At 44.0% G+C, this 115,343-nt stretch carries 99 protein-coding genes, 1 pseudogene and 1 riboswitch; of the genes and pseudogenes, 66 read left to right on the top strand and 34 right to left on the bottom strand.

Annotated features, from left to right (window positions below):
- The first annotated feature begins 70 nt into the window (after positions 1–70).
- From L2748_RS02090 to L2748_RS02050, 9 genes are all read left to right on the top strand, one after another.
- Positions 71–268: a twin-arginine translocation signal domain-containing protein gene (locus L2748_RS02090; protein WP_220762260.1), complete on the top strand. Its 198-nt coding sequence runs from the start codon at positions 71–73 to the stop codon at positions 266–268.
- A gap of 18 nt (positions 269–286) precedes the next feature.
- Complete coding sequence (locus tag L2748_RS02085) at positions 287–3,142, top strand: formate dehydrogenase subunit alpha (protein ID WP_220779770.1); 2,856 nt, start codon at positions 287–289, stop codon at positions 3,140–3,142.
- 29 nt (positions 3,143–3,171) lie between these two features.
- Positions 3,172–3,741 (top strand): formate dehydrogenase FDH3 subunit beta, encoded by a 570-nt coding sequence (fdh3B, locus tag L2748_RS02080; RefSeq protein WP_220779771.1) that lies wholly within the window; start codon positions 3,172–3,174, stop codon positions 3,739–3,741.
- Between the two features lie 75 nt (positions 3,742–3,816).
- Positions 3,817–4,797 carry a formate dehydrogenase subunit gamma gene (locus L2748_RS02075; protein ID WP_220779773.1) on the top strand — a complete coding sequence of 327 codons (981 nt, stop codon included), beginning with the start codon at positions 3,817–3,819 and terminating at the stop codon, positions 4,795–4,797.
- Positions 4,798–5,817: 1,020 nt separating this feature from the next.
- Positions 5,818–6,015, top strand: a complete 198-nt coding sequence (locus tag L2748_RS02070; RefSeq protein ID WP_028766715.1) for a twin-arginine translocation signal domain-containing protein — start codon at positions 5,818–5,820, stop codon at positions 6,013–6,015.
- An 18-nt stretch (positions 6,016–6,033) separates the two neighbouring features.
- Positions 6,034–8,907 carry a formate dehydrogenase subunit alpha gene (locus L2748_RS02065; RefSeq protein ID WP_220779775.1) on the top strand — a complete coding sequence of 958 codons (2,874 nt, stop codon included), beginning with the start codon at positions 6,034–6,036 and terminating at the stop codon, positions 8,905–8,907.
- 29 nt (positions 8,908–8,936) lie between these two features.
- Complete coding sequence (gene fdh3B, locus L2748_RS02060; protein WP_220762269.1) at positions 8,937–9,506, top strand: formate dehydrogenase FDH3 subunit beta; 570 nt, start codon at positions 8,937–8,939, stop codon at positions 9,504–9,506.
- Positions 9,507–9,586: 80 nt separating this feature from the next.
- A complete protein-coding gene (locus L2748_RS02055) occupies positions 9,587–10,570 on the top strand; it encodes a formate dehydrogenase subunit gamma (RefSeq protein ID WP_220779777.1) in 984 nt (327 codons plus the stop codon).
- A gap of 260 nt (positions 10,571–10,830) precedes the next feature.
- The gene (locus L2748_RS02050) at positions 10,831–12,159 is read left to right on the top strand and encodes a coproporphyrinogen III oxidase family protein (RefSeq protein WP_220779779.1); all 1,329 of its coding nucleotides are present in this window, start codon (positions 10,831–10,833) and stop codon (positions 12,157–12,159) included.
- Positions 12,160–12,210: 51 nt separating this feature from the next.
- Here the strand turns inward: L2748_RS02050 and L2748_RS02045 are convergent, their stop codons facing one another.
- Positions 12,211–12,399 carry a hypothetical protein gene (locus L2748_RS02045; protein ID WP_220779781.1) on the bottom strand — a complete coding sequence of 63 codons (189 nt, stop codon included), beginning with the start codon at positions 12,397–12,399 and terminating at the stop codon, positions 12,211–12,213.
- A 322-nt stretch (positions 12,400–12,721) separates the two neighbouring features.
- Here L2748_RS02045 and L2748_RS02040 point away from each other — a divergent pair, with 322 nt between their 5' ends.
- The 3 genes from L2748_RS02040 to L2748_RS02030 all read left to right on the top strand — a co-directional run bounded on the left by L2748_RS02040 (position 12,722) and on the right by L2748_RS02030 (position 15,763).
- Entirely contained in the window at positions 12,722–13,567 is an 846-nt protein-coding gene (locus L2748_RS02040; RefSeq protein ID WP_220779783.1) for a PfkB family carbohydrate kinase, read from the top strand.
- Between the two features lie 245 nt (positions 13,568–13,812).
- Positions 13,813–15,270 carry a sensor domain-containing diguanylate cyclase gene (locus L2748_RS02035; protein WP_220779793.1) on the top strand — a complete coding sequence of 486 codons (1,458 nt, stop codon included), beginning with the start codon at positions 13,813–13,815 and terminating at the stop codon, positions 15,268–15,270.
- A 91-nt stretch (positions 15,271–15,361) separates the two neighbouring features.
- Positions 15,362–15,763, top strand: coding sequence for a DUF4870 domain-containing protein (locus L2748_RS02030; protein ID WP_220779795.1), 402 nt, complete (start codon positions 15,362–15,364; stop codon positions 15,761–15,763).
- A gap of 47 nt (positions 15,764–15,810) precedes the next feature.
- On the opposite strand, the gene L2748_RS02025 is transcribed toward L2748_RS02030, so the two are convergent.
- Both L2748_RS02025 and L2748_RS02020 read right to left on the bottom strand, forming a co-directional pair.
- A complete protein-coding gene (locus L2748_RS02025) occupies positions 15,811–17,727 on the bottom strand; it encodes a methyl-accepting chemotaxis protein (protein WP_220779797.1) in 1,917 nt (638 codons plus the stop codon).
- A gap of 280 nt (positions 17,728–18,007) precedes the next feature.
- Positions 18,008–19,657 carry an electron transfer flavoprotein-ubiquinone oxidoreductase gene (locus tag L2748_RS02020; RefSeq protein WP_220779799.1) on the bottom strand — a complete coding sequence of 550 codons (1,650 nt, stop codon included), beginning with the start codon at positions 19,655–19,657 and terminating at the stop codon, positions 18,008–18,010.
- A gap of 254 nt (positions 19,658–19,911) precedes the next feature.
- Positions 19,912–20,048: riboswitch (molybdenum cofactor riboswitch) on the top strand.
- On the opposite strand from L2748_RS02020, the gene moaA (L2748_RS02015) reads away from it, so the two are divergent.
- From moaA (L2748_RS02015) to L2748_RS01940, 16 genes are all read left to right on the top strand, one after another.
- Complete coding sequence (gene moaA, locus L2748_RS02015; RefSeq protein ID WP_220779801.1) at positions 20,036–21,016, top strand: GTP 3',8-cyclase MoaA; 981 nt, start codon at positions 20,036–20,038, stop codon at positions 21,014–21,016. It overlaps the preceding riboswitch by 13 nt.
- Before the next feature lie 98 nt (positions 21,017–21,114).
- Entirely contained in the window at positions 21,115–21,639 is a 525-nt protein-coding gene (gene moaB / locus L2748_RS02010) for a molybdenum cofactor biosynthesis protein B (protein WP_220779803.1), read from the top strand.
- 77 nt (positions 21,640–21,716) lie between these two features.
- On the top strand, positions 21,717–22,193 hold the full coding sequence (moaC, locus tag L2748_RS02005) for a cyclic pyranopterin monophosphate synthase MoaC (RefSeq protein WP_041411171.1): 477 nt from the start codon (positions 21,717–21,719) through the stop codon (positions 22,191–22,193).
- Positions 22,194–22,201: 8 nt separating this feature from the next.
- Positions 22,202–22,453, top strand: a complete 252-nt coding sequence (gene moaD / locus L2748_RS02000) for a molybdopterin synthase sulfur carrier subunit (RefSeq protein WP_220779805.1) — start codon at positions 22,202–22,204, stop codon at positions 22,451–22,453.
- Position 22,454: 1 nt separating this feature from the next.
- Positions 22,455–22,901 carry a molybdopterin synthase catalytic subunit MoaE gene (gene moaE, locus L2748_RS01995; RefSeq protein ID WP_220779807.1) on the top strand — a complete coding sequence of 149 codons (447 nt, stop codon included), beginning with the start codon at positions 22,455–22,457 and terminating at the stop codon, positions 22,899–22,901.
- Between the two features lie 44 nt (positions 22,902–22,945).
- Positions 22,946–23,725, top strand: coding sequence for a molybdate ABC transporter substrate-binding protein (gene modA, locus L2748_RS01990; RefSeq protein WP_220779809.1), 780 nt, complete (start codon positions 22,946–22,948; stop codon positions 23,723–23,725).
- Positions 23,725–24,405, top strand: coding sequence for a molybdate ABC transporter permease subunit (gene modB, locus L2748_RS01985; protein ID WP_220779811.1), 681 nt, complete (start codon positions 23,725–23,727; stop codon positions 24,403–24,405). Before modA ends, modB begins: the two co-directional genes overlap by 1 nt.
- On the top strand, positions 24,386–25,489 hold the full coding sequence (locus L2748_RS01980; protein WP_220779813.1) for an ABC transporter ATP-binding protein: 1,104 nt from the start codon (positions 24,386–24,388) through the stop codon (positions 25,487–25,489). The genes modB and L2748_RS01980 overlap by 20 nt, the downstream gene beginning before the upstream one ends.
- A 227-nt stretch (positions 25,490–25,716) precedes the next feature.
- Positions 25,717–26,067, top strand: coding sequence for a YgiW/YdeI family stress tolerance OB fold protein (locus L2748_RS01975; RefSeq protein WP_220779815.1), 351 nt, complete (start codon positions 25,717–25,719; stop codon positions 26,065–26,067).
- Positions 26,068–26,111: 44 nt separating this feature from the next.
- Entirely contained in the window at positions 26,112–26,633 is a 522-nt protein-coding gene (locus L2748_RS01970) for a hypothetical protein (RefSeq protein WP_220779817.1), read from the top strand.
- 3 nt (positions 26,634–26,636) lie between these two features.
- Positions 26,637–27,314 carry a response regulator transcription factor gene (locus tag L2748_RS01965; protein ID WP_028766736.1) on the top strand — a complete coding sequence of 226 codons (678 nt, stop codon included), beginning with the start codon at positions 26,637–26,639 and terminating at the stop codon, positions 27,312–27,314.
- An 82-nt stretch (positions 27,315–27,396) separates the two neighbouring features.
- Positions 27,397–28,620 (top strand): sensor histidine kinase, encoded by a 1,224-nt coding sequence (locus tag L2748_RS01960; protein WP_220779860.1) that lies wholly within the window; start codon positions 27,397–27,399, stop codon positions 28,618–28,620.
- A gap of 53 nt (positions 28,621–28,673) precedes the next feature.
- On the top strand, positions 28,674–29,354 hold the full coding sequence (locus L2748_RS01955; protein WP_220779818.1) for a TIGR01621 family pseudouridine synthase: 681 nt from the start codon (positions 28,674–28,676) through the stop codon (positions 29,352–29,354).
- Positions 29,355–29,546: 192 nt separating this feature from the next.
- Positions 29,547–30,023 (top strand): pantetheine-phosphate adenylyltransferase, encoded by a 477-nt coding sequence (gene coaD, locus L2748_RS01950; protein WP_220779820.1) that lies wholly within the window; start codon positions 29,547–29,549, stop codon positions 30,021–30,023.
- A 6-nt stretch (positions 30,024–30,029) separates the two neighbouring features.
- A complete protein-coding gene (locus L2748_RS01945; protein ID WP_220779822.1) occupies positions 30,030–31,523 on the top strand; it encodes a capsule assembly Wzi family protein in 1,494 nt (497 codons plus the stop codon).
- 107 nt (positions 31,524–31,630) lie between these two features.
- On the top strand, positions 31,631–32,296 hold the full coding sequence (locus tag L2748_RS01940; RefSeq protein ID WP_220779830.1) for a TVP38/TMEM64 family protein: 666 nt from the start codon (positions 31,631–31,633) through the stop codon (positions 32,294–32,296).
- Positions 32,297–32,334: 38 nt separating this feature from the next.
- On the opposite strand, the gene mutM is transcribed toward L2748_RS01940, so the two are convergent.
- Positions 32,335–33,150: a bifunctional DNA-formamidopyrimidine glycosylase/DNA-(apurinic or apyrimidinic site) lyase gene (gene mutM, locus L2748_RS01935; protein ID WP_220779832.1), complete on the bottom strand. Its 816-nt coding sequence runs from the start codon at positions 33,148–33,150 to the stop codon at positions 32,335–32,337.
- Between the two features lie 69 nt (positions 33,151–33,219).
- Positions 33,220–33,672: a hypothetical protein gene (locus L2748_RS01930; protein ID WP_220779833.1), complete on the bottom strand. Its 453-nt coding sequence runs from the start codon at positions 33,670–33,672 to the stop codon at positions 33,220–33,222.
- 738 nt (positions 33,673–34,410) lie between these two features.
- On the opposite strand from L2748_RS01930, the gene L2748_RS01925 reads away from it, so the two are divergent.
- The 4 genes from L2748_RS01925 (at position 34,411) to L2748_RS24400 (ending at position 36,747) form a co-directional block, all read left to right on the top strand.
- The gene (locus L2748_RS01925; RefSeq protein ID WP_220779835.1) at positions 34,411–34,950 is read left to right on the top strand and encodes a DinB family protein; all 540 of its coding nucleotides are present in this window, start codon (positions 34,411–34,413) and stop codon (positions 34,948–34,950) included.
- A 128-nt stretch (positions 34,951–35,078) separates the two neighbouring features.
- On the top strand, positions 35,079–35,333 hold the full coding sequence (locus L2748_RS01920; RefSeq protein WP_220779837.1) for a hypothetical protein: 255 nt from the start codon (positions 35,079–35,081) through the stop codon (positions 35,331–35,333).
- Positions 35,334–36,116: 783 nt separating this feature from the next.
- Entirely contained in the window at positions 36,117–36,419 is a 303-nt protein-coding gene (locus L2748_RS01915) for a hypothetical protein (RefSeq protein ID WP_220779839.1), read from the top strand.
- A gap of 205 nt (positions 36,420–36,624) precedes the next feature.
- On the top strand, positions 36,625–36,747 hold the full coding sequence (locus L2748_RS24400; protein ID WP_276521502.1) for a hypothetical protein: 123 nt from the start codon (positions 36,625–36,627) through the stop codon (positions 36,745–36,747).
- A gap of 150 nt (positions 36,748–36,897) precedes the next feature.
- Here the strand turns inward: L2748_RS24400 and moaA (L2748_RS01910) are convergent, their stop codons facing one another.
- Genes moaA (L2748_RS01910) through L2748_RS01885 form a run of 6 tightly spaced genes read right to left on the bottom strand, consistent with a single transcriptional unit; the run spans position 36,898 to position 42,616 of the window.
- Positions 36,898–37,884, bottom strand: a complete 987-nt coding sequence (gene moaA, locus L2748_RS01910) for a GTP 3',8-cyclase MoaA (protein ID WP_220779843.1) — start codon at positions 37,882–37,884, stop codon at positions 36,898–36,900.
- A gap of 21 nt (positions 37,885–37,905) precedes the next feature.
- Positions 37,906–39,705, bottom strand: a complete 1,800-nt coding sequence (locus L2748_RS01905) for a bifunctional molybdopterin-guanine dinucleotide biosynthesis adaptor protein MobB/molybdopterin molybdotransferase MoeA (RefSeq protein WP_220779844.1) — start codon at positions 39,703–39,705, stop codon at positions 37,906–37,908.
- Positions 39,706–39,713: 8 nt separating this feature from the next.
- On the bottom strand, positions 39,714–40,316 hold the full coding sequence (mobA, locus tag L2748_RS01900; RefSeq protein ID WP_220779846.1) for a molybdenum cofactor guanylyltransferase MobA: 603 nt from the start codon (positions 40,314–40,316) through the stop codon (positions 39,714–39,716).
- 43 nt (positions 40,317–40,359) lie between these two features.
- Positions 40,360–41,094 (bottom strand): energy-coupling factor ABC transporter ATP-binding protein, encoded by a 735-nt coding sequence (locus L2748_RS01895; RefSeq protein WP_220779848.1) that lies wholly within the window; start codon positions 41,092–41,094, stop codon positions 40,360–40,362.
- 5 nt (positions 41,095–41,099) lie between these two features.
- Positions 41,100–41,807, bottom strand: coding sequence for an ABC transporter permease (locus tag L2748_RS01890; protein ID WP_220779850.1), 708 nt, complete (start codon positions 41,805–41,807; stop codon positions 41,100–41,102).
- On the bottom strand, positions 41,804–42,616 hold the full coding sequence (locus tag L2748_RS01885) for an ABC transporter substrate-binding protein (protein WP_220779852.1): 813 nt from the start codon (positions 42,614–42,616) through the stop codon (positions 41,804–41,806). The genes L2748_RS01890 and L2748_RS01885 overlap by 4 nt, the downstream gene beginning before the upstream one ends.
- Before the next feature lie 275 nt (positions 42,617–42,891).
- On the opposite strand from L2748_RS01885, the gene L2748_RS01880 reads away from it, so the two are divergent.
- Both L2748_RS01880 and L2748_RS01875 read left to right on the top strand, forming a co-directional pair.
- Positions 42,892–44,277, top strand: coding sequence for a sigma-54-dependent transcriptional regulator (locus tag L2748_RS01880; protein ID WP_220779862.1), 1,386 nt, complete (start codon positions 42,892–42,894; stop codon positions 44,275–44,277).
- A 28-nt stretch (positions 44,278–44,305) separates the two neighbouring features.
- Positions 44,306–46,444 (top strand): sensor histidine kinase, encoded by a 2,139-nt coding sequence (locus tag L2748_RS01875; protein ID WP_220779854.1) that lies wholly within the window; start codon positions 44,306–44,308, stop codon positions 46,442–46,444.
- 937 nt (positions 46,445–47,381) lie between these two features.
- Here L2748_RS01875 and L2748_RS01870 read toward each other — a convergent pair.
- The 3 genes from L2748_RS01870 to L2748_RS01860 form a co-directional block, all read right to left on the bottom strand.
- On the bottom strand, positions 47,382–47,840 hold the full coding sequence (locus tag L2748_RS01870; protein ID WP_220782620.1) for a GNAT family N-acetyltransferase: 459 nt from the start codon (positions 47,838–47,840) through the stop codon (positions 47,382–47,384).
- A 122-nt stretch (positions 47,841–47,962) separates the two neighbouring features.
- Positions 47,963–48,622 carry a 7-cyano-7-deazaguanine/7-aminomethyl-7-deazaguanine transporter gene (locus L2748_RS01865; protein WP_220782619.1) on the bottom strand — a complete coding sequence of 220 codons (660 nt, stop codon included), beginning with the start codon at positions 48,620–48,622 and terminating at the stop codon, positions 47,963–47,965.
- A 223-nt stretch (positions 48,623–48,845) separates the two neighbouring features.
- Positions 48,846–50,189: an isochorismate synthase gene (locus L2748_RS01860; RefSeq protein WP_220782621.1), complete on the bottom strand. Its 1,344-nt coding sequence runs from the start codon at positions 50,187–50,189 to the stop codon at positions 48,846–48,848.
- A gap of 464 nt (positions 50,190–50,653) precedes the next feature.
- Between L2748_RS01860 and L2748_RS01855 the strand changes: the two genes are divergently transcribed.
- The 8 genes from L2748_RS01855 to L2748_RS01820 all read left to right on the top strand — a co-directional run bounded on the left by L2748_RS01855 (position 50,654) and on the right by L2748_RS01820 (position 58,763).
- Positions 50,654–52,606 carry a TonB-dependent receptor plug domain-containing protein gene (locus L2748_RS01855; protein ID WP_220782618.1) on the top strand — a complete coding sequence of 651 codons (1,953 nt, stop codon included), beginning with the start codon at positions 50,654–50,656 and terminating at the stop codon, positions 52,604–52,606.
- A gap of 17 nt (positions 52,607–52,623) precedes the next feature.
- On the top strand, positions 52,624–53,997 hold the full coding sequence (locus L2748_RS01850) for an ATP-binding cassette domain-containing protein (RefSeq protein ID WP_220782617.1): 1,374 nt from the start codon (positions 52,624–52,626) through the stop codon (positions 53,995–53,997).
- Positions 53,998–54,007: 10 nt separating this feature from the next.
- The gene (locus tag L2748_RS01845) at positions 54,008–54,649 is read left to right on the top strand and encodes an energy-coupling factor transporter transmembrane component T (RefSeq protein WP_246616239.1); all 642 of its coding nucleotides are present in this window, start codon (positions 54,008–54,010) and stop codon (positions 54,647–54,649) included.
- The gene (locus tag L2748_RS01840) at positions 54,646–55,182 is read left to right on the top strand and encodes a core component of ECF transporter (protein WP_220782615.1); all 537 of its coding nucleotides are present in this window, start codon (positions 54,646–54,648) and stop codon (positions 55,180–55,182) included. The genes L2748_RS01845 and L2748_RS01840 overlap by 4 nt, the downstream gene beginning before the upstream one ends.
- Positions 55,183–55,264: 82 nt before the next feature.
- On the top strand, positions 55,265–56,023 hold the full coding sequence (locus L2748_RS01835) for a DNA-binding protein (RefSeq protein ID WP_220782614.1): 759 nt from the start codon (positions 55,265–55,267) through the stop codon (positions 56,021–56,023).
- A gap of 10 nt (positions 56,024–56,033) precedes the next feature.
- Positions 56,034–56,246 carry a hypothetical protein gene (locus L2748_RS01830; protein ID WP_220782613.1) on the top strand — a complete coding sequence of 71 codons (213 nt, stop codon included), beginning with the start codon at positions 56,034–56,036 and terminating at the stop codon, positions 56,244–56,246.
- 348 nt (positions 56,247–56,594) lie between these two features.
- Positions 56,595–57,818, top strand: a complete 1,224-nt coding sequence (locus L2748_RS01825; RefSeq protein ID WP_220782612.1) for a cyclic di-GMP phosphodiesterase — start codon at positions 56,595–56,597, stop codon at positions 57,816–57,818.
- A gap of 231 nt (positions 57,819–58,049) precedes the next feature.
- Positions 58,050–58,763, top strand: a complete 714-nt coding sequence (locus L2748_RS01820) for a DJ-1/PfpI family protein (RefSeq protein WP_220782611.1) — start codon at positions 58,050–58,052, stop codon at positions 58,761–58,763.
- Between the two features lie 345 nt (positions 58,764–59,108).
- Here L2748_RS01820 and L2748_RS01815 read toward each other — a convergent pair whose 3' ends face one another.
- From L2748_RS01815 to L2748_RS01800, 4 genes are all read right to left on the bottom strand, one after another.
- Positions 59,109–60,047 (bottom strand): YeiH family protein, encoded by a 939-nt coding sequence (locus tag L2748_RS01815; protein WP_220782610.1) that lies wholly within the window; start codon positions 60,045–60,047, stop codon positions 59,109–59,111.
- A gap of 361 nt (positions 60,048–60,408) precedes the next feature.
- A complete protein-coding gene (locus L2748_RS01810; RefSeq protein WP_220782609.1) occupies positions 60,409–61,587 on the bottom strand; it encodes a diaminopropionate ammonia-lyase in 1,179 nt (392 codons plus the stop codon).
- Positions 61,588–61,694: 107 nt separating this feature from the next.
- Positions 61,695–62,078 (bottom strand): RidA family protein, encoded by a 384-nt coding sequence (locus tag L2748_RS01805; RefSeq protein ID WP_220782608.1) that lies wholly within the window; start codon positions 62,076–62,078, stop codon positions 61,695–61,697.
- Positions 62,079–62,097: 19 nt separating this feature from the next.
- On the bottom strand, positions 62,098–62,778 hold the full coding sequence (locus L2748_RS01800; RefSeq protein WP_220782607.1) for a helix-turn-helix transcriptional regulator: 681 nt from the start codon (positions 62,776–62,778) through the stop codon (positions 62,098–62,100).
- Positions 62,779–63,117: 339 nt separating this feature from the next.
- Between L2748_RS01800 and L2748_RS01795 the strand changes: the two genes are divergently transcribed.
- The 5 genes from L2748_RS01795 (at position 63,118) to L2748_RS01775 (ending at position 69,285) form a co-directional block, all read left to right on the top strand.
- Complete coding sequence (locus L2748_RS01795; RefSeq protein ID WP_220782606.1) at positions 63,118–64,284, top strand: M24 family metallopeptidase; 1,167 nt, start codon at positions 63,118–63,120, stop codon at positions 64,282–64,284.
- Between the two features lie 64 nt (positions 64,285–64,348).
- Positions 64,349–65,128 (top strand): maleate cis-trans isomerase family protein, encoded by a 780-nt coding sequence (locus tag L2748_RS01790; protein WP_220782605.1) that lies wholly within the window; start codon positions 64,349–64,351, stop codon positions 65,126–65,128.
- 39 nt (positions 65,129–65,167) lie between these two features.
- Positions 65,168–66,154: a DMT family transporter gene (locus L2748_RS01785; protein WP_220782604.1), complete on the top strand. Its 987-nt coding sequence runs from the start codon at positions 65,168–65,170 to the stop codon at positions 66,152–66,154.
- A gap of 82 nt (positions 66,155–66,236) precedes the next feature.
- Entirely contained in the window at positions 66,237–67,391 is a 1,155-nt protein-coding gene (locus L2748_RS01780) for a M20 aminoacylase family protein (protein ID WP_220782603.1), read from the top strand.
- Between the two features lie 592 nt (positions 67,392–67,983).
- The gene (locus tag L2748_RS01775; protein WP_248957663.1) at positions 67,984–69,285 is read left to right on the top strand and encodes a DUF3644 domain-containing protein; all 1,302 of its coding nucleotides are present in this window, start codon (positions 67,984–67,986) and stop codon (positions 69,283–69,285) included.
- 287 nt (positions 69,286–69,572) lie between these two features.
- Here the strand turns inward: L2748_RS01775 and L2748_RS01770 are convergent, their stop codons facing one another.
- The gene (locus L2748_RS01770) at positions 69,573–71,759 is read right to left on the bottom strand and encodes a TonB-dependent receptor domain-containing protein (RefSeq protein WP_246616177.1); all 2,187 of its coding nucleotides are present in this window, start codon (positions 71,757–71,759) and stop codon (positions 69,573–69,575) included.
- A 173-nt stretch (positions 71,760–71,932) separates the two neighbouring features.
- Here L2748_RS01770 and L2748_RS01765 point away from each other — a divergent pair, with 173 nt between their 5' ends.
- Both L2748_RS01765 and L2748_RS01760 read left to right on the top strand, forming a co-directional pair.
- Positions 71,933–72,391 carry a DUF4920 domain-containing protein gene (locus L2748_RS01765; protein ID WP_220781618.1) on the top strand — a complete coding sequence of 153 codons (459 nt, stop codon included), beginning with the start codon at positions 71,933–71,935 and terminating at the stop codon, positions 72,389–72,391.
- Positions 72,384–72,980, top strand: a complete 597-nt coding sequence (locus L2748_RS01760; RefSeq protein WP_220781617.1) for a PepSY-associated TM helix domain-containing protein — start codon at positions 72,384–72,386, stop codon at positions 72,978–72,980. Before L2748_RS01765 ends, L2748_RS01760 begins: the two co-directional genes overlap by 8 nt.
- 122 nt (positions 72,981–73,102) lie before the next feature.
- Here the strand turns inward: L2748_RS01760 and L2748_RS01755 are convergent, their stop codons facing one another.
- Positions 73,103–74,200, bottom strand: a complete 1,098-nt coding sequence (locus L2748_RS01755) for a hypothetical protein (RefSeq protein WP_220781616.1) — start codon at positions 74,198–74,200, stop codon at positions 73,103–73,105.
- A gap of 285 nt (positions 74,201–74,485) precedes the next feature.
- On the opposite strand from L2748_RS01755, the gene L2748_RS01750 reads away from it, so the two are divergent.
- Positions 74,486–75,577, top strand: coding sequence for an NADH:flavin oxidoreductase (locus L2748_RS01750; RefSeq protein ID WP_220781615.1), 1,092 nt, complete (start codon positions 74,486–74,488; stop codon positions 75,575–75,577).
- A 587-nt stretch (positions 75,578–76,164) separates the two neighbouring features.
- Positions 76,165–78,117: a BCCT family transporter gene (locus L2748_RS01745; protein ID WP_220781614.1), complete on the top strand. Its 1,953-nt coding sequence runs from the start codon at positions 76,165–76,167 to the stop codon at positions 78,115–78,117.
- 105 nt (positions 78,118–78,222) lie between these two features.
- Here the strand turns inward: L2748_RS01745 and gorA are convergent, their stop codons facing one another.
- The 3 genes from gorA to L2748_RS01730 all read right to left on the bottom strand — a co-directional run bounded on the left by gorA (position 78,223) and on the right by L2748_RS01730 (position 81,203).
- Entirely contained in the window at positions 78,223–79,578 is a 1,356-nt protein-coding gene (gene gorA, locus L2748_RS01740) for a glutathione-disulfide reductase (RefSeq protein WP_220781613.1), read from the bottom strand.
- A 258-nt stretch (positions 79,579–79,836) separates the two neighbouring features.
- Positions 79,837–80,304, bottom strand: coding sequence for a hypothetical protein (locus L2748_RS01735; protein ID WP_220781612.1), 468 nt, complete (start codon positions 80,302–80,304; stop codon positions 79,837–79,839).
- A 116-nt stretch (positions 80,305–80,420) separates the two neighbouring features.
- Positions 80,421–81,203, bottom strand: a complete 783-nt coding sequence (locus L2748_RS01730; protein WP_220781611.1) for a hypothetical protein — start codon at positions 81,201–81,203, stop codon at positions 80,421–80,423.
- Between the two features lie 276 nt (positions 81,204–81,479).
- Between L2748_RS01730 and prlC the strand changes: the two genes are divergently transcribed.
- The gene (gene prlC / locus L2748_RS01725; protein WP_220781610.1) at positions 81,480–83,519 is read left to right on the top strand and encodes an oligopeptidase A; all 2,040 of its coding nucleotides are present in this window, start codon (positions 81,480–81,482) and stop codon (positions 83,517–83,519) included.
- A gap of 128 nt (positions 83,520–83,647) precedes the next feature.
- Positions 83,648–84,220, top strand: coding sequence for a thioesterase family protein (locus tag L2748_RS01720; RefSeq protein WP_220781609.1), 573 nt, complete (start codon positions 83,648–83,650; stop codon positions 84,218–84,220).
- Between the two features lie 9 nt (positions 84,221–84,229).
- On the opposite strand, the gene L2748_RS01715 is transcribed toward L2748_RS01720, so the two are convergent.
- Positions 84,230–84,874: a glutathione S-transferase family protein gene (locus L2748_RS01715; RefSeq protein WP_220781608.1), complete on the bottom strand. Its 645-nt coding sequence runs from the start codon at positions 84,872–84,874 to the stop codon at positions 84,230–84,232.
- 194 nt (positions 84,875–85,068) lie between these two features.
- Between L2748_RS01715 and L2748_RS01710 the strand changes: the two genes are divergently transcribed.
- The 3 genes from L2748_RS01710 (at position 85,069) to L2748_RS01700 (ending at position 90,435) form a co-directional block, all read left to right on the top strand.
- Positions 85,069–85,758: a DNA-3-methyladenine glycosylase I gene (locus L2748_RS01710; protein WP_220781607.1), complete on the top strand. Its 690-nt coding sequence runs from the start codon at positions 85,069–85,071 to the stop codon at positions 85,756–85,758.
- Positions 85,759–86,115: 357 nt separating this feature from the next.
- Complete coding sequence (locus tag L2748_RS01705; RefSeq protein ID WP_220781606.1) at positions 86,116–87,267, top strand: efflux RND transporter periplasmic adaptor subunit; 1,152 nt, start codon at positions 86,116–86,118, stop codon at positions 87,265–87,267.
- A gap of 9 nt (positions 87,268–87,276) precedes the next feature.
- On the top strand, positions 87,277–90,435 hold the full coding sequence (locus L2748_RS01700) for an efflux RND transporter permease subunit (protein WP_220781605.1): 3,159 nt from the start codon (positions 87,277–87,279) through the stop codon (positions 90,433–90,435).
- Between the two features lie 122 nt (positions 90,436–90,557).
- Here L2748_RS01700 and yfcE read toward each other — a convergent pair whose 3' ends face one another.
- Positions 90,558–91,115 (bottom strand): phosphodiesterase, encoded by a 558-nt coding sequence (gene yfcE / locus L2748_RS01695; RefSeq protein ID WP_220781604.1) that lies wholly within the window; start codon positions 91,113–91,115, stop codon positions 90,558–90,560.
- A gap of 162 nt (positions 91,116–91,277) precedes the next feature.
- On the bottom strand, positions 91,278–92,897 hold the full coding sequence (locus L2748_RS01690; RefSeq protein WP_246616176.1) for an AbgT family transporter: 1,620 nt from the start codon (positions 92,895–92,897) through the stop codon (positions 91,278–91,280).
- Between the two features lie 1,173 nt (positions 92,898–94,070).
- On the opposite strand from L2748_RS01690, the gene L2748_RS01685 reads away from it, so the two are divergent.
- The 3 genes from L2748_RS01685 to L2748_RS01675 all read left to right on the top strand — a co-directional run bounded on the left by L2748_RS01685 (position 94,071) and on the right by L2748_RS01675 (position 96,442).
- Positions 94,071–94,640, top strand: coding sequence for a LemA family protein (locus tag L2748_RS01685; RefSeq protein ID WP_220781603.1), 570 nt, complete (start codon positions 94,071–94,073; stop codon positions 94,638–94,640).
- 75 nt (positions 94,641–94,715) lie between these two features.
- Positions 94,716–95,738 carry a DUF3137 domain-containing protein gene (locus L2748_RS01680; protein WP_220781602.1) on the top strand — a complete coding sequence of 341 codons (1,023 nt, stop codon included), beginning with the start codon at positions 94,716–94,718 and terminating at the stop codon, positions 95,736–95,738.
- Positions 95,735–96,442 carry a lytic transglycosylase domain-containing protein gene (locus L2748_RS01675; RefSeq protein ID WP_220781601.1) on the top strand — a complete coding sequence of 236 codons (708 nt, stop codon included), beginning with the start codon at positions 95,735–95,737 and terminating at the stop codon, positions 96,440–96,442. The genes L2748_RS01680 and L2748_RS01675 overlap by 4 nt, the downstream gene beginning before the upstream one ends.
- A 2-nt stretch (positions 96,443–96,444) precedes the next feature.
- Here the strand turns inward: L2748_RS01675 and L2748_RS01670 are convergent, their stop codons facing one another.
- The gene (locus L2748_RS01670; RefSeq protein ID WP_220781600.1) at positions 96,445–97,824 is read right to left on the bottom strand and encodes an MATE family efflux transporter; all 1,380 of its coding nucleotides are present in this window, start codon (positions 97,822–97,824) and stop codon (positions 96,445–96,447) included.
- A gap of 103 nt (positions 97,825–97,927) precedes the next feature.
- On the opposite strand from L2748_RS01670, the gene L2748_RS01665 reads away from it, so the two are divergent.
- Positions 97,928–98,806, top strand: coding sequence for a LysR family transcriptional regulator (locus tag L2748_RS01665; protein ID WP_220781599.1), 879 nt, complete (start codon positions 97,928–97,930; stop codon positions 98,804–98,806).
- A gap of 130 nt (positions 98,807–98,936) precedes the next feature.
- Positions 98,937–99,188: a hypothetical protein gene (locus L2748_RS01660; protein ID WP_246616175.1), complete on the top strand. Its 252-nt coding sequence runs from the start codon at positions 98,937–98,939 to the stop codon at positions 99,186–99,188.
- A gap of 176 nt (positions 99,189–99,364) precedes the next feature.
- Here the strand turns inward: L2748_RS01660 and L2748_RS01655 are convergent, their stop codons facing one another.
- The 3 genes from L2748_RS01655 to L2748_RS01645 form a co-directional block, all read right to left on the bottom strand.
- Positions 99,365–100,207, bottom strand: a complete 843-nt coding sequence (locus tag L2748_RS01655; RefSeq protein WP_220781598.1) for a 23S rRNA (adenine(2030)-N(6))-methyltransferase RlmJ — start codon at positions 100,205–100,207, stop codon at positions 99,365–99,367.
- A gap of 56 nt (positions 100,208–100,263) precedes the next feature.
- Positions 100,264–101,505, bottom strand: coding sequence for a winged helix-turn-helix domain-containing protein (locus tag L2748_RS01650; RefSeq protein WP_220781597.1), 1,242 nt, complete (start codon positions 101,503–101,505; stop codon positions 100,264–100,266).
- 280 nt (positions 101,506–101,785) lie between these two features.
- On the bottom strand, positions 101,786–104,077 hold the full coding sequence (locus tag L2748_RS01645) for an OmcA/MtrC family decaheme c-type cytochrome (RefSeq protein WP_220781596.1): 2,292 nt from the start codon (positions 104,075–104,077) through the stop codon (positions 101,786–101,788).
- Positions 104,078–104,356: 279 nt separating this feature from the next.
- Between L2748_RS01645 and L2748_RS01640 the strand changes: the two genes are divergently transcribed.
- The 4 genes from L2748_RS01640 (at position 104,357) to L2748_RS01625 (ending at position 108,872) form a co-directional block, all read left to right on the top strand.
- Positions 104,357–105,121, top strand: coding sequence for a class I SAM-dependent methyltransferase (locus L2748_RS01640; protein WP_373317220.1), 765 nt, complete (start codon positions 104,357–104,359; stop codon positions 105,119–105,121).
- A 243-nt stretch (positions 105,122–105,364) separates the two neighbouring features.
- A complete protein-coding gene (locus tag L2748_RS01635) occupies positions 105,365–105,994 on the top strand; it encodes a TnsA endonuclease N-terminal domain-containing protein (protein ID WP_220781594.1) in 630 nt (209 codons plus the stop codon).
- Positions 105,991–107,844 (top strand): Mu transposase C-terminal domain-containing protein, encoded by a 1,854-nt coding sequence (locus tag L2748_RS01630; RefSeq protein WP_220781593.1) that lies wholly within the window; start codon positions 105,991–105,993, stop codon positions 107,842–107,844. Before L2748_RS01635 ends, L2748_RS01630 begins: the two co-directional genes overlap by 4 nt.
- On the top strand, positions 107,841–108,872 hold the full coding sequence (locus tag L2748_RS01625) for a TniB family NTP-binding protein (RefSeq protein WP_220781592.1): 1,032 nt from the start codon (positions 107,841–107,843) through the stop codon (positions 108,870–108,872). Before L2748_RS01630 ends, L2748_RS01625 begins: the two co-directional genes overlap by 4 nt.
- Here the strand turns inward: L2748_RS01625 and L2748_RS01620 are convergent.
- On the bottom strand, positions 108,854–110,254 hold the full coding sequence (locus tag L2748_RS01620; RefSeq protein WP_220781591.1) for a DEAD/DEAH box helicase: 1,401 nt from the start codon (positions 110,252–110,254) through the stop codon (positions 108,854–108,856). The two genes, L2748_RS01625 and L2748_RS01620, sit on opposite strands and share 19 nt — an antisense overlap.
- A gap of 1 nt (position 110,255) precedes the next feature.
- Positions 110,256–110,783, bottom strand: a complete 528-nt coding sequence (locus L2748_RS01615; RefSeq protein WP_220781620.1) for a hypothetical protein — start codon at positions 110,781–110,783, stop codon at positions 110,256–110,258.
- 220 nt (positions 110,784–111,003) lie between these two features.
- On the opposite strand from L2748_RS01615, the gene L2748_RS01610 reads away from it, so the two are divergent.
- The gene (locus tag L2748_RS01610) at positions 111,004–111,312 is read left to right on the top strand and encodes a helix-turn-helix domain-containing protein (protein WP_220783439.1); all 309 of its coding nucleotides are present in this window, start codon (positions 111,004–111,006) and stop codon (positions 111,310–111,312) included.
- A 55-nt stretch (positions 111,313–111,367) separates the two neighbouring features.
- Here L2748_RS01610 and L2748_RS01605 read toward each other — a convergent pair whose 3' ends face one another.
- Together L2748_RS01605 and L2748_RS01600 are read right to left on the bottom strand one after the other, a co-directional pair.
- The gene (locus tag L2748_RS01605) at positions 111,368–114,490 is read right to left on the bottom strand and encodes a type III restriction-modification system endonuclease (protein WP_220783438.1); all 3,123 of its coding nucleotides are present in this window, start codon (positions 114,488–114,490) and stop codon (positions 111,368–111,370) included.
- 9 nt (positions 114,491–114,499) lie between these two features.
- A pseudogene (locus L2748_RS01600) lies at positions 114,500–115,222 on the bottom strand (DNA methyltransferase); the annotation flags it as partial.
- Between the last annotated feature and the right edge of the window lie 121 nt (positions 115,223–115,343).

The raw sequence follows: 115,343 nt of genomic DNA, 5'->3' as shown, positions 1-115,343 counted from the left end.
TGAACGTTAGCATTATTAGGTTTATCTTAATTTTTATAATGAGAGTATTCCTTATCTTCCAGGAGTAAGAATGAACAAGCAACAGCCTGATCTGAATCGCAGATCTTTGCTGAAAGCACTGACTATTGGTGGCACCGCAAGTGTCGCAATCGCCGCAACAGGCGTCAGTGTTGCCCAAGCAAGTGAAACTAAAGTCAGTTCAAAGAATGACAATGGCTATCATGAAACTGCACACATTCGTAGTTATTACAACAGTTTACGCGGATAGTTTAGGAGAATTAAAGCGATGAAGTTAACTCGCAAATCCAATGCGGCACCAGCCACAGAGAAAAAAACTCTAGGTCTTAGTCGTCGTCAATTTATGAAGCATGCAGGTATTACATCTGGTGGTATCGCAGCGGCTTCTTTGTTGGGCACCGGCATGATGCGTCGTGCAGAAGCCAAAGACGTGCCATATGATGCACCAACTGAAATTAAGCGTACTGTATGTAGTGCGTGTGCGGTAGGTTGTGGTTTATACGCAGAAGTACAAAACGGCGTATGGACAGGTCAAGAGCCAGCTTTCGACCACCCATTCAATGCCGGCGGTCACTGTGCTAAAGGTGCTGCACTGCGTGAACATGGTCACGGTGAAAAGCGTCTTAAGTACCCAATGAAGCTTGTTGATGGCAAGTGGAAGAAACTCTCTTGGGAGCAAGCTTACAACGAAGTTGGCGACCAAATGCAGACCATTCGTAAAGAATCTGGTCCTGACTCTGTTTACTTTATGGGTAGCGCTAAGTTCTCGAACGAAGGCTGCTACATGTACCGTAAATTTGCGGCAATGTGGGGCACGAACAACGTCGACCACTCTGCACGTATTTGTCACTCTACCACTGTAGCCGGTGTTGCAAACACTTGGGGTTATGGTGCGCAAACTAACTCTTTCAACGACATCCAGAATGCTAATGCAATCTTCTTCATCGGTTCAAACCCGGCTGAAGCGCATCCAGTTGCTATGCAGCATATCTTGATCGCCAAAGAGAAAAACAACGCTAAAATCATCGTGGTTGACCCACGTTTCTCTCGTACAGCTGCTCACGCAGATCTGCACTGTGGTCTACGTCCTGGTACTGATATTCCATTCATCTACGGTATGCTTTGGCACATCTTCGAAAACGGTTGGGAAGATAAGACATTTATCGAACAACGTGTATTCGAAATGGACACGATTCGTGAAGAAGTAAAGAAGTTCCCACCTAAAGAAGTTGAGAACATCACAGGCTGCACAGAAGAAGAAGTTTACCAAGCGGCTAAAATGATGGCCGATAACCGTCCAGGTACGGTTGTTTGGTGTATGGGTGGTACTCAGCATCACGTCGGTAATGCTAACACTCGTGCTTACTGTATCCTGCAGCTAGCGCTAGGTAACATGGGCGTGTCTGGTGGTGGTACTAACATCTTCCGTGGTCACGATAACGTACAGGGTGCAACTGACTTAGGTCTATTGTTCGATACGCTACCAGGTTACTACGGTCTTAAGACGGGTTCTTGGAAGCACTGGTGTAACGTTTGGGACCTAGATTACGGTTGGGTTAAAGATCGTTTCGACCAAAACTCATACCTAGGCCGCATTCCAATGAACACGCCGGGTATTCCTTGTTCACGTTGGCACGACGGTGTATTAGAAACACCTGAGAAGCTAGCGCAGAAAGATCGTGTGCGTATGGCGTTCTTCTGGGGGCAATCAGTTAACACTGAAACCCGTCAGCGTGACGTACGTGATGCACTTGATCAGATGGACACGGTAGTGGTTGTGGATCCATTCCCAACTATGGCGGGTGTTATGCACCGTCGTAAGAATGGTGTTTATCTATTACCAGCAGCGACCCAGTTCGAAACCCAAGGTTCTGTGTCTAACTCTGGCCGTTCACAACAGTGGCGTGAGCAGGTTATTGAGCCTTTATTCGAATCTAAAACTGACCTTGAGATCATGTACCGTCTATCGCAAAAGCTTGGTTTTGCAGATGAGTACACTAAGCGTATTGCTAAAGATGCAAATGACGTTCTAGTGATTGAAGACATTACTCGCGAAATCAACCGCGGTATGTGGACCATTGGTATGTCAGGTCAAAGCCCTGAACGCTTGAAGCTACACACCCAAAACTGGGGTACATTCAGCAACAAGACCCTTGAAGCTGCTGGCGGCCCTGCTAAAGGTGAAACTTACGGTCTACCTTGGCCATGTTGGGGTACACCAGAGCAGAAGCACCCTGGTACCCAGATCCTTTATAACACAAACAAACACGTACTTGAGGGCGGTGGTAACTTCCGTGCTCGTTACGGTGTTGAGTATAAAGGTAAGAACCTACTTGCTGAAGGTAGCTACTCTAAAGGCGCTGAAATCCAAGACGGTTACCCAGAGTTCACAGCTGACATGCTTAAGCAACTTGGCTGGTGGGACGACCTAACTGCGGCTGAAAAAGCTGAAGCTGAAGGTAAGAACTGGAAGACCGATATCTCTGGTGGTATCCAACGTGTGGCAATGAAGCACGGTTGTATTCCATTCGGTAACGCTAAAGCACGCTGTATTGTTTGGACATTCCCAGACGAAGTACCCGTTCACCGTGAGCCGCTATATACGCCACGTCGTGATCTTGTGTCTAAGTACCCAACATATGCTGACATGCAAGTACACCGTCTACCAACACTGTACAAGACTATTCAAGATATAGACTCAGCAGCTAAGTATCCGCTAGGTCTGACTTCTGGTCGTTTAGTTGAGTACGAAGGTGGTGGTGAAGAATCGCGTTCAAACCCATGGTTGGCAGAACTTCAACAAGAGATGTTTGTTGAGATTAACCCAGCTGATGCGGCAGATCGCAGCATTCGTGACGGCGACACAGTATGGCTAGAAGGTGCTGAAGGTGGTCGTATTAAGATTAAGGCAATGGTCACTCCACGCGTTAAGCCTGGTGTTACTTGGATGCCTTACCACTTCGCGGGTGAAATGCACGGTGAAAGCTTAGCGCCTAACTACCCAGAAGGTACGGTTCCTTACGTTATTGGTGAATCAGCTAACACTGCATTGACTTATGGTTATGACCCTGTGACTCAGATGCAGGAAACCAAAGCATCGCTTTGTCAGATCACTAAAGCCTAAGTGCAGAATTAGCTAGGAGAATTGCCAGAATGGCTACAATGAAATTTTTATGTGATACCAAGCGCTGCATCGAGTGTAACGGTTGTGTCACAGCATGTAAGAACGAAAACGACTCTGCTCTAGAGTGGGGAATTCAACGCCGTCGCGTAGTAACAATTAACGACGGTGTTAAAGGCGAAGCATCTATTTCAGTCGCATGTATGCACTGTAGTGATGCACCTTGTATGGCAGTTTGCCCTGCAAACTGTTTCTACAAGACAGAAGATGGCATCGTACTGCACGACAAAGATACTTGTATCGGTTGTGGTTACTGCCTATATGCTTGCCCATTTGGCGCGCCACAGTTCCCTAAATCAGGTGCTTTTGGTGCTCGCGGTAAGATGGACAAGTGTACTTTCTGTGCCGGCGGCCCAGAAGAGGACTTCTCTGAAGCTGAGCGTCAGAAGTACGGTGCAAACCGTATCGCTGAAGGCAAGCTACCTATGTGTGCTGAGTTGTGTGCAACTAAGGCGCTATTAGCGGGTGACGCAGAAGTTGTTTCTGCCATCTTCCGTGAGCGTGTTGCATACCGTGGTTCTAACAAAAATGTTTGGGGCTAAGCCCTAAATATTGAGTTAGTCCATAATCGCTGCAAGCTGTCTTAATAAGTTAGCTTGCAGCATTCAGGAGGTGACATGAACAAATGGTTCAAACACATAGGCGTGGCAATTGCACTGTTATTTAGTGTGTCGGTATTTGCCCACGATGCCCCTAAAGTGGGTGACACTAACGAAGTAAATGGTCAAATCTGGGCCCAGCTAAAAGCGGGTGAAGAAGGCTATACCACTTCGAAGAGTGAATTCCACGGCCAAGCAATTAACACCTATGATCTACGTGTACTTGAATTGCGCAGTGATATTCTTGCGCCAGCATTAATGGCAGCCCTGTTCGGGATGATCATTATTTTTGTACTGTTTATCAAAGTGAACGGCATTTCTAAGCTGCACGGTGGATACTCGGGCAAGCTGGTTTATCGTTGGTCTAAGTTTGATGTATCAATTCACTGGCTAGGTGCGATTCCTTGTCTGTTGTTGATCTTAACAGGCTTAACCCTGCTTGCTGGGCGTTTCTTCTTCCAGCCATACATAGGCGAAGGTGTGTGGGCGGCAATGGTGAACGGTGCTAAGCAAGTGCACGATATTATGGCTATCCCATTCATGTTGGGTTGGGCATTAATGGTGACGCTATGGGCGAAAAACCAAATGCCTAAGATGTATGACCTTAAGTGGATGATGGTTGTTGGTGGTTACATCAACTTCGGTCCATTCAAAGGTAAGCATCCTGACGCTGGTTTTGCTAACGCGGGTGAGAAATTATGGTTCTGGGCATTTGCAGCCTTTGGTCTATTAATTTCAGCATCAGGTATGTTGCTACTATTCCCGAACTTGTTCGAGCCTAGCCGCACCCTAAGCCTAATCGCATTAGTACTGCACTCTGTGAGCGCAATTATCATTACTGCTTTCTCAATCGTGCATATCTTTATGGCAACGGTTATGTCTGAAGGTGGTATGGAGTGTATGGTTTCTGGTTACTGTGATGAAACATGGGCCAGTCAGCACCATAACCTTTGGTTTGATGAGATCAAAGCAAACGGTACCCTTAAATACAAAGAGTAATGTTTGCTAAGTGATTTGAAATGCCTCGACTATGTCGGGGCATTTTTTTAGCTACAACTCGCTGAGTAGAGCAAAATCATATCCTGATTGGTACTAGGTGAATTAACTTAAGGCAAACAGCGTCGGGATCTGAGTCTGTTGTTAAAGTTATTCAATATCTAGTTCCTGCCAGAGCGCTCTATAACGACGAATAATGCCGATTTAGAGGTTGTCACTAACAAAGCCTCTATGATGCTGTTATACACTGCTGTGGCGGTGTTCAGCTGCAATCTATCCCTAGTGGTTACAATCATCCAGGCTTGAGTCATTTGTATTTTCGCAACCAATAGTTAAGTAGAAATTCGTTCGGTCTTTTGTGCCAGCAATAACGACGGATAGCTATTGAAAGCCATGTTTACCCTATAGCCACTCAAGCGATGTAACGGCTCAGTTAAATCTTCATATACAACCGCCCTCAATACTTGATTTCACCACGTTGGTAGCCGATTTATGTTCGCTAACGTTAAAGGGTGTTAAGAGCATGCGTAGCTCAAATTGCCTCTACATAACCACCTGTTTGTTTATCACCGAAAAGCAACAAACTTACACCATAAAGTGCCTATATTGATTGTTATTTGTTGGTAATGGCGGCTTGGTTGGTACATATGTTAAAGATTGGTGTTATTAATCTAAAAATATATAAGTTACTGACTATAGGTTTATTTTGATTTTCGCTTGTTGGGTTTGTGGTGCGATAATTTGGTGTTGTGCGTCAGTTTGCTTTGTAAAACATGCTCTAGTTAACACTTTTGTTCTGATTTGGCTGAAATCGAAAGTTTAATCGGATTTAGATCAACTTTTTGAAGATTGAAATTCTTTATATTACGCCGGCTATATTGGGGATAACTCTAATAAATATACACTTTTTACAATGTTAAACGGCTGATTAACTAGCGATTAACCTGCGTTGCAAGTCGTAGCGTTATTGGATCTATCTTAAGTGTTTATAAACAAAACTATTCCTTCCTACTAGGAGTGAAAATGAAAAAGCAACAGCCTGATCTGAACCGCAGATCTTTGCTGAAAGCACTAACTATCGGCGGCACTGCAAGTGTTGCTATCGCCGCAACTGGCGTAAGTGTTGCTCAAGCAAGTGAAACGAAAGTTAGCACCAAAAATGTAGATGGCTATCATGAAACTGCACACATTCGCAGTTATTACAATAGCTTACGCGGCTAGTTTAGGAGAAGTACAGCGATGAAGTTAACTCGCCAATCTAACGCGGCACCTACCGTAGAGAAAAAGACTCTAGGTATTAGCCGTCGTCAGTTTATGAAGCAAGCAGGTATCACATCTGGTGGTATCGCAGCAGCTTCTTTATTAGGCACTGGCATGATGCGTAAAGCAGAAGCTAAAGTGCAAACTGTTGCTCATGACGCACCAACTGAAATCAAGCGTACTGTATGTAGTGCTTGTGCGGTAGGCTGTGGTTTATACGCAGAAGTTCAAAATGGTGTTTGGACAGGTCAAGAGCCTGCATTTGACCACCCATTCAACTCTGGCGGCCACTGTGCTAAAGGCGCGAGCTTACGTTACCACACGCATTCAAATAAGCGTGTTAAGTACCCAATGAAGCTTGAAGGCGGTAAGTGGAAGAAGCTTTCATGGGAACAAGCTATTTCTGAAATCGGCGATAAGATGCTTGAGATCAATCAAACATCAGGTCCTGATTCAGTTTACTTCATGGGTAGTGCGAAGTTCTCTAACGAAGGTGCATACATGTACCGTAAGTTAGCGGCAATGTGGGGCACAAACAACGTTGACCATTCAGCGCGTATTTGTCACTCAACGACAGTTGCTGGTGTTGCGAACACTTGGGGTTACGGTGCACAAACCAACTCTTTCAACGATATTCGTAACGCAAAAAATATCTTCCTGATTGGGGCAAACCCTGCAGAGGCGCATCCAGTAGCGATGCAGCACATTTTAATCGCCAAAGAGCGCGGCGCGACAATGACTGTTGCTGACCCACGTTTCTCTCGCACTATGGCGCATTCTGATATTCACCTACCATTACGTCCAGGTACCGATATTCCTTTGGTTTACGGTCTAATGTGGCACATTTTTGAAAATGGTTGGGAAGATAAAGAGTTTATCCGCACACGTGCTTACGGCATGGACAAGATCCGTGAAGAAGCTGCGCGTTGGACTCCTGAAGAAGTTGAAAACGTAACTGGCGTATCTCGCGAAGCTGTTTATGCTGCTGCTAAACAAATGGCGACTAACCGTCCAGGTACTGTAATTTGGTGTATGGGTGGTACTCAGCATCACGTTGGTAACGCTAACACGCGTATGTACTCTATCCTGCAGCTAGTGCTAGGTAACATGGGTGTATCAGGTGGTGGTACTAACATTTTCCGTGGCCACGACAACGTTCAGGGCGCAACGGACATGGGTCTGCTATTCGACAACTTACCAGGCTACTACGGCGTTGGTGAAGGCGCATGGCACCACTGGTCTCGCGTATGGGATCTACCATTCGACTCAGTTAAAGCACGTTTCGACCAAAAGCCTTACTTAGGTCGTAGCCCAATGACTACTCCTGGTATGCCATGTTCTCGCTGGCAAGATGGTGTATTAGAAGCTAAAGACAAACTTGCGCAAAAAGATAACTTACGTCTAGCATTCTTCTGGGGTCAATCAGTTAACACTGAAACGCGTCAGATGGAAGTACGTGACGCATTGGACAAGCTAGAAACAGTAGTTGTTGTGGATCCGTATCCAACAATGGCGGGTGTTATGCACCGTCGTCAAGATGGCGTTTACTTACTACCAGCTGCAACTCAGTACGAGTGTGAAGGCTCAGTAAACAACTCTGGTCGTAGTGCACAGTGGCGTCAACAGGTTGTTGAGCCATTATTCGACTCTAAGAATGACCTAGAGATCATGTACCGCTTAGCGAAGCATGTAGGCATTGCTGACGCATGGACTAAGCACATCAAGGTTAATGGCAATATGCCTGATTCTGATGACATCATGCGCGAATACGCTAAAGGTATGCGTTCAGTGGGTTACACAGGTTGGAGCCCAGAGCGTATCCGTGCTCACACTATGAACTGGGGTGATTTCTCTTCTGAAACGCTAGAAGCTGCTGGCGGCGTGAACAAGGGCGAGACTTACGGTCTACCTTGGCCATGTTGGGGTACTCCAGAGCAGAAGCATCCTGGTACACAGATTCTATACCGCACAGGTATGAACGTTAACCAAGGTGGTGGTAACTTCCGTGCTCGTTTTGGTGTTGAACACGAAGGCGTGAGCATTCTAGCTGAAGATTCTGCTTCTGTTGATGCTGACATTCAAGACGGTTACCCACAATTTGATGACAAGATGCTGAAGCAACTTGGCTGGTGGGATGAGCTAACTGCTGAAGAGAAAGCACTAGCTGAAAACCGTACTTGGGCGACTGACTTAGGTGGCGGTATTGTACGTGTTGCGCTAGCACACAACATGGTGCCATACGGTAACGCTAAAGCACGTTGTCGCGTTTGGACTTTCCCAGACGAAGTGCCTGTTCACCGTGAGCCAATCTACACAGCACGTCGTGATCTGATTGAGAAGTACCCAACTCATAACGACATGCAAGTTCACCGTCTACCAACCTTGTACAAAACGTTACAAGACAAGGTTATTAGCGATGATCTAGACAAAAAGTACCCACTAATTTCTACTTCTGGCCGTTTGGTTGAGTACGAAGGTGGTGGTGAAGAGTCTCGTTCTTGCCCATGGTTGGCTGAACTTCAACAAGAGATGTTCATCGAAATTAACCCTGCTGATGCTACAGATCGCGGTATTCGTGACGGTGATGACGTTTGGGTTGAAGGTGCTGAAGGCGGACGCATCAAGATCAAGGCGATGGTAACTCCACGTGTTGGTGCTGGTGTCACTTGGATGCCTTATCACTTCGCGGGTGTAATGCACGGTGAAGATCTGCAATATCCAGAATCTGGTGGAGTTAGCACTAAGCCTTACGTAGTGGGTGAATCTTGTAACACGGTAATGACCTATGGTTATGACCCTGTGACTCAGATGCAAGAAACTAAAGCCACACTTTGTCAGATTGCTAAAGCTTAATAGCTGTATTAGCTAGGAGAATTGCCAGAATGGCTACAATGAAATTTTTATGTGATACCAAGCGCTGCATCGAGTGTAATGGTTGTGTCACAGCATGTAAGAACGAAAACGACTCTGCTCTAGAGTGGGGAATTCAACGTCGTCGCGTTGTGACTATCAATGACGGTGTTAAAGGCGAAGCATCTATCTCTGTAGCATGTATGCACTGTGACGATGCACCTTGTATGGCGGTTTGTCCTGCAAACTGTTTCTACAAGACAGAAGATGGCATCGTACTTCACGACAAAGATACTTGTATCGGTTGTGGTTACTGCCTATACGCTTGCCCATTTGGCGCGCCACAGTTCCCTAAATCGGGTGCTTTCGGTGCTCGCGGTAAGATGGACAAGTGTACTTTCTGTGCGGGTGGCCCAGAAGAGAACTTCTCTGAGGCAGAGCATCAGAAGTACGGTGCAAACCGTATCGCTGAAGGCAAGCTACCTATGTGTGCTGAGTTGTGTGCGACTAAAGCGCTATTAGCGGGTGATGCAGATATTGTTTCTTCAATCTTCCGTGAGCGTGTTGCATACCGTGGTTCTAAAAACGCAGCTTGGGGTTAATCAACTTAGGTTGACTAATTTCTAGCGTACCCTGAGCGGCTCATTAGCGTGAGTCGCCCAGTGGTAAAAGAGGACGTATTATGAACAAATGGTTAAAACACATAGGCGTAGCAATCGCACTGTTTTTCAGTGTGTCTGTTTTCGCTAATGCGACTGACAAAGTGGGTGACACCATTGAAGTGAACAACGGCCAAATCTGGGCTCAGCTTAAAGCGGGCGAAGAAGGTCGTACAACTTCAACAAGTGAATTCCACACGCAAGCAATCAACACGTATGACCTACGTGTACTTGAATTGCGTAGTGATATTCTTGCTCCAGCATTAATGGCAGCCCTGTTCGGCATGATCATTATTTTTGTCCTGTTTATCAAAGTGAATGGCATTTCTAAGCTTCACGGTGGTTACTCAGGCAAGCTGGTTTACCGTTGGTCTAAGTTTGATGTATCAATTCACTGGCTAGGTGCGATTCCTTGTCTGCTATTGATCCTAACAGGCTTAATGCTAATTGCTGGTCGTTACTTCGTTCAGCCATATATCGGTGAAGGCCTATGGGCTAGTCTAGTTAACGCTTCTAAGCAGATCCACGACATCATGGCTATTCCGTTCATGTTGGGCTGGGCGCTGATGGTAACGTTATGGGCTAAGAACCAAATGCCTAAGATGTATGACCTTAAGTGGATGATGGTTGTTGGTGGTTACATCAACTTCGGTCCATTCAAAGGTAAGCACCCAGACGCTGGTTTCGCTAACGCGGGTGAGAAATTATGGTTCTGGGCATTTGCAGCCTTTGGTCTATTAATTTCAGCATCAGGTATGTTGCTACTATTCCCGAACTTGTTCGAGCCTAGCCGCACCCTAAGCCTAATCGCATTAGTACTGCACTCAGTGAGCGCTATTATCATTACTGCTTTCTCAATCGTGCATATCTTTATGGCAACGGTTATGTCTGAAGGTGGTATGGAGTGTATGGTTTCTGGTTACTGTGACGAAACATGGGCAAGCCAGCACCACAATCTTTGGTTCGATGAGATCAAAGAAAACGGTACGCTTAAGTACAAAGAGTAATCCTCTTTAGCACTTAACATCTAGACACCTCAGCTATTCGTAGCTGGGGTGTTTTTTTATCTGTGAAGCATTGTACGTTTTATGCGCAAACGCTAAAGTATGACTTACTTAACAAAAAAACTTACATTTCATTGATAGGAAACGCTAAATCGTAACCTAATCACGTTTTAAGCTCATTTAAAGTGCTAATTTTGCTCATCGCTAATGCATTCCAATGTTTCCGATTCTTTTGCCATTAGCATTCTTTTATAGGAATTTATATGTCGTCAATTATTCTGCCTGATTCAGTTCAACCTTATAACGCCAACATCACTACGCCTGACTGGATGATTAGCGGTATGGAAAAAGTCATGCAGTTTTATGTGGATCGTAATTTACGACTCGATACGGTTTCGGCTGAAATGATGCCAAACCCAATCGAAGGTAAGAAGTACATGCTGTATGCGCATGTGCCTTTCTGTCATACCTTATGCTCTTACTGTACCTTCCATCGTTTCCTATTTAAAGAAGATAAAGCACGCGCTTACTTCATCTCTTTGCGTAAAGAGATGGATATGGTTAAAGCCCTAGGTTATGACTTTGAATCTATGTACATTGGTGGCGGTACTACAACGGTATTGGAAGATGAGCTAGCTCGAACTATTGAGCATGCTAAAAAGCTGTTCCCAAGCATTAAAGAAGTCTCATGTGAGTCAGACCCACAGCATTTAGATAGCCCAGGCTTTAAGCAGCTTGAGGGCTTAGTGGATCGTATGTCGATTGGTGTACAAAGCTTCAATGATGACATCTTAGCAATGACAGATCGCATCGAAAAGTTTGGTTCTGGTCAGCAAACTTTCGATAAGATCATGGCAGCTAAAGAGCTATTCCCTATTATTAACGTTGATTTAATTTTCGGTTTCCGAGGTCAAACTGACGAAGTGATCCAGCATGACTTAGATATGGCATCTAAGTTAGATCCTCGCCAGATCACCACTTATCCATTGATGATTACTCACCAGACTCGTAAGAGTGTTAAAGGTAAGCTAGCGGCTCCTCAAGGGGACATGGCACGCCAGTATCGTCAAATTCTAAACAGCCTTAACGGTCAATATAACCAGTTATCGGCATGGGCTTTTGGTAAAGCCAATGACGAAGGTTTCGATGAGTACGTTATCGATTTTGATGAGTACTTAGGTGTAGGCTCAGGCTCATTCAGCTTCTTAAATGACACGCTTTATGTAAATACCTTCTCGCTACGTAAGTACCAAGAGCGTATCGCGAATGGTCAGATGGGCGTGGATCAGCAAAAGAATTATGGCCGTAAAGAAGTGATGCAGTACCGTTTCTTACTGGGCATGTTCTCCGGTCGTCTGTCACGTAAGTATTTCCGTGAAACATTTGGGGTTAACCTAGACACTGCACTGTTTAAAGAGATGACTTCAATGAAGGCCATCGGTGCAATTAAGAATGACCCAACTGATCCAGACAACCTGATCATCACCGATAACGGTAAGATGATGGGACTGCTGATGATGAAAGAGTTCTATTCTGGCATGGATAACGTCCGCGCCCAGTTACGTAAGCCACTTAAAGCTTGCGATATGTAAGACTCGCGACTAGCTGTTCGCTTGCGGTTACTAGATACAAAAAGGGTGAAGCTAATAAGCTTCACCCTTTTTTTCTATTAGGCGCTGTAATTTCTTGATGTCTTCTTTAATCTGCAACACATAGTCATCTGTGTACTGCAGTTGCTCAAATTCCACTAAACACGCTTGATAGCGAGCAAGCTGCGCTTCTGGTGTCGTGCCAAATTCTATTTGATTATGTATGCCAATAATTGAGTCCATTCAACTACCCTATAACTAGGTTTGCCAATATCTTATGTCGCAAATTTTTATTTGCGTAGCGCTGTACTAGCTTTTATGGGCTAATAGTAGACCATTTCTGGCTGATTGCTCTGTTTTGCTGGTTTTATTTTCAGTAAGTTACCAAAAATGCATAGAAACAAGACGTTAATCACTAGGTGTTTGGGCTTACAACTGCTTGAGAGATCGCTTACAGCGGTAATGATAAAACCCTTGCCTGCAGAAATAGTAGAGCAGGGAGAGCTTGGAAGCCGACTGAAAATCTCTTACTATCGAATCAACTCTTGTTTTAAGTCGAGCTGTTATGGCGAATATATTGTTAGTCGCAAACCTCAATTGTGATCGTATTTTTAACCTTAACCAACCTATTAAAATGGGGGGGCGTTTCCATTATCAAGATGGCGGCCAGCGCTTAGGTGGTGGCGGTGCTAATACTGGCATAGGTCTGGTTTGGGCTGGTCATCAAGTGTCGTTAGTGACAGAAGTGGGTCGAGATGATGTTGGTGACTGGTTATTAGCTGAGGCAAGTACCCAAGGGATAAACTGCAGTTTGATCCAAAGGCGGGCGGGTAATACCTGTGAAATGCTGCTGATGATGACGCCGGATGGAGAGCGCACCATTATTAGACCTGAGCGACCCAAATTTGAGTTGCCATTGCCGCCAAACTGGCACGATGTAGATGCCTTGTATATCAACTCATCAACAGAAGGGGCGGCAAGCTGGGCAAAAGTTGCTATGAGCCATTGCTGGGTAGTCGCGCAGTTAGCTAAAGATCAGCGCTCTCGTCCCTGCCATGTATTAATTGCGTCGTTAAGTGATATGGAAGGGCGCTGTGATTGTGATTTTTGGCTGTTTGCGCAATCAATCGCTGGCGAGCAGCTGAAATACTTTGTGGTCACTGACGGTGAGAATGGCGCAACAGTTTATAGCGAGAACAAAGCAGAGCAGGTTGCTGCAGTGCCAAGTCTGGTCATTGATACAACAGGTGCAGGCGATGCTTATGCCGCTGGGCTCATTCATGGTTTGGTTAATGGCAACGGCATAGTGCAAGCGATGCAAGAGGCGGCAGTATGGTCTGGATTTGCAGTGGCAACTAATAGCTCCATTCCGGGTAAAGCCTTGCGACAATACCTGACGGATATGTCGTAGTTTTGTCATCTCAGAGCAATATTAATGTCATATCGGCTCTTTAATATTAGCGCTAGATAATTTTTGCATCTAGCCTTCCTAACTTACACCTTTGTTGCCTTGCTATTACGCAGGGCATTTTTTATGGTTTTATACCTACAAAAGTCGATGCAGGCATGATTATTTTCAGTTACCATTTCACAATGCTGCAACATTTGTAGCGGCTAAAGTGGTAATCGCATGCTGATGTTGAGTGAGGGGTAGATATGGGCGATAGAGTGTTTAATGATAAAAAACGTTTTATTTGGATTTTATCGCTGTTGCTATTGGCTGCCTTCGCAGTAACAAGTAGCATTAGTTACCAAGTCGCTCATGATTCTCTCAGCAAGCAGATCAAAGAAAATAATCTGCCGTTAACTAGCGATAATATCTATTCAGAAATCCAGCAAGATTTACTGCAACCGATCTTTATTTCCTCACTTATGGCGCAAGATACCTTTGTGCGAGATTGGACCATTAACCAAGAGCAAACTCCCGGCGACCTTATTCGCTACTTAAAAGAGATCCAAGAAAAATACGACACAGTGACCAGCTTCTTTATTTCCGAGTCGAGTCGAAAATATTATCACTCTAGTGGTGTACTTAAGCGAATAGAAGATATTAACCCTGAGGATGCTTGGTATTTTCGAGTGCGCTCACTACCTAAGTCTGAAGATTATGAAGTGAATATTGATTCTGACACAGTCGATCAAAATCGGACTGTGATTTATGTGAACTATAAGGTGTTTGATTTTGACGGTAACTTTATAGGAGTGACAGGTGTTGGTCTTGCTGTGAAAAATGTTAGACGCCTGATTGAGCTGTATCAGCAGCGCTATAACCGCAATGTATATTTTACCGATAGGCAGGGTAACGTCACCCTCCATAGTGAGCAGTATCAAGGCGCACGTAACTTGCAAGAAACTCCCGGCCTTGAGAAGTTAGCTACACGCATACTGACCAGCCCAAGCAGTTCTTTTGCTTATCAAAAAGAGGGACAAACGGTTTACCTTAATAGTCGGCTAGTGCCTGAGTTTAAATGGCATTTAGTGGTAGAGCAGGACGATGCCAGCAGTGAAAGAAAGCTGCTAACGACCTTTTGGATCAATATCGGTTTGAGTTTATTAGTGACCTTAGGCGTGTTGATTATCGCCAATATGACGTTAGGTAGATATCAGCGAAAATTGGAGTTGATGGCATCAACAGACAAACTGACCGGTGCCGCTAATCGGCAAGCTTTTGAAGAGCATTTTGCTAAGGCGTTAGCGCATTCGGTATTAGATAGTTCACCGATCTCAGTGCTGCTTATGGATATTGACCACTTTAAAAAGGTTAATGATTGTCATGGTCATAATGTGGGCGACCTTGTGATTCAAACCTTGAGTCACTTACTTGGAGGGCAACTAGGTAAAGATGATCTCCTGTGTCGCTGGGGGGGTGAGGAATTTTTGATCTTATTGCCTAACTGCAGTTTAAGTCAGGCTGCTGATCTTGCTGAAAAGTTGAGGCATTTAGTGGCAGAGCGAGAGTTGAGTGTTAACGGTAGTCAAATAAAGGTCACTATGAGTAGTGGCGTAGCCGAGTATCGTCGCTCTGAGAAACCAGAAGAGTTGATTAATCGAGTCGATATTGCGCTTTATCAGGCAAAAGAGCAGGGACGTAATCGGGTAGTATTATCCTATTAGTCAGCTTGAGTTTTTATTGGGTAAACGGCTTACAATACGGTATTGAAGCAACAGGTTATTAGTCGTTGTCGATTAATTCAGGGAGTGAAGAATGACGCAGGATGAAAAAAGTATGGGAGTCTTGGTGCACTTAGCAAGTTTTGCCGGTTACCTTATTCCCTTAGGCAGTATTCTTGGCCCATTGACTGTGTGGTTAATGAAGCGAGATGAATATGAGTCTATTGAACGTGGCGGTCGAAAGTGTATCAATTTTAAGATTAGCTTCTTAATTTATATGGCGATAACCGCGATACTCATGGTTATATTTTTTCGTCATGCCTCTTTCGAAGAAATATTGATCCAACTAGGTGTTGGCTTTGCTGTTTTAGGTCTATTAACACTCACAGACATCTTATGTACGATTATGGCGGCAATAAAGGCCTGCGAAGGAAAAGAGTTTAACTATCCGCTGTCGATTAGCTTTATTAAACCTAGAGTTTGTAGTGGCTATTAGCTCAAGCAGTTTATAACTTGAAGCTATAAACTGCTTGAGGTCTAGATTTACACTTTAAAGCTGGCGACCAGCGAGTCGAGTCTATGGGCCAATTGCGTTAAGGTTTGGCTTGCCTGTGCTGCATCTTCAGCAGTTTCTGCTGTGCGCTGGGTAATATCATTAATATCACTCACATTACGATTGATATCTTCAACCACAGTTGATTGCTCTTCTGTTGCAGCGGCAACTTGAGTGTTCATATCGCTGATAGAGCCGATGCGATCGCTAATACCTGTGAGCGATTGGCTGGCTTCATCTACTGCCGATACACCGGCTATTGAGCGGGCACGGCTTTGCTCCATTGCTTCAACGGCGCGGGTGGCTTCCGCTTGTAGCTTATTAATCATCACTTGCACTTCATTGGTCGACGTCGCGGTGCGAGAAGCCAAGTTACGCACTTCATCAGCAACCACGGCAAAGCCACGACCTGCTTCGCCTGCGCGGGCAGCTTCAATTGCAGCGTTCAGTGCCAGTAAGTTGGTTTGCTCTGATACCGCGCGGATCACGTCCAAGATAGACTCGATTGATTTAGTATGGGTTGCTAGAGACTCAACCACTTCACCCACCTGCTCAACATCATTCGACAATTGATTAATGGTCTCACGGGCGCGAGTCACCACCACTTGACCATTGCTTGAGTCAGTATCGGCGGCTCTTGCTGTATCGGCCGCTTGGGCTGCATTGCTGGCAATCTCATTGACAGTAGCCCCCATCTCATTAATGGCAGTCGCCACCATAATAGTTTGGTCTTTTTGTAATTGACTGTCTGCTAACGTGCGCTGTGCTTGGCGTGATACATCGATCGCTGAAGCGCTCAGTTGCGCACTGGCTTCACCCACTTCAATGACAGAGGCTTGGATTTTACTGATAAAGCTATTGAAGCCTTTCGCCAATTGGGCTAGCTCATCGTTACCCTCAACAGGTAAGCGTTGACGTAGATCGCCTTCACCTTCACCAATATTGTCGAGCATGTCGGCGACATTGGCGATAGGGCGGCTGATAGAGCTTGCCACTAGACTTGCTAGTGCAATGAAAGTGGCTGCAATAATCGCAGTCCAGATTAAGATCTTGTAGGCTGAGTCTTCAAGTAACGAGAAAATCTCTGCCTCTGGAACCTGGGCGATTAAGTACCAGTCCATAGACGGGATATAGCTGCTGGCGATGAGCATTGACTCACCGTTTATGTCAGCTTTCATCAGGTTAAAGTCATCTTGCTGCAGCAAGCTGTTAGCATTTACCCCAGGGTACAAGCTGTTGATACTTGAGCGTCCTATTTGGCGAGTATCTTGATGTAGTTTGACTTGGCCTTTGGCGTCCACTAGATAAACAAAACCTGATTGTTCAATTTTAAATGATCGTAATAGCTGCACCATATCGTCAAGTGACTTGCCCAGCCCCACTAGACCACGACCATTAGGCTGTTGGTAATTGATAAAGAGTTTGACCTCGCCATTGTCTTCGGTAAACACGTTAAGCATCTTTTCTTGACCACTATTTTTGTAGTCAAAGAACCAGCCATCTTGCGTCGGTGACAATATGCGTAGAAAGCCATCTTGGGTGTAATAAGCCGCTGTCTGTCTATCTGCAAAAGAGGCTTGTGCTAAACCATATTGGCGAGTCAAATCTCCTAATAGATCGACTACTAGCTCTTCATGACTTTGTGGGCGATCTTCTTCCAGCCATCTAAGTAGCATTCTGTTATTGGCTAACTGCTCGGCAGCATGCATCAGGCTAGAAATATTTAGCTCTAATTTATTGCGGATCTGCGCCATGATGTTGGGCATTTCAGAGCTTAACATGCGCTGCTCAATCACTTGTTTAGCGCTTTGTTGACTCAGAATACCGACAAGAGCTGTCGAGAGTAATACTGCTAGAGCGACGGTAAGCAAGATTTTCTGTTTGATGGTGAGCATATTCAATTTCATAAAAATGTGATTGCCTATACAGCCAAGTACATGACCGGAAGTTGTTAATTGCAGAGTTGTCAGCAAGCACACAAGCTAAATGTAGCCCATGAAGTCGATAACGAGTAAATGGATATAAACTGTAGGATTTAAAGGTAGGTATCTGAATTTCAGTCTGAAATTTGTACGCTTTTATTAGAGATGCGGATTATGGCGATGTTTTGTGCTGGGCGCAATAGAAAACGCACACCTTTTGATGCGCGTTTACATTATTTAAATGCAGAGTTTGGTTTATATCAAGTTACATATTAGGGTAGTTTGGACCACCGCCACCCTCAGGTGTTACCCAAGTAATATTTTGACTGGGGTCTTTAATGTCACAGGTTTTACAGTGGATACAGTTTTGACCATTGATGACAAAGGTTTTCTCTCCAGCTTCCTCAACGATTTCATATACGCCAGCAGGGCAATAGCGCTGCGCTGGCTCATCAAACTTAACCAAATTAACGTCAATCGGGATACGAGCATCCTTTAGACGTAAATGGCATAGCTGATCTTCTTCGTGGAAGGTATTAGACAGATACACAGAAGAGAGCTTATCGAAGCTTAACTTACCGTCAGGTTTAGGGTAATCAATCTTACTGTAGGCGCTGGCTTCTGCCATTTGTGCGTAGTCTGGCTTGTCATCACGCAGGGTAACCGGGAGCTTACCGCCGAACCAGTTCTGGTCGATAAAGTTAAACGCGCCGCCTAGGTAAGTACCGAACTTATGCATAGCTGGGCCAAAGTTGCGCGAGCAATAAAGTTCCTCTTTAAGCCAGCTTTGATCAAATCGGTCTTGGAGGCAGTCGAGATCTTTACCCGCTTCAACACCAGCCATCATAGCTTGTGCTAAAGTTTCTGCTGCTAGCATGCCGCTCTTCATTGCAGTATGAGTGCCTTTGATTTTGGCAAAATTCAAGGTACCAGCATCACAGCCAATAATCATGCCGCCAGGGAAGGTGAGCTTAGGTAGAGAGTTGAGGCCGCCTTTAGTGATTGCGCGCGCGCCGTAGGCAATACGCTCGCCGCCAGTTAAGGTTTTAGCGATCACTGGATGCGTTTTAAAACGCTGGAACTCATCAAATGGGCTTAGATGTGGGTTTTTATAGTTAAGGTCAACAATTAAACCTACAGCAATTTGATTGTTTTCGAGGTGATACATAAAGCCGCCGCCAGAGGCGCCTTCGGTAAGCGGCCAGCCGCCGGTGTGGACCACTTTGCCAAGTTGATGTTGCTCGCTTGGGACCGTCCAAATTTCTTTAAAGCCTAAACCGTAGTGCTGCGCCGTTTTACCATTGTCGAGGTGGAACTTTTCAATCAGTTGCTTACCTAAGTGACCACGACAACCTTCGCCAAATACTGTGTACTTAGCATGTAGCTCCATACCCGGCTCGTAGCCGTCTTTAGGCTGACCATCTTCGCCAACACCCATGTCGCCAATTTGAATGCCTTTAACACTGCCATCTTCGTTAAACAGTAGTTCACTTGCAGGGAAGCCGGGGAATACTTCAACGCCTAATTCTTCGGCGCGCTCAGCTAGCCAGCGGCAAAGATTACCTACACTGATAATGTAGTTGCCATGGTTATGCATGGTCTTAGGAACAAGGGAGTTTGGCATAGCGCGGGCATCGGTTGCCGAGCTAAGCATATAGATTTCATCGTCTGTCACAGCGGTGTTTAGCGGCGCCTTTTTGTCGCGCCAATCGTCAAATAACTCATCGAGTACTTTGGGTTCAAATACCGCGCCCGACAAAATGTGCGCACCCACCTCAGAGCCTTTTTCGACGACACAAACAGTCAGTTCTTGGCCACTGTCTTTAGATATTTGCATTAAACGACATGCTGCAGCTAATCCAGACGGGCCTGCGCCCACGATTACTACATCGAATTCCATCGATTCGCGTTCCATCAGATCACCTTTCCTTCTTTTCCCCCGATGACAATAGTGCAAGTTGAATTAACCACACTATAAACGGGTGTTTTAATATTTAGTCTAACCTTACCTGAAAATCGCTTAAGGTCACAGCGTTTCCATATCTACGGTGCAGATATTTTAAACGATTCTTGGCGTGATTACTGTCACAAAAACTTTATATGTGATGCTTTTTAACAGCAAATGTGCGCTAGAGGGTATGGTTTGTCACAGAAATACGCCTATAATCAAGGTTGACGGTTCTCCGAGCTTCTTACCCTACGTCGAGACAGATACGGGTTTTTAGCCGTGGCAATAACGCCACCGGGGTGGGAAAAGAAATGATCTCACCTCCCCTTACTTGGAAAGGTGATCATGTCCCAACTACAAGACAATTTTGGTCGACGGTTTCATTATCTGCGTATGTCAGTGACTGACGTATGTAACTTTAAATGTACGTATTGCCTCCCCGATGGCTACCGCCCAGACGGTAAGCCCAAGTTTCTCGATCTCAATGAAATCGAGCATCTGGTTTCGGCTTTTTCACAAGTCGGCACCCAAAAAATCCGTATTACAGGTGGCGAGCCATCTTTACGTAAAGACTTCACTGACATTATTCGTATCGTAAAAGATAACGATAAAATCAATACCATTGCGACGACCACTAACGGTTACCGTTTAGCTAAGCATGCTCAAGAGTGGTATGACGCGGGCTTAAGACGCATCAATATTTCGGTCGATAGTCTCGACCCAAAAATGTTCTACCAGATCACTGGCGAGAATAAGTTTGATGACGTGATGCGTGGTGTTGATGCGGCATTAGAAGCGGGTTTTGAGCGAGTTAAAATCAATGCTGTGTTGCTTAAAGGTTTGAACGATAAAGATCTACCACGTTTTTTACATTGGATTAAAAATACACCGATTGACCTGCGCTTTATTGAGCTAATGGAAACCGGTTTAGGCCATGATTATTTCAAAGCGCACCATCTAGCGGGTAACGATATTAAGTTACAGTTAGAGCAGGCGGGTTGGCAGTTTGACACACCAGCCGTTGACGATGGTCCAGCGCAAAACTTCAGTCATCAAGATTATCAAGGCCGCATCGGTTTGATTATGCCGTACGCGAAAAACTTCTGTGCTAGCTGTAATCGTCTGCGGGTATCAGCCAAAGGTAAACTGCACCTTTGCTTATTTACTGAAAACGGCGTCGATCTGCGTGATTTACTGCAAACACCTGATCAACAAGCAGAGTTGATCGAGCGTTTACACGGCCAGCTTGCTCAAAAGAAAGAAACCCACTTCTTGCATGACGGTATTACTGGTGTGACGCAGCACTTGGCTTCTATTGGCGGCTAATTAAACTCTGATCTGACGCAACGTAAGTTGCGTCAGAAACTAGGTATAATCGTCACAATTACTCAGTAAGATATGACTCGGTAAAATAAGAGATCTTTATGGGACACTGTACTCAAAGCAAGTTTACGGCGCTAAACATTGCTGTTTTAACACTATCTGACACCCGCGACTTTGAATCTGATACCTCAGGTGCTTTCCTTGAAATTGCATTGCTAGAAGCGGGTCATACTTTGGCTGAGCGACAGATTATCAAAGATGATAAATACCAGATCCGTTCAGTATTATCACAGTGGATTGCATCAAACGATGTGCAAGTGATTATCACCACAGGTGGTACAGGCTTTACCGACAGAGATAACACCCCTGAAGCGGTTAAGACGTTATTTGATCGTGAGATTGAAGGTTTTGGTGAGTTGTTTCGTCACATTACCTATACCGAGCTTGGTACCTCAACCGTGCAGTCGCGTGCGTTAGGTGGCTTTGCCAATAAAACCGCTATTTTCTGTCTGCCAGGTTCAACTGGCGCCTGTAAAACCGGTTGGAATAAGCTGATTAAAGAACAGCTGGATGCAACTCATCGTCCTTGTAACTTTGTGATGCACGTAAAGAAAATCACCGAATAAGTCTCAATAGAGGCACGTTTACGGCGCTGTTTACTGTGCCGTAATTTGACCCAAATTTATTAGAAGGCGTAACCCCAATGACCAATGCTTTTACCCATATTAATGCTGACGGTAATGCCCACATGGTAGATGTAACTGATAAGTCTGTTACCGAGCGTGAAGCACGTGCAGAAGCGTACATTGAGATGGCAAGTGAAACACTTGAGATGATCATGAGCGGCAGCCACCATAAAGGTGATGTATTTGCTACTGCGCGTATTGCTGGTATTCAAGCAGCAAAGAAAACCTCTGATTTGATCCCGCTATGCCATCCTCTTATGTTAACTAAAGTGGAAGTCGAGCTAGAAGCGCAACCTGAACATAACCGCGTGTGGATCCGCAGCCTATGTAAGCTGTCGGGTAAAACCGGTGTTGAAATGGAAGCATTAACAGCGGCTTCTACTGCAGCTTTAACCATTTACGATATGTGTAAAGCGGTTCAAAAAGATATGGTGATTTCTCAAGTTCGCTTAACTGAGAAACGTGGCGGTAAGTCTGGGCACTTTAAGGTATAGAGAAGATTATGATTAACGTATTATTTTTTGCACAAGTTAGAGAGCTTCTAGGCACTGCCGGCGTCAAAGTTGCAGCGGATGAAAACACCCAAACAGCTGAAGGCTTGCGTGCAACCTTAGCGGCAACAGATGACAAGTGGGCTAAAGTGCTGGCGTCTGATAAGTTGTTAGTGGCTGTAAACCAAACTATCAGCCAGTGGGACACGCCAATTGTTGATGGCGACGAAGTGGCATTTTTCCCACCAGTAACTGGAGGTTAAGATGATCCGTGTGCAAACTGCAGACTTTAGCGTACCCGATGAGTATCAGCTAATCAGCCAAGATAACAGCGATGGCGCAGTAGTGACTTTTGTTGGCAAAGTACGTGATTTTAATGATGGCAGTGCGGTGACTGATTTAACTCTTGAGCACTACCCTGGCATGACAGAAGCGGTGCTAAATCAGATTGAAGCTGAGGCGCGTGAGCGTTGGCCGCTAAACAATGTCACCATTATTCACCGTGTTGGCGCTATGGCGCTGGGTGAGCAAATCGTATTTATCGGCGTGACTAGCGCACACCGTAAAGCGGCATTTGCTGCCTGTGAGTTCTTAATCGATTTTCTAAAGACTAAAGCGCCGTTTTGGAAATTAGAAGCCGGTGATAAAGGCGCTAACTGGGTTGAAGCTCGTGATGCCGATGAGCAAGCTGCAAAGATGTGGGATAAATAACGCGTAACATTGGCGCTGTTAAAGGACGCAAGGAGATTGGCTAAATGAAGTTTAGGGTGATGTTACTGGCATTATTGCTGCCCTTTTTAGCAATGAGTAAAGTGGTTTTAGCAGCGCAAGATGTTCCCGCTATTGCGGCGGCATCAAGCATTAAATTTGCACTCGATGATATCGCTAAGCAATTTACCCAAGAAACCGGCCGTAAGGTGCGTATTTCCTATGGTTCTTCAGGTAACTTTGTCGCGCAAATCCGTAATGGTGCGCCTTTTGAGTTATTTCTATCGGCTGATGAGCGCTATATCACTCAGTTAGCTAAAGCACAGCAAACACCTGATCAGGGCGTTATTTACGCCGTAGGTCAGTTGGCGATTGCTGCGCCTAAGTCTTCGCCTCTACCGTTAGATGCCAATTTAGACGGAGTGAAGCAGTTTTTAGATACTAAGCAGCTGAAACGTTTTGCAATTGCTAACCCAGACCATGCACCCTATGGCGAACGCGCGAAAGAAGTGTTGCAAAAGTTAGGTCTTTGGCAAGATATTCAACCAAATTTGGTGTTTGGCGAAAACGTCTCGCAAGCGGCACAATTTGCGGTGAGCGGCGCGACGCAAGGTGGTTTAGTCGCTTTGTCTTTAGCGGTAGCGAAACCGTTTAAAGCTCGAGCAAATTATGTGGTGATCCCACAAGAATATTATACGCCGCTCGATCAACGTATGGTGTTGACCTTAAAAGCGGGCGAGACCGCTAAGCACTTTTATACTTACCTACAATCTGACGCTGCTCAGGCTGTATTTGCCGATTACGGCTTTGCGAGAGCGACTAATTAATGGATTGGCAAGCCTTACTGCTATCAATCAAGCTCAGTACCGTTACTGTGCTTATCTTAATCCCATTAGCCATTATAGCCGGACGTTTTCTGGCTTATCGGCATTTCCCGGGTAAATCTTGGGTTGAAGCCCTAGTGATGGTGCCTTTAGTGTTGCCGCCAACAGTAATTGGTTATTACTTGCTGGTGGGCTTAGGCAGTGAGTCTTGGATTGGGCGCACCTTAGAGCAGTTACTTGGACATCAATTGGTGTTTCATTTCTCTGGGCTGGTGGTTGCGTCCATTTTAGTTAATATTCCATTTGCAATTCAGCCTATTCAGCGCGCATTTGAAGCCGTGCCTGAAGATGTACGTGACGCGGCGGCTTGCTGTGGTATGAGCCGTTTAAAAGTGCTATTTAAAATCGAGCTGCCTATGGTGTGGCCGGGTGTACTCACTGCCATCGTGCTGTGTTTTTCCCATGTATTAGGTGAGTTTGGTGTGGTACTGATGATGGGCGGTAATATTGCTGGCGAAACCAAGACGATTGCGATTTCGATTTATGACAGCGTACAGGCATTCGACTTTGCCAGTGCCGGTAATATGTCGCTGGTATTACTCTTGTTTGCGATTACAGTACTGGCGTTAACGACCAGCTTATCGCGCCGTGTTGGAGGTCAGCATGTCGCAAACCGTCGCTGATCTTTACTGCCGGATTAACCAAAATAAGCCGATTAAACTCGACGCTGAATTTAGTTGTAAAGCCGGTGAAGTGTTGGCGGTTGTTGGTCCATCAGGCGGGGGTAAATCTACCTTATTGCGGATGATTGCCGGCTTATCTCAACCCGAAAGCGGTGAGATCCGCTACGGTGATCGCCAATGGTTTAGTGATGCCGATAAGGTGCAGCTCACGCCGCAGCAGCGTCATCTAGGTTATGTGCCACAACATTTTGGTTTATTCCCTAATTTAACTGCGTTAGAAAACGTGGTTGCAGCGCTGGATCATATCCCTAAAGCGGAGCGCGAGGCGCGAGCCAAAGACTGGCTGGAGCGGGTTAACCTGCATGGCTTGCCTGATAGATTACCTGCGCACCTTTCTGGTGGTCAGCGCCAACGTGTAGCCCTAGCGAGAGCACTCGCTCGGGAGCCATCGGTTTTGCTACTCGACGAACCTTTTTCTGCGGTAGATAGAGAAACCCGTGAGCGTTTATATCTAGAGCTAGCTAGACTTAAAGAGCAGTTGGCTATTCCGGTTATTATGGTGACCCACGATTTAAACGAAGCCTTGCTGCTAGCCGACAGCATGATTTTAATTAGCCAAGGTAAAATGCTGCAACAAGGTAGACCCCATGAAGTGCTGACTCGCCCGCGTGATGAAGCTGTGGCGAAGCAGATGGGTCTGCGTAATATTTTTGATGCTGAAGTCATCGCCCAGGAAGCAGAGCGGCAGATCACTTGGTTAAAGTTTGGTGAGCACCTCATCGCCAGTACCTATTTTGATAGTTTAGATATCGGTACTAAAGTACGTTGGGTGATCCCTAACCAAGGCATACGTTTTAACTCGATTAAAAAGGGCAGGTTGTGCCGCAGCTTTAATAAGCTCGACATTACTATTGACTCCATGCTGGTGATGGGCGAAAGCGTAAGAGTGTTAGCCAGCGTGGTTGGAGTAGAGCATAAAATCCATGCTGAAGTGCCGCTACATCTGGCACAAAAGTTAGAACTAGCAGTCGGCACTGAAACCACTGTCGCACTGAAATCTGAGCTGATCCATATTTTAGATTAGTGTGCCGCTATATCTGGCATAAAGCTTAGAACTAGCAGTCGGCACTGAAACCACAGTAGCGCTTAAATCTGAGCTGTTCCATATTTTAGATTAGTCTGGATTTTAGTGAGGCAAACTCATAATTCCACTGCGGTTAAGCATATGATCAAAGTTTAATCTTTGCTCCATCTAGATGTTACATAGAATGTCATACTATGCACTCCTACATTAGAGAGGAGTTTTATTTTATGTCTAAAAAATTAACCGGTTTAATCATGTTGTCAGCAGTATTAACCTTACCTGCTATGGCTGCTTACACAGGCCCAGGCCCAGCGACTCAGATTAAAACAGCGGCGGATGCAGCTAAAGCCAAAGATGACACACCAGTGGAATTAACGGGTTACTTAGTACAAAGCTTAGGTGATGAAAAGTACCTTTTCCGCGATGATAGTGGTGACGTAGAAGTTGAAATCGATAACGCACTTTGGCGTGATATTGAAGTTTCAAGCGATTCTAAAGTGAAGCTTATTGGTGAAGTTGACGATGAGTGGCAAGGTATTGAAATAGAAATTGACAGCATGCGTCTAATTTCTGAATAATCCTTTATTAAAAGCGGTTTAGCGTTTTATTTTTCGGAGGAGCCATGGCTCGCTGGCTTATTGGTTTGTTGTTAGTTTCTGGTAGCTCGTTTGCTGGACAAGGATTGTATTCATTGATGTCATCGGGGAGTTATCCATTACCGACAGCAATGATGCAGCAACTTGAGCAGCAGCATGAAGGCGTGATCTCTGAATTTGAAGCGGATATTGAACAGGGTGAATTGATCTATGAATTTAAGATGATCGATCCACAAGCTAAAACCATTACTGAATATGAATATCGAGCGATAGATGGGAGTTTAAAGGAACGCGAAGTAGGGCGTCTAAAGAGTGATGATAAAGACGAACTTTCAGGCGTACTTATGCTGCAAAAAATAGGCCTATCGCTGTCAGATATGTTGGCGCTAGTCGCTAAAGAAGATGCCGGTCATATCATAAAGGCTGAAGTCGATAATGACCTTGGGATCAGCTATATAGAGTTAGAGCTCCTTGATATTGATGGTAAGCGCAAGCTAGCCTTCGATATTGAAAATAAACAATTACTACCACTGCTCAAATGGGACTAAAACATGAAAATACTCATGGTTGAAGATGACGCGACTACCATCGAATATGTCGTAAAGGGATTTGTTGAGCAAGGGCACAATATTGAGACCGCAACCGATGGGCATCAAGGCCTGCTGTTAGCAACAAGCATGAAATACGATCTGATTATTCTTGATCGTATGTTGCCACAGCTTGATGGTTTAAAACTACTGGCTGCGCTTCGCGCAACGGGCAGCCAAACACCGGTATTGATCCTGTCTGCACTTAGCCATGTTGATGAGCGAGTCAAAGGGTTACGTGCGGGTGGCGATGACTACATGACTAAGCCGTTCGCTTTTTCAGAGCTGTTAGTTCGCGCTGAAAAGCTGATGCAACGTGGTGAGTCTCAGCCAACGATTACTGATTTAAATGTGGGTCCATTAACCATCGAATTGCTCACCCGTAAAGTGACGCTCGATGGGCAAGAGATATTGCTGCAACCAAAAGAGTTTCAGCTACTCAAATACCTAATGGAGCACGTTAACCAAGTGATTAGCCGTACACTGTTATTTGAAGCAGTATGGGACTATCACTTTGATCCGCGTACCAATGTTATCGACGTGCATATCGCTAAGCTCAGACGTAAGTTTGAAGAACTGGGTCACGGCGAATTAATCGAAACAGTTCGAGGTGCCGGATATCGGTTACGCCAAGGGCATTAAGCCCTATCAGAGTAGTGCCTGGCGCATTACCATCATATTCTCAGCTCTAGTAACTGTCATTATTGGCACCTTGTTACTGGGGATGTACCGCCAGCTGATAAACGAGCAAGAGTATCAGCTGGATCTGCATCTCGACGCTGAAATGACCCGCTATCAGCAAATGGCTTTGACGCTTGATCGCCGCAGTTTTGCGACCCAAGTGCGCAGCGCCGATCCTAAAGTTGCGCTTATTGTTTGGCGTGACTCGCTCGATCTTGTCGGCTCATTGAGCATGATCCCCAAAGATATGCCTATGCTGCCGGAAAAACGAGAGTTTCCAGTTTTTACAGGTGGCCCTGAAAAGCTGCACATCTTAACGGGTGGTATGGTGATGACCCGCTACGGGCCCATGCTAATTGCTACCCGGGTCGATCAGCTTGGTACCTTAATCGATAAATTTACTAACGCAGCCATTACCGCATTAATGCTTACCGTGGTGTTAACACTGGCACTCGGCTACCTGTTTTCCAAAGCGATTTTACGCCGCCTAGTGCAGTACAACCGTCTCAGCAAGCGCATTGAGCGTGGGCAGTATTCAACTCGACTTCCAGTCAGTTGGCGTGAAGATGAGTTTGATATGCTGGCAAAGCAGTTCAATGGTGTGCTTGATGCGTTAGAGCAAAATTTAGCGGCAGTACGTGGGGTCACTGACAATATTGCCCATGATCTACGTACGCCTTTGTCGCATCTGCGAATTGGTTTAGAGCAGTTGCCCAGCAAGCCTAAAGAAGAACTGCAAGAAAGCTGCGCGATTATTACCGAAGAGCTGGATCACTGCTTAGCCACATTCGATGCTATGTTATCGTTAACGCGTATTGAAGAGGGACAGCAAACCCTTGAACTACAAGACGTGAGCTTAATAACCATTAGCCAAGATTTGTTTGAAATGGCTGAGGCAATGGCTGAGTTTAATGAGCAATCATTAAAACTGACAACCGGCGAAGAGTTTCAGCTCAGCGGCGATAAGTATCTATTGTTCCAGGCCCTGTTTAACTTGGTTGATAATGCAATTAAGTATTCTGGCGAAGGGGCGGAGATCTGTATTTCGCAAAATCGTAATGTTATCTCGATTCAAGATAATGGTCCGGGGATCCCCGAGGCTTCTCGTGAAAAAGTGTTCGAGCGATTAGTGCGTCTCGATCCTAGTCGCCATCATAAAGGCACGGGATTAGGTTTATCTATGGTGAAGGCGATTCTGTCACGGCATAATGCTAAAATAGCCTTAACCGATAATCAGCCTGGGCTAAAAGTCATTATTACCTTTTAGTCTTGCTATTCAGGCCTTAGAGCCTGATAGCCAACCCGTGGAAGCCTGCCTCAATGTACCAAGTCATCGCCGATGAGCGCGATTTTATCGTTATTAATAAAGCTGCCGATGTGCATTTTCATAGCCAAGATGGCAGCGCTGGCGTTGTTGCACAAGCTGAAGCCGATCTCGGTATTAAGCTCTACTCTGTCCACCGACTCGATACCTTAACGTCAGGGCTAATTATTCTTGCTAAATCTAGTGCTGCCGCCGCCGAGTTTACGCGGATGTTTTCAGCGCACTTAGTGCAAAAATATTATCTCGCATTGGCAAAGGGCAAACCTAAAAAGAAGCAAGGCTGGGTCATTGGCGATATGGCAAAGTCTCGCCGTAGCATGCACAAGTTACTGCGCAGTACAGAAAATCCTGCCATCACACAGTTTTTCTCTCACTCTATCGCCGAGGGAGAGCGTTTGTATTTACTTAAACCTCATAGCGGCAAGACGCATCAGTTAAGAGTGGCATTAGCCAGCATTGGCGTGCCGATTCTAGGTGATACATTATATGGTGGCGCCGAGGCCGATAGAGGCTATTTGCATGCCTACAGTTTGGTTTTTAGCTATTTAGAGCAAGAATTTAAGTACACTGTTGCGCCGCAATCTGGTTGTGCTTTTGCCGTTGCAGCTGTTAGTCAGCAGTTGCAAGAGTGGCAACAACCTCACGATTTAGCATGGCCTAAGCTCAAAAAAGCTTAATTGCTTTTGTTTACGCTTTGAGAATGTATCTGCAATGTAATCCTTAGGTAACAAATGCTGCTTATATAAGCTTTTACATTCACAATGAAGCCGATAACGAGTAGGATAGTCGCCTAAAAGCTTAGCCTATTGGGCCACCAAAACTTTGGTATTATTACTGCCAAGCCATATCATTTAAGGGTAGATTTTAACGTGCATAAACGAGCCATATATCCTGGAACTTTTGATCCTGTTACTAATGGTCATGCTGATTTGATTGAGCGTGCTGCAAATTTATTTGAACACGTGGTTATTGGTATTGCTGCTAATCCGTCGAAGCAGCCTAGATTTACGCTTGCAGAGCGCGTTGAATTGCTGAAAACCGTCACTGCTCACCTCGATAACGTCGAAGTGGTCGGCTTTAGTGGTCTATTGGTGGACTTTGCTAAAGAGCAAAACGCTAGTGTATTAGTCCGAGGGCTACGCGCTGTGTCTGACTTCGAGTATGAATTCCAGCTTGCCAATATGAACCGCCGCTTAAGCCCAGATCTTGAAAGCGTGTTTCTGACTCCTGCAGAAGAGAACTCCTTTATCTCATCGACCTTAGTTAAAGAGGTTGCACTGCATGGCGGCGATGTGAGTCAATTTGTTCATGCTGAAGTGGCAAACGCATTAAATAAGGCTAAATAACTGCTTATGTTTAAGTTTATTAGAGTTAGCGCGATTCGATTGCTAGCTATTATCAGCCTTGTTTTTTCCCTTGCTGCTCATGCTGCGCCATGGGTTGATACGTCTGATATCTATTTGCGTGCTGACATTCAAGCACTGGCTGATGCAGGTGTGATTACCGTACCTGTTAATACTTACCCGCTCATGTGGTCAGGTATAGGTACTGATTTAGCCAAGGTTGAGCCTTCACGCTTAAGCCCTGCATTGGTTGATGCATTTTCTCGGGTCAATTATTACTACCGCAATGCGGTTGAAAATCGTGGCAATGTCAGCATTAAGCTTGCTGGTGCCAGTGAGGCTGCTCGTTTTCAACACTTTGGCTCTGATTACCGTGAGCAAGGCGAGGCAACAGCTTCATACGAGTACCTTGGCGAGCGATTTGCCTACAAGATTTCAGCGTCGGCAAATTATGATCCTTTAGACGATAAAGAGTTTCGTTTTGATGACTCTTACCTTGCCATGGTGCTAGGTAATTGGATGTTCAGTTTCGGAGCGGTCGATCAGTGGTGGGGACCGGGTTTTGACTCTTCGTTACATAAGTCGAATAACGCGAGACCTATGCCGGCATTAATGCTTAGCCGTAATAATGCCGCAGCCTTTGAAACCCCTTGGCTGTCGTGGTTGGGTCCTTGGACCTTGACTGCAGGGGTTAGCCGATTTGAGGAAGAGCGTTACGCTGCCAATACATTGTTATGGAACTTTCGTGGCTCTATCCGCCCATTTAGACAACTAGAAATGGGTTTATCTTGGACCGCACAGTTCTGTGGTGATGGCCAAGAATGTACTTGGGAAAGTGCGTTTAAATCTATCACAGGTCAACGTGATTGCCGCGCGTTTGATGACGGTGACTGCTCTAATTACGGTAACCAAATGGCGGGTTACGATATTCGCTTTAGTGACACTTGGTACAATGTACCGTTCGGTGTCTACTATGAAAGAACCTGTGAAGATGCCAAAAGCTCTGCACCTTGGGATATCGTCGATTGCGGCAAACTATTCGGTGCCGATACACGCTTTAACCTAGATGGGCAGCAATATAAGGTGTTCTTAGAGTACACAGATACCATGGTTGCCTGTGGCGAAAATGAAAATGCGTTCAACTGTTTTTATGAGCACTCAACTTATAAGAGTGGTTCGCGTCACTATGGCCGCGCACTAGGCAGTACTTATGACAGTGATGCTAGCGTATACGTATTAGGACTCATTGGTCAGTATGCCAATAGCAAAGGTCTGACTTCGCTGTTACGTTATGCGCAATTGAATAAAGACGGTAAAAGTCCTTCTCATGGTTGGGCGCCACAGCCGCTGAAAGAAGACTTATTAATGTTGGAGCTCAGTTACAGAATGCCAATGTGGCAAGGCATGATGAGCGTTGGTGGCACGGTATCTCAGTCTGAGTTTGAAACAAAAGATAATGAGACCAATGCGAGTGTGTTTGGCACTTATGAATATAAGTTTTAACTCGCTTTAAGTATGAAAAAAGCCAACGTTGATACGTTGGCTTTTTTACTGCTGCTGATCCTCAATTTGGACAGCTTGGGCGTTTAAATAATGATTGCGGATTGGGTATGAAGCGTTTTGCTAAAATATTGTCAGTTATTACCGTGCTATCGCTGGTTATCTACGCGTTTCAGCAAGGCGCATTTGCGACGGTTGCTGATAGTAACTGGATTGCTGAATATTTAGCAGAGCAGGGTGATAAAGGCCTTGTGGTGCTGTTTTTTATTGGCGCAGCTTATACTAGTGTTGGTGGGCCAAGGCAGTTTATGGCTTTTGCTTTTGGTTTTGCACTGGGGGGTATAAAAGGCGCATTAGTGGGCAGCTTATCGGCGCTACTAGGCTGCGTTCTTACCTTTTATTTTGCTCGATTTGTGTTTAGGGATAGCTTAAAAAAACGCTTTCAATCTAAGTTGACTCGCCTAGAGAATTTAATTGTTCACCGCACGATATTGAAGATGATTATGATCCGTATTTTGCCGCTGAGCAGTAACTTTTTGACCAATCTGGCAGCGGGTTCTACTCACATCAGTGCTTGGCGCTTTTTTACTGGCAGTGGTATCGGTTTTATTCCGCAAATGATGGTGTTTAGTTTTGCAGGAGCAGGACTTGGACTGTCAGACAATACCAGTTTGCTTATCAGCGCGGGATTATTTGTATGTGCCTCAATCATCGCCTTTTACTTGTATAAAACTCGCTTGAGGCAACAGATAAGCGAGATCATTGAAGACAAGTAATCTCGCTGACTTGTTACTATTAGATAGGTGCTTGCCAGTTATCTTGGCTGACACAAGCTACAGAAAACCGTCGCCCGTTGGCCAAGCTTAATTTCACTGAGCAGGTGGCCACATTGAGTACAGGTTTCCCCGCCACGACCATAAACGTGCAGCTTTTGCGCAAAGTATCCCGGTTTACCATCGGCATTGGTAAAGTCTTTCAGCGTAGTACCGCCTTGTTTGATCGCGCCAGCAAGGATCTGTTTCACTTCAGCGACTAAAATCTCAATCCGTTCGGCATCGACTTTGCCCGCTTCAGCCTGCGGATGAATACCAGCGGCAAATAGGGCTTCGTTAGCGTAAATATTGCCTACACCCACTACAATATGATTGTCCATTAAACACAGTTTGATGGCCTTTTTCTTATTAGCTAAGCTCTCTAATAGATAATCGGCATTAAAGGCATCTGTCAGCGGCTCTGGGCCTAATTTGGCTAATAATGGATGTGCTTGTTCCGGTAACTCGCACCATAGCCAAGCGCCAAAGCGTCTTGGATCGTTGTAGCGCAGCGCTTTACCGCTAGCGAGCACTAAATCGATATGATCGTGTTTTTCAACTGGGGTCGAGGCCGGCAAAATGCGCAGGCTACCTGACATGCCTAAATGGACAATAGTGGTACCGGCATCAGTATCAATCAGCAAGTATTTTGCACGGCGACGAACATTACGTATGGTTTGACCAATAATCTGTTTAGCTATTTCCGGTACCGGCCAGCGCAATGACGGATTACGGATGATTAAATCAGTGACTTGGTTATCAATGAGGTAAGGTGATACACCTTGGCGAGTGACTTCAACTTCGGGAAGTTCCGGCATTTATATTCTCTCTTGTTGTTATTTTTCTATGCTGCTATTGATAACTGCCATTACGAATTTTTAGCGTGATCAGTTTACTTGCGCGCGAATAATCGGTTTGAGGGCTTCGCGTAGACTGGGCGGCACTTGATACCAGTTGCCAGCGGGCGACTTTAATAAGCCTTGTTGTTGAAACAGTACCCATAGCTGCGCGTCATCGAGATCATCCACTTGAATAACTAACTCTATCGGCTCTCCAGCTGTTTCTGGCTTATCGGTCAGCGCGGAGATATGCACTTGTTCCCAAGCGTTAGCCCACTCTAAGCAGTTGAGCACATTGCTGCTACATTGCCAGCCAGATTGGCGTTTCTGCAACCAATGCTCACCATATTGTAGTTGTGATAATGGCGCGGCTTTATCAAATAGGGCTTGGGTATGCAGTGGCGTTTGTTGGCTGTTTTTTTCAATCACAGTCAACACGGAGATCATCAGCACTGAGGCGACGATGATAATGGTGTTCCACTTTTTACGCGAGAGTGCCATGGTTTGGGTAATTGTTTGTGGATGGTTGTTTTATAAGTGTATCTGCAAGTTGGTTTAACCACAAATGGTTGGTTTCAAGCTACCGCTTGGGGTTGTGGGTTAGACGTTGTCTAACAATTGGTTCTTATCAGGCGATGCCTGACTTCTAAGCTAGACTGCGTCTAACAACTTAAGCAATCAAACTTCGTTTGATAATTCCGTCAGGCTGCGCCTGAGCTAAAGGCAATCAAGCTGCGCTTGATAAAGGTCGTGAGCTTCCAGCTCACACTCGGCCAAGAGGGGATCAACAGCAATCCCCTCTTGCCTATTTCTTTCATAAAGAGTCCCCTGCCGCCCCTAACGAAGTTGTTGATCCTCATACTTATGGATAAATCACTAACGCTTCCGATGGGGCATCTTGCCCCGCGAAAGCTAACCCGACATCCCTGTCGGGCTCACGTGACTCTGGTTTATAGAGAGTTTCCAACGTATTTCGGCAACTTCGATGGGGAGTTGGCGTTTTCTGTAACCTTTGAGTCGTTGTTGGTCTTGCTGTGTCTTTGTTTTTTCTTTTCTGTTCTTTTTATAGGTTTAACACAGAGGTTGATACAGTATCCGTTAGTGCAATGTTATCTGTTAAAACAATAGATTATATTTGAATGAGGATATCTCTCAGTGCCTGCGATGAAAATACAAAATGCAGCATAGATAACGCTGGTGAGGTGCGGTTTAATTAGCAAGTATGGCTAAGGTTTTATCATGAATTTACAGCATCATTTTATACTGATGTCGGAGTATAATCAGCGGATGAATAGTCAGTGCTATCAGGCTATTGCGGAGCTTACTGAAAGTGAAATTAACGAAAACCGTGGCGCATTTTTTAATTCAATAATGGGCACGCTTAATCATCTATTAGTTGGCGATCTTATTTGGTTGAATAGATTTGCAACGCACTCTATCAAGTATCAATCTTTATTGGGTTTAGCTGATATGCCTAAGCCTAAAAGTCTCGATGATTTCTTATTCTCTGATTACTTATTGCTACGAGCAGCTCGTGAAAAGGTTGATTGTGCGATATGTCACTGGCTTAAAAATGAAGCCAATGAGTCTGATTTTAATGCGCCATTAGCGTATTCAAATACACAAGGTGTGGTCAGTAAACGCGACTTTGGCGAGCTTGTTAGTCACCTTTTTAATCATCAAACACACCACAGAGGCCAGTTAAGTACCTTATTGAGCCAAATAAATATCGATATTGGTGTGACAGACTATTTATTTGATATTCCGGAAAGCAATTAGGTATCGTTTGATGAAAGCATATTAAAACTCTCAAGTTAAACCTTCATCGGCTTCATATTTTTCGGTGGATAGTCGCTTAATAATAATGATGAAATCAGCGACCTAGCTGATACTTGAAGAGAATAATCATGTTACCTAAAGAAATTGCTCAATTGGCTGTGCAGAAGCTAAATAAGAAGTTATCTAATGAGATTTTTTTGATCATTCAGAATGATCGTGAATTGATGCAGGCTTACCTTAAGGCTGTTGAGGCTAGTGGTGTTGAATCTGTAAACCAGCAAATTGGTAAAGAGATTAAGGCTGCTTACCAGTTGGTTAATATCAATAAACGCGAAGATGATCCGTCGTGTACTTTGATCAAGAGTCATCAGATGTTTGAGTAACGGGTTTTCCTCGATTAGGCTTAATCTTTATAGCTAAAAAGGCAATCAGGCTGCGCCTGATCTTTAAGTTAGACTACGTCTAACAATTAAAGTCGTGGGATTCCATCCCACACCCGGGCAAGGAGGACTGCTCGTCCTTATCCTCCTTGCATCCACCATGACGCCCCGACGAAGTTGTTGATCCTCATACTCCAATAAAAATCGCCTAACGGCTCAGATGGGATATCCATGTCCCGCTGAGCCTGAACCATCATCCATGATGGTTCCACGGCATTTTCATTTCCGTATTTCGGCAACTTCGATGGGGAAATTGGTGTTTTCTGTGGTAATTGGTGGAGCCTTTTAGGCTTCAGTTTTTATATTGAGAACTCAATAGGCGAAATTATTACGCTTTTCTAAACCCGTGCAGATGCGACTTAGGCCTTTGATGACATGGATGCCATCGTAGAGCTTACAAGGACGTACTTGCAGCGTGCCTAAGAAGTGTCTGCACATGCGCTGGCCGCAGGCAATTGAAATCACTTGTGTCGAAAGTTACACGTATAGCTTACAAGGTGTCGCTGTAGAAAGGTTCATATGCTTTGTCATCTTCCTAGTCTATTTATAGCTATCATTAACGAAGAGCTATAAATAGGAGTTCTATATAAAATATCAGTTTAGAGTCTCTTATTTATTAAAAATGTTTGGCTTTATTGTATGAAGTAGTCAAATAATAGAGTAGATCTAAAAGCTAGGTTTTAGTTAAGCATTTTGTCAGGTGCAGCCTCACCGTTGAGACTTATAATGAAGTACAAAGTACATTTTACCCTTACAATTCATAGTTTAAATGATGAAAAAGCAGTGTTTTTTCACAAAAAACTAGAATTACCTTTCGTCCCTTTTATTGGATTGAGGTTAAGTGAAAATCTCGGTTCCAGCGAACCTGTTAGCTCAATTGCATGGTGTCAGGAAAGCAGTGAGTTTAATTGCCATATTGATTCTCGAGAAGTTGAAATGGATGATGGTTTTGATTTAGATCTTGAGTATCTCATTGAGGAGGCTCTGGACAATGGGTGGATTGGAAAAAGTAAAATATACGAAGTTTAGAGCTGAAACTTATTAGTTTTAAGTCTTTAGGGGGAGCATCCTTTGAGCTGGTTAGTTTGGGTATCTTTTGTTGCTCTTTTTATAGGGCTTTGGCATGAAGTTAATAGATTTCCTATTACAAATAAGTCCATATTAAAGCTAAGTGAAAAGCTTGATGAACTGGAGGCTGAGAACCGTTTGCTACAGAATAAAGTTGAAAGCCTTAGTGAAGAATCTATCGCTTTCCAATGAAGTAGAGCAGTTTAAAGATCCACTCTACTGCCAAGCTATGGAAGATGGAGATGGTTATACGCTTTACGAGTTGGATAGAGCTCGTGGTGATACTTGAAAAGTAATTTAACTTATTGGTGTTTCCAAATAAAACAAAACCCGACATTTGCGTCGGGTTTTGTGTATGTAGCACAAGCTAACAGCCAAACACTGTGGCTACATAAACCACCGTAGCAAACAAAGCGATAAATAACTGTTCAAGCAACAGTTAACCACCCGTGGCATTCATAAACCGCAAGATCTGCGTTTCGCCATTTGGGTCAAAATGGTGCTCTTTAGGCTTGTGTTGAATACCGTCTAGAATCGCTACTTTTAGCTTTTCAATGTCACCGGGGAATTCGCGCACTATCGCTTTTAAATCTACCGAATTTTCATTGCCTAAACACAATAACAATCTGCCTTCTACGGTGACGCGGACGCGGTTGCATTCGTGGCAGAAGTTGTTGCTGTGGGGCGAGATAAAGCCAACGTGGATGTCGCTGCCGGGCATGGTGAAGTAACGCGCTGGGCCACCTGTGCGGCGGTTTGACTGAATAAGCTCATAACGTTCGCTGATGATGTCTTGAATTTCTTTGCTGCTGCAGTGGCGGCTGCGCTTGCGCTCATCGATGACGCCTAATGGCATCTCTTCGATAAAGGCGATATCGAGGTCGCGTTCGCGGCAAAATTCGATTAAATCTAAGACTTCATCATCGTTTTGACCACGCAAAATCACTGCGTTGATTTTAATCTTCTTAAAACCGGCGGCGATGGCGGCGTCGATGCCGGCAATCACGCGGTCGACTTTACCGTTGCGGGTTAAGCTGGTGAATAAGTCTGGTTTTAGAGTGTCGAGACTAATATTGAGTCGGTTTAAGCCTGAGGCGTGCATCTCTGCGGCGAAACGGGTTAAACGCGAGCCGTTGGTGGTCATCGACAACTCTTCAAGGCCGGGGAGTTTGCCTAGTAGTTTGACCAATTGATCACAGTCGGTGCGCACTAACGGTTCACCACCGGTTAGGCGGATTTTCTTTACACCTAATTCGGTAAAGGCTTGTGCGACCCAAGCTAACTCTTCAAGACTAAGCACATGGTCTTTGCTTAAAAAGCACGGATCTTCGCTCATGCAATACACACAGCGAAAATCACAGCGGTCAGTGACTGAAAGGCGCAGGTATTCTACCGTGCGACTAAAAGTGTCAACGATCAAACTCATACTGGCTACCTACAAAACCTCTTAAAGGAGGTCGGCAAAAGGTTGAATATAAACTGTGTCACCTGGATTTAACTGGTCATCTTTTTCGCCTATCACGATGAGACAGTTTCCTTTTACCATAGAGCTAAGCATCCCTGAGCCCTGAGCACCTGTTGTGGTTACATGTAACTTGCCGTCGGCACCTAAGTGATAGATACCACGGGTAAATTCTGTGCGGCCTGTGCGGCTGCGTAGCGGTTTATCAGTAATCGCTGGCACCATGGTGTGGCTCCAGTTTTGCTCGCCAGCTAGTTTACGAATGGCTGGCTGCACAAACTGTAAGAACGACACCATGACCGCGACTGGGTTACCCGGTAAACCGAAGAATAAGCTATCGTCGATTTGACCAAAGGCCAGTGGGCGACCCGGACGCATATTGATGCGCCAGAAGTTAATTTGGCCGACTTGTTCTAGCACGGTTTTGATGTAATCGGCATCGCCGACTGACACACCGCCTGAACTGATCACGATATCTGCCTTAGCTGCGCCATCTTTTAACGCTTGCGCTAGTGCCGCTTCTGAATCTTGAATAATGCCTAAATCGATGACTTCACAACCTAGCTTTTTCGCCATTGATTTAATGGTGTAGCGGTTTGAGTCAAAAATACAGTTGGCTTTTAGTGGTTCGCCTGGCTGGCAAACTTCATCACCAGTTGAGAACACGGCAACCACAGGGCGCTTAAATACCGGTAACTCGCCAAAACCTAATGAGGCTAATAAGCCTTGCTCTGCAGCGTGTAGGCGTGAGTGGGCGGCTAAGGCTGTTGCACCTTGAGCAATATCTTCACCCGCTTGGCGTACGTGTTGGCCTAGGCTCATGTCGCCTTCAAAGCTAACAGCACCTTCTTGCTCGTTGGCAAGCTCGCGCAGCTGAATGGTGTCTGCGCCTGCAGGGAGTGGCGCGCCTGTCATAATGCGCACGGCTTCGCCGGCAGCAATGGTGCCGTTATAAGCGTGACCTGCCATGACTTCGCCAACCATCTTGTATGATGCGTCTGGCTTGTCGCTTAGCTTAAACGCATAACCGTCCATCGCTGAGTTGGTGTGCTGCGGCACATCAACAGGGGAAATCGCGTCGCTTGCGAGTACGCGGTTTTCTAACTCGTCTAGATCAACTGATTCAGTTGCGGTTACTGGTTTTACGTAAGATAGAATCTTATCAATACCTTGGCGCACAGATAACGTAGTGCTGGTATCGAGTTCACAGCCACAAGTTGGCGCCATTGGCACATCAACAGGGCAAGGCTTCCAGGCAGCAATATACTCGCTAACATAGTCAGCAATTTGCGCGACATTGTTGATATCTAAACGGCGTAACTCACTTGGTAATTCGGTGTCATCACAGCAAGCAATCGCTTGGATGTTATCGTCGTGAGTGTGGATGAAAGGCTTGCCGTGTGCGGCACGGTGCAGTTCTATCTTAGGCAGTTCGAGCTTTTTAAAACCTTCTACAAGGACGATATCGACCTTGTCGGCTTCAATCTGTTTGAGCAAATGCGGCAGTTCAGGGTCGCCGTCTTTGGCGTCTTCGGTCATTAACGCCCAGCGCACATGAGAGGCAACTAGCATCTGTTTTGCGCCAGCTTTGCGCATTTCGTAGCTGTCTTTGCCTGGAATATCGACGTCGAAATTATGATGAGCATGCTTAATGACTGCGAGTCGCACACCACGGCGATTAAGCTCTGGGATTAATTGCTTTAATAATGTGGTCTTGCCTGTGCCGCTGTAGGCGCAGAATCCGAGAACTGGAATGGGTAACGGATTAGTAAAAGGTATGCTCATTTACACCTCTAGTGATTTTCTTCATTCGCTATGGCATCGCCTAGCAGCTGTTTTTGTTCTGGTGTGTTTACGTTGACAAACGCATTGGGCTGATCGGCAAACTCAGCGACGACATAGTGGTGCTTGGCATACCAAAAGTCGATTTTGCGCTCTCCGGCATCTAAAAAGGCTTTCATCGATGCACGTAAACTCGGCTTTAGCAACATAACCACAGGTTGCTCGCGCTCGCCGTCGCTTGCAACTGCAAGCTCAGCATCTTCAGCCGTTAATTTCGCTAGCATTCTAGCGACTAAATCTGTTGGTAACAGTGGGCAATCGCAAGGAACAACCAATAAATAATCGGCGTCAGTTTCGCTCATTGCGGTGATCATGCCGGCAAGTGGCCCTAAATAACCGCTGTCTTGGTCACTGAACACTTTAAAACCAAACTCAGAATAACGGTTTTGGTTACGATTTGCGTTGATCAGGATCTCCTTAACTTGAGGTTGTATCCTGTCAATTGCATGTTTAATCATTGGCTGATCTCTCAGCTCGACTAAACCTTTGTCGTTGCCACCCATGCGTCTGGCCATGCCGCCAGCAAGGATGACGGCATCAATTTGTGCTGCCATTACTGTTACCCTAATAATTTTTTACTGAAAATTGCCAATGTAACTATCCAACCGATACGTGCAAACTTGCTGAAAGTTCAACTTGAGTTTGTTCAACCTCTTTCAAGGTGCTGACGTTGTCGGTGGTGATGGTTTTGTCGTTTACCAGCCAAGCATAATCGCATACTTTGGTTAACATACAAGTCTGATGGCTACTTATCAGCATGCCAGTGCCTTGTTGTTTTAAGTCGGTGATCATTTGCAGCACTAGGTGCTGTGAGTGTTTGTCCATATTGGAGGTGGGTTCATCCAGCATTAATAGCTTAGGTTGGATAATCCAAGCTCTAGCAATGGCTAAACGTTGTTTTTCACCGCCAGATAAACTCGAGGCAGCTTGGGTTAATAAGTGACGCAATTGCGCCTTATCAATCGCCTGCTCGGTACGGGCTTTTAGCTGCTCTTTATCTGCGGTTAAAAACCTAAGCGGATAGGTTAGGTTATACAGCACGTTGCCTTCGAAAAGGTAAGGATGCTGGTGTAAATAAAGGGCTTTACCGGTAATCGACTTACTGCGCCACCAAGGGGCGACGCCAAAACCTTCGGCGTAAATTGCGCCTTTAGTTGGTTGATAAAAGCCTGCCAGTAACTTCATGAGTGTGGTTTTACCACAACCGTTATCACCTTGTAGGTGGATAACCCGGTTTTGCTCAAACACTAATTTAGTCGCGCTAAAAAGATGCTTGTCTTCAAAGCGCATGTCGATATCTTTTGCGATAATTTTTGCTGTATTGGTGGTCATACTGACTAATGACTCCTTGGCTCAGCTTTGCCTCTAAGCGTACCTAGAGCAAAGTTTAAAATGAGCGCTAACACGAGTAGCACCAAGCCCAGTGCGATAGCTTGGGCAAAATCACCTTTGCTGGTTTCCAATGCGATAGCGGTTGGAATATTTCGTGTCACCCCAGCAATGTTGCCACCTACCATCATTGAGCAGCCAATTTCAGTCAGAATACGACTAAAAGCAGCCACAATAGCTAATAATAGTGGAACTTTAAGCTCTCTGCAGACGGCCCAAATAGCACTTAATGCCGGGGCGCCTAAGGTACGCGAGGTTTCCCATGCGCGACGGTCTACACTGGTAAAGGCGGCTTGACTCATTGCGACTAACACCGGTGCACAGATCATCATCTGCCCCAATATCATGCCCTGTTGGGTAAATAGCCATTTTAAATCGCCAAGAGGCCCCATGCGTGTCAGCAGTAAATAGACCAAAAGGCCAATTACAACGGTGGGAATAGACTGCAGAGTCTGGATAAGATTGGTGACTAACCAACGGCCAGGAAAACGGGTAAAGGCCAATAGAAAGCCCAGCACCATAGAGGGCAAAAGCGTGATCGCTAACGCCGCAAAAGATACTGCAAAAGAAACGGAAATAATGGACCACACTTCGGGGTCCAATGAAAACAGCAGGCTTAACGCCTGCTGTATAAGGGCTAACCAGCCTTCATTCATTCGCTATATGTTGCCTTGAACAATTGTTCTCCCTGAACCTTGTAATTGTTGATCATGCCTTGCGCTTCAGCGCCGATCAGCCAGTCACTTAGTGCTTGAGCACCTTTGTGATTAAGCGTTGGGTACTTGCTTTCGCTGATTAGGATGATTTGGTACGGGTTAGCAAGTGCTGCGCCGCCATCGAAATCAACTGCTAGGTCTATTTTACCCGAATAAGCAACGAAAGTACCACGGTCAGATAGTGTATAAGCCTCTAATTCGCTAGCCATTAGTAGGGTTTTTCCCATACCTTGACCAACTGAAGTGTAGCCTTTGAAATCTGGAGTGATTTTAGCGTTTTTCCAGATAAGTAGTTCTTTCATGTTGGTGCCTGAGTTGTCACCACGAGAAATGAAAGGTACGCCTGATTTTTCAATTTTAGCAAAGGCTTCTTCAGCAGTTTTGCTTGAACGAATTTTAGCTGGGTCATTCTTAGGACCAAGAACAACGAAATCGTTTTCCATAATGCCACGTGGTAGACGGCCGTAACCTTCTTCAACAAACTTAGCTTCAGCACCTGGAGCATGAGTCATTACTACGTCAACATCGCCTTGACGAGCAAGTTTAAGCGCCTTACCAGTACCTGTTGCAATAACCTGTACTTTGTAGCCTGATTCAGCTTCAAATTTTGGTAGTAGGTTCTTTAGTAGGCCTGAGTTTTCAGTACTAGTCGTTGTAGCAAGTTTAATGACTTCATTAGCTTGAACTGGCATACCTACAAATAGTGCTGCGGTAACCGCAAGACCAATAGCGCGTTTAAGGTTTAACATTGTTGCTCCTATGGAAAATAAAATAGGCGTCTCGATTCCTGAGGGCCTGAGTAAAATCGAATCCCCCCATTAAAAGCAAGTTTGATGCCATACTTAGAATGTGTTATTTGAGTTCACACTTGTATCTTTAGTGTGATCTATATCCCGCTGAGAGCAGAAAAGTCACAGACATTATGTCCCAAGATCGCGATTACATGGTTCATAGTGACCTATTTTGACTAGTTAGGTGTTAGACTGATTGCATAATGAGTCAAATTGTCCCGCGAGCAGACAAGCTGGGACAGAGAATAAATAATATGAAGCCACTTCCTTCCGCTGTATCTGTATTGATTGTTGATGATGAGCCAGGCATGCGCAGCTTTTTGAAAAAAGCTTTGGCCAAAAAGTTTGCTCTAGTTGAAACAGCATCGAGTGTTGAAGATGCTGAGCAGTTACGTTCGCGTTGTCATTTTGATCTGTTGATTGTCGATATTCGTTTGCCAGGCCGCTCAGGTATTGAATGGCATGAAGCGCTAAATGATCAAGAAAGACGTTCAGACATCATCTTTATGACAGGTTACGCCGATATGGATGTGGCGATTAAAGCGCTGCGCGCTGGCGCTTCTGACTTTATAATGAAACCTTTTCACCTTGAGCAGATGATGAAAGCGGTCGATCGCTGTATTGAGCGTCGTTTGCTTAAGCGTGAAAACCTAATGTTACGCCGGGAAGTATCGTTCAACCAGTCGTCGACTATTATTGGTCAAAGTGATGCCATGACGGAGGTGAAGCACGTGATTGAACGTGTGGCACCGACTAATGCCGTGGTGTTAATTGAAGGCGAATCAGGCACAGGTAAAGAACTGGTTGCCCGTCAGTTGCATATCCTTAGTGGCCGCCAAGGCCCATTTGTACCGGTTAACTGTGGCGCTATTGCGCCAGAACTGCTGGAAAGTGAGTTATTTGGTCACTCTGCCGGAGCATTTACTGGCGCGAAAGGTAATCGAGAAGGCTTATTTAGCTTTGCCTCAGGTGGTACAATCTTCCTCGATGAAATCGGTGAGATGCCGCTGAAGATGCAAACTGCATTACTGCGGGTGCTTGAGCAGCGCACTATTCGTCCTGTGGGTAGCGAAAAAGAGATCAATATTGACGTGCGGGTGTTAGCGGCAACCAACCGTAAGCTTTCTGAAGAAGTCGAAGCCGGTAACTTTAGACGCGATCTATATTACCGCTTGAATGTGCTTGATATTGTTATCCCACCACTACGTGAGCGCCCAGAGGATATCGTGGAGCTGACGCATCATTTTACTTGTCAGTTAGCTGCAGAGCTGGGTGTAAAAGAAGTGGTTTGGAGCCATGAAGATTTACTTAAGCTGCAACAACACGAGTGGCCAGGTAATATCCGCGAACTGCGAAATATGATTGAACGCTGTATTTTACTGGGTAAGCCACCTGCTGAATACTGGAAGGTTCAACCTAAAAGCGAAGCGTCAGGCGAGTCTGGTTATCCACTGCAATGGGCGTTAAAAGATGTTGAGCGTGACCATGTAACCCGAGTCGTTGATCTGCATGGCGGTAATAAGTCTGCCGCCGCAAGAGATTTAGGCGTGTCGCGTAAAACACTCGATCGTAAATATAAAGAGTGGTTCGGCGGTGAGACTGATAAAGAAGAATCCTAATTAGATAATCGCTCGAAGGGGAGTTTAGGTGTCGTTTTTTTCCAATATGTTTGGTGTTAGCTGGCAACAGATGCAGGCTAAGGTGCGTTATCGCATCTTGATTTTAACCTTGTTGCCGATTTTGCTAACCCTGGTGAGCTTGGTATTTATTACCATCTATTGGAATATTAGCTACACGGGAAAACAGCTGTTTATGAAGGTCAAAGCTGATTTGACCGTGGCAAACAGTACCCTGATTACTGTGCAAGATAACCAAGAGAACCAACTTGAATTGGTGATGGAGTCTTGGCAGTTTCAAAATGACTTTAGGCAAATGGATAAGGACCCTGATGCAGAGCGTAATGACTTGCAGCTGGTGCTTAGCAAAGCCAAGAAAGAACTGAATTTAGACTTTTTACGCTTAGTGAGTGTATCTGAGGCGGCTGCCGATCCTGATCTTAGGCAGATGCTGCCACATATTGATGGTGCAGAGCCATTTTCAGGCTTGATGGTACTTGAACCTAGCCGTTTGGCGCGTATCGACCCTGAGCTGGCAGACAGAGCAAAAGTGACGGTCATTAAGACGTTACGTGCTCAGGAGCCGAGCAAGCAGGAAGAAAAGCGCGGCTTGCTGAGCCGCAGTTTATTGCCAGTAACGAGCCAAGATGGCAATGTATCTTGGTATCTAGACGGTGGCATTATGCTCAACCGTGATACTCGCATTGTCGACCATATTCGTGACTTAGTGTACGACAAAGGCACATTACCCGAGCGTTCTATCGGTACTGTGACCATCTTTCTCGATAGCATCCGTATTAGCACTAACGTGCCGCTACACTTCTTTCCTAAAGGCAAAGACCTACAAGGTCGAGCACTAGGCAGTTTAGTGTCGTCTGAGGTGCGCGAAAAAGTCTTGAATCAAGGTCTATTATGGGTCGATCGTGCCTTTGTGTTTAATGACTGGTTTATTTCGGCTTACTCGCCGTTAGAAGATATCAATGGCAAACGCATCGGTATGATTTATACCGGCTTTTCTGAATCGCCATTTATCCACAATTACTTGCTGAATATTATTGAGTTGGGCACCATTTTGATGCTGGTACTCTTGGTGTCGGGTTGGCTAGTTTACCGCGGTGCTTATAGCTTATTGCAACCAATTGAGCGTATTCACCATGTGGTTAAAGCGGTGCAGTCTGGACGCAACTTACGCATTGGCTCTTTAGGTTTAGACAGCGACAACGAACTGTCTAATTTGGCGGAGCAGTTTGATCGCATGCTAGATCTATTACAGCGCCGTAATAGCCAAATACAAGCAGCGGCAGAGCAACTTGAAGTCAAAGTGGAAGAGCGTACTCGCAGCCTGCAAGAGAAAACCGAAGAGCTACAAGCAAACGTTGTCTTACTTAACGAAACGCGTCAGCAGCTGGTGATTAATGAGAAGCTCACTGCGCTGGGCGAGTTAACCGCAGGTATTGCGCATGAGATCAATAACCCAACGGCGGTGATCTTAGGCAATATGGAGCTGCTTAAGTATGAGTTAGGCGATCGTGCTGAGGATGTTGAAGAAGAGATTGAGCTGGTGATCCAGCAGGTGGGTCGTATTAGTACGATTATCCGCAGCTTGCTGCAATACAGCCGTCCGGGTGAGTTTAATGCACCACTAGAGATGCACCAGATCACGCCGATTATCGAAGAGATGTTGGTGCTGGTACGTCACTCAATCCAGAAACAACAAGTTGTCCTTAACCAAGAGCTTAACGCTAGCTATCCAATTCAAGTTAACCGTCCGCAGTTACTGCAGGTGTTGATTAACCTGGTGGTCAATGCTGCGCATGCGATGGATGGCAAAGGTCAGATCTGGATCCGCACTTATGATTGGGTGCAAAAAGACGAACCTGTTGGGGTGAAAATAGAAGTTGAAGATGAAGGTAAAGGTATCCCAGAAGAGGAGCTTAATCGCATTTTTGACCCTTTTTATACCACTCGCAAAGATGGTACAGGTTTAGGCTTGTCGCTTAGCTACGGCATTATTAAGCGCATTGGTGGCACCATAGAGGTGAGCTCTACCGTGGGCAAGGGCAGCTTGTTTACCATTGGCTTGTATCATAAGGCGATAGAAGATCAGAGCAATACCCCTTATGAAGGCTTACAGTTAACAGGTAAGCATTCAGATATGTCGCGAGACTAATACCAATTAGTATAAGAAGTTGATCTACTCAGAGCGATTTTGGCAATCTAATTCAAGGCGAATAACTGAAAGAATGTTTGCTCCCTTGTGAAGTTATTCAACGCAGAAGTAGGCAGCCAAAAACGCTCCAGAATGGCGAGTTTTAGCGGCTCTGATACTGCGTTAACAAGCTTAAACGTAGAATAACTATGCCCTTCACTCGTTGCCTTGTCTCAGTGCCGCTAAATTCTCGCTGAGCGACCAAATCTTTATACTAATTGGTATAAGACTCGCTAAAACTTTCGATAGCAGCAATAGCATCAATAGCCTCTATTGGTGCTTTTTTGTGTGTGCGGTTTATTTTAGGCAAAAAAATAGCCGGGATATTATCCCGGCCACAAAGAGTGTGTGAGCAATGTCGTGCTAAATACAAATAACAATAAGTCTCTAATGCTATTTGTATTTTAAAAACTCTAAACTTGCAGGAGATGAGATGCCTTTAAGTTAACAGCGAGTTCGGAACGCATGTAAATAGTAATCATTATCATTTAAACTTGCAAGTTAAAAATACTTGATAGTACATATAAATTTGCCTTCATAAAATTTAACACTTAATAAACAATTGGTTAGCGTGGATTTACCTAAGAAAGTTTACTTTTTACTTACGTTATAACTGAGCAGGTCACTGATTTTTAGGCAAAAAAAAGCCGGGAAAAAATCCCGGCCACTTAAGAGTGTGTGAGCAATGTCGTGCTAATACCGGTAATTCCATCAGTCATTACAGGTATAAAAAACTCATTGGCAAATAAAGATGATGAGAACTTTATTTGTTAACCCGAGTTCTGGAACGCAAGTTAACAATAATCATTCTCATTTAGATTTGCAAGCTTTATCGCACAATTTTTTCACATTTTATTAAGCTTATTTACTTTGATGCTGTTGTATCAAGGTGATAAAACTAAACCTGCTTTTGTAGATGCAGCTTATTCTGGCTGTGATTTTGCGCATCACTCACCATAGCCGTGATTTGGTACTGACTGCTAATAAGCATGTTTAACATGGCTGGGAAACAATTACGGGTTTTAACGTCAATGCGCTGGTAGCCTTGCTCTTTAGCCCATTTTTCTTGGTATTCAAGTAAGCTCTTTGCTAAGCCAAGACCACGGAAATCTGGTGCTACACCACCTAACCAGCTATAGAACACGTTATCTTCAGTTTGGTAACCCAATTTAAAGCCGGCAATTTCACCTTCAACTTTGGCAAGTAGCAATAATGCAGGTCCAGCAAGTAAACGCTGGCTAATTTCTTGGTTAGCATAACCTTGCTCAAACTCGGGGATTGCAGTGTAAACAGTTTGGATTAGCGCTAGCACTTCAGGCGTAAACTCTGTTACGGCTTCAATTTCAATGGTGTACATTTGCAGATTCTCAATAACTTCGCCAGTTCACCCATTAACACAACCAAACCATTGGCTGAAAGGTGAACGAATTGGCGAAATTATAACAGGTCTGTCCAGTTGTTGTTAAGCGCTAACTAGTATCAGGTGGCGCTTTTGCGAGCAGTGTCTTGTAAGATCTTATCTTGTAAGAACTTTAATAGCAGACCGTAGGCAGGTAAGAATAAGCCTAAACTGACAATTAATTTAAATCCGTAATCTACAGTGGCAATCTCAGGCCAGTGCGCAGCCATAAACTCATCAGTCGAGGCATAGAAAGCTAAGGCAAAGAAAACTATGGTGTCGATAAGGTTACCTACGACAGTTGATGCTGACGGCGCAACCCACCAAGATTTAGTTTCTCTAAGCTTAGCAAAGACAAAAATGTCCATTAGCTGACCGACTAAGTAAGCGGCAAAGCTGGCAAATGCGATACGGAATACAAAGCTATTGAACTCGAGTACAGCTTCAGCGCCTTGGAAGCTACCTTGATGAAAAATCACGCCCATCAAATACGAGATAACTAGGGCGGGCAACATCGCAAGGAAGATGATTTTTCTCGCGGCTTGTTGGCCAAATATACGCACTGTAAGGTCAGTTGCTAAGTACACAAATGGAAAGCTAAAAGCCCCCCAAGTGGTGTGAAAGCCAAAGATTTGAAACGGGAGCTGTACTAGGTAGTTGCTGGCGCAAATAATAACAATATGAAAGCTGGCTAAAAGCAGCAATGCACGGCGAAGCTGTGCGGGTGTCAACATTAACATCTTGTGGCCTTTTTAGTTAAATCGGGCGGGGTTAGGGAACCCGCAATAGCGACAAACGCTATAATTTTGCAATTTTGGTTAATAACTGGATATTTGTCCCCAAGTTTGGGGCGGCAAATTATAGACAAGATTTTTGTTTGAGCAAGCGGAAATCTCGACGGCAAGTAAAGTTTTGCCGTCGAGCAGAATTAAACTATTGATTTTATTTAGTAGGGCTAAAGCGTTAGAGCTCAGTCAAAATGGATAAGATAGTCTTGAGCTTGTTTTCCAATTCAGTCCACTCCTTGTCGGCTTCTGAGCCTGAAACGATACCTGCACCGGCAAACAAATTGATGCGACCTGGTTCAATGAGAGCACTGCGGATCGCCACGGCGAATTCACTTTCATACTTATTGAAGTAACCGCAAGCACCTGCATACCAGCCTCTGACGTAACCTTCTTGTTGACGAATAAAGTTCATTGCTGAATCTTTAGGTAAGCCGCCGACTGCCGGAGTTGGGTGTAATGCTTGGATAAGTTGAAAATCATTTACCCCCGCTTTTAGTTCGGCACGAATCGAGCGGTGTAGATGCTGAATATGACTGAGCTTAAACACAGTTGGTGTTTCTTCTGCACCGACATAATTACTAAGTGGATTGAGCACATTAACTATGTGTTGGCGCACTAGCTGGTTCTCGTGACTATTTTTGGTGTCGTCTAATAGTTCTTGAGCCAGCGCTTTATCTTCTTCTTGGTTGAGACCACGCACGGTTGTCCCTGCCAGTGCTTCAGTGAACAATTCACGTTGGCGGCGACGATATAAGCGCTCTGGTGTACAAGAAATAAAGGCACTATCAGGGCTGAACTGAAATCCAAACTGGAAGCTATTGGGATTACGTCCTTGCCAGCAAGCCAGCAGAGTCCAGGGATCGACTTCTTCATTGATCTCTAACTGAGTGAGCCGTGACAGCACGACTTTTGGCGTATCCTCAATAAATTTAGGGTGGGTTACGCGATTAACCAATTCGTGCCAACGATGCTTATCGGGTCGGTCGCTGCGGCCCATTAATGCGACTTTGTTCGGCGGGGCTAAGGGTTTTGGTGCGTCGAGGGCTTGCAGTGATTGCAATGCATTGTCAATTTCAACACTGAGTTCATTTTCGGTGAAATTGAGGTTTACCAATAGCTTGAACTCATTACCGCTGCGGCGTAACTCTATTCTTGGCAGTACAAAATGTGCTTTGCCAAACTCTTTCCAGCTTTCATTGCGACGGTCGAATGCCACACCGCCATAGTAACGAATCTCTTGATTACTACTCAATGAGCGTTGTTTTTGATATTCAAGCGATAGGGCTATGTCGTCAATATCATCGCCAAAGAAAAAGTCTTTACAGCAGCCGATAGCGGCGATTTCTTCAGTGTCACGACCTTTCCAATACACTCTAGGGTAAGTTGTTTGTGCCGCTAACCAAGCAATAACTGGGATCGGCGCAACCGCCACAGACAGCTGTACTATTGGGTCACTGTTAGGTTGAAGCGTGAATGATTTGATTTTGTCGGTTAAGGACTTAATAGCTTGAGGTAGCATGGGGATGGTCAATAAGTACTCCAAACAAATATCATTAGGGCCTGCTTAGAGGAGCGACCTCTAACCGGGATAAATCCATCGCACTTTGGTAATAAGAATCTTTACCACAAAGTAATAGCCTGAGCATACAGTGTCAAGTTGATCACTCTACCTATGTGAGCTCTCCCTGAGTAAATCACAATATGGCTTGTTCTTGGCCATCGAAGCTTAAGAAACCTATACGAAGAATGACCCAATAACGATGATTATTACAGTTTAGCCCTATTTTGCAGGATGTGATTTAGATGTCCCCTTTTGTCCTTAAGTAGCGCGCGGTGGGTCAAACTGTCCTTAGTTGCTATTGACGTCTTTTCCTATTATCCAAATTAGTCGATCTAGGTTTGTTTTATGGTTTTATTTGCTTGAGCGCTAGCCAGTGCTCTTTAAAAATAGCGCGAAATATATCGTTAGGATGATGAAACTAGATGAAAAAACAACAAAAAGTGCTGAGAGTGTCTAGCTTAGCGCTAGCTATGAGCTTGGCTTATCAAGTTCAGGCTGACGAAATTGAAAGAGATCCAATTCTTGATGTGACCGACGTTATTGTGGTGCACGGTGAGCGCGCTTCGGTAACAGAAGCGGCGACGACTCATTGGAGCGTAGACGCGGAAGAAATTAAGGCTTCTGGTGCACAGAGCTTAGATCAAGTGCTGGAAAACGTACCTGGCATTTATGTGCGCGTAGGTGGTGATTCTACTCCTCGCGTGGATATCCGCGGCCTAAAAACACGCCACATTACTTTCTTAATTAACGGCGTGCCTGCAAGCAGTACTGAAGACGGTCAGTTTGACCCAAGTGTTATTCCTACTAACCAAATTGCACGTGTTGACGTGTCAGTCGGTCCTACTTCTGTTCTGTACGGTCCAGGCGGTAGTGCGGGTGTCATTAACATCATTACCAAGCAAGGTGATGCATCACCTTCGCTGTCGGGTAAAGTTGAATCTGCACCTGACAATACTCTAAATGCTGATATCAGTGCAGCAGGTTCGGGTGATAACTGGCAAGGTATTATGAGTGTGACTCATCAAGAAACTGACGGCACGCCAATGCCTGATGATTTTGAAGACACTCGCAATCAAGTTGGTGATATACGTTTTAACTCTGACAGAAAATTAACTAACTATTACGCTCAAGGTAGCTACTTCATCAACGATTCAACTAAGTTAATGGCTAACTACACTCAGCGTGATGGCGTGTGGGGTAAATCACCGACTGTTGACCGTAAGAAAACCCCATCAAGAATTGAAGACTTCAATGAGCAAAGCATGCAGCTTGGTGCGGCTCATGAAATCAGCGAAAAGTATGTTGTTCGTGGTTTTGTTTACTACAACCAAACAGATATGGTTGAAAACTTTTATAACCATAGACTGAATAACCTCAATAGCATTGTTGAAAGTTCTTCTAAAGTCAGTGGTACCAATATCCAATTCATTAGTGAATTTGATTATGGCGCGGTATTAACTACGTCAGCCATTGTTGAAAAACAAGATTGGTCATCGCATACCACTTCATTACGTAGTCTGGTAAGAGGCAATGGTAGCGGCGGTGGTACAGGTGGCGGTCAAGGTGGCTCAGGCGATATCGACGAAAGTTTGATGGTTTATACCGGTGCTGCAGAGTACCAATATCAAGATGACGGTACATATGGCTACAGCATAGGTGCTGCGGTACATAATTACGATCTTGATGTTAACAGCGAAACAGACTTCTCGGCGCAAGCATCGGCATTTTATCAAGTTACAGACTCAAGCCGCATCCATACAGGTTTAGCCCGCAAAGTTCGCTATCCATCGATCAGCGATCTATACGCACCTAACAGCGGTAACGTAAACCTAAAAGCGGAAATTGCTAACCAGTTCGAATTAGGTCTACAGCAATCTCTGCCTTTCGACACTCAATTAGATATCAGCAGTTACATCACTGATGCCAATGATTACATCGCTAAAGATGATAACAACCAAGAGCAAAATATTGGTGACTATCGTTTTATGGGTGTTGATTTGCAAATGACAAATCGTTATTTCGATAGTCTAGGGTTAACGTTTGCCTATAGCTACATTGATACCGAAGATCGTGCTACCAATGAGCGTTTGCAATACCGTCCTGCTCACAACTTGCGCCTGCAAGCCAGCTATGACTTCTCATTTGGTTTAACGACACGTTTAAATGCTGAACGCGTAATCGACCAAGTAAATGGTAAAGGTGTTGAGTTAGATAATTATACCTTAGTTGACCTAAGTGTGAGCCAGAAGATTTGGCAGGACAACCTAGAGCTATACGTTCGCGCTACAAACCTATTTGATGAGCTTTATTATCAAAGTGACTTTATGCCACAAGCAGGTCGCCAAGTGTTTGTTGGTATTAACTGGCAGCTTTAGAGCTTTCGGGGAAGAGTATGAAAATCATAGCATTAGAAGGGATTCATTTCGGCTATGGATCGCACCAAAGTGAGATCTTGGACGATCTTAATTTGGTGATTAATCGTGGTGAATGCCATTGTATTAATGGTGCAACAGGCTCAGGTAAGTCGAGCTTGTTGCACATCTTGGCTGGCGAGCAGTGCCGACCCTATGAAGGGAACGTTTATCGTGCCCCATCATTATTGGTTGGTTTAGTGATGCAAGATCCTAATGCTCAAGTTTTACGTCAAAGTGTTGGGGCTGAAATTGCGTTTGCACTAGAAAATCTGGGCATTGCTGCTGATTTGATGGTGGGAAAAGTACAGCAATCATTACGCCGAGTTGGTTTATATACCAGCTTAGATACGCCAGTTGAGGTGTTATCTCTCGGGCAGAAATATCGTTTAATGATGGCTGCGCAACTGGTGTTTAGCCCCTCTTTATTACTACTTGATGAGCCTTGGGCACAGCTTGATGATAATGGTGTCAAAGAGCTCAACGGCGTATTAAAATCCTTGCTAGAGGATGGCGTGGCGATAGTGATGGTTGAGCATAACCCAAGTGCTTTCGCTGAGTTAGTTGATTACCTCTGGTTACTTGAAGGCGGCAAGCTTAGAGCTGGGCAGCACCAACAGGCTCAGACGACAGCCGATCTGGTTAATATCAGACCGAGTAGTAAACCTCATGTTCGCGAATGCCTAGTGAATATCGCGCCGCATCAATTTCGTTTTACCGACCAAGAACCACTGTTTGATTGTGAGCAAGAGTTATCGCTACACCGTGGTGAGATTGTGGCCCTAGTAGGCGATAACGGCGCCGGTAAAAGTAGCTTATTGAAAACCTTAGCTGGCATTCAAGCCAATATTGCTAATTTGCCGATAACGGTAATGGATAAACGCCCAAAACTGGGGATTTATGGCAGTGACTTAGGCTTGTTAATGCAGCGACCTAATCGACAACTGTTCGAGCAAACCGTATTAACTGAGCTGCAATTTAGTTTAAAGCGTTTCAAATTACCGCTGGCACGAGCAGAGCAGATCCTCACAGAACTTGATTTGCTGAAACTTGCCGATAGCTCTCCGCACAAATTGTCTTATGGCCAGCAACATATTATTGCTTTGGCTTCATTAGTTTGTATGCAGCCAAAGCTGTTATTACTCGATGATCCTTTTGCGGGTTTAGACAAATATCATGTGGCCAAGGTGGTGCAAATTTTACTGCAATTGAGTGCGCAAGGTTGTGGCATCTTACTGACGAGTCATCGTGGTTTGCCATTTTTAGCTGTTGACCGTTACTGGTTCATTGAAAATGGTCACCTAGGTGATGGCGCACAAATAACAGAGCAAGTAAATGTTGGTCAACGGGCGTAAAGCAAGCAAAATGGCAGTCTTTCGCATTAGTGCCACCCAGTATTGCGCCTTGGCGCTACTGCTGAGTTTAGTGCTATCGAGTGGCGCATTTTTCTTGCCCAATAGCGCGTTAGGCTGGCTGATCTTAGTTGACGCCTTGCTGGTTATTCATGGCGTCTATCTGAAAAATAAAATCTCAGCGTTACTGCGCTTAGGCGTAGCACAATTAGCGCTCACCTTGCCGCTTTATTACCTGATCCACGGCGAAGGGCAAATGCTCGAAGGCGTGATAGTCGTATTGCGCGTGTTCTTAGCTTTACTGCCCGGCTGGTGGTTGTCTGCAACGCAAAAGCCTGAGCGAATAGGCGAAGTACTCAGTTGGGGCTTACCCGCCAAGTGGGCATTTGTGATTGCCGCCTCAATTGGATTATTGCCGTACATGCTGCAAGAAACCAAAGAAATTTATGCCATTCAATGTTTACGGGGCGCCAACATTACACCTAAGGCATTGCGTAACCCCAAAAACTGGCCTGAGCTAATCTACTGCGTTGTGCTGCCGGTGTTAATTCAACTACTTAAGTTATCAAAGCAGATGGCAACAGCTGCCAAGCTGCGCCATTTTGGCTGTGTGAGTAAACCAACACATTGGCCTGCTAAAAGAGAGGAAGAATGAAGTCTCCATTCGATTTACAAGATGCGTTATTTATTGGCTTTTGCGCCACCTTACTGGTGGTTTTAAAAAGTATGTTACGACTCAAGCTTGGCTTGAGTGGTCATTCGATGTTTTTGATGACCTTTTTCTACCTTATTTGCTACGGAGTCGTGAATCGTGTTGGCGCGATGACAGCTTGCGGCCTATTAGCGGGCTTAGTTGCCATGATGCTAAGCGTTGGCAAAGGCGGACCAATGATTTTGCTTAAGTTTGGCTTGCCTGCAATGGCAATGGATTTAGCGCTACTGTTTATGGCTGGCGCATTTAGTTTACGTTGGCGGACTATTGTATTGGCACTAATCGGCTGCTTAGCTTGGGCGGGCAAAGGCTTAATAAGCAATTTATTAGTAGGAATGAGTAGTCAAGTCGCGCTAGCAGAATTTGGCCTAAGTTTTATACAAGGCGGCGCATTTGCAGTTGCGGCAGCGCTGTTGATCCCTACCGTATTACGGCGATTGCACGCCCACGATTTATTGCCAAAAAAGCCTGATTAACAGGTTAACAAACAAGATTAACAAACAGATTTGCGTGGTGAACAATTGGCTCGCCACGACAACATAACAATAAGGGTTTTAGATGAAAGCTTGGTTGATCTGCATTGATGACACTGACGATATTGGCACCAAAGGTACTGGCGAAATTGCTGAAGAGATTGCAGCGAAACTGGCTCCACGAGAGCCACAAGACGCACGCCCAGCAATAACGCGATTTGTTACGCGTCATCAGTTATTCGTACACCCTGATATCCCTTATACCTCGCATAATAGTGCGATGTGTTTTCAAGTTGATACTGATCTCGATTTTGCTGAGATTAAAGCCATCTGTATTACCCATTTAAAGCAAGAATCTGCTCCAGCTTCGGATCCGGGATTAGCCATATTGGATTTAGCCTCAGATTATGATGTTGAGCGACTGATCAGCTTTGGGCAACAAGCCAAAGTGGAAGTTAAGACTAAAGAGCAGGCTTATGCTTTGGCTGCAGAACTGGGTATCGACCTGTCGGAACATGGTGGCACTGGTCAAGGTGTTATTGGAGCCGTCGCAGGCTTAGGTTTGCGCTTAAGTGGTCAAGATGGCCGGGTAAAAGGGCAACTACAGTTAGGGCAACAAGCCGATGAAACTAAAGTCATCGAAGTCACTGTTGCCGAGGCGTTAGCACTAACAGGTTTGCAAGCGGTGATCTCGATTGACGGTGAAAAGTTGGCTAACGACCAATTGCTAACGCTTAAAGGCAAGATAAAAGCGGTGTTTACTCAACACCAATTCGCGTTGTTAGTGAGTTCAGAGCAAGGGCTGTGGCGTAATGCTACTCAACAGCAACTTAAGCCATATTAACGGAGAGATCATGCTGCAATGGTTTAATCAAGCTGGTCATTTATGGCTATTTAAATACGGGGTTGAGGATTATGCGCCAGCCCGGGAGGCTGCGGCTCACTGTGATGTTTTTCTTAGTGACGATGAGGATGAGCATACCGATAATGTGCATCGCTCTTGCTACAACTGCATGTATCGCCGTTGGCAACCAACTAGCTTTCAATGTCATAAAAAACGCGCCTAATTAGGCTCGTTTTTTATGTGGTTATTGGGCTTGAATAGACGCGGCTTATGCAGCTAAATAGGCTGAGCGCGCTCAATTTGCGCAAAACAGTATTAAGTATTTTTACTTTAGCAGTTGAGTAAATGTAGCCTTTTTAAACACTTGGTCAATTTTGAGTTGCATTAATTGCCATTAATTAACTTTGAGTGTGGTGATTTAACAATTCTGGGAATAGAATGGCTTCCTTGTCGCAGGAAAATAAGAGGTGGATTCGGTGTTATCTGAGTCACAACATCAACAAACTGCGATGGGTACAGTATCGTTTAGGTGCTGTATTTATGACTAAATCATCCGGGGACCTCAGAGATAATGGGTGATTCACTAGAATTGAGCAATGTAATTAAGATCCCAGTTTCGCAATTAAAAGTGGGTATGTTTGTCGAGGCTATCGACAAAAACAAAAGCAAAGTCAATATTGCAAATGCAGGGCAAATCCGCAGTACTGAAGCGATATTAAAGCTGCATCAAAACGGCATTACGCATGTATGGGTAAATGGCGAACGCTCATTGCCTGAATTAGGCTTTGGTCGGCAAGGCGTTGTAGCAACAAAGGTTACAACGACAGAGGTTGCTAGTTCGAAAGTTAAGCCATTGGCAAATAAATCTAAAGTTGATCGCACTGCAACCCAGAAAAAAGCACAACAACTTATCATAGAAGCCAAAGATCTTATTCAAAAAGTGTTGTCAGAAACCTTTGAAGGTAAAGCGGTTGAAGTAGAACCTTTTGCTGCGCTGGCTGACAATATGATTGAATCGGTGATGCTTGATGCTGATGCTCTCAAATGCGTTTCTGCATTGCGCTCAAAAGATGCTTATTTGCTAGAGCATTCAATCAATGTTGCGTTTTTGCTGGTGACTTTTGGCCGTTATTTAGACTTTGATACTGACATGCTAAGGCAGTTGGCTATTGGCGGAATATTGCATGATATTGGTAAGATCAAAATTGATAGCGATATTTTGAACAAGCCAAGTAAGCTCACGGCCGAAGAATTTGAGCACGTTAAGCTGCATCAAACATATGCTGTTGAGATCATGGAACAGAGCAAAGGCTTATCGCAAATTAGCAAAGACATCAGTTTGATGCATCACGAGAAGCTTGACGGTAAAGGCTATCCTTTAGGGCTTAAGGGCGATGAAATTCCGCTTCATGGGCGCATGAGTTGTATCGTTGATATCTTTGATGCTTTAACAGCGACTCGCTGTTACAAAGAGGCGATGAGTCCAGCTGCTGCGTTTAAGATCCTAATTAGTCTAACCCCATTTCATCTAGACCAAAAACTAGTGTATGACTTTATTCGTTGTATTGGTGTTTATCCGGCTGGATCATTGGTACTCTTATCTGATGGGCGTATAGGTATTGTCTGGGAGTCTAAGGGGCACGATGCTTTGCATCCTAAAGTTAAGTGCTTTTATTCTGTGAAGCACAAATGCTATACCAAGGTCGAGATTGTTGATTTAAGCCGCTCATCATTTCATATCGAAAAAGGTGTATCACCAAGCAGCTTAGAAATCGATCCGACTCCGTTTTATTAGTATTTGTTTAATGCTTTAAAAGCGCCTCACTAGGCGCTTTTTTGTTGTCTAACGACAGGCTTAATATCCATAATTCTGGCAACTGTAGCAGCGGTATAAGATCCCATTAAAAGGCAGAGTTTGAACTGTCTCTTATTTTGATGAACGATTTTGTTTTTATAGCGCTAATCATTGAATTAATTATAAATTGGTCTGACTAAACCCTCGTATTAATATTGATGGGGATGAAACATGCAACGTAGACAATTTATAAAGGGAGCTTCACTCTTAATGGCGGGCGGCGCCATGACGCCAATGCTTCAGGCTAAAACGATTTCACCGCCAGTCAGCAGTGAAACGCCGTTTACTCAAGGTAAATACCGCGTCCTAGCGTTGGTTTTTGATGACTATGAAACCTTAGATCTGCACGGCCCGGTAGAGATGTTAGGTCATATGCCAAATACCGAGATTAAGCTAGTGGCGGCGAAGGAAATTGTTCGCAGCTATCAAGGTCCAAGAGTGGTTGCTGATTGCTTAACCACAAATACCTATGACTGTGACTTACTGGTTATTCCAGGTGGCTTAGGTACGCGTAAGTTGGTCAGCGATAGCTCATTAAGCCAATGGCTGCTAGCGCAAGTGGCGCGCAGTCAACACGTATTCACTATTTGTACCGGCACGGCATTGCTGGCAATGACTTGTGTGCTTAATGGTCGCAAAGCGACTACGAATAAAATGGCTTTTGAGTGGGTGAGGTCACTAAATGCCAACCCACAGTGGCAGCCCAAAGCGCGTTGGGTATTAGATGGTAAGTTTCTAACGTCATCAGGAGTATCTGCTGGCACGGATGCGGCGCTATTCTGGGTTAAGCATCTGCACGGTGAGGCTGAGGCTAAGCGGATTCAAACCTTAACCGAATATCAATGGAATGATGACCCGCATAATGATCCTTACGCGGTTGGTTAAAGCGTTTAGAAGTTAGCTTGATATAAGTAAATCATCTAGCCTTATCAGATAATGCTATTTATTAGTAATAAAGGATCTTGGCAGCATTCGGCGTAAGCATCAATAATAGCCATTCATTCAGCCTGTTTAAGAGGGGAGATTACATTGAATAACTGGCTAATATTATTGTGTTGTGCAGTGTTAATTGCCGCCTCTTTGCTAACTAGCGGACTTACACGTGCGTTAATTGATTTAGTTGCTTTTAGTTGTTTGTTATCACTATTAATTTGGCGCCATATAAGCAAAAAGCAGCATCAATAATGGCTGCTTTTAGCTGAATGTATAGCTTTGAAGCTGGCTAGAAAGTTAGTTCAGCAACAAAATATAAGCCAGCGAACTAGTGCCGATCGCAACCCACAGTAGCACACCTAAAATCAGCGGTTTAGGCCCAGTTGATTTCATCTTCTTAATGGTGATCCCCGCACCAATCAAGAACAGACACACCACTAATAAGCGCTTCGATACTTCAAATACTGCGTCATAGACCACTTGCCCTTGAGGTAGCCAATGAGCAATGGCAATGGCTAAGCAGTAGAAACCGATAAAATAGGGGATAGCGATCTTGTTCTTATTGCCTTTAAACAGCATGGCGCTGATTAACGCAATAGGGATAATCCACAGCGCACGTGCAAGCTTAATGGTGGTTGCTGTTGTCAATGCTTCGCTGCCGTAGGCTGAGGCAGCACCGACAACTGATGAAGTGTCGTGAATCGCAATCGCGCTCCACACGCCAAAGTCATGCTGGCTGAGTGATAACGCATGACCGATAGCCGGAAATACAAATAGTGCAATCGAGTTGAGAATAAATACCGTCGCTAAGGCTACGGCGGTTTGCTCGCTGTTAGCTCGAATGGCAGGTGAAACTGCCGCAATCGCACTGCCGCCACAAATCGCGGTACCTGAGGCAACTAAATGGCCAGTTTTTGCATCGAGCTTAAGTAGCTTAGTTAAGCCAAAGCCTAGAACAAGCGTTAATACAATCGAACCAAGAATGAGTGGCAAGTTTTGTAAGCTGATACTAACGGCGGCATCTAATTGAATACCAAAGCCTAAACCAACGATAGAGTAGGCCAATAACTTCTTAGTCAGTGCACCAAGGTGAATTTGATCAGGAGCCCAACCAATACTGGCAAGCGTAAAGCCTAAAATGAGCGCAACTGGAGACGATACCATCGGCATTAGGCAAAGTAAGCCAACTAAGATAAATAGTGCTAAATGGATTTTGTTTGGGCTTTCGCTGGTCATGAAATTAATAATTAAAGGCTGCAAGTCAGCCTTTAATTATAGCTGCGCCGCTTTGTTTAATAAATTAAATACGCTTTACGGTTAGCGTAATAAAAATTGAATCAGTAGGCAAGATTAAGACTAAAAGTGTATTTTCCTGTAGGTTGGGCTTTAGCCCATCAAGCTTGGTTTATATAAGAATTTGTCGGCATAAATGCCGACCTACAGAAAACTGAAATAACAGTTGATGCTTTTGGCTTTTTCTGTACCTAGTGGGCCTAGCCCGTCCTCGAAGCGTGGCGTCCTAGAGCCTAGAAAACGCCTATCTTTTAAAAACAAAAAGCCGCTAAAGAGCGGCTTTTTAGAGGGTTAAGTCAGAGACTTATAGAGCAGTGCTGTGCATGCCTTCCCAAACAATTTTACGGTAACGGTCTGGGTTAGTGTCGCCTTCAGTGCTGAACAGCATGATAACTGCATCTTGGTTTAGACCAAGTTGAGTACGGTACTCGCTGTATTCTTCACGGCTAGCTAGCATGTAAAGTAGACCTAGCGTTAGAGCACCTGACTCACCGCTAACCACTTTAGTGTCGCCAGTTAGTGGGTTGCCAAGAACGCGCATACCCGTTGCAGTGACTTCATCCTCAACTGATGCGAAGAAGCTGCTGCACTGCTTTAGAATTGGCCAAGTTACTGGGTTAGGCTCGCCACATGCAAGACCTGCCATGATAGAGTTTAGCTCGCCAGTAACAGCAACCATTTCGCCTTTAATGCCTGAGTTGTAGATACAATCCGCTTTTGCAGGCTCTGCAATAATAGTCTTGAAGTTAGCTGCGCCAACTTTGTCAGCGAAGTAGCCTAATAGGCCGCCTGCCATAGCACCAACACCAGCTTGTAGCATTAGGTGAGTAGGCTTAAGACCCATAGCTTCAACTTGCTCTTGCGCTTCAACAGCCATAGTCATATAGCCTTGCGAGATCCAAGTTGGGATCTTGTCGTAACCTTCCCAAGCGGTATCTTGTACCAGCATCCAACCGTTTTCAGTCGCGGTTTGGTTAGCAATACGTACGGTGTCGTCGTAGTTGCAATCAGTAACGATACACTCAGCACCTAGGTTTTGAATGCGAGTTACGCTTGCTTGTGATGAACCTTTTGGCATGTAAACTACAGCCTTTTGACCCATTTCACGTGCAGCCCAAGCTACACCAGTACCGTGGTTACCAGCAGTTGCAGTAGCGAAAACCAGTGGTGCGCTTAGCTTAGCGGCAACGGTTTTCATATCAATTTCACTGATATCTACATTTAAGTGCTCAGCAAGTTGCTTACCTAATGCGTAAGAACCACCAAGTACTTTAAAAGCGTTTAGACCGAAACGGTAAGATTCGTCTTTAACCAAAATCGCTTTAACGCCTAGGCGCGCAGCTAGCTGCTCTAAAGAGACCAGCGGTGTTGGATGGTAAGCTTCGATCTGCTGGTGGAATTGACGAGTTTTTTCAGCAACTTCAGCTGTGAAAAGGTCAGAAGTCTCGCCGTTAAAGAAATCATTTTGAGTCAGCTTTAGCATAGTAACCACTATATATTTTGAACTGGGGGAACTGCTGCCCATTTACACATTATTGATAAATGGACAGTCAGATTGACCTAAATTAGCCGTTAATGGCCAAATTCAAGTTATTTGATGAAAGCGATCGCTTCAACTTCAACTAGTGCGTCTTTTGGTAGACGAGCAGCTTGTACACATGAACGAGCAGGAGCTGCTTCAGTACCGAATACTTCAGTGTAAACTTCGTTGAATACTGCGAAGTCTTCCATGTTAGCTAGGAAACAAGTTGTTTTAAGTACAGTGTCAACACCTGCGCCAGCTTGCTCTAGAACCGCTTTAAGGTTACTTAGAGATTGGTAAGCTTGCTCTTTAACACCACCTTCAACGAAAGCCATAGTCACTGGATCAAGCGGTAGCTGACCAGAGGTGAATACTAACTTGTCGAAAGCAAGAGCTTGAGAGTATGGACCAATTGCAGCTGGAGCATTTTCAGTATGGATTACAGTTTTCATAGCGTTGTTATCTCGATAATTAGGATTTAAATTCACGGATGTATTTGTACACCGCATGTTTGGTAATACTTAAATGGTTAGCAACTATGTTAGTTGCTTCTTTTAATTCAAAGATGCCATTATCAAACAACACCTTAGTAATAGCTTTATTGCGACCTTTCAGATTGACGCTGTCATCAGCCTCGACTTCTGCAATCGCGTGGTTTAGCGCTTGCTCAACCACATCTCCAGCCGATGCGCTGAAGTTTTCGGTCATATCAAAACTCTGATGCTGGGTTGTATCAGGCATCAAGGTCTTAATAATTTCTGGGAACGGATACGACAAGTTCATGTTTACGCAAAACATGCCAATCGGTCGGCCTTTCTCGCCCTGTAATATGCAGGTGCTCGACTTCAACATCTCGCCACCTTTGTTATTACTAAAATAACTCTTAGGTGTTAGCTCGCCGGTTTGTTCGTACTGGCGCAGCATCTTTAAGCCTAAGTCGGTGATCGGCGATCCCACTTTACGACCGGTATGGTGGCCGTTAACAATTTTTACGACTGACTGTTCAAAGCTTTCTAATGAGTGGATCACGACTTCACAGTGAGGACCTATTAAATCGGCCATGCTTTCAGCTAAATGGAAATAGCTTTGCAGTAACTCACGATCTCTAGGTGTAAATTCCGTTTTAAATGCCTGTTCTGCCGCTTTGATCATTTCAGATTACTTTTGTGAACTATAGATGCCGTTATTGTCAACTTTTTGGGTTAACAATTCAACCCTTGAATCAACTTTATGTAACTATGTGACGTTTTTTCGCGGTTTTAAGCAAGTTAAATTTAACTATGGTTTAAAATATTTGACTTTGGTCATGATTTTTTTGTTTAACAGCATATCCTGAGTTAACAGATTTTGACTATGAGATATGCGTCACATTTTTAAATTCAGCAAACAGTATGATGCGCACCAAGTTAACGATAGTTGACTAAAACTGATTTCCGGTCACTTTAGTGACCTTTTGGCAAATAGGCCAGTTTGTGGGATGTGGAGATAAAAATGAAAAGCATATTACAGCGCGGATTTACAACAGCTGAATTTGAAATGCGTGCAACTAAAGCACAGCAGAAAATGCGTGAGCTAGAAGTAGACGCCATTATATTAACTACCGAGCCTAACGTACGTTACTTTTCAGGCTTCCACACTCAGTTCTGGCACAGCCCTACTCGTCCATGGTTCCTAATCCTTCCTGCAGAAGGCAAGCCAATCGCTGTCATCCCTGAAATCGGCGCCAGCGGCATGGCGGGTACTTGGATTGAAGATATCCACACTTGGGCTTCACCACGTCCAGAAGACGACGGTATCAGCATTGTAGCTAGCGTACTTAACAGCCTACCTTCACGCTTTGGCCGTGTGGGTGCAACCCTAGGTATTGAATCACACCTACGTATGCCAGTTGCTAACTACTTACAGTTAACGACTTTAGTAAGCAAAGAATTCGTTGACGTTTCACTAGCTGTTCATGAGCTTCGCCAAGTTAAGTCTGAAGCTGAAATTGAAAAAGTACGTGAAATCTGTCGCATCACTAACGTGGGCTTCGACAAGATCCCAGGTTACGCAAAAGCAGGTATGACTGAGCGTGAGATCTGTAAGCAGTTCGGTATCGACATGCTGATGGAAGGCGCTGATGAATGTCCATACATCATCGCAGGTTCAGGCCAAGACGGTTACGACAGCATCATCATGGGTCCAACAGACCGCGTAATCGAAGACGGCGACGTACTAATCATCGACACCGGTGCAGTACGTGACGGTTACTTCTCTGACTTCGACCGTAACTGGGCATTTGGCCATGCAAGTGAGCAAACTAAAGCAGCTTACCGCGCAACTTACGACGCAACTACAGCTGGTTTTGACGCTGCACGTCCAGGTAACACCACTTCAGACATCTACAACGCAATGTGGAAAGTTCTAGAAGCTAACGGTGCACTAGGTAACGACGTAGGTCGTCTAGGTCACGGCCTAGGTATGGAGCTAACTGAGCGTCCATCTAACACCGCTACTGACAACACATTATTAGTACCAGGCATGGTGATGACACTAGAGCCTGGCATGGTTTACGCACCAGGTAAGTCTATGGTTCACGAAGAAAACATCGTGATCACCGAGAACGGTGCTGAGTGGTTAAGCAAGCGCGCTGAACCAGAATTATTGATTATCAAATAACTTAATATAGCCATTGATTTCTCCGGAGGGAGCCGGAGAAATCATTACCGAAGAGAATCTCATTATGATGAGTTTTGAAGCCTTTACCTCGTTTGAACAGCCGCTTGAGCATAAGCAGGCGCCAAGAATTAACCGCGTACACATTGGTTTAGTGCAGTTAAGCACTGACCACAGTCTAGAAATGGACTGGGCTAAGTTACTCGGTACCCAAGCCGGCGTATTTAGCTCTCGCGTGTACTACTCAAGCGAAATGACTCCTGAAGCACTTGATCAAATCGCTAGCGGTATCGTTGAAGCGTCTGACTTGATTGCCACAGGCTTACCTATGGATGTGATGGCATTTGGCTGCACATCAGCTTCAATCATTATCGGAGAAGAAAAAGTTGCTGACTTATTGACTCAAAACCGTGGCGACATCCCAGCGACTAACCCATGGACTGCAGCAAAAGCGTCATTCAAGCACTTGAACGCGAAAAAGATTGCTGTGTTCTCTCCATACCCAACTAGCGTTAACTACCCACTGTACCAGCAGTTAACTGATGCAGATTTTGACGTAGTAACACTAGGTTCATTAGGTATCGAACGCGATACCGACATCACTTTAGTGGCTAAAGAATCTATGTTTGCAGCGCTAGAGCAGATGCTAAAAGATTCTGATGCAGAATTAGTATTTATGTCATGCACTAACTTACGTGTACTTGATTATATCGAAGAGATCGAAGCCAAATTCGGCATTCCAGTCGTGTGCAGTAACTCTGCCATGTTCTGGCATGCAATGCACCTAACCGGCAACGTGGCTCAATGCCCAGGTTACGGCAAACTACTTAATAATCAAACAGCTTAAGCTGTTGACTACCGATACAAAATTGTTGGAAGAATAATAATGACTAATACACAAAAAGGTTGGATGGCTGCGATTTTCGTTGGTCTGTTATGGGGTATCCCGTGGATTGTGGGTACACCGATCCTTGAGGTGATGGATCCACAAGTACTTGTTTGGTTACGTTACACTGTTGCATTTATTACACTAGGTTTGATTTTCAACATCGGTCTTGCAACGGGCAAGATGACTAAAAAAGCCGATTTCAAGCTTAACTGGGAAAACCGTAAGGACATCTTCTGGGCTGCATGTTGCGGTATCATTGGTCAAGGTTCTTTCAGCTTCCTATCATTCCTTTCTTTGGATTATATTACCGCTTCTGAAAACGGCGTTATTCAAGGTTTGATCCCAATCCTAATCTTAAGTGTTGGCTTCCTGCGTCACGGTGAGCGTTTCACTGTTATGCAAATCATGTGTGCGCTAGGTGCTTTCCTAGGTGTGGCGATTCTAGTGATGGATCCACAATCTGAAACGCAAGGTTTCAACATTGGTCACCTAATCTGTTTCGGCTCAGCAGCAAGCTTTGCAACTATGGCTTACGCTCGTGCCAAACTGGCTGACAAGTACGGTTCAGTTGCAACTATGTTCCACCAGTTTGTATTCGCTGCACTAGGTTTTGGTCTTTATCTGTTGGTTGTAGGCGCTGACTTTAGCTCTGCATTGAACGTATTCAGCTCACCACTACGTATTCTTTGTATCGTTATCTTAGGTGTATGTATCTCTGGAATGAGTTACCTAGTTTACATCTACGGTATGGAGCGTGTAGGTGTTGACGGTACCGGTATGGCGCTAAACCTAATGCCACTATCTTCATTCATCCTAGCGGTATTTGCTCTAGGTGAGCAGGTAACACCAATGCGTTTGATTGCTATCGCAGTGGTAATTACTTCGATGATTGCCTTCATGAAGCTTGGTAACAAGAACAAGGCAAAAGCGGAAGAAGTTGAAGCTGAGTTGCCTATCGCACCTAAGCCATGTCGCAGCCAGTAACTGAGTCACTCAGTTAGCAAATTAAATTAATTTTTATCACCGGTGACCTAGTCACCGGTTTGTTGTTATAAGAGAAAAGCATATGAATATCGAACAGAAAGTTATTGAGTGGCGTCATCATATTCACCAGCACCCAGAGTTTGGTACCCAAGAGCACGAGACTGCAGCATTTGTAGCAGCTAAACTAGAAGAGTTTGGCATTGAAGTGCACACTGGTATCGGCGGCACTGGCGTAGTAGGTATTTTAAAGTGTGGCGATAGCGATCGTTCAATTGGTCTACGTGCCGACATGGACGCCCTGCATATTCATGAAGAAAACACTTTCGATTACGCATCAGTAAACGAAGGCGCAATGCACGCTTGTGGTCACGACGGTCACACGGCAATGCTACTTGCTGCTGCACATGAGCTAGCACAAACCAAGAATTTTGACGGTACTGTTTACTTCATCTTCCAGCCAGATGAAGAGCGCGGCACTGGCGCTAAAGCGATGATCGCTGACGGCCTATTCACTCGTTGGAAAATCGACGGCGTGTACGCAATGCACAACCTACCGGGTATTGAAGCAGGTCACTTCGTGACTCGCCCACACTCAGTAATGGCAAGCGAAAGCAGCTTCGAAATCGAAGTGCTAGCAACCGGCGGCCACGCGGCAATGCCACACATGGGTACCGACCCAATCGTGGTTGGCGCGCAAATCGTCACTGCAATTCAAACTATCGTATCGCGTAACCTAAGCGCAATTGACGAAACTGCAGTTATCTCGGTAACAGAGTTCGCTACTAACGGTACAGTTAACGTTATCCCGACTAAAGTGACTATCACAGGTGATACTCGTAGCTTTACTGATATCGCGTTAAACAAGATTGAAAAAGCGATTGAACGTGTTGTAGCGGGTCAGTGTATGTCTGCTGGCGTTGATTACACTTATAAGTTTAACAACAGCTTCTTATCAACTATCAACACCCCAGCTGAAACAGCTTTTGCTGTTCGCGCGGCTGAGACAGTGGTTGGCGAAGATAAAGTTAACGGTAGCTGTCAGCCATTCACTATTAGTGAAGACTTCTCGTTCATGCTACGTGAAGCGCCTGGTTGTTACATCCTAGTGGGTAACGGCGCTGGCTGTGGTTGTGGTAGCGTGGCGCTACATAAGCCAACTTACGACTTCAACGACAATATCTTAGTATCTGGTCTGAGATACTGGCAGACACTTGTAGAACAGTGTTTGGCTAAATAGTTCGTTATAAACTATTTGCTATATATAGCAGGGTTTAGATTAAGGCTATGAGCTTAGGTTCATAGCCTTTTTTGTTGCTTGGTTTTTGCGCCAAGCGCTCGCAAGGTGGGAGTTAGACTTCGTCTAACGATTAAAGCCATCAAACTTCGTTTGATAGTTCTATCAGGCTGCGCCTGACCAAAGTCGTGGGATTCCATCCCACACCCGGGCAAGGAGGACTGCTCGTCCTTATCCTCCTTGCATCCACCATGACGCCCCTAACGAAGTTGTTGATCCTCAGTCATTTTCGAAAATCGCTATCGCCTCATATTCGCCATCCCTGGCTCACCTAAGGCTACCTCGTCATCCATGACTCGCTCACGCGATTTGTCTTTAATGACTTCGGCAACTTCGGTGGGGATTGGTGTTTTCTGTGGCTTTTAATTTCCTCTTTCCAGGTTGTTGTATCCGGATGCTTTATCTTGCATAAATAATAAAAACAATTGATTTACAACAACTATTCTCTATTCAGATTTTGAGTACATTAATTGTTCAGATAAGATTATAGATGACCAGTCAAAGAACAATTAGTAAACGTTCACAAGGAAGTTATATGAAAGTCAGTAAGTCATTGTCATCGCTGTATGAATTATTGCGCGAAAAAGAACTTAATGGTGAAAAGTTTGGAACTGAAGAGCTACTCCAATCAACAGGTTGGAAGATTGCTACTTTTCGTACGTATTGGAACAAAGGGCAGTTAGCTGATTTTATAAGTGAGGTTGCAGATGACGAGTTTGAAGCCTCTAATTGCCAAGATATATCAGAAGTTGAATTTGCAAAGTTACTATCTCAGAGCAAGCATAGAAGAGGATTAGGTCATAATTGTAAATCTAAACTTGCTAAGGCACTTTTAAGTAAGTCAAAAGATAATATGTTACTAGCTTTGGAGTTATATAACCGTCCATCTTTAGAAAATAGAATGGATGCATTCGTCATGTGTTTTTGTACCTCTTGGGAGCAATTTCTTAAAGCAACTCTTATTGAAAGGGATGGTGAGCAAAGTATTTTTCGTAAAGCAGGTAAAAAAGGCTTAAAAGAAACTATCTCATTAAGGGATTGTTTAGAAAAATCATTCCCCGTTAATTCAAATATTAGAAAAAATATTGAACAAATTGCATACTTAAGAGATCAAGCTGTTCACTTATTAATGCCTGAAATTCAGGGGATTATGTCTCGAGTCTTTCAATCTGGTGTTTTAAATTACACATCTAAATTTGAAGAGTTTACTGAAATTTCATTTTTGAATAGTAGCCATGCTGGGATGATTTCGCTTGTAGGTGAGTTTAAGTCACCTCCTGCTGCGATAATGAAATCAACTTATGGCGATATAGCCAAAGAAATTATAGAACTAGCTTCCTCTGTTCAAAATGACGTTGAGAGCAGTGATGATATTGAATTTGCAATTCCTTTGAATGTTAAGCTCGTTTTTGCTACCGATGCAGAGGATGGTAGCACTATTGCCATAGCTAGAGCTGATGAAGGTATTGAAGGGCTAAAAAAAGCATTGGTAATTGAAAAGCCTGTTGATCGTTCAAGGTCTCATCCGCTCCTTCAAAAGGATGCTATTTCAGAAATAAATTTAAGGCTTCATGAGCGCTTTGACATTGGAGTTTTACAAAAGCATCTAACTAAAAACTGTAAAACTACAGGTAAGCCTATTATAAACCCAAATTGTTTTGCATCTATTCTAGCCAAGAATAAATGGAAGCAGGTAGATAATAAGTATCACTATAAGAACAAGAACCCTGAAATTCATTACTACTCAAACGAGTTAGTTGAAGAGTTTATAAAGAAAGTTATGGATAAAGATAACTACTTGAGAGACGCAAAATCCTCGCATAACAGCCGTAAATAATGCACACGGCTAAGTTATATTTTTGGCCTCTTACAAAGCAACTAATTGGCTAGTGAGAGGTTCTTTTTCTAAATTTTATGGTTGTTTAGTTCATTTTTATTAATCTAAGTTGACTCTTACCGCACCCAGTAGCTAAGGGCATCGCCTGTTTGGGGTTGAGGGTGAATTCGTTTTCGCTGGTGGCTGTCGAACTGTGTTTGGTGACTTGGTCATTAATGGTTTGCAACATAGCGTGAGGCGGAATACAGGGCGGCTATCAAAATAACTGCCCTGTCAGGTTTTTTGAGTTAGAACTGGTAGTTCAGCGAAACTTTGTAGTTTCTTCCCGGTAATGTTGCGCCGTCATCATCGGGCCAAACTGAGTAGGTCTCATCAGTAAGGTTTTCGATGCCAAAACGAATATCAAGATCATCTACATAAAATGGGTTGTAGGTTAGATACAAGCTGTGTAACTGATATCCCTCTACATTCATTTCTCGTTCTAGTTGCCACTCTGGCAATCTATCCATGTCCATTGCGTAGCTTGATACACCAGTTAAGCGTAGCTCTTCCAAAACTTGCCAGCTAAAGCCCAGATTAACCTTATCTTGTGGAGCACGATCGTAAGGTTCTGTTTCATCGGAGATGGTACCTAAATAGAAATTAGGCACGCCTTGTACGTCCATTCTGACTCGGCTGTAGTTGGCAAATAGGTCAAACTTAGAAATTTGGTAACTTAACTCAGCTTCAATACCCTTAGAGTAAAGTTTACTGATGTTTTTACTTGAGTAATCTCTGTGAGTTGCTTGTTCTGGAGTCGCGAAGACCTTCTTGTTATTAACTAGCTTATACATGAAAGGCGCACTGTCGATGAAATCTTCTACTTCTGTATCGAATCCATTGATCTTGAAGACAAACTTATCACCCCATGCCATATTTTCAAAGATTAGGCCTAAGCCAACCTCAAAGTTTTCACTGCGTTCGGCTTTTAAATCAGGTTGAGGTTCTAAATAGCAGTTTTTCGTCGGACGATGACAGGCCCAGTTATCTGATTTATACAGCTCTCGAATATTTGGACCTCTAAAACCTTGGTTGTAACGGGCATATAATCGCAACCATTGTGTGGGTCTTAGTGTTACTCCCGCATTTAGCGAAAACTCGCCATCTTCATTGTTGCCATACTCACTGTAGTTATCTGAGCTCCGACGATAATGATCATAGCGGACACCGGCTTCAGTACTTAACCACGTTTGCCAATGACTGTTGTTTAACACACCGCCAGCAAAAGTATCACCTCGACTTTTGCCATATAACTGAGAGTCTTTTTGCGCTAGATTATCGTGATTGTCATCCTCAAATTTCTGCTGCTCCCAGCTTGCAAAAATAATGGATTCAGACGTCAGATTCTGCCAGTCATTAACTATGCTATTTTCAAGTGATAGACCGTAGGTTTCATCTGTAAAGTTTTCAATATTATCGAAACTATAGGTTTTGTTAGGAAAAATAATATCACCGGATTGAAGACGCTCTTTTTTGTATTGTTGATAGTAAAAACGGCTATTTAAATTGATAAAATCTGAACTTGGATCGAATTGATGGCTAAATGTTTGGCTGAATCTTTTCGCTGTTTCCTGTTCACTTATTGGATGAGTATCCCAGCGAGATTGGTTACGAAAGGGGAGGTCTTCAATTGTAGATTCGGTATAGAAAGTATTGCTGTCAAATTGGCCATAGTCAGTATCAAAATTGGCCTTAAGGCGAAAATCTTCTGTATCACCATTATTTTTAATTTCGGCAGTTTGGCCTCGATCTGAACCATCTTCATCTTTTTTATTGATCTCTATATTGCCGAAGCTTCGTTTGTTAACGTGTAAGGCGAGAGCAAGATCTTCATTTGAGTGAAATGCTGTGACTCCGTAATGATGAGCATTTTTAGCATCACCATACCCACCTCGTATTAATACGCCAGAGCCGACTCCCGCATAATCCCAGCCACCTTTTGAGACAACGCGTATTTGACCACCAATAGCGCCACTTCCTTGGGTGACTCCATCAGCTCCACGAGTTATTTCAACGGCTTTTACGATACTTGGGTCTAGGTCTAGTGGGCTGACATAAGTGCTAGTACTACTACCATCGCTATATTGTTGATAGTTGACGCCATCTACAATCAAATTAACTCTTTCATTACCAAAGCCTCGGATAAGAATTTCACCCATTAGTGGTCTATCGTTATTAGAGACACTAATACTCGGTGTTTGCTTAATAACATCTGTTAATTCTTGAGCTTGGGTATCTTCAATATACTTATCGGTAATTACTGTCATTGATCTTGGCACTTCTAAGGTTTGCTGCTGCATATCTAACTTAGTGCCAATAATAACGATGACTTCGGGATCTATTTCGTTTTTATTTTTTGGGGGGACTTCAACTGTCTCGGCATAGCTGTAAGGTACTACGCTCAGGATAAGACAGAAACTAGCGAGCTTATTCATAAACATCCTTTTTATTAAACTTCAAAAAGCGCTTGCAATTTACTTTTACTCAAATGAGAATGCAAGTCATTTACATTTAGTTTGCAAAGCTGATGTTTTGTCATTATTTATTTACGTAACCAATACCATATTTAGTTATTTAGGTTGTTATTCAATATATAAGGAAAGGAATTATGAAATATATTTGTGGAATATTTATCGTATTTTTTAGTTTAAATATTCAGGCTAAAGAGTATCAGTTTGGTGATGAGATAAATGAGGCTCAACTTGTACCTATTTCTAAAATCTTGGCTCAACCAGAAGCGTTTCTTGAGCAGCCTGTAACTATCTCTGGAACGATAATTGGTGTATGTGAGAAAAGGGGCTGCTGGATGGAGTTAGCTTCAGATGCAAGGTATGAGAAACTGCGCATAAAAGTGCGGGATGGAGATATGGTTTTTCCCATTAGCAGCAAGGGCCGCAAGGCAATTGCGACAGGTTTATTAAGCGCGATTAATTTAGATTTAGAACAGTCTAAGCGTTATTTGGCTATGCTAGCAAAACGTAAACAGCAAGAGTTTGATCCCACGTCGATAACAGAGGCATTAACGCTTTATCAATTGGTGCCAACTGGGGTGAAAATTCTTGATTAATCCAAGTGGTTTTAAAGCCAAATCCACTGCCTCAAAAATTAATTGGTATCGTTTAAATCGAAATCTACATCGAGATGTTGGATATTTATGCATAGGCTTAACCTTGGTATTTGCGATATCAGGAATTGCAGTTAACCATCTGCGAGATTGGAATCCAAATTACAGTATTGTAAGGAAAGTAAATATAGTTCCAAGTTTAATTGGTTTAAATAACGAAACAGCAATTGTCGACGTTATGATGAATAGCTTTGATGTTAAGCAGCGGATTAAAACAAATTATTGGTCGAGTGAAAATGAACTAAAAATTTTTTTAGATGATGGAAGTAACTTAACGGCTAATTTAATGAGTGGTGCTATTGAGTCTGAACACATTGAAGAGCGAATTATATTTAAAAACTTAAATAGACTGCATTTAAATGAGGCTAAACAGGCGTGGGTTATATTTTCAGATGCCTATGCGCTGATGCTAATTTTTTTGGCAACATCTGCATTATTTATGGTTAAGGGTAAACATAGTCCAAGAGGAAGAAAAGGATTGTTGGTGCTTATTGGTTTTCTAATCCCTTTGTTTTTTATCTTTTACTCTTGATTGAGTATGAGACAATGAGCTTGGTGAATAAGCAGCGCTAGCTATTGAAATCATTGAGCGTTGATTTTAGTTTTTACTCAAAGGAGCCTTAAGACTAAGGCTCCAGAGTGAACAATAGAGGGTTAATCCATTAGCTTAAGTTGACTCTTACCGTACTCAGTAGCGAACGGCATGGCTTCTTTGGGGCTGAGGGTGAATTCGTTTTCGCAGCCGCTGCCGTTGGGTGTTTCCCATAGCTCGATGCCTTTTGGGCTGAGGGTTAGGTAGAAATAGCCTGAGCCGTCTGAGTTGTCGCAATCTTCATAAACTTGCATATCGGCAAACAGTTTTTCGCGTAGAGCGGCTGGCAGTTGATGCTGCATTTCATCAAGGGCAACGCCTTGCTTAAACCATTGCCATGGATTAAATGGCTTGCCATCACTCAGATCAAAACTGGTATAAGTGCGGCTTATGCCTCTGGCGCCATAACCTGCTGCCCAGCGGTAAAATCTTACACTTAGCCAATGTTGATTAATAAAATCGATTTCAGCTCCGGTTTCGTCTGCGATTGCACGGCCTACTCGAGCCAGCATGTCGCGGCGAGTTTCAAAGGTTTCTGCAAGCAGCTGTTCGCTAGTTAGCTTTTGCTTTAGCCACTGATTAATTGCCGGAATACCTGTTTGTTTACCTTTAAGCTCGAGGCCGAGTTCTGTGCCATAGCTGAGTTGGCGATAGCTTATTGGGTTAGTGTTAGCTTTATTAGAGTGGGCTTGCTGAGAGTCTGCATTGTCAAATGGCTGCCATTTTCCACGACGAAGCTTTGGTGTGGTTTCTAGCGGCAGGTTATAGGCATCGCTGCTGCAATCATTGGTGCCATCAGGGCTGATTTGGCGTTCAAGCTTAATGGTTAACGATTTAGCTGACTGATTTTGAGTCGGCTCAGTCTTAGACCATTCTTTATCAGACCAGCGGCCTATTAGCTGGTGCTCGCTGACATTATCAAATTGCCAGAAGCCAGTTTGTTTGTCTTCTTGCCAGTGGTTATCGACCTGTTCCAATCTGATCGGCGTTAAATAGCGCTGATAGTAATAGCTGCCTGTGCCGTATTCATTAAAGCAAACCCGGATTTTACTTTTGCCTAAGGTACCTTGCCATATCCCGCTTAAGTCGTCGGCGAATACAGGTAAAGCAATACTTGAAAGAATTGAAGCGAAAATACAAGGCAAGATTCGAGTGTACATAGTGGTGTCTCTGAAAGTACTTGAAAAATGTGTGAACTAAGCCAAGTAGTAGGTCTAAGTTTTTAGCGATACATTAGCTGTTTAGTCATTTTAAATCAAAGTATTATAGTGAGGTTCTGGGTGTTTCTGGCTTACTATTCTTAGTTTCACTGCACTAAATTAATGTTCAAAAACTGAATCTAGCTTAAGGAATTTCTTATATTTTGCGCGTAGGATCCTGCGCCTGCTGTTTTGCTATTTAGCTACTCGCTAGTTAGCACAGAAAAAAATTTAAGAGGAATCCACTTGAGCACTTTGTTTTCACCTAGCCGTATTGGCAACATGACCCTGAAAAACCGTTTTGTACGTAGCGCGACTTGGGAAAATATGGCGACTGAAACTGGCCATATGACTGATAAGTTGTACGCTGTGTATGAAGAGCTGGCTAAAGGTGAAGTTGGGCTGATTGTGACTGGCTACGCCAACATTGTTGCCGAGGAGAAGCCTAACGCAGGTATGATGGGCATGTATGACGACTCGTTTATTGCTGAATACCAAACGCTAACTGAGTTGGTGCATGGTTATGACTCTAAAATAGTCATGCAGCTGGCTTATGGTGGCACTAAGACTACTTACAATGTGGGTGAGCGAGTGATATTTGCGCCGAGCGCCATTGCCGAGCGTGGTACTCAAACCATGGGTAAGGCGATGACCAAAGACGAGATTGACTACATTGTTAACGCATTTGCTTTGGCGAGTCGTCGCGCACAAGAGTCAGGCTTTGATGGTGTGGAAATCCATGCTGCGCACACTTATTTGATCAATCAATTCTTGAGTCCTTACTACAATCAGCGTCAAGATGAGTATGGCGGCAGTCTTGAAAACCGTATGCGCTTCTTGCTGGAGATCTACACTGCGATCCGTAAGTTGGTTGGCGATGATTATCCGATCTTAGTTAAGTTAACCGCCTCTGAGTTTTTTGATGGTGGCTTAACCTTCGATGACACCCGAGTTATCTGTAAAAAGCTGGAAGCGGTTGGCGTCGATGCAATTATTATCTCTGGCAACATTCACGGTAACGCTAATACGATGGTCGGTGAGTCATTTGATGGTTATACCATTCAAAGTGAAGGCTACTTCCGAGAGTACGGCGCTGTTGTGAGCCAAGAGGTAAATGTTCCGGTTATTACTGTGGGTGGTTTGGCCGATATTACTGCCATTGACGAGATAGCGATTACCACCAATATTCAATATTTTGCTCTTTCACGACCACTTTTAGCTGAACCGCATTTAGTAAAGCGTTGGCAGGATGGTTGTAGTAAAGAGGTCGACTGCGAGCGCTGCTCAAAGTGCCGCACTAAACGTGGTAATTTCTGCGTGGTATATAAGAAGCGCTAAGCAGTAGGTAATGTTGATGCTAATTATGGTTAATTGGCGTCAACAGCCCCCCAGAGTTGAAAAGTATTAGTTGCTAAACTCTGCAGGTAGTTTTGCTTGAGTATCTCTGTATAAGCAAACTATTAACTTCAGTTTTTTTATCATGAACTTGTTAATTACATTAGCTTCGGCCTATATTTGAGTGAAATGCTTATTTATAGATGTTTAGCATAGGATTCTTCGTGGCTATCATCGTTCCTACCTATCTTCATAGCTCGCTGTGTCGTGGTTTTGTTAATATTTGGGTGTTTATTATTCAGTAAATTTTGAGTGGTTAGAATTATGTGAGAACTTCGTCACAAATTGCGTTTATTCGCGACATAAGTTTGTCGACAGCAAGTTGAATTAACATTATTTTATCCTTAGTCCAAATTAATCGTAATCTGGATAACTTTCGAGTGTTACAAGACTCACAAAAAAAACCGTTCACACACATTATTCATACTCTTTCTTTCAGTAGAAAACCCGTCTGACACTTTCAGTATGGGGAGCAGTCTGTGGCGTGCACTTAATTAAATTTGTTTTTAGGTTGTTACGGACAATAAAAAATGAAAAAACACTTCGAGCTTATCGATAAGCCGACATTTTTCGGCGCATTGGCACTGCTTTGTGCAGTCGTCATCCCTTTACTGGTGTTTCCAGAAGAAGGGGCAGAGTGGATTGCTGTTGCTAAAACATTTATGACCGACAAGCTAGGCTTCGCTTATCTAGGTCTAGGTTTGGCGGCGTTTTTCTTTATGATCTATATCGTTTTCTCTGATATCGGTCAGATTAAACTGGGCGATCCGGATGAAAAGCCTGAATTTGCGCTAGCATCTTGGGCGGCAATGTTATTTTGTGGTGGTATCGGCGCCAGTATTCTGTACTGGGGTACCATAGAGTGGGCTTACTACTACCAAAATCCACCATTCCAGCTAGAAGCGGGCAGTGAAGAAGCGGTGCGTTGGGCGGCGACATATGGTCTGTTCCACTGGGGACCAATTGCTTGGTGTATCTATATGATCCCAGCGATTCCAATTGCTTACTTCTTCTATGTACGTAAACAGCCAGTACTAAAAGTATCAGCTGCACTAATGCCTGTAATTGGCGAAGCCAATAGCTTCGGTAAGCTTGGTAAAGTGATTGATGTACTGTTTATCTTCGGTCTATTGGGCGGCGCGGCAACTACTTTAGGTTTGGCTGCACCACTGATTAACGAAGGTATTAGTTACCTGTTTGGCATTCCTGCATCGACAGGCAGTCAAATTGCGGTGCTAATGGTGTGTACCGCTATCTTTGCTTACTCCTCTTACATGGGAATGGACAAAGGCATTAAGATTTTAAGTAACATTAACTTCTGGGGTGCCTTAGGTTTACTACTGTTTGTACTGGTTTGTGGCCCAACAATCTTTATGTTGGAAACTGGCTTAGATTCAATCGGCCGTATGTTGTCTAACTTCTTTGTGATGGCGACTTGGGCTGAACCTTTTGGTGGTATGGGTACCTTTGAAGATACTCACTTCCCACAAGACTGGACCATTTTCTACTGGGCGTGGTGGTTAGTATTTGCGCCAAGTATGGGTCTATTCGTTGCGCGTATTTCACGTGGTAGAACGATTAAGCAAATGGTGTCTGGTGCCGTATTCTTCGGTTCACTAGGTTGTTCTATGTACTTCATCATTTTAGGTAACTATGGTTTATCACTGCAGTTGTCTGGTGAGCTTGATGTGGTTAGCATTCTGAATGCTGAGGGTGCGACGCGTGCTATTTTCGCTACGTTAGAAACGCTACCGTTTAGTACTGTTATCATCGCATTGTTCACCGTGTTATGTGTGATTTTTACGGCGACAACGTTCGACTCTATCTCTTACATTTTAGCGTCAGTGGTACAAACTAACGTGACTGAAGATCCAATGCGTTGGAACCGTCTATTCTGGGCATTCACCCTGTCATTTATGCCATCGGCATTGATGTTTATGGGTGGCTTAGCAACGTTGCAAACAGCGGCAATTGTCGGTGGTTTACCACTGCTGGTTATTGCCATAATGCTAATGATCTCAGGTGTTAAGGCGGCGACGTTAGATTTAGCGCACCAAGATGATTACGTTGATCCTGTGATCAATATTTCAGATCTGCCAGATGTTGACCCTTGGAGTAAAGAAGGTCAGGCATTAGCACGTTTTGAGCAACTACGTGATAACGCGATTGAAGCTGCTGAACTTGAGCGTGAAGCGAACGATGCAATCTGGATGCTGAAAAAACAACTACGTAAAGAAGCGCTATCGCGTGGTGAATCGAGCATTGATTTAGGCGATGCGCCTGATGAGATTATTGAGAAACTACGTCAGCTAACAGATGACTCGATGAAGGCCAAAGAAGCCAAACTCGCAGCGTCTGAACTTGCTCAAGAGGCGCGTGTAGCCTTTGATGCGCTAATGCGTGAAAAGCTTGAAGAAGAAGCTTTGCAAGCGCAAGAAGACGTTAAGTTAGCGATTCAAGCACGCTTGAATACACCGAGCTAATCGCTACCGTTGATTTAATGCCCGCAACTGAGTTGCGGGCATTAATATAAAATCGAAACACAAAAAAAGCCGCTAATTAGCGGCTTTTTGTGTTTTTGATTACGCTTAACGCATAGTAACAAACTCTTCAGCACCGGTTGGGTGAATTGCGACTACAGCATCAAAATCAGCCTTAGTTGCGCCCATCTTCATGGCTACGCCAAAGCCTTGCAGGATCTCATCCATGCCATAACCAATGCCGTGAATACCGACAACTTTTTGCTCGTCACCGGCACAAACTAGCTTCATCTTACAAGCTTGACGATGTGCAGTAACGGCGGTGTACATAGAGGTGAAGCCTGAGGTGTAAACCGTGACGTTCTCTTCGCCGTATTGCTCAACAGCTTCTGGCTGAGTCAGACCCATAGTACCAATGGCTGGGTGACTAAATACCACGGTTGGAATGAGGTTGTAGTCCATCTTCGCATCGGTCATGCCATTGAATAAACGCTCTGACAGTAATCGACCCGCTTTAACTGCAACTGGCGTTAGCTCTACGCCGCCTGCCATAATATCGCCTACACAGTAGATGCCTGCATCTGTGGTGTTTTGCTGCGCGTCGGTAATCACGTAGCCTTTTGCGTCTAGCTCAACCTTAGTGTTTTCAAGGCCAATGCTGCCAGTAGATGGGTGACGACCAATTGCCCAAATAAGGCAATCTACATCGTAGCTTTCACCATTTTCAATCTTAAGGGTTAGGCTACCATCGCTATTTTTAGTCACTGACTCTGGTGTGCTGTGAGTATGTAGCTTAGGGCCATCAATCGCCATCGACTCCATTAATGCTTCGCTTAGCATAGGGTCAAAGTTACGTAGTGGCGCATGCTTACGGACAAATAGGTGGGTGTCGCTGCCTAGTGCTTGTAATACGCCAGCTACTTCAACGGCAATATAGCCCGCGCCAACCACGGCAACACGCTTAGGTTGCTCATTTAAGGCAAAGAAGCCGTCAGAATCGATACCGTGTTCGGCACCAGGAATGTTAGGAATGGTTGCTGCGCCGCCAGTGGCAATTAAGATGTTGTCGGCAGTGTAGTGTTCGCCGTTAACTTCGATAGTCTTACTATCAACAAAGCGACCATAACCGCGAACTAAGGTGACGCCGTTACTTTCTAAGCCGCGGTCGTACGCACCATGAATGCGGTCGATATACGCTTCGCGGCTAGCAACAAGAGTGCTCCAGTCAAATTTATTAACCGTCACGTCAAAACCATAATCTTTAGCATAAAGGTGCATGGCTTCAGCGACTTGTGCGCCATACCACATAACTTTTTTAGGAACACAACCTACGTTGACACAAGTACCGCCTAGCTCTTTTGCTTCAATAAGTAGCACCTTTGCGCCACGCATTGCTGCTCGGTTAGCCGATGCAATACCGCCGCTTCCTGCACCAAGACAGATATAATCAAAATGTTGAGCCATGTGTATCTCCAAAAGTTGCGAACCGTGGCACAAAAGCAAAACGATAGGGGGCTTTTGTACCTGTAATTATGATTAAGACGTACGTTGTTTTAAAAAGATGAACAACCAGTGACGTTTTAATTTATTGGCTTGTGCCAGTTCAGGAACAAGCCATTGTAGAGGGAATTTTGTGATCCAGCTAGCCTAATTCTACATCAGCTAGATGACTTTAATAGCTTAGATGGGGACGTTTTAAGCAGGATTCAAGGATGCTAATATTTACCGCCTGTACTGACATTGGGCATGATCACCTTGTGAGGGACCTTCTGCTCCACATTTCAGGCATTGCCATTCCTGCTGGCGGATGCTGAGTTCTTGTTGGTAGTGGCGATTACGAGCGTTAACGCCTGTCCCTGCATATTGTTCCAGTGATGACATACGACTATTTAGCCAGCGGCACCCAGGATCATTGGCAACATTATTACGGCTTGCTAATTGTTTTTTGCGACTCTGTTTCACGACTTTTTTAGATGTTAATTTACGTTTCGTTGACGATTTGACTGGCTTTTTAGGTGTAGGGATAGTGTAACGTAAATTGTTGTTTACCTTGGTGCTTGGCAGAGCAATGGGATTGCCTTGGTCGTCCAATACCGTGCCTAAAGTGAGTTTGTTATCGGTAGCTGAAGCTTGCTGCGTAAGCAGCATAACGAGGCAAAACATGCCGAAAAAGCGAAATAGCAGTAACATTCCCTGTTCCTCTATACTGCCACAGTCCTTGTGGCGTGCTATTGAGTTCCCGTTAAGTCGACGGTCAGTTGACCTTTTACCTAAGGTGAATGGTCGGTTTTTACAAGTATAGCGGGTTAAAAGCTCCAGCTCAGGTGGAGCCCTGCAAAAGTCTCGTCTAAATTGCCGGTCACACCGTTATTATGCGCTTCTAGCTTGATGTCTTCTTGGGCTATGGTGTGGCTGATATGGCCTGATAGCACTAAGTTATTTGGTAGCAAATACTCTGCTTCAACACCAAATTGAAAATGGTTGGCACCATCGTGATCTTCGGTCGTATATTTAAAATCAAATGCTTGGGTAAGGTATGGGCTAACAGTGAAGCCTTGTGCGAGTTCCCAGTTGCTGTGTAGGCTCGCCTCCACAAAAGACCCTTCAGCTTCTGTAGAGTAGGTATAGCTTATCGATGGGACTAACCAATCGACAGCCGTATACTCTAAGTTGCTAAAGATCTCATTGTCATGGGCGCGCTCATCACCATAAAACTCTAAGCGTTGGTAGCCCGCGCTGCCGCTAAGGTTGTCGGTTAAATCAAAGCCGTACTCTATGCCAAAGTTCCATTCAGTATAATGCTGACTATCACCACGCCCCACCGTGGCATAGACATTAATATTATTTTTCTGAATGGCTGCAGTCGCCCAATAAATGCCGCCTTTATCTAAATTGTTGCGGCCTTCGGAGATATATTTGGAATCCCAACCTAGATCGACAAGAATTTGCGCTTGGTTACTAGTGTCTACAGGTGATGCTTTAATGATGTTAGTGCTATGCGAGTCATCGATATTAGGCGCTTCATCAGCAATTGCTGAGGTGCTCATTAGTAACGCAACGAATGCGGTACATTGACTAGTTTTATTCATGATTGAACTCGAAAAATTGGCGAAAGGAAATTTACACTTTCTATACTAATTCTAGCTGGTTGAATGTAAATGATAACGGATCGTATTTGCGACATGTTTAGCAATACTAGTGCTGTATAAACTTTGTACTGACAAAGTTTGATTACCATCATAGAAATAGCGGGCTTGAGCTGTTAAACGACCTGTGTTTGCAAAGAATTCGTACTGTTGCATTGAATATTGAGCTAATAGCCCCTATCTCTTTAACTAACAACATAGAATGTTAAGGAACAATCAATGAGCAATCCTTTGCTAAACAGCAACAAGCTTCCCCCTTTTTCAAGTATTCAACCGGAACACATTCAGCCTGCTGTTGAGCAAGGTATCGCTAATTGTCGCACCAAGATTGAAGAGGTGCTCAAGCATCAAGGTGAATTTACTTGGGACAACCTCATCGCTCCACTGGAAGAAGTTGATGACGAACTAGGTAAGATTTGGTCACCGATTTCGCACATGAATTCAGTGGTTAGCAGCGAAGAGTGGCGCCAAGCCCATGATGCGTGTTTACCTTTGTTATCTGAATACGGCACGTTTGTTGGGCAGCATCAGGGGCTATATGAAGCCTATAAGTCGCTTGCTGAATCTGCAGAGTTTGCCAACTACTCTCAAGCTAAGAAAAAGCTGATTGAAAACAGTCTGCGTGACTTTGAGCTATCAGGTATTGGGCTAAGTGACAGTGACAAATTGCGTTATGGCGAGTTAGTTAAACGTATGTCTGAACTAACCAGCAATTTCTCTAATCAACTGCTTGATGCGACTCAAGCCTGGACCAAGTTAATCACCGATGAGGCTGAACTTGCAGGCTTACCTGAGTCGGCAGTGGCTGCGGCTAAAGCGATGGCAGAAGCTAAAGAGTTAGAGGGCTGGTTATTTACACTGGATTTCCCTTCTTATTTACCAGTAATGACTTACAGTGAAAACCGAGAGTTACGTGAAGAGTGTTACCGTGCATTTGTTACTCGCGCATCAGACCAAGGCCCAAATGCAGGTGAGTTTGATAATGGCCCATTAATGGATGAGATCCTAGCGGTACGCCATGAGCTGGCTAATCTACTTGGTTTTGACAGTTTCGCTGATAAGTCATTAGCAACTAAGATGGCAGAGTCTCCTGCACAAGTTTTAGACTTTTTAACTGAACTGGCTGCGCGCTCAAAATCACAAGGTGAAACTGAACTTGCTGAACTAACAGAGTTTGCTGCCAATGAGTGTGGTGCGGCGGATCTTCAACCATGGGATATCGGTTTTTATGCTGAGAAGCTTAAGCACCATAGATACGAGATCTCGCAAGAAATCTTGCGTCCGTATTTCCCTGAAGACAAGGTGCTATCGGGGTTATTCTACACCGTTTCTCGTCTATTTGGCTTAACCGTTACCGAGCGCAAAGACTTCGATACTTACCACAAAGATGTACGCTTTTTTGAGATCACTGATGCCAACAATGAGCACCGTGGTAGTTTTTACCTAGATTTGTATGCACGTGAAGGTAAGCGCGGTGGTGCTTGGATGGATGACTGCCGTGCCCGTCGCATGACGCAAAATGGCATGCAAGATCCGGTTGCCTACCTAACCTGTAACTTCAACGCGCCAGTTGCGGGTAAGCCTGCACTGTTTACCCATGATGAAGTGACCACCTTATTCCATGAGTTTGGTCATGGTATTCACCACATGTTGACTAAAATCGATGTCGGCGGCGTGTCAGGCATTAGCGGTGTACCTTGGGATGCGGTAGAGCTACCGAGCCAATTTATGGAAAACTGGTGCTATGAGGAAGAGGCGTTAGCTGAGATCTCTGGTCATTATGAAACTGGCGAGCCTTTACCTAAAGCGCTGCTAGACAAGATGCTAGCGGCGAAGAACTTCCAATCTGGCATGATGATGCTGCGTCAGCTTGAATTCTCGCTATTTGATTTCAAGATGCACCTTGAGTACGACCCAGCTAAAGGCGCTGAAATCCAGCAAAAGCTTGATGAAGTGCGTGAGCAAGTGGCTGTGATCAAGGCAGCTGAATTTAATCGTTTCCAACACAGTTTTGCCCATATCTTTGCGGGTGGTTACGCGGCGGGCTATTACAGCTATAAGTGGGCTGAAGTGCTATCTGCTGATGCGTTCTCACTGTTTGAAGAGCAAGGTATTTTCAATCGTGAAACTGGTCAGCGTTTCTTAGAAAACATCTTAGAAATGGGTGGCAGTGAAGAACCAATGGAGCTATTTAAACGCTTCCGCGGTCGCGAGCCACAAACTGATGCACTGTTGCGACACAGTGGTATTACTGGTTAACACATTTTGTTAGCTCACATTGAAAAGGCGCTTTAGGCGCCTTTTTGGTTTGCTTTGTTTCACACTTGTTATCTGGTATGACCTTTGTTAGCCTTGCGATTCTTTTCAAGGATGTAGGTTGTATTGCAATGAATCTGTACTTTAGATTGGTTTGGCTATTTCTGTGGCGTATTCGCCATTGCAACAAAATTGATTTTTTAGGCACCAGCAAAATTACTTACCGTGCACTACCTAGTGATTGTGATATCAATTTTCATCTAACTAATTCACGTTATCCGGCTTTTATGGATCTTGCCCGCACCTATATGATGGCGGAAATGGGTTTTTTAAAACGTTTTATTAAGCTAGGTTGGATGCCCATCGTTAATGCTGCAGAATTTACTTATATCCGCGATATTAAGCCGTTTGCTAAGTTCGATATCGAAACCAAGCTGGTGGGCTGGGATGAAAAGTATTTCTACATTGAGCAGCGTTTTGTGAGTGAACGTGGTCTGCACTGTATTGCCCACGTGCGCGGCGTTTTTGTCTGTAAGCGCAAGCAAGTGCCCATTCCGACTATGCTCGCTGAAGTGGGTTTTAATGAACCTGCACCAGAAATGCCTGCGGAAGTGGTGAAATGGAAAGCTTTTTTGCAACTGAAAAAAGACCGAAACTTACCGCCAGCGCCTAGTGAGCCGATTGAGTTTAAGTCCGCAAGCTAGTGACTGAACTTAGGTATGTGCGCGTTGCTCACTTTGGTCATGGTTAGCTAAAGTGAGCTCAATCTCCTCAATAACTTGACTAACCGATCCCCGTAATTTGGACTGGATCCAGTAGCGACCGATATTCTGGTAATCTAATAAATGCAACTTGTCTTCTAAGGCTTTTAGGCAGGGTATAAAGGCGCAGTCAGCTAAAGTAAAGCTATCGCCGCAAACCCAATGGTGTTCGGCTAAGCGCTGGTCAAAGCGAGTTAATAGGCTTAGCAGTTTTTTTTCTAATTGCTTAGCGTATAGCTGATTAACATCTTTTGTCGCTGCGATCCAATCATCAATGGTTTTGTCTAATTCATTGTCACAGAGTCTGTCGTAAAGCCTAACATAGAGTGCTTGGCTCTTTTCGATAGGGATTAATTGGGTGCCAGAACTGATGTAGTTGTCGAGGTACTCAATAATAATGCTGGCATCGCTAAAGTACTCGCCTGTCTGTATTCGAAACAGTGGCAGTTGATTGGATGGGCTTAATTGTTGCAAGTTGCGTCGACTAAATGGATTGTTTAGGTCGATAATGTGCGGATAAAAACTGACTTGCTTTTCATACAGGGCAATTAGTGTCTTTTGTGACTGGCGTGCCAGCGGGTGATAGTACAGATCCATAGTCTATTTCGATTTGTAAATGTGTTAGTTAATATTAACTCTAGTCGCTAAAATGTGGACTCTCAACGCCTGACAACATGGGCTTTACCGCTATATCAGTTACACAGCAATTAATCATTCTTTGCTTCAAACGCTTAAGTGCATTTCAATTGCTACTAATTAATAAGAGTTTGTTGCTAAACAACGGGAAAATGATGAGTCGAATAGAAAAGTTTGCCGCCATTTACACAAGAGCGGCGGAGCGAAAAGGTGGTGATGCCGGATTAGAAGCTCTACTGCCAAGTGGTTTAACTGAGCAAGAGTTAACCCAATATAGCGATGCGCAGTTGTTATCTGAGATCAGCAAAAAGGTATTTCAGAGCGGCTTTGTGTGGCGCATCGTTGAAGCTAAATGGCCTGAGTATGAAAAGGCATTCTTCGGCTTTGAGCCTTTCAAAGTATTGATGCTGTCGCCTGAGCAACTGCAAGAGCGTGCTAGCGATCCTAAGCTTATCCGTCACCTGAAAAAAACCATGGCGATTTATGATAATGCGCACATGGTTAACGATATTGCTCGTGAGCATGGCAGTCTAGCTAAGTTCATTGCTGATTGGCCAAGTGAAGACATTACCGGCTTGTGGGCTCTACTTAAGCGCAAAGGTGTGCGCTTAGGAGGAAATACCGGGCCTTACTTTTTGCGCTCAATGGGTAAGGACACCTTTTTATTAACCAATGATGTGCAAGGATACCTAAAAAGCCACGGTCTTGTGGATTATGGCTTTAGCTCAAAAGCGGGCATGAAGCAGGTGCAAGAGGTGTTTAATCATTGGCAACAAGAGTCTGGAAGAAGCTTGGCAGACATCAGCAGAGTATTGGCATGTAGCGTTGGAGACAACCGAATTTAGTGTTCACTGCCAATGCTGAAATAACTAAGTGATTTAAACCAGCTAAGCGCTTTAAAGTAATGCTAAGTTAATGTTAATAAGCTATATCTTAATAGGTTGTGCTTAAACTAAGGGCTAACATGTTTTGGCTAGTTACGCCGCAGTTAACATAACTGAAACATACGTGGCTGATTTTATACAAATATTTTCATTAGCTTACAATTTTAACGGGCATTTTTCTTGTTGGCTTGCGCCCATTATGAGATAAAGGTGCGTTATATATTCGACAAAAAAATATGCTTCCAAAGGTGGGTTTGACGGCACTTTCTGCTTTCAAAAAAAATATTACCGAGTAGATGGCTTTTATTAGGAGTTCTCATGCGGCAAATAGTGAAAATTGCCTCTGTTTTAAGTGTGGCGTTATGGATAACTGGCTGTGAGCAAAAACCTGAGCAAGGACCACAGCAACGTGGACCTATGGAAGTTGGTGCTCTGACAGTTACAGCTAAACCTCAATCGATTATGGTTGAATTACCAGGTCGCAGTAAGGCGTATTTGGAAGCAGAAGTGCGTCCACAGGTTAGCGGTATCATTATGACCCGTGGGTTTACTGAAGGTAGAGATGTCGAAAAAGGACAGTCTTTATATCAGATCGAACCATCTACATATGAAGCGGCACTTGTTAGCGCAGAAGCAGATCTTACTAGCGCAAATGCAAGTCTAGTATCAGCTAAAGCTAAAGCTGTGCGTTTTGAGAAGCTAGTTAAGCTTAATTCTATTAGTGAGCAAGACTATGATGAAGCTGATGCTGCTTACAAAGAAGCGATGGCGCGTGTAACCGTTGCTAAAGCGGCAATTAACACAGCAAAAATCAACCTTGAATACACTAAAGTTACCGCACCGATTTCTGGTCGTGTCGGTAAGTCTGATGTCACTCCTGGTGCCCTTGTTACTGCAAATCAAAGCCAAACATTAGCTACGATTCAGCAGCTTGACCCAATTAACATTGATATTGCTCAATCGAGCGCGCAAATGTTACGTCTTAAGTCACAGCTTAAGCGTGGTCAAATTGAAGCCGCTGCAAACGCTAATGTAGAACTAATCCTTGAAGACGGTACGCCATACGGTCATACAGGTGTGTTGCAGTTTGCTGAAGTGACAGTAAACGAAAACACGGGTTCAGTGATTATTCGTGCAGAGTTCCCTAACCCGGATGGTACGTTAATGCCAGGCATGTACGTACGTGCAGTGCTAAATACAGGTACCGATCCTGAAGCGATTTTAGTGCCGCAAAAAGCGATTACTCGTAACACCAAAGGTCAAGCGGTTGCTATGGTTATTGATGACGGTAAAGTGGCTGCACGTATCGTGACAACTGCTGAAGTGATTGATAATCAATGGCGTATTCTTGATGGCTTGAAAGTTGGCGATCAGCTAATTGTTGAAGGCCTACAAAAAATTCGTCCAGGCGCGCCAGTAAAGGCAGGTCCTTTGGTCGCTGATAAGAAACCAGAAACACAACAGAAATAGGGCAGAGTTATGGCACGTTTCTTTATCGATCGCCCAATTTTTGCGTGGGTGATCGCTATTATTGTGATGCTGGCAGGTGTGCTCTCAATTGTGGGCTTACCGGTATCGCAATATCCAAGCATTGCACCGCCGTCGGTAGTGATCAGTGCTGTTTATCCTGGTGCTTCGGCTAAGACGATGGAAGACTCAGTAACTCAGGTTATTGAGCAGCGAATGACAGGTATTGACCACCTTCGCTACATTACATCGACCAGTGATAGCTTTGGTAATGCGCAAATTACCTTAACGTTTAATGCTGAAGCCGATCCTGATATCGCGCAGGTACAGGTGCAAAACAAGCTACAGCTTGCAATGCCACTGTTACCGCAAGAGGTTCAGGCACAAGGTGTTAACGTAAGTAAATCGAGTGCCGGTTTCTTGATGGTAGCGGCTTTCGTATCACAAGATGGTTTACTGGATAAAAACGATATTGCCGATTACGTTGGTTCAAACATTCAGGATCCGCTAAGTCGTGTTCCTGGTGTAGGTACTATCGAGCTATTCGGTGCGCAATATGCGATGCGTATATGGCTAGACCCTCTGAAACTGACTCAATATAACCTGACAAGCCAAGACATTATCTCTTCAATTAGAGAGCAGAATGCCCAGGTATCAGCAGGTCAGTTAGGTGGCGCGCCATCACTAGCAGGTCAAGAGCTAAACGCAACAGTATCGGCACAAAGCCGTCTGCAAAACGCCGAGCAGTTTAAAAAGATTATCATTAAAGCCGACACTTCAGGGGCGAAAGTATTCCTAGAAGATGTGGCGCGCGTTGAGCTGGGTGCTGAAAGCTATGCGGTTGAGTCGTTCTATAACGGCAAGCCTGCTGCGGGTATTGGTATTCAGCTAGCAACCGGTGCTAACGCATTGGCAACTGCTGAAGGCGTGCGAGCAAAAATCAATGAGATGAAGCCATTCTTCCCTGATGGGATGGAAGTGGTTTATCCGTACGATACAACTCCATTCGTTGAGAAATCAATTGAAGGCGTTGTGCATACGCTGCTTGAAGCTGTTGTTTTAGTATTCTTGATCATGTACCTGTTCTTGCAGAACTTCCGTGCAACGCTAATTCCAACAATTGCGGTACCAGTAGTATTGCTTGGTACTTTTGCGATTTTGGCAGCAGCAGGCTTCTCGATTAACACCTTAACCATGTTTGCTATGGTACTGGCAATTGGTCTTCTGGTAGATGACGCGATTGTTGTGGTGGAGAACGTTGAACGTGTGATGCAGGAGGAAGGCCTCAGTCCGATTGAGGCGACCAAGAAATCGATGGACCAAATCACTGGCGCACTAGTGGGTATTGGTTTAACGCTGTCTGCGGTATTCGTTCCAATGGCATTTATGTCTGGTTCAACTGGTGTTATTTATCGTCAGTTCTCGATTACGATTGTGTCTGCAATGGCACTATCTGTAATGGTGGCGATTATTCTAACTCCAGCACTTTGTGCGACCATGCTTAAGCCGATTGGCAAAGGTGAAAGTCATGCAAAAACCGGTTTCTTTGGTTGGTTTAACCGCAAGTTTGATGCATTAACATCACGTTACGAAGCTAGCGTTGCGGCAATGATTAAGCGCACTGGCCGTACTATGATGGTTTACCTAGCAATCACGGTTGCAGTGGGTTGGATCTTCATGCGTATGCCTACAGCATTCTTACCGGACGAAGACCAAGGGATCTTGTTCACACAGGCGATTTTGCCTGTGAACTCAACACAACAAGAAACTAAGGCTGTGCTTGAACGTGTGACTGATTTCTACCTGAATGAAGAAGGCGACAACGTTAAATCAGTATTTAGCGTATCGGGCTTTAGTTTCGCGGGTAACGGTCAAAACATGGGTATTGCGTTCGTTGGTCTTAAAGACTGGGCAGAGCGTAGTGAACCAGGTCAAGACGTACAGTCAGTTGCTAACCGCGCCATGGGCATGTTTATGGGGATGAAAGAAGCCTTTGTATTCGCCTTTGTTCCGCCAGCGGTAATTGAGTTAGGTACGGCTAACGGTTTCGACTTCTACTTGCAGGACAAGAATGGTCAAGGCCATGAAAAGCTAGTTGAAGCGCGTAACATGTTACTCGGTATGGCAGCGCAGAATCCGAACCTAGTGGGCGTACGTCCTAACGGTCAGGAAGATGCGCCACTTTATCAAGTTCATATCGATCACGGTAAATTACGTGCATTAGGTATTGATATTGATTCAGTAAACAGCGTACTTGGTACTGCGTGGGGTGGTAATTACGTCAACGACTTTATCGACCGTGGTCGTGTGAAGAAAGTTTACGTGCAAGGTGAAGCCGAATATCGTATGCAACCAGAAGATTTAGACTCTTGGTATGTACGTAACGATAAAGGTGAAATGGTACCTTTCTCGGCATTCGCTTCGGGTAGCTGGCAATATGGTTCTCCACGTCTAGAACGTTTCGGTGGTTTACCAGCGATGAACATTCAAGGCGGTACGGCACCGGGTTACAGTACAGGTGCAGCAATGGATGACATCGAAGCTATGGCTAAGAAGTTACCACCAGGATTTGGTATCGAGTGGAACGGTCTTTCTTATGAAGAACGTTTATCAGGTAACCAAGCGCCAATGTTGTATGCCTTGTCGATTGTGGTGGTATTCCTTGTACTAGCTGCACTTTACGAGAGCTGGTCGGTACCATTTGCGGTAGTACTTGTTGTACCTCTGGGTATTATTGGTGCCTTGATTGCGATGAATGGTCGTGGTTTACCAAACGACGTATTCTTCCAAGTAGGTCTACTAACTACTGTGGGTCTGGCAACCAAGAACGCCATCTTGATTGTGGAATTCGCTAAAGAGTTCTATGAGAAAGGTGCTGGTCTAGTTGAAGCGACTCTACACGCGGTTCGAGTGCGTTTACGTCCAATTCTGATGACGTCGTTAGCATTTGGTCTAGGTGTTGTGCCACTTGCTATCAGTAGCGGTGTAGGTTCTGGTAGCCAGAATGCCATCGGTACTGCGGTACTTGGCGGTATGATGAGCTCGACCTTTATGGGGATCTTCTTTATCCCAATCTTCTTCGTGATTGTTGAGCGTATGTTCAGTAAGCGCGAGCGAGATGCAGCGAAAGCAGCTAAGGCAGAAGCGAAAGCAGCAAAAGCGAATAAGTAATCTTGTATCGCTAATGCGCTAAACATTAAAAAGCCCAGCAAATGCTGGGCTTTTTGGTATTAAAGATAGGAAGAAGCAGCGCATCTACTAAAACAGATAACTTATTTTTCAGCCTCAGCTTTTCAAAGCTTATGACGTATCGGACAGCTAACTAATAGCTCGTTGTTATCTAAAGTGCGAACCTGACATTCTGTGGCAGTAATCAAACCGTATGAGGAACGGCCATCGTTACGTGGAATCGTGGTTGAGCCGGGGTTAAACAGCAAAATATCATCACGATATTCAGCCACTGCAATATGGCTATGACCATAGAGTAAGGCGTCACCGCTTTGCAGTGGTGGTAGGTTATCTGGGTTATAAATATGGCCATGGGTTAACAATAAACGCATCTGTGGTAGCAGCACATGAGCGTAGCTAGCAGTGATGGGAAACTGCAACAAGGCTTGGTCTACTTCGCTATCGCAGTTGCCACGCACTGCAATAACCTTGTTGCTATAAGTATTAAGTGCTTCAGCGGTTGCAACTGGATTATAACCGTCAGGAATGGCGTTACGCGGCCCATGATTAAGTAAGTCACCTAACAGAATAAGGTGGTCAGCGTTGGACGCTTCAAAGCGAGCTAACATGGCTTGGGTTGCTGGCAAACTGCCGTGTAAATCAGAAGCGATAAATAGTTTCATAAGCGAGGACTTGTTCTGCAGGTAATAGCTTTGACTGCTATTAGTTCAGTGTGGATTTTACTTATTATAGTCTGTAAAGAGTTGAGCGGCTGTGAAGCAAAACCAAAAAAGGCTTAGCAAATAAATCGCTAAGCCTTTTTTATCTTAAATAACGGGTAACCGTTAAGGCGTGTAATACGTCGCCGCACCAGGCCCAACAGGTAGACCAATCACGAATACCCAGATAAAGAAGAAACAGGTCCAACCGATGAAGAATACGATTGAATAAGGCAGCATGGTGGCAACTAGCGTACCAATACCTAGGTTCTTTTTGTACTGCGAAGCAACAGCCAAAATGAGACCAAAGTAACTCATCATCGGCGTAATGAGGTTAGTCACCGAGTCACCGATTCGGTAAGCCGCCTGAATAGTTTCTGGTGCGTAACCCACTAGCATCAACATAGGTACGAAGATAGGTGCTGTTACCGCCCACTGGGCAGAAGCACTACCTAACATTAAGTTGATAAAGCCACACATCATAATAAACAGCACAAATACTAGCGGACCGGTTAAACCAATGGCATTGAGTGCATCAGCGCCAGATACAGCTAGCACAGCACCTAAGTTTGTCCATTTAAAGAAAGCCACAAACTGCGAAGCAAAGAACACTAAAACAATGTACATGCCCATGCTGCTCATGCTGCTAGACATGGCGTTAATGACATCAATATCGCGCTTCATGCTGCCCACTACACGGCCATAAACCAGACCAGGAATAGCAAAACACACAAAAATGAATGCCACAATTCCTTTTAGAAATGGCGAGCCAGCGACTAAGCCGGTCTCTTGGTTTCTAAGCGGAGCGCCTTCAGGAATAATGGTTAACGCCAGTAGTGCAGACATCACTAATACCGCAAGGCCGGCGATTTTTAGTCCCTTTTTCTCAAGGGCACTAACGGTATCCATCTTCTGTTCGCTAAGATCAATTGCAGCTTCGCTAGCATCATATTTGCCTAGCTTTGGCTCAACAATTTTCTCAGTAACGAATGCACCTAAGAAGGTGATCAAGAAGGTAGAGACAAACATGAAGTACCAGTTTACTTCTGGGCCAACTAGGTAGTCAGGATCGATCATTTGCGCTGCAGCTTCGGTGATCCCTGAAAGCAGAGGGTCCACTGTGCCAAGCAATAAGTTGGCGCTGTAACCGCCAGATACACCAGCAAATGCCGCCGCAAGACCGGCGAGAGGATGACGTCCTAACGAGTGGAAGATCATCGCGGCCATTGGGATGAGTACTACATAGCCAAGTTCAGATGCGGTGTTTGAAACGATACCGGAAAAGACTAAGGTCATTGTAACTAAGCGCTTAGATGCGCCCATAACCAGTAAACGCATCGCGGCAGATAATAAGCCTGAACGGTCGGCAATACCTACACCCAATAATGCTACAAGCACGGTGCCTAGAGGGGTAAAGCCGGTAAAGTTAGTCACCAAGTTGGAGACTATCATTCTAAGGCCTTCGGCATTCATTAAGCTGACTACATGAATTAACCCATCGGCACTGCGACCTGATGCACCTTCTGGGCGTGGATCGACAACGGTTAATTCAAAGTAACCAGCGATTCCGCTAATCACTACAACTGCAGCGCAGAACATGGCAAAAAGCGTAATAGGGTGAGGTAGCAAGTTACCTAGGCGTTCAACTACGTTAAGGAAGCGGACAAACCAGCCACTAGGCTGATTATTGGGATCGGAAGGGACATCACCTGGCAAAGGCAGGCTGCCACCATTATTGGAGCTCATAAAGGTCTTCCTTTAATAATTATTATTTTGTTATTTTTATTCTACTTATGTGCGGCGAGAGTAGCTACTAATAAGCGCTTCTTGTTAAGCCAATGTGGCATGATGGATAAATAAAATTAATTAAACCTTAAATCGGGCTATTTAGCAGTGGTAACAAAAACATAGAAGTCGAGCTAGGATGTGGTTTTTAGCAAGGTTTTAGACTGGTTTGTGCCGTATTTTGAGGCAAAAAAATGGACTCATATAGGATGAGTCCAAAAGGGATTGATTAGATACTTCGGTTGGAATTGCAGTCACTATAGCGAATGGCTGCTGTATCGGAGCTGAATGGTACAAAAATCTTTTATTAACAGTTATTAATCTTATTTTTTCTAGTGAAATTTAGGCAAAAAAATGGACTCATATGGGATGAGTCCAAAAGGGATGATTAGATACTTCCGTTGGGATTGAGATCACTATAACCAGTGCTTGCTGTATCAAAGCTGAATCGCAAACCGCTATTAATTAACGCTTATCAGTTTTCGTCTAATTGTGATTTTTGGGTAAAAAAAAGACCCACATAGTGTGAGTCCGAAGGGGATCTTTTAATCTACTGTCCTGAAGGAGTGATACCAATATAGACCTATGTAGCTGTACTAAAACTGAATAAACGAACTATGGTATTTATTAAGACTAATCAATAGCTTGTATTAGTAAGATGGAAACTTAGTTAAATGGTAAAGTAAGCGTAAAGTTAAATAAAAGTGCCATTTAGTTTAAGTTTTTAGTAGGGTAATGTCGGCTTTTCAGCGTGTTAGGATTATAAGTGCTTAAAAAACACCTTATTGTTTTTTATTTTAGTTATTGATTTTAAAGTTTATTTAATCTTAGTGTGTATAAATAACCTGCATGGTGTCCTACTTTCAACTTGTTAACACCAATTAATGGGTTAAGTTTGATTAGCTAGAGTTTTACTAAGGCATTTTTAGTTGTTTTTAGTTAGGTTTATTGCCGAGGTGGTTAAAAAGTAACATAGATAGCCTCTTGTACTATATCGTCGTAAAGTCAGGTGTCCCCTTATAATCAGGCGTTGTATGGGTTATAAATGTACAAGGTATTTTTATCGCTTTAGTCTTTTCCATGCTGATGAGGGCGACGCCATTACAATAAAAAAGAATAAAATAGGACGTATAAATGGAAGGGATATTGTTGGTATTAGGCTTAGCTTTGATTATGGGCTACCTATGGTATGTCAGCTTAATCAAAAAACGTAACACTGGTCGAGAAGCCCTGTCTGGCATTGATGTTCAACTTAAAAAGCGCGCCAACTTAGTGCCGAACATCCTCAAAATTGCGCAGAAGTATATGGATCATGAGAAATCCTTACTGACTGAAATCACTGAATTAAGAGCGTTGGCGACCAAAGGCTACGATGCCGTTGATCCTGAGTCAGTTAAAAATCACCTGCAAGTCGCTGAAAAGATGAACCAGAAAATGTCGCAGTTGATGGTCAGCGTTGAAAATTACCCCGAGCTAAAATCTGACAATACCATGCTGCAAGCCATGCAAACTTATAACGAAGTTGAAGCGCAGCTTGCTGCAGCTCGTCGTTTTTATAACTCGGCTGTTTCAGAGTTAAATACCGCAGTGGAGATTTTTCCCGGCTCGATTATTGCGTCTATGGCTAGCGTTAAAGTGATGCCTTTTTATGAGGCTGATGAAGCGGCTAAAACGCCGGTGGATGCGGCTGATTTCCTAAAGTAATGATATTTACCGCAGGTTTTCCTGTGCTGGTTTAGTGGTATAACGTATCAATAATTAGGGAGGCGCAGGCATAATATGAATTTGGCCACTTTCCTGTTTGGTGCGCCCATTAAGGCTGCTCGCAGTACCAATAGTCTTGTGGCTAAGCCTGCTGAAATAGAGCAATTTAAGCTTTATTATCTGCAGCATTTACAGCCGCTAACCAGCAAATTTGAAAATGCACGGGTAGCGAGCCTCAAAGCCTGCCGTCAACGTTTATATCTTTGCAGTGCTATCTACTTAGCCCTTGCCGTCTTAGCTTTTATGATTTTGCCATATATGCGCTTATCAGAGCCGTTATTGGTTTACCTAGTCGGGCTTGTTATTTTGGCTCTACCTTTCGGCTGGTGGCTGTACAACCCAATCAAGCATTATAAAAAAGATGTAAAGCTCAAAATCTATCCACTTATTTTTAAATATTTTGGCCAAGATTTCATTTTCAGTGCCGAGCATAAAATGAGTTTGTCAGTACTCAAGGCTTCAAAATTATTGCCTTACTATGAGGATGCTAGCTTTGCTGATTATGTGCAGGGCACCTACAAGGGTATTGAGGTTGCATTAAACGAGTTGCACCTGACCAAGCAAGTAAAGCGTGATAAATCGACTGATACTGTTAGTGTGTTTAAAGGTGTCATGATAGAGCTCAGTAGCCATAAAGATTTTCGCGGCCACACTGTGGTGGTTAAAACCCGCGGTGGCTTGGTTAACTTCTTATCTGATTCTTTCAAAGGTCTAGAGCGGGTTAAGTTAGAAGATCCGATTTTTGAAAAACAATTCGATGTATTTTCCACTGACCAAATTGAGGCGCGTTACCTACTGACGGTCAGTTTTATGGAACGTTTACAGGCCTTGTCTGCCAGCTTTGGTCATAAGATCCAATGCGCCTTTTACCGTAATAAATTGCTTATTATGCTCGGCAGTAAAGAGGATCGTTTTGAGATGGCATCAATTTTCAAACCAGCGACCTTTGAATATGAATTTAGCCAGATAAATCGAGAGATGAAGCAGCTGTTTGCTATAGTCGATGTACTGCAATTAGAGCAATCGAACGGATTATGATGAAGCAAGGATGCTTGTTAGTTTTTATATATTTATTAGCTGCAACAGCTCAAGCTGAGACGAGTAAACCGCATTTTGTGGCAAAGCCATCGAATAAAAGCGTCTTAGGTAAAGCTATTGAAGCAAGCAAAGTAAGCCTTAATGTAACCCCAGAAGCTAAGCAGGGTGATAGGGTTTACCACTACCGCACAGTAGATGGTGGATTGGCTTTTTCCGACAGAGCGCCACAGCAGGGTCATTATCAGGTATTACTGTTTGACTGCTATGCCTGTTCACCTAAGTCCAATGTTAATTGGTCTTCAATACCGTTATTTACCACGCTTTATCAACAGCAGATCGCCACTGCCGCTCAACGCTATCAACTTGATCCTGCACTTATTCGTGCGGTGATCCATGCGGAATCAGCGTTTAAGCCAGCCGCAATATCAAAAGTCGGTGCACAAGGTTTGATGCAGTTAATGCCGGCAACAGCAAAAGAACTCGGGGTCAATAACGCCTTTCATCCCGCAGAGAATATCCTTGCGGGTAGCCGTTATTTAGCCAAATTACTGGATCGGTTTGATGGTGATATTGCTTTAGCTTGCGCAGCTTATAACGCTGGTGCATCAAGGGTAGAGCAGTTTAAAGGCATCCCGCCCTACCCAGAAACTCAAGCGTATGTAGAGCGAGTACAAATACTGCTTAAGCGCTATCGAAAAGCCTAAGATTAAGCGATAGCGGCTTGGTTTAACGGCAGAGTATGCGCTCGCTTAGCGCGAGAGCGGATATCTAACCACACCATAGGCACCACGATTAAACACAAAGCAATGTTAGATAATGGCATCGCCATCCACACGCCATTCACGCCCAAAAATTTAGGTAATATCATTAAAAATGGCAGCTGGATCAGCATATTGCCACAAGCGATGACGAGTGCTTTAACGCCTTGGTTAGTCGCCATAAAGTAGATTGAGGATAGCGCGATAAAGCCATCTAGCGGCATGGCGAACAGGTGCATTTTAATGCCATCAATCGCAGTTGCGATTAACAATGGATCGTCATTGTTAAACAAGCCAACCATGGTTTCAGGTAATAGGTTGAGTAGTAACACCCAGCTGGTACCGGCAATTAAGGTTACTTTTACCGACAGTTTTAGCATCTTATTGATGTTTTCATGCTGCTCAGCGCCATAGTAGTAACTCACTGGCGGCTGCATACCCTCTGCAATGCCTTCAGCCACTAGATAGTACAACACCATCAAGTAGCCGACGATGGCAAATGCGCCAACGGTTAGCGGCGTACCATACTCAGTGAATAAGCGGTTATGTAGCGCAAACACAAAGCTAGTGTACAAGTACATAAATAGGCTGGAAGAACCCAGCAGTACGATTTGCTTGGCAAAAGAGGCGTTAAACCAGCTAAATTTTGCTGACCAGTTAATGCTGCTTCTAACTGAGCAAAAATAGATAAGGCCAAGAATACACACAACAGCTTGTGCACTGATGGTCGCCATTGCTGCACCTAATAAGCCAAAATTGAATACGCCGATCAGTAGATAGTCGAGAGCAATATTGATCACAGCGCCTAACACCATCAATCCAGTGGCAATGTTTGGGCTTTCATCATTTCTGATCAGCAAAGGGATCGCTGACGCTACTACGGTAATTACAGCGCCCCAGGTGAATACGCCAATATACTCCTGCGCCATGACCAAGGTGTTGCCAGCGCCACCTTGAGCCTTAAGAAATAGATCGCTACAAGCGATTAAAATCGTAGTCGATATGGCAGCTAACCCCAGCATAATCACTAAGCTGCTAGTTAAAATGGTTGGCGCGGCGCGGGTATCACCTTTGCCTCGCTGAATCGATAATAAGCTACCGCTGCCCATACCCACCATGATGCCAAAACCCACCATAAAGTAGATCACTGGCCAAGCCATATTGATTGCAGCTAGTCCTTCAAACCCTATGTAATGCCCAATAAAAATGCCGTCGACGATTTGGTATAAACCGTTAACTAACATAGCGGCAATGGCTGGCAAGGTATAACGCCAGAATGTGCGGCTAATGGACTGAGTCTGTGTGTTTTCGATGCTTGGATCTAACATAGGAATATCAATATTGAACAATAAAGCTCGGCAAGTTACTCTGTATTTAAGATTGAATAAAGTTAGTTACTATCTGTTTTTGGTATAGACGAGCGAGTGAACGATGAACTGGACGATTGATGAGCTTAATGCATTTGTAAACTCGGTAAAGCTAGGCTCATTTTCCGCTGCGGCGCGAAAAATGGGTAAAGCGCAGTCGCGTATAAGTACCGCGGTGAGTAACTTAGAGGCAGATCTTGGCTTTGAGTTGTTTGATCGTAGCGCCAAGCTACCAGTGCTTACGACACTTGGTGAAGAGATGTTTATCGAAGCACAATCGGTATTAGCGCAATGCCAACGCTTAAATGCCCGTGCAATGACGGTCACCTCAGGTGAGGAGATCTCGCTGACTGTTGCCATGGATGAAGCTGTGCCGGTGACAGCATTTGAAGCGTTATTTCAGCGTATATCGACACAGTTTCCGCTGTTGAAGCTCACCATCATCAATGGTTCGCAAGAAGATATTGGTGCATGGGTGGATGCCGGGCGCGCCGATATCGGCATTATGTTTCACTCCTCGACCATGCTGCCAGACTCGCTCGATTTTATGTCGATTGGTCAGTTTAAACAAAGTTTGGTGGTCGCCCCCTCTCACCCTTTAGCTGCTTGCCCCGCGCCGACATTAGAGCAGCTGATGCAATATAGGCAGTTGGCTATTTGCGATATTACCGGGCAGTCACAAACAGCAACGTTATCGGCAAATTATTGGTATATCGATAGCTACTATTACATTGTTGCTTTGGTTTTACAGGGCGTAGGTTGGGCGTTAGTGCCAGAACATGTGGCTAAATCAGACTGGTACATTGAAGCTCTAAAAGAGCTTTCAACCGAATATATTACCGAGCCATTGTTGGTGGAAATGGGCGTGGTAAACCGCCGAGATAAGCAAATCGGCCCGGTGATGCACTGGCTGTTTGATGAGTTACATTCAGTATTACATTAGTTTCAGTGACACATGTGAGTAAACATAATCATATTGATGCTGGTAGCAGCTTGTTGGCTTTATCAGGAATTGGAGAGAAGAGATTGGTGCAAAGGTTTAGGCAAAAGCAGTACAAAGGACTGTGATGATAATGCTGATGAGTATTGTGGCAACGGGCTGTTCATCAAACTCAGTGACTAATGCCGGCTGTGATTTTGTTAGCGCTGCTCACGGTAACGCTGAGCAAAGAGAACAACGACAAGTGATTGGCGGTAGCTCCGCTGCATCAGCGAATAATAGAGATACTGAGGTTGGGATCATCAATGCCATTTTGGCGTGTTTAGCCGTCAAGTTAATGATGGTCAAGAGTACTTATAGGCATCAGGTACTAGGGCGTTCGTAGGCTCACTGCTAGGGCGGTGCTACGCACCTGCTAGGAAAAGCTTAAAGCTTAAAAGCAAGGTCAAAACTGACTCGTTGAGACAGACATCTTTTGATTGTTGCTTTTCCGTCTTAGCTTTTCCTAGGGTCTAGAGCCTCGCGCCTAGGACCTTTCTTTGCTTTCCTAGGCTCTATCTTTTACTCAGGCACTTCTTGCTTAACGATAGTTTTGCCACCGTTATGGCCAAGGCGACGTTCTAAATAATCCAGCATCTCTTTAGCGGTAGTATCTAGCTGCCATGGTGGGTTAATGATCCACAGACCGGCTGCCGTCATACCAAATTCATTACTATCCGGCTTAATCGCTTGCTCGATACGTAATTGGTTTTTGATGCCACTTTCAGCAAGCAGCTTAAGCATGCCTTCGGTTTGCTCGCGATCCACAACCGGATACCACAGCATGTATACGCCAGTGGCAAAGCGTTTGTGAGCTTTAATAATTGCCTTAGCAACATCTTGGTAGTCGGTTTTGATCTCGTAACTTGGATCGATCAAAATCACACCGCGACGCTCAAGTGGTGGCACAGCAGCAATCAGACCTTTAAGGCCATCACCTTTGATAACACGAACTGCACGATCACCAGTGTATTGTTCTTCAAGGGTTAAATAGTCAGTACCGTGTAGTTCGTGCAATACCATGCGGTCTTTTTCACGCATGTTCATATCAACAAAAGCAGGTGAGCCAGGGTAAAATTCTAACTCTTGTTTACCTTGGTTGAAGTGTTTTACGTCTTCGATGTACTGCACTAAAGACTCTGGTAAGTCGGTTCTTTCCCAAAGTCTGGCAACACCGTCTAGGTATTCGCCGGTTTTCTTTGAAAACTCGTCAGTTAATGCATAACCGCCTGCGCCTGCATGGGTGTCGATATAAGCCATTGGCTTATCTTTTTTGTGCATGAGTTTAAGCACTTGTAGCAAAATAGCGTGCTTGAGAACATCGGCATAATTGCCAGCGTGGTAGCCGTGACGATAACTTAACATGGAGTTTTTAGCCTAAAGGAACAGAGGTTAGATTATATATCAACTCAGGCAAGGGATCATAATTTGAGTGTCTGGCGTTGCATCCACATGATGTTATCGTTCACCAACGGCAGTTGCCAAACAGCGGTACCGTCATCTTGATAAATGCGATAAAAGCTTAGCTCTGCTTGAGTTAAATGTTGTTTTCTCAGCGCGAGGTAGATGGTTTGCGCGGTGTCAGATAGGGCATTCGGGGAAGACAGCGTGGTTTTACTGACGTCGATATCGAAACGCTCGACTCTGCGCTGCTGCCATTTTTCGGTGGTGCGCTTAAATTGACCGCGGATCTCGTAACGGATCGGTGTGGTATAGCAGTCTTCATCGGTGATACAGGCGGCGAAATAGAAGATGCCGTTATCTGGCGCGAGATCGACTAATGAAATACGAATGTCGCTGCGAACAAGGCGGTGGTCATCAATAGAGAAGTACAAATCGCCATGATAGATCTGCTCTTTAAGATCGCCCCGATGTTTGTTCAGTTCAGGTAGGGTTAGCTTATTATAGGTTTTTTGCTCCATACGTATTTTGGTGGTCAAAAAGTCTGATAACACCAGCTGACTACCGTGGTCTTTTTCACTACTGATATTGATCAGCTGATTACCGCTACATTGATTGTTTTGGTAATCGGGGCAAATAGCAAAGTTGTCCATCTGCTGATTTAACAGTGCAAAGCTACTAAATTGTTTGAAAGGTGCTTGCCAGTTTGGTTCATAGCCAATTTGATTGCTTAGGCGCTGGTTAACTTCATTTCCGCTCAATGCTTTATCTGCAGCAGGCGTAAGAACCTTTATATCACCCGCGGCTTGGCTTAATTTGCTGCTGATGTAGCTCTCGCTGTAAGGCGCTTGTTGATGAGTAAAATAAGCGTAGCCGACTAATAGCCCAAACAGGATGACTGCGATAGCAAATAGCACGGCGGCTTTAGGTCGCAAGAGTTTTGTCGATGCTGAGTCTTTTGCTGCTAAGTGCAATACATAACCATGCCTAGGAATGGTTTTTAGCTCAATATCTGGATAGTTGGCGAGTTTTTTTCTCAACACGCTAATGCACTGCTGCAATGATGAGGGGGAAACCACACGGTCGTGCCAACCAGCTTCTAGTAAGGCCTCGCGGGTAATGAGAGTGCCTTGATGCTTAAGCATCAATTGCAGAACGGCTGTTTCGGCATAGCTGAGTTCAATACGTGACGAGTCCTCAGCATCAATAAGGTACTGTTGAGTCACGTTTAAGCTTAGCGTTGGTGTTAATTGCACAGGCATTCTCTTATAAAACAGGTATCTAATTGAGTATATTCTTAGGTCTATTTCTGAGGAAATCTTTGCCCGTAAACTTTGATCCACTTCCAGCTTTCCATCAAGGTTGCCAGCTGGCGCATAAGTTTGTCGCTTTGATAAAATCGATTTACACATACAAGTGCCAAATGCTGGCGGAATGTTTAACAGGGTAATTTTGCGCTTGATTAAAAAGTTGCAGCCCAACGTAAAACGTTGGGCTGCTTGATATCTTTTGCAGGGACATCAATTACTTTTTGGTTTCACCTTAAAGCTTGTGTACCTGTTTAAGGTTGTTGATAGAGTGGCAAACACCGCAAGATTCAACTTGTAGCTCGTTAGCTGCAACACCAAAGCGACCACCGTTTTGCTCCATATGAGCACGTACGGCTTTGTTGATCACCATCTTACCGTTAGCGTCTTCTTGCTTAGCGTGACAAGCATAACAAGTTGCTGAAACCGGAGAGGTGTAGGCGTCCACTGTGATATCTGTTGCTGGGTGAGCACGTGAATCCGGGTTGTAATCTAAATCTAGTGCTAATGGACGACCCACAGCTGTTAGACGGTCAACACCAAAGGTATCGCCTTCGTGGCAGCGGTAACAGTTAGCTTTATCCGCTGGGAACTCAATATTACGCACGCCGTTTTCACGGTCTTGAGTCGCACGTTGGTTAGTATGCAATGAGTGCATCCATACCTTGTGGTCAGGGTGGCTCACGGTTAACTGCTCAACATAATCCCAATCACTTGGTTTGGTGTGCATTTCGCGAATTGCCTGAGTCGGCGGGGTATTCGGGTTATGACAGGCTAAACATGGGTCAACGATATCGGCAGTTGAGCTTAAGAAGCCTGGCTTACCTTTAGCTACCATGGCACGTTCTTCAAACGGACGAATATGCTCGCCAAGTTCATCATGGTCGTGACCAGAGAAACAAGTGGTATCGGCTAGTTCTTTGTTGATCTCAGTCTTGCGGCTATGGCAGTTACGACAAGCAAGCTCGGTATTATCGTTAAACTCGTCGTAACCATGGCAAGTACCACAGGTTTTGTTGCTTACAATCACCGGTCGCTTAGCTTCTGGCGCATCGGTTAGGCCATTTTTATCAAAGAACCAACGCTTGTTGGCTTCAGCATTTTTAGTGTGGCCTGCTTGATCACAGCTCACTAGATTTTGCGCGCTATCGAAGCAGTAAATAAAGCGGTTAGTGATAAAACCAGCATCATCAATCAAGTCGCCTGAGATAGCGTCTTGAGTAACAATTGGACCCATTAGGTAAGTAAACACATTGTCTTGTGAGCCATGTAGTGGAGTACGCTTACGCTCGCCTGCTGGAGTATCACCGCTACCGTCTTGGGTAATGTCTTTTTTGTTACTCTTAACAAAAATACTGTAACCACGGCTGGTGGTGAAGTCGACTGAGGTGCCCCAGTTAACATAAAGCTGTAGGTTTTTAATCCAGTCTGCGTCGGCAGGATTGTTGTTGGCAACGCTAATACGTTCACCTTGGCGATCAAGTAGGGCGAAGCTAATTTCAGCGTAATGCTCACCGTCTTGCTCAACAAGCTTGGCTTGCTCTAGGCTGATATTGACGATATTACGCTGATCTTCTGCTACCGCTTTTTCTGACTTACTCATATGAACGTCATAAGTGTTCTCTGGTGAGTGACAGGTCAAGCAGCTACCGTTATCTGGTTGGGTGCTGTGGTCATACACTGGATTCGTTGTCATATCGTGACAGCTAGAGCAAGTTTCACGGGTTGGTACTAAGTTCCAGTTAGTCGCTTGTAGCTCTGCTTCGCTGACTTCTTTAGCGTGACAAGTGGTACAGTTACCCAGCGCTTGCGGAGTAATACCGATATGAGCGGTGTGAGCCAGTACCGGCCAAACCATCTCTGGGTTGTCCATGTTGTTGCTGGTGTGGCAGCTAGCACAGTTTTCAATGTTAGCGCCGCCATGCTTAATAGACGCGATATCGTCGTGACAGCTCAAGCATGAGCTACCATCAATGATGCCGCGGTTATCGGCGACTTCACTGCCATCAACTTTAAAGTCAGTGATCACTTCAGTGGCTGGTAGGCTGTCAGTTGCTAATACGCTAAATAGCACGCGTTGAGTGAAGTCACTGTTATGGCTTACTTCACCCGTAGATAGCGCTGCATTCATGGTGTAGCGGTAACTACCATCCATGTTATCAACTAAGGTGCCTTCACAGCCTTTAGCGGGTGAACAAGTTTCGCCTGCGAGCTTTTGCCATTGTGAGCGCTCGCCTTCAATTTGTGGCAGTAACTGCGCGGCATTGACTTTAATCGCGGCAATTTTAATTACCGGAATCGCTAGCTCGTTCTCAGCACTGAAGTCGATGCTTAGGGTGTTGTCGGTAATCGTGGTGCTTGTTAGCGTTAAGGTTAGCACTTCTGCTGTGGTGCTAACGTTACCGCCAGGCTGGCCATCTTCACCGTCTTTGCCGTCGTCACCCGAACATGCCACCATACTCATTGAGCAAGCGGCAACAAGCGTGGCGTAGCACAAGCTTGTTTTAAATTTGTTTGCGTTCATCATCACTTATCTCTCTTTTATTTCTTTTATTGCCGTTTGATTTATCAACGACGGCAAAAGTGTGCCTGATGCAAATTGACTAGGATGTGAACGCCTACCTACTTATAGGCATCTTGAAGTTTTTTAGGTCGATTTCAGTTGCTTTGAGCTGTTTTGAGGCTTTTTTAGGAGCTAAAACCAACAAAATAAGCCTGATTTATGCAAAACAGGCATTGGCGGCTGATATGGTTTCTTAGCGAGGAGTGGTATTATCTGCAGGTTAACACTCAAACATAGAGCCTAATTGTGACCCGCATTTTCTTTAATCGCCATTACCCAACAATCGAATCCGCCTGCGAACGCTGGGGATTGGTTTATGATCCAGACGCCGAGTTTGAGTTGGTATTTGAAGATAATATCCTGACGCTAATTAAGCGTGATGAGCCGAAGCTAAAAGGCATTTCGGTGGATTTCGTTTCTGGCGCAGTGGCCCATCGCCGTAAATTTGGTGGTGGTCGTGGTCAATCAATCGCAAAAGCCGTAGGTCTTAAGCAAGGTGTCACACCTACCGTGGTTGATGGCACAGCAGGCCTTGGCCGTGATGCCTTTGTATTAGCAAGCCTTGGTTGCAAGGTATTAATGGTTGAGCGTCATCCAATAGTGGCTGCGCTATTAGAAGATGGCCTGCGCCGCGCCTATGAAGACGCTGAAATTGGTAGTTGGATGCAACAGCGTATGAGCTTGTTTCATGGCTCAAGTATTGACTCATTAGCCGATGCAGCTAAAGCGTCGAACACCGAAGTCGATGTGGTTTATTTAGACCCTATGTATCCGCACCGTGAGAAATCGGCTTTAGTAAAGAAAGAGATGCGCGTGTTCCAGTCTTTAGTCGGCGCCGATCTTGATGCCGATGGTTTACTAGCGCCTGCGATGGGACTTGCCACAAAGCGCGTAGTAGTTAAACGCCCTGATTATGCCGATGATTTAGATGGTGCAAAACCTAGCATGGTGATTGCCACCAAGAAAAACCGTTTCGATGTTTATGTAAAAGCGGCAATGACGGCTTAGTAAAATAAGTAAGAATTATTGTTAAAAAAGCTGTCGCTGAAAGCATACATTGACATAAGATAACCATAGCATGACAAATTTAAAGCATAGTTTGACATAAAATGGTGTTTTGTATTTTAAGTACACAATTCAATTTCATATAAATCAATTGCTTGAATTTAAAGTTAAAGCATAGACTGACAAATTTGACAAAATATCGAGCAACTATACACTAAGCGTACTGATGTCGCTCGAGTTTTGTCCATGTATATTCGGAATTTACGCAAGCCTTCGCCCAATAAAAACGTTTTTAAATTCGCGAGTGCAAAAGTGAGCGAAACGATAATGTGTGAGAGCACATTGGAGTTCGATGCATGTTTCCATCATGAATATAATGAGAATATCGAGACTTTTGGCAGTCAACCAGAAGGGTTTTATTACTGTTTTGAGGGTAAAAGATTACCTTATACACCGGACGCGATACTTCGCTATATTGATGGGACGACAAAGTTTCATGAATATAAACCTTACAGTAAGACATTCGATCCAGTTTTTAGAGCAAAGTTTGTAGCTAAAAAAGAGGCTGCTCGGCTACTTGGTACTGAGCTGATACTCGTTACAGACAAGCAAATCCGTGTAAATCCAATCTTAAATAACCTCAAATTACTACACCGATACTCTGGTATTTATGGCGTGACCGATATTCAACGTGAGTTGCTCCAGTTGATTCGAAAGTCAGGTAAAGTTCAACTTCATGATATTGCGAGTGAATATAAACTTCCGATCGCTGAAACCCGTTCTTTTCTTTATTCGTTAATGAATAAAGGCTTGGTCAAAGCTGATTTGAATCAAGACGACCTTACTTGCAATCCATCTATTTGGTGTAATACATGATGGACTTTGAAGATGAGTTCACAGAGTCTACATCTGCCAAAAAGCCAGATACCCCAGCTCAATACGTTAAGTTAGATGATACAGAGTTAGTTAAGCGAGATCTTGATACTTTCCCTGACTTCCTTAAAGAAAAAGCGCTCGATAAATACAAACTAATTAGTTTTATTGAGCAGGAAAACTCAGGAGGCTGGACGCAAAAAAAGCTAGACCCAATTCTTGATAAGCTGTTTGAAGGCAATACAGAAAAACGACCTAATTGGCGTACAGTGGTTCGTTGGCGTAAGAGTTATATTGATAGTAATGGAGATTTAGCCTCTTTGGTTGTTAAGCGCCATAAAATGGGCAACCGAAAGAAGCGAGTTGAAGGTGATGAGGTGTTTTTTGAGCGAGCGTTATCTCGCTTTTTAGATGCCAAAAGACCTAAAGTGACGACCGCTTACCAGTACTATAAAGATGCCATTACCATTGAGAATGAATCAATTGTTGATGGGAAGATCCCTATAATTTCCTATACAGCTTTCAATCAGAGAATAAAGTCACTGCCACCTTATCCTATTGCTGTCGCTAGGCATGGTAAGTTCAAAGCTGATCAGTGGTTTGCATATTGTTCTTCTCATATACCGCCAACTCGAATTTTAGAACGGGTTGAAATAGATCATACTCCACTTGATTTAATCCTACTCGATGATGAACTACTTCTCCCTTTGGGAAGGCCTTACCTTACTTTACTCGTTGATGTTTTTAGTAATTGCGTTTTAGGCTTCCATTTGAGTTACAAAGCTCCCTCTTATGTTTCTGCGGCTAAAGCTATTGTGCATGCGATAAAGCCTAAAACTCTTAACGATGTTGGAATAGAGCTTCAGAATGATTGGCCTTGTTATGGAAAATTTGAAACCTTGGTTGTTGATAATGGAGCTGAATTTTGGTCAAAGAGTTTAGACCATGCTTGTAAAGAAGCAGGTATAAATATTCAATATAACCCAGTTCGTAAGCCATGGTTGAAGCCGTTTGTTGAGCGTTTCTTTGGCATGATTAACCAATACTTTTTAACCGAGATCCCAGGAAAAACGTTTTCAAATATTCTAGAGAAAGAGGACTACAAACCTGAAAAAGACGCCATTATGCGCTTCTCAGTATTTGTCGAAGAGTTTCATCGTTGGGTTGTCGATATTTATCACCAAGATTCAGACTCTCGTGACACACGTATTCCAATAAAGCAGTGGCAGCATGGTTTTGATATATACCCACCGTTGCAGATGACAGTGGAAGAAGAAAAACGTTTTAATGTGCTGATGGGGATTACTGATGAAAGAACATTAACTCGAAATGGCTTTAAATTTGAAGAGTTGATGTATGACTCAACTGCATTAGCGGATTATCGTAAGCACTACCCGCAAACCAAAGACACAATAAAAAAACTCATAAAGATAGACCCTGACGATCTTTCTAATATCCATGTTTACCTAGAAGAGTTAGAGGGCTACCTCAAAGTGCCTTGTACTGATACCACCGGATATGCCAATGGCTTGAGTCTGCATGAGCATAAAGTGATTAAAAAGATTAACCGTGAAATTATACGGGAGACTAAAGACAACTTAGGTTTAGCTAAAGCTAGAATGGCAGTTCATGCTCGAGTACAGCAAGAGCAAGAACTCTTTGATGAATCCAAAACGAAAGCTAAAATCTCTGCAGTAAAGAAGAAAGTTCAACTCGCGGATATCAGTAACACAGGTCAAGGTACTATTAGGCTTGAAAAAAGTGACACCCTTTCAGTAATAATCAACAAACCGGAGCCGAATATCAGTGATATCCTCGATAACTGGGATGATGATATAGAGGGGTTTGAATGAATATCTTAACCGCTCATCAGATGGAGCAATTGCGCAGGTTTAGTGATTGTTTTGTCATGCATCCTCAAGTCAAAATCATTTTTAGTGACTTCGATGAATTAAGGTTAAATCGAAACTTTCAATCAGACCAACAGTGCATGTTGTTGACCGGAGATACAGGAGTAGGTAAAAGCCATCTGATTAACAACTATAAAAAACGAGTGTTAGCTAGTCAAACATATAGCCGTACTTCTATGCCAGTATTAGTCACCCGGATCTCAAGTCATAAAGGTCTTGATGCGACCCTGAGACAGATGTTAGCTGATTTGGAATCATTTGGTAGCCAACAACGAAAAGGGCCGAATTATAGAATAGATTTGAAAACTCAATTGGTTAAAAATTTAATTCGAGCGAATGTAGAGCTACTTATTTTCAATGAATTTCAAGAGTTAATAGAGTTTAAAACACCTAAAGAGCGTCAAACGATAGCTAATGAATTGAAATTCATCAGCGAAGAAGCAAGAGTTCCAATTATCTTGGTGGGAATGCCTTGGACTGAACAGATCGCTGAAGAACCACAGTGGTCATCTCGCTTAATACGTAAAAGAAACCTTGAATATTTTAGTCTTCAAAAAGACAGTAAATATTATCGTCAATATTTAATGGGGTTAGCCAAACATATGCCATTTGATGAGCCTCCAAAGATTGAAGATAAGCATATTGCAATACCATTATTTGCAGCTTGCCGAGGTGAAAATAGGGCATTAAGTCACCTACTGATAGAAACATTAAAACTTGTGATGGTGAGTGGTGACCGAAGTCTTGATATTCGGCATTTAGCTCAGACTTATAAAAAACTTTATGAGGGGCAGGTTAGTGGGTCTACTACAGCTTTTTTAAACCCTTTTCTTGAGCCACTAGATAAGGTCCTTATTTCAGAAGTTATTAAGCCATCTCGTTATAATCCCAATGCGATGACCCCTGATGATATGTTGATTAAGCGCGAGTTTTCAGCACCAGCGACCTTAGCTCAGTTACTTAGTAAATGAGTATCAAACATCCTAACTATTTGTTCCTTGTATCTGCCTAACAAGGCTAAATTGTAGTGGTTTTCTTGTTCAATATCAGATAAGTGTGACTGTATGCTAGGTTTGGTTAATAGCGTTAAACTAGATATTTGCAGGTTGTTAGTTTCATCGTGACTAAGTTCGTTTGAGCTTGAATTATTCGATAATACTAAATTGATTGGTAGCCGTGCTTTTTGACTAGTAATCACAGGCATTTCAGGAAGATCTTGACCAATACGATAAGCAAATTCAGTAAGCTTAGTTTCAGCTAAAGTGAATAGCCAAGCCTGTTGAATTTCATCAGAAGTGACTCGTAGTATTCGTCCTAATACTTGTCGATAATGCATTTCAGTTTTAATACTGCTCATATGACAGCAAACCTGTAGCCTCGGAATATCAGTGCCCTCAGAGATCATACCAACACTCACAATCCATTGAATATCGCTCTCTCTAAAAGATTTAATCGCCTGTGAAGGATGTTTCAACTTAGAGGTGACGATACAGGCTGTTTGCTTACAGTCGGTCACTAGCATTTGATAAAGTTGTTTAGCGTGCTTAATAGATGAAGCAACAATAAGTCCGCCAGCTAGGGGAGTGCTTTTACGAACATCTTCTAGCTTACTAACGCCTTTTTTAAGCATATAGTGCGTGATTTGTTGATTATTTAATAATGAACGGTAGCTGTATATAGAGCCTTCTAAAAGAGCTGCTATCGAGGTAAATGTCTCTGATTCTTCATTAATATCTAATTTAATTTCTTCATTATCGATGAGTGTAATATGCGGTTGCCTGCATACGCCGTCAGCAATAGCCTGCTTTAAACCATAAATAAAATCACAATGAACTGTATTATCGGGCTCAGTAAACCGTGATAGGACAATAGGTGCAGAGTCTGAACGCCAAGGGGTGCCAGAAAGGGCTAATGTATATCGGGCCTTATTTTGTATATTGAGAAGAACTTCTTCACCCCAAGCATTAGCATCATTAAGCTCAACTCCTTTTAAATGGTGCACCTCATCCATAATAACCAAAACGTTATGACTATTTAGAAGCTGCCAGAATTCAGCTGTTAAAGAGGGCATCGATTGGTAGGTATAAACACTACCAATTGCTCCTATTAAACCGTCAAAACGTTTATTTAATCGACGAGAAAATGTAGAACGGATGCTTTCATTGACCTCAGATGATGGTGAGAAGCACAAAACAAAATCAATAGTTCCCATCTCGATGAGTCTTGCTGATAGCTCGGCAGCCATAACAGTTTTACCTGCTCCAGGAGTCGCGAGGCACATAAAGTGGCTTTGTGACTGATAGAGGCTAAGCGCTTTATTTACGCAAGCTTGCTGCCATAACCTTAACTTCATGTCATAACTCCTCAAGCGCATTTATACCGGCTTCTATAGCCTTAATTTTGCCAACGATTGATGAGCTTAAGTTACGTGCTTCCATATAGCGGGAATATAGGGTTGTTTTAGTTTCAGGATACTCAGTAAATAACCGTTTAAATTCTTCTGCTTCACCAATGTGTTCAAGCAGGTCTATTTGATATTGATTAAGTGTGGCTTTGAGTTTTTGTAATTGAGCTGTACCGTGGTTCACCACATTCGGTTGTTGTGTCTGACGACGTGGTTTACTTGGGTGTAGGCGACTCTCATCAAAAGTTAATGTCTTAGAAAATAATACCTTTTTGCCATCAGTACGCTTTTCTAGGAAGCCAATTTGGCATAATTTGCTGAGTGTTCTATGCACTAGTTGGTTGGCATCTTTATTTTTTGCGGTAGGAGCTTGTTCTATGAACAACTTTTTTAACTCAATGGCGGTAAATTGAGACAGCGTTTTACTTTTTAAGATACTAATAAGTATTTTGTTTATACGGATTTTTGATTTGTTCACGGTATTTACCAATTATTAATAATTTCAATATGTAACGAGCCAATCCGTGACGTTTTTCTTATTGTTTTCCTCTACTTCATCATCCTCTTATCGATTCAATTCTTATCTAATTTGGCTAAAACTTGACAATGCAACCTAAAAAGCTAAGGATTCCTTAGTATACCTTAAGTGAAAAAACTAAGACAATCTAAGTTATCTAGGATCAGACAAAAATGAACTCGTGTCAGACAAACGAAATAGCCCGCTACCTCTTAGGCTCAAGCAGGCAAGAAAAGCGATGGGTATCAGCCAAAAACAACTGGGCATTCAGTTAGGAATGGAACCGGGAACGGCGAGCGCACGCATGAATCATTATGAGAAAGGCAAGCACACCCCTGATTACGCAACGCTAAAAGCGATGGCTGATGAATTAGGTGTGCCCGTTGCTTACTTTTTCTGTGAGTCAGAAAGCACAGCAGAGTTGCTGTGCTTGCTTGAAAAAATGAGTGAAGATGAAAAGGCTCAACTTGTTAAGCAAATAAAAGGCTAGAGGTGTCTTTAGCCTTTTTCTTTGCTCGTGAGTTTGTCAAAAACCGTTATTATTTTCACATCACCAAGCGTTTTAAATCGTCGTAGTTTACAACTACATCATACTTAACTTTATCTTTGGCAAACTTCTCGTTCACAGTTTCAAAGAAGCGTTTAGCACAGTCGATTTTTGCCAATTCAGTGCCTTTTAATTGCATTGACTGCATCGAGCCCTTGGTTTCTGCAACAAAGTAGACGTGCTTTACTGAACCTTCTACAAATGCAATTGCCCAGTCTGGGTTATAATTGCCTACAGGAGTTGGGATAAAGAAGCCACTGGGTAGTTTGGCATAGACGCTGATTTTATCTTTTGCAGTATCTAACTCTTGAACAAACTTTCGTTCAGTTTTTGAGTCTGTAACCACATAGTCGTAAATATGCCGCTCTAGCGGATCACCTGCATTTGAGAAGTCTTGTTTTTGATTCACAGTGAAGATATCGGTATTAAACTTATCTTCAAGTGTGTCATATGCAAGGTGCTCAATTACCATAGCCGCTTTCTGCTCATTAATCAGCGTTACTGCTCTGGCAATAAAGTCTTCTGGGTTATGCTGAAACTGCTCAAACACATGCGCACCAATGCCAGCTAAAATCTGCGCAATTGTATGTCGTTTTAGTTTTGTATCTTCAGCAACTTTACCTAGTAGATCATAAGTAACGCTAGAGTTGATCGAAGCTGTATATTCTGGCGTTTCTGACTCTTTAATTTTGAAACTTTGACCGGACTTAACCTGTTCGGCATCTACATTATCAACCTGTTCACCGCGCACAATATCAAACTGTAGTCGTTCTACCCTTAGTTTGTCATCTAGGACTGGAATCGCATTCTTTATCAGCTCTTGTGAGTCGAACTCAACGTTATAAATCGCTTTGTGATTAATTCTGGCCCATAACTCCTGAAACTCCTTTTTGTCGAAGTTTTGGTTAAGCGAGTTCAGCTTAGCTTTTCGGTCATCACTAATTTCTGGTAGCTGTGCACTAGAGTAAACGGAGTCTATAAGCTGAAATACCTGCTCAGCATAGGGCTGCAAAGCGTCAGGTAGGCTGGCTAATTGATCATCGCGTTTTGCTTGATGGTATTCATCAGTAATGCGGTCGTTATCATCGCTATAATCGTTTTTAAGCAAGTAACGGTAGATCAGCTTAGCTAAGTCAGCAGTAACCTCTACATCGCCATCAGTGGTTGCAAAAAACTTTCCAGTGAAATACTTCTCATCAGCAACTTTTGGCCTGCCTGATAATGACTCACTAATATCTCGTTGCAGGCCGCTAACAAAATCTTTATAGCTCTCACTTGCAACAACCGTTAACTGGTTTACCTCATGCACAATCGATGGGTGGTCGATACGCTCACCTGTTTGGTCAACGGCTAAACGTAAACCACGGCCAACTTCTTGGCGTCTTGAGATGGTATTGTCACTATGCTTGAGCATACAAATTACAAATACGTTAGGGTTATCCCAACCTTCACGTAGAGCTGAGTGGGAAAAGATAAACCGTGTTGGTTCTTCAAAGCTTAATAAGCGTTCTTTGTCTTTTAAGATTAAGTCATAGGCTGCGGTAGCGTTTTCATCATTGGCTAGACCTGCATCATCACCACGTACCGCAAACTTTGGGTCGATTAATCGTTTTGATTTTTTATCAATCGAAAAGTAACCTTTATGAACTTGTGTAGCTGCATCACGTTTGAGGTACTTTGCATAGGGTGTATCACCGTGCTCAGTTGCTAGCGGCATATACTCCAGCACTAAATTGTTGTACTCCTCTTCAAATACTCGTGCATATTCACCTTTTTCATCTTCAACGCTGTAATCTCTGTACTTGGCCACTTCATCAATAAAAAACAGACTCAGTACTTTGATGCCCTTACCAAATAAGCGTATCTCTTTATCTAGGTGTGCCTTAACCGCTTCACGAATTTGCATTCTGCGTAAAGCAGCTTCGTTTACATCACCACAGGCTTCACCAACATGTAACTCTGTGCCATTTAAGAAGCTAATAGTGTCGGTATTTGCATTGATGTCAGAGATGACAAAGTTGTCTTTATATTGCTCCAGGCCATCAGAAAGGTCATACAAGTTATCCCCTTTGCTCATCTTACGAATGATGCGCTTGATCGCTCCAGATTTAAGTTTTAGCTCAAATTCGAGGCGAGCGATAGGTGGCTTACTTGGCGATATTTCAATATTTTCAAGGTATAGGTAGGCATTAGTACCTGACAAACCTTTAGTTGTAATACCACGGACGCCAATTTTTTTAACCAACTTCTGGTTATAAGCATCGAGGGCATCTAAACGATATACCTTGTTGTGATCAGTTTTATGTGTGGCTGAATAACGAATGATGAACAGTGGATTAAATTCAGCAAAAGACTCAAGGGTCTTTTTACCCTCCATTTTTTGTGGTTCATCCAAAATCATTACTGGGCGGTTAGCCTTAATAACATCGATAGGGCGACGACTTTGAAAGTCATCTAGCTCTTCATAAATACGACGCGCATCTTTACCACGAGCATTAAATGCCTGCACGTTAATGATCATCACATTAATGCCACCGTCAGATGAAAAGCTTTCTAGCTGGTGCAGTTGTTTAGAGTTATAGGTAAAAAAGCGTGCGCGTTTACCGTAATCCTCTAAAAAGTGTTCAGCTGTGATCTCAAGTGACTTATGCACACCTTCACGAATCGCAATGCTTGGCACTACAATAATGAATTTGCTCCAGCCATACTGCCTGTTTAACTCAAAGATAGACTTTACGTAGCAGTAGGTTTTACCTGTACCTGTTTCCATCTCAATATCTAAATTAAGCGCTGCTCCTGGTTGGTAGGTTTTAGGCAGTACTTTGCCTTTAAGATCACAAAACTGATTAAGAGATGGCTTCGTTTCAATATTTTGATGGCGTTGCACCTGATGAAGATTAGTTAACAGTTGTTCCGCTGAGAGCTGGATATCAGCATTTTTAAAGGCATTTTCATCGAATGCAGCACTTTGCTGGCGTGCACCAGCATGATCTTGTTTAGCAAGGCCGGGGTCCATCTTATAGCGGCTAGCAGAATCATTAGGGAGCTGTCCCTTAAAGCAATCAACGACTGCTTGAACAGAATCCGCTTGGTAGGCTTGATGTTTAAACTTAAGCTTCATTTCCCACTCCTATATTGATTTCACATCTGTATGTGGGGAAAGCTGCTTAAGCACTTGTTCAACATTAATCTTTGCACTGTCAGAAGCAAAGCCTGCATCACGGAAAACAAGGCGCATAGGCCCCTCTCTGCCAGAGTCGTTGACAAGTGTTTTTACAAAGGCTTCAGTGATACCTGCACTCTTGTCGAAACAGGCAACTAAGGCGTTGTCAGCAACATAAAATACTGCTTTACCGTCAATGGTTTCACGTTTAATCGGCAGACTTAAATCGACGCCCCAGTCCAACATCACCTGGAACAATAAGTCTTCTTCGGTGCGATCTTCTTTGACATTATCGACTTGAGCAAATAGATCTGTTTGGGAGATAGCATCAGGTTTATAGTAAACTTCGGCCATGTTAGAACTATCTATCTTTAAGACCCTGAAACCAATATCTATGTGCTTAAGTGGATCTGTACATTCATTTGAAACTTGATTTCCTGATGCTTTTATTCTGTCTTTACTTAGTTCTGCGATTGTTTGGTATCCTGCTTTGAATGCCAGTGATTTTTCATTACACGGCTCTGGCAATTGAACCATAACAAAGCGCCTTCGTAGTCCATCATTTAAATTTTGGAGCATAACTGCATGGGCTGTCGTCGATGAGCCCGCAAAAAAGTCCATTGCTATATCTTCATCTTTATTGCATATCCAACCCACAATTCGCTCAATTAATTGGGTATTTTTTTCAGTATCAAACTTAGTTTCAGAGCCACTTAATAGTGATCTCTAGTACTAAAACTAGACACGGCACTAAGCAATGCTCTTTAGTTCGAATGCTTCTGGGCTGAGATAGCCATTCGCACTATGCCTT

The sequence above is a fragment of the Shewanella sairae genome (assembly GCF_023283535.1).
GTDB classification, from domain to species: domain Bacteria; phylum Pseudomonadota; class Gammaproteobacteria; order Enterobacterales; family Shewanellaceae; genus Shewanella; species Shewanella sairae.
Note: the sequence above shows the minus strand (reverse complement) of the source record. Positions and strands in the feature narration are given on the sequence as shown.

Excerpts from the sequence above, each read along its gene's own strand:
- L2748_RS01835 (WP_220782614.1), top strand. The coding sequence starts at position 55,265 with ATGAAAGCTTGGTTGATCTGCATTGATGACACTGACGATATTGGCACC.
- L2748_RS01905 (WP_220779844.1), bottom strand. The coding sequence starts at position 39,705 with ATGAGCATACCTTTTACTAATCCGTTACCCATTCCAGTTCTCGGATTC.
- L2748_RS01815 (WP_220782610.1), bottom strand. The coding sequence starts at position 60,047 with ATGACCAGCGAAAGCCCAAACAAAATCCATTTAGCACTATTTATCTTA.
- L2748_RS01865 (WP_220782619.1), bottom strand. The coding sequence starts at position 48,622 with ATGTTAATGTTGACACCCGCACAGCTTCGCCGTGCATTGCTGCTTTTA.
- L2748_RS02085 (WP_220779770.1), top strand. The coding sequence starts at position 287 with ATGAAGTTAACTCGCAAATCCAATGCGGCACCAGCCACAGAGAAAAAA.
- L2748_RS01915 (WP_220779839.1), top strand. The coding sequence starts at position 36,117 with ATGAAGTACAAAGTACATTTTACCCTTACAATTCATAGTTTAAATGAT.
- fdh3B (WP_220779771.1), top strand. The coding sequence starts at position 3,172 with ATGGCTACAATGAAATTTTTATGTGATACCAAGCGCTGCATCGAGTGT.
- L2748_RS02035 (WP_220779793.1), top strand. The coding sequence starts at position 13,813 with ATGGGCGATAGAGTGTTTAATGATAAAAAACGTTTTATTTGGATTTTA.
- L2748_RS01965 (WP_028766736.1), top strand. The coding sequence starts at position 26,637 with ATGAAAATACTCATGGTTGAAGATGACGCGACTACCATCGAATATGTC.
- L2748_RS01840 (WP_220782615.1), top strand. The coding sequence starts at position 54,646 with ATGAAGTCTCCATTCGATTTACAAGATGCGTTATTTATTGGCTTTTGC.
- L2748_RS02070 (WP_028766715.1), top strand. The coding sequence starts at position 5,818 with ATGAAAAAGCAACAGCCTGATCTGAACCGCAGATCTTTGCTGAAAGCA.
- L2748_RS01625 (WP_220781592.1), top strand. The coding sequence starts at position 107,841 with ATGAATATCTTAACCGCTCATCAGATGGAGCAATTGCGCAGGTTTAGT.
- L2748_RS01745 (WP_220781614.1), top strand. The coding sequence starts at position 76,165 with ATGAAAAAACACTTCGAGCTTATCGATAAGCCGACATTTTTCGGCGCA.
- L2748_RS01805 (WP_220782608.1), bottom strand. The coding sequence starts at position 62,078 with ATGAAAACTGTAATCCATACTGAAAATGCTCCAGCTGCAATTGGTCCA.
- L2748_RS02065 (WP_220779775.1), top strand. The coding sequence starts at position 6,034 with ATGAAGTTAACTCGCCAATCTAACGCGGCACCTACCGTAGAGAAAAAG.
- moaB (WP_220779803.1), top strand. The coding sequence starts at position 21,115 with ATGGGACACTGTACTCAAAGCAAGTTTACGGCGCTAAACATTGCTGTT.
- moaD (WP_220779805.1), top strand. The coding sequence starts at position 22,202 with ATGATTAACGTATTATTTTTTGCACAAGTTAGAGAGCTTCTAGGCACT.
- L2748_RS01685 (WP_220781603.1), top strand. The coding sequence starts at position 94,071 with ATGGAAGGGATATTGTTGGTATTAGGCTTAGCTTTGATTATGGGCTAC.
- L2748_RS01895 (WP_220779848.1), bottom strand. The coding sequence starts at position 41,094 with ATGACCACCAATACAGCAAAAATTATCGCAAAAGATATCGACATGCGC.
- moaA (WP_220779801.1), top strand. The coding sequence starts at position 20,036 with ATGTCCCAACTACAAGACAATTTTGGTCGACGGTTTCATTATCTGCGT.
- L2748_RS01720 (WP_220781609.1), top strand. The coding sequence starts at position 83,648 with ATGAATCTGTACTTTAGATTGGTTTGGCTATTTCTGTGGCGTATTCGC.
- L2748_RS01645 (WP_220781596.1), bottom strand. The coding sequence starts at position 104,077 with ATGATGAACGCAAACAAATTTAAAACAAGCTTGTGCTACGCCACGCTT.
- fdh3B (WP_220762269.1), top strand. The coding sequence starts at position 8,937 with ATGGCTACAATGAAATTTTTATGTGATACCAAGCGCTGCATCGAGTGT.
- L2748_RS01785 (WP_220782604.1), top strand. The coding sequence starts at position 65,168 with ATGACTAATACACAAAAAGGTTGGATGGCTGCGATTTTCGTTGGTCTG.
- L2748_RS01775 (WP_248957663.1), top strand. The coding sequence starts at position 67,984 with ATGAAAGTCAGTAAGTCATTGTCATCGCTGTATGAATTATTGCGCGAA.
- L2748_RS01770 (WP_246616177.1), bottom strand. The coding sequence starts at position 71,759 with ATGAATAAGCTCGCTAGTTTCTGTCTTATCCTGAGCGTAGTACCTTAC.
- L2748_RS01765 (WP_220781618.1), top strand. The coding sequence starts at position 71,933 with ATGAAATATATTTGTGGAATATTTATCGTATTTTTTAGTTTAAATATT.
- yfcE (WP_220781604.1), bottom strand. The coding sequence starts at position 91,115 with ATGAAACTATTTATCGCTTCTGATTTACACGGCAGTTTGCCAGCAACC.
- L2748_RS02030 (WP_220779795.1), top strand. The coding sequence starts at position 15,362 with ATGACGCAGGATGAAAAAAGTATGGGAGTCTTGGTGCACTTAGCAAGT.
- modA (WP_220779809.1), top strand. The coding sequence starts at position 22,946 with ATGAAGTTTAGGGTGATGTTACTGGCATTATTGCTGCCCTTTTTAGCA.
- mobA (WP_220779846.1), bottom strand. The coding sequence starts at position 40,316 with ATGGCAGCACAAATTGATGCCGTCATCCTTGCTGGCGGCATGGCCAGA.
- L2748_RS01635 (WP_220781594.1), top strand. The coding sequence starts at position 105,365 with ATGTATATTCGGAATTTACGCAAGCCTTCGCCCAATAAAAACGTTTTT.
- L2748_RS01925 (WP_220779835.1), top strand. The coding sequence starts at position 34,411 with ATGAATTTACAGCATCATTTTATACTGATGTCGGAGTATAATCAGCGG.
- L2748_RS01670 (WP_220781600.1), bottom strand. The coding sequence starts at position 97,824 with ATGTTAGATCCAAGCATCGAAAACACACAGACTCAGTCCATTAGCCGC.
- L2748_RS02045 (WP_220779781.1), bottom strand. The coding sequence starts at position 12,399 with ATGGACTCAATTATTGGCATACATAATCAAATAGAATTTGGCACGACA.
- moaC (WP_041411171.1), top strand. The coding sequence starts at position 21,717 with ATGACCAATGCTTTTACCCATATTAATGCTGACGGTAATGCCCACATG.
- L2748_RS01855 (WP_220782618.1), top strand. The coding sequence starts at position 50,654 with ATGAAAAAACAACAAAAAGTGCTGAGAGTGTCTAGCTTAGCGCTAGCT.
- moaE (WP_220779807.1), top strand. The coding sequence starts at position 22,455 with ATGATCCGTGTGCAAACTGCAGACTTTAGCGTACCCGATGAGTATCAG.
- L2748_RS01780 (WP_220782603.1), top strand. The coding sequence starts at position 66,237 with ATGAATATCGAACAGAAAGTTATTGAGTGGCGTCATCATATTCACCAG.
- L2748_RS01820 (WP_220782611.1), top strand. The coding sequence starts at position 58,050 with ATGCAACGTAGACAATTTATAAAGGGAGCTTCACTCTTAATGGCGGGC.
- L2748_RS01920 (WP_220779837.1), top strand. The coding sequence starts at position 35,079 with ATGTTACCTAAAGAAATTGCTCAATTGGCTGTGCAGAAGCTAAATAAG.
- L2748_RS01655 (WP_220781598.1), bottom strand. The coding sequence starts at position 100,207 with ATGTTAAGTTATCGTCACGGCTACCACGCTGGCAATTATGCCGATGTT.
- L2748_RS01890 (WP_220779850.1), bottom strand. The coding sequence starts at position 41,807 with ATGAATGAAGGCTGGTTAGCCCTTATACAGCAGGCGTTAAGCCTGCTG.
- L2748_RS01795 (WP_220782606.1), top strand. The coding sequence starts at position 63,118 with ATGAAAAGCATATTACAGCGCGGATTTACAACAGCTGAATTTGAAATG.
- L2748_RS01660 (WP_246616175.1), top strand. The coding sequence starts at position 98,937 with ATGCTGATGAGTATTGTGGCAACGGGCTGTTCATCAAACTCAGTGACT.
- L2748_RS01715 (WP_220781608.1), bottom strand. The coding sequence starts at position 84,874 with ATGGATCTGTACTATCACCCGCTGGCACGCCAGTCACAAAAGACACTA.
- L2748_RS02055 (WP_220779777.1), top strand. The coding sequence starts at position 9,587 with ATGAACAAATGGTTAAAACACATAGGCGTAGCAATCGCACTGTTTTTC.
- L2748_RS01800 (WP_220782607.1), bottom strand. The coding sequence starts at position 62,778 with ATGATCAAAGCGGCAGAACAGGCATTTAAAACGGAATTTACACCTAGA.
- L2748_RS02040 (WP_220779783.1), top strand. The coding sequence starts at position 12,722 with ATGGCGAATATATTGTTAGTCGCAAACCTCAATTGTGATCGTATTTTT.
- L2748_RS01975 (WP_220779815.1), top strand. The coding sequence starts at position 25,717 with ATGTCTAAAAAATTAACCGGTTTAATCATGTTGTCAGCAGTATTAACC.
- L2748_RS01630 (WP_220781593.1), top strand. The coding sequence starts at position 105,991 with ATGATGGACTTTGAAGATGAGTTCACAGAGTCTACATCTGCCAAAAAG.
- L2748_RS01730 (WP_220781611.1), bottom strand. The coding sequence starts at position 81,203 with ATGAATAAAACTAGTCAATGTACCGCATTCGTTGCGTTACTAATGAGC.
- L2748_RS01700 (WP_220781605.1), top strand. The coding sequence starts at position 87,277 with ATGGCACGTTTCTTTATCGATCGCCCAATTTTTGCGTGGGTGATCGCT.
- L2748_RS01710 (WP_220781607.1), top strand. The coding sequence starts at position 85,069 with ATGAGTCGAATAGAAAAGTTTGCCGCCATTTACACAAGAGCGGCGGAG.
- gorA (WP_220781613.1), bottom strand. The coding sequence starts at position 79,578 with ATGGCTCAACATTTTGATTATATCTGTCTTGGTGCAGGAAGCGGCGGT.
- L2748_RS01735 (WP_220781612.1), bottom strand. The coding sequence starts at position 80,304 with ATGTTACTGCTATTTCGCTTTTTCGGCATGTTTTGCCTCGTTATGCTG.
- L2748_RS02075 (WP_220779773.1), top strand. The coding sequence starts at position 3,817 with ATGAACAAATGGTTCAAACACATAGGCGTGGCAATTGCACTGTTATTT.
- L2748_RS01755 (WP_220781616.1), bottom strand. The coding sequence starts at position 74,200 with ATGTACACTCGAATCTTGCCTTGTATTTTCGCTTCAATTCTTTCAAGT.
- L2748_RS01665 (WP_220781599.1), top strand. The coding sequence starts at position 97,928 with ATGAACTGGACGATTGATGAGCTTAATGCATTTGTAAACTCGGTAAAG.
- L2748_RS01945 (WP_220779822.1), top strand. The coding sequence starts at position 30,030 with ATGTTTAAGTTTATTAGAGTTAGCGCGATTCGATTGCTAGCTATTATC.
- modB (WP_220779811.1), top strand. The coding sequence starts at position 23,725 with ATGGATTGGCAAGCCTTACTGCTATCAATCAAGCTCAGTACCGTTACT.
- L2748_RS02020 (WP_220779799.1), bottom strand. The coding sequence starts at position 19,657 with ATGGAACGCGAATCGATGGAATTCGATGTAGTAATCGTGGGCGCAGGC.
- L2748_RS01980 (WP_220779813.1), top strand. The coding sequence starts at position 24,386 with ATGTCGCAAACCGTCGCTGATCTTTACTGCCGGATTAACCAAAATAAG.
- prlC (WP_220781610.1), top strand. The coding sequence starts at position 81,480 with ATGAGCAATCCTTTGCTAAACAGCAACAAGCTTCCCCCTTTTTCAAGT.
- L2748_RS01870 (WP_220782620.1), bottom strand. The coding sequence starts at position 47,840 with ATGTACACCATTGAAATTGAAGCCGTAACAGAGTTTACGCCTGAAGTG.
- L2748_RS01930 (WP_220779833.1), bottom strand. The coding sequence starts at position 33,672 with ATGGCACTCTCGCGTAAAAAGTGGAACACCATTATCATCGTCGCCTCA.
- L2748_RS02090 (WP_220762260.1), top strand. The coding sequence starts at position 71 with ATGAACAAGCAACAGCCTGATCTGAATCGCAGATCTTTGCTGAAAGCA.
- L2748_RS01675 (WP_220781601.1), top strand. The coding sequence starts at position 95,735 with ATGATGAAGCAAGGATGCTTGTTAGTTTTTATATATTTATTAGCTGCA.
- L2748_RS01690 (WP_246616176.1), bottom strand. The coding sequence starts at position 92,897 with ATGAGCTCCAATAATGGTGGCAGCCTGCCTTTGCCAGGTGATGTCCCT.
- moaA (WP_220779843.1), bottom strand. The coding sequence starts at position 37,884 with ATGAGTTTGATCGTTGACACTTTTAGTCGCACGGTAGAATACCTGCGC.
- L2748_RS01830 (WP_220782613.1), top strand. The coding sequence starts at position 56,034 with ATGCTGCAATGGTTTAATCAAGCTGGTCATTTATGGCTATTTAAATAC.
- L2748_RS01825 (WP_220782612.1), top strand. The coding sequence starts at position 56,595 with ATGGGTGATTCACTAGAATTGAGCAATGTAATTAAGATCCCAGTTTCG.
- L2748_RS01955 (WP_220779818.1), top strand. The coding sequence starts at position 28,674 with ATGTACCAAGTCATCGCCGATGAGCGCGATTTTATCGTTATTAATAAA.
- L2748_RS01970 (WP_220779817.1), top strand. The coding sequence starts at position 26,112 with ATGGCTCGCTGGCTTATTGGTTTGTTGTTAGTTTCTGGTAGCTCGTTT.
- L2748_RS01810 (WP_220782609.1), bottom strand. The coding sequence starts at position 61,587 with ATGCTAAAGCTGACTCAAAATGATTTCTTTAACGGCGAGACTTCTGAC.
- L2748_RS01605 (WP_220783438.1), bottom strand. The coding sequence starts at position 114,490 with ATGAAGCTTAAGTTTAAACATCAAGCCTACCAAGCGGATTCTGTTCAA.
- L2748_RS01860 (WP_220782621.1), bottom strand. The coding sequence starts at position 50,189 with ATGCTACCTCAAGCTATTAAGTCCTTAACCGACAAAATCAAATCATTC.
- L2748_RS01650 (WP_220781597.1), bottom strand. The coding sequence starts at position 101,505 with ATGCCTGTGCAATTAACACCAACGCTAAGCTTAAACGTGACTCAACAG.
- L2748_RS02025 (WP_220779797.1), bottom strand. The coding sequence starts at position 17,727 with ATGAAATTGAATATGCTCACCATCAAACAGAAAATCTTGCTTACCGTC.
- L2748_RS02050 (WP_220779779.1), top strand. The coding sequence starts at position 10,831 with ATGTCGTCAATTATTCTGCCTGATTCAGTTCAACCTTATAACGCCAAC.
- mutM (WP_220779832.1), bottom strand. The coding sequence starts at position 33,150 with ATGCCGGAACTTCCCGAAGTTGAAGTCACTCGCCAAGGTGTATCACCT.
- L2748_RS01845 (WP_246616239.1), top strand. The coding sequence starts at position 54,008 with ATGGCAGTCTTTCGCATTAGTGCCACCCAGTATTGCGCCTTGGCGCTA.
- L2748_RS01850 (WP_220782617.1), top strand. The coding sequence starts at position 52,624 with ATGAAAATCATAGCATTAGAAGGGATTCATTTCGGCTATGGATCGCAC.
- L2748_RS01885 (WP_220779852.1), bottom strand. The coding sequence starts at position 42,616 with ATGTTAAACCTTAAACGCGCTATTGGTCTTGCGGTTACCGCAGCACTA.
- L2748_RS01705 (WP_220781606.1), top strand. The coding sequence starts at position 86,116 with ATGCGGCAAATAGTGAAAATTGCCTCTGTTTTAAGTGTGGCGTTATGG.
- L2748_RS01790 (WP_220782605.1), top strand. The coding sequence starts at position 64,349 with ATGATGAGTTTTGAAGCCTTTACCTCGTTTGAACAGCCGCTTGAGCAT.
- L2748_RS01960 (WP_220779860.1), top strand. The coding sequence starts at position 27,397 with ATGTACCGCCAGCTGATAAACGAGCAAGAGTATCAGCTGGATCTGCAT.
- L2748_RS01940 (WP_220779830.1), top strand. The coding sequence starts at position 31,631 with ATGAAGCGTTTTGCTAAAATATTGTCAGTTATTACCGTGCTATCGCTG.
- L2748_RS01680 (WP_220781602.1), top strand. The coding sequence starts at position 94,716 with ATGAATTTGGCCACTTTCCTGTTTGGTGCGCCCATTAAGGCTGCTCGC.
- L2748_RS01620 (WP_220781591.1), bottom strand. The coding sequence starts at position 110,254 with ATGAAGTTAAGGTTATGGCAGCAAGCTTGCGTAAATAAAGCGCTTAGC.